This window comes from Stenotrophomonas sp. YJH_SMC_105-26 (assembly GCF_059368915.1).
Map to the genome: position 1 here is coordinate 107910 of NZ_JCAFSD010000001.1, position 113754 is coordinate 221663.

The following is a 113754-nucleotide window of genomic DNA, read 5'->3' on the forward strand; positions in this document are numbered from 1 at the left end:
CGAGGCGATCCGCCTGGATCGTCCGCAGGCATTGCGGGTGCTGTTGCAGGGCGGCGCATTGCCGGCAATGCCCGAACGCCTGCACATGAGCAAGGTGACCAGCTATCTGGACTATGCGCGATTCCTGAAGAAGCCACGCAGCGCGGAGCTGATGGCGGTGCTGGAAGCGCCCGTCGTTGCAGCCGGACCGCCACCGGCCGCACCGCGACGCCGTAGTTTCTGGGACCGGCTGTTCGGCCGGAACTGATCGGCGCCGGAATACAGCAACGCCGGGCATGGCCCGGCGCTACCTTCGCGCCTTCTCAGCCGGCATCCACCGCCAGCGCACCCAGTGCACTGGCCTTGATCCGCTCCTTGGCCTTTTCACAGGCGCCACCGCAATCCAGGCGCGAGGCCTCCAGCTGCGGCGGCAGGTGCTCGGCCAGGAAGTCGATGAAGACGCGCACCGCCGGCAGCAGGCCGCGGCGCGAGGCGAACACGGCGTGGCACACGCCCTGCGGCAGCGACCAGTCCGGCAGCACCACTTCCAGCTCGCCATTACGCACGGCGTCGGCGCACACGGTTTCCGGCAGCATGGTGATGCCGAAACCGTCCTTCACCATGCTCTGCAGCAGCGGGAAGTCGAAGCCGGCCACGCGCGGCTGCAGGTCGACCCGGCGCACTTCGCCTTCCGGGCCATGCAGTTCCCAGCGCTGGCGGGCTTCGTCTTCGCTGATGCTGAGGGTCACGTGCTGGGTCAGCTCTTCCGGGTCCTTGGGGCGGCCGGCGCGGTCGAGGTACTTCGGGCTGGCCACCAGCAGTTCCTGCACCTGGCCGAAGCTGCGCATCACCAGGCTGCCGTCGTCGTCCAGGCGCGAACGCACGCGCAGGGCCACGTCGTAGCCTTCGTTGATGATGTCCACGCGGCGGTTGCTGATGTTCAGCTGCAGCCGCACCTTCGGATACTGCTCAAGGAACTTGGGCAGCAGCTTGGGCAGCTGCATCTGCGCCAGTGACACCGGCACGCTGGCGCGCACCACGCCGCGCGGTTCGGCGCTGAGGCGGTCCACCACTTCGCGGGCGGCCTGGGCCTCGGCCAGCATCGTCTGCGCATGCCGGTGCACGCTGGTGCCGACGTCGGTGACCGCGAAACGGCGCGTGGAGCGCTGCAGCAGGCGCACGCCCAGGTCGGTTTCGAGCTGGCTGATGCGGCGGCTCAGTCGCGACTTGGGGATGCCCAAAGCGCGCTCGGCGGCGGCGAATCCGCCGTGGTCGACCACCATCGCGAAGTAGTACAGGTCATTCAGGTCATGCATGCCCGAGTTCCATATCTAGAACAATACGTGGCATTCAATCACCTTTATTCCGCCTTTGCAACAACCTATCGTTCTCTCCGTCGGCGGGGCCACCCCGCCCCCTCCTCCCAGAACATAGGTGACTGCCATGAAGCTTCTGCATCTCGACGCCAGCGTGCTTGGCGACAACTCCGTCTCGCGCCAGCTGTCGGCCGCCGTGGTCGCCCGCCTCGCCAGCCAGATCGACGGCCTGCAGGTCGATTATCGCGATCTTGACGCCAATCCGGTACCGCACCTGCGCAGCAGCTCGCTGGCCAAGACCGACGCCGCTGAAGCGACCGATGCTGAACAGGTGATGCAGCAGTTCCTGGAGGCCGACATCGTGGTGATCGGCGCGCCGATGTACAACTTCAGCATCCCGTCCACGTTGAAGGCTTGGATCGACCGCGTGGCCGTGGCCGGCCGCACCTTCAAGTACACCGAGAACGGCCCGGTGGGCCTGGCCGGTGGCAAGCGGGTGATCATCGCCAGCAGCCGTGGCGGCATCTATACCGACTCGCCGGCCGACTTCCAGGAGCCGTTCCTGCGCCAGGTGTTCGCCTTCATGGGCATCAACGAAGTCGAGTTCGTGCGCGCCGAGGGCATCGCCTACTCGCCGCAGCACCGTGAAGACGCCATCGCCGGTGCGCTGGCGGCGCTGCCGTCGCACGAAGCGGCCGAAGCCGTCGCGGCGTAACGCGTTCCAACGTTCGGCGCCCCTCTCTCCTCGTCTGGGCGCTGAACGCGGGCCGGGATCCCCTCCCCCTCCCGGCCCACCCTGGCGGCCCCGCTGTGCGGGGCCGTTTTCTTTTGCGGCGCGCTAGGCTGGGGGCATGAACTACATCGTGACGGCTGCGCACCGCAGCGAATTTCCGCACCCGATCATCCTGCGCCGCGGCCAGGCGCTGGTGGTGGGCGAACGTTATGAAGGCCCGGAGGGCTGGGACGACTGGTTCCTCTGCGAGGCCGAGGGGCAGCAGCCCGGATTCGTGCCGGCGCCGGTGATCGGCCGCGATGCGCAGGGTGGCGCGTTTGCCACGCAGGATTACTGCGCGCGCGAACTGGATGTGGACCCCGGGCAGACGCTGCGCGGGATGCGCACGCTCAATGGCTGGGCATGGTGCGTGCCGGAGAACGGCGAACCGGGATGGGTGCCGCTGGAGAAGCTGCGGGCCATAAAGGAGAGCCGAGCATAGGCTCGGCTCTACACAGATCTGTAGCGCCCGAGCCCATGCTCGGGCGGCGGCGCGCAGCGCCGGCTATCAGCCAATGGTTTCCAGGCCACCCATGTACGGGCGCAGGGCCTCCGGCACGGTGATGCTGCCGTCGGCGTTCTGGTAGTTCTCCATCACCGCGATCATCGCGCGGCCAACGGCCACGCCCGAGCCGTTCAGCGTGTGCGCCAGCTCCGGCTTGCCGGTGGCCGGGTTGCGCCAGCGCGCCTGCATGCGGCGGGCCTGGAAGTCACCACAGTTCGAGCACGAGGAGATCTCACGGTAGGTCTCCTGCGACGGCAGCCAGACTTCCAGGTCATAGGTCTTCACCGCCGAGAAGCCCATGTCGCCGGTGCACAGCAGCACCTTGCGGTACGGCAGGCCCAGCTTTTCCAGCACCACTTCGGCGCAGCGGGTCATGCGCTGGTGTTCGGCGTCGCTGTCTTCCGGGCGGCTGATCGAGACCAGCTCGACCTTCTCGAACTGATGCTGGCGGATCATGCCGCGCACGTCGCGGCCACCGCTGCCGGCCTCGGCACGGAAGCACATCGAGTGGGCGGTCATGCGCAGCGGCAGGCGCTCGGCGTCGACGATCTCATCGCGCACGATGTTGGTCAGCGGCACTTCCGAGGTCGGGATCAGGTAACGCGTGGAGTCGCCCACGGCGGTCTTGAACAGGTCGTCCTCGAACTTCGGCAGCTGGCTGGTGCCGCGCAGCGAGTCGGCGTTGACCAGCAGCGGCACGTTGGTCTCCTCGTAGCCGTGCTCGCCGGTGTGCAGGTCGACCATGAACTGGGCCAGGGCGCGGTGCAGGCGCGCGATCGGGCCACGCAGCACGGTGAAGCGCGAGCCGGACAGCTTGGCCGCGGTCTCGCCGTCCAGCCAGCCGTTGCGGGCGCCCAGTTCGACGTGGTCGAGCACCTTGAAATCAAACTGGCGCGGGGTACCCCAGCGCGCCTGCTCGACGTTGTCGTTCTCGTCGGCACCGGCCGGCACGTCGTCGGCCGGCAGGTTCGGAATGCCCATCGAGATCGCTTCGATCTTCTCGCGCAGTTCGTCCAGCGCCACTTCCGAGGCCTTCAGCTCGTCGGCGAAGGCAGCGACCTCGGCCATGATGGCCGAGACGTCCTCGCCCTTGGCCTTGGCCTGGCCGATGGCCTTGGAACGGCTGTTGCGCAGGCTCTGCAGCTCCTGGGTCCGCACCTGGATGCGCTTGCGATCCGCCTCCAGGGACTCCAGGGCAGACACGTCGAGCTCGAAGCCGCGGCTGGTGCGCAGGCGTTCGGCGAGGTCGGCGGGCTGGTGGCGGAGCAGGGCTGGATCAAGCATGGCAGGTGTCGTGGTGGGTATCAGGGATAGGATTATCGCTTGTTATACGGATTTCTGCCGCCCGGTTCATTCCTGGCGTGGCAGAATCGGGCTATTCCGTACTGGTCCGGTCCATGTCTGCACCCCGCTCGTCGTCCGCCAAGTCGTTCACTGTGCATATCCCGCGCAACGCCCTGAAGATCGCCGGCATCGCCTTCGGCGTGGGCGTGCTGTTGTTCGTGCTGGTCTGGTTGACCGGCCGCGACAAGGAGTTCTTCCGTGCCGATCCGGCCGCGCAGACCCCGCAGGAGACCGCGCAGGTGGAACCGCTGCCGGAACCGCTGGCCGCCGCCGCAGGCTCCAGCGACATGCCCGATGCCAAGCCGGCCCCGGTAGAGGACGACGCCCCGAAGCTGGTCGAAACCGCCCCGCCGCCGCCGGCGCCCATCGCTGAACCGGCCCCGGCCACGCCGAGCCCTGCGCCAGCCGCCACCGGCAACAGCCAGCCGATGCCGATTGCCGGCCAGTCGCCGCCGCCGGCCTACCCGGCCGCGGCCCTGCGCGCGGGCGAGACCGGCAGCGTGGTGGTGCGCGTGGACGTGGATGCCACCGGCTACCCGAACAATGCCACGGTGATCCAGCGCAGCGGCTCACGCGAGCTCGACCGTGCCGCCACCGACGCCGTGCGCCGCTGGCGTTTCACCCCGGCGCAGAGCAACGGCCAGGCCGTACCGGGCAGCATTGAAGTGCCGTTCGACTTCAAGACCCAGTAACTGAACGTTTCCCGGCAGGCAACCTGAACCCTGCCGGTGACGTTGACGCAACGCTGACACTTCCCGCCACTGGCCCGCGCAACACTCTCCCCGTCGTCCATTGACGGAAGGAGTTTGCGATGACCGCCACCACCCACGAAGACCTTCATTCGCCGCAGCTGCAGCAGGACGCCAGCGAACAGCACAAGCCCACGTCGCCCTGGATGTGGATCGCGCTGATCGTGGCGATGTTTGCCGCCGCGCTGCTCTGGCTGCGTCACTCGAATCAGGAAGACGTGGCGCCGGCACCGGTCGGCGAGCGCATGCTGCCCGCCCCCGAGCAGGCGCCGGTGGCCGACGCGCAGGAGCCGGCGGCCCGCCAGGCCGCACCGGTCGGCAACCAGCGCAAAGCCACCCCTGCGGTACGCAATCGCGAGGCGCGCCCGCTGGCAGGCAACATCAAGCCGACCTACCCCGCCGCCGCGCTGCGTAATGGCGTACAGGGCAGCGTGATCGCCAGCCTGAATGTCGATAGCCGCGGCCAGGTGACCAATGCCGCGATTGTTTCGCGCAGCGGCGAACGCAGCCGTGACCTGGATCGCGCGGTGCTGAGCGCCGTGCAGAACTGGAAGTTCCAGCCGGCGATGCATGAAGGCCGTGCAGTGGCCAGTGTGGTGCGGGTCCCGGTGGATTTCCGTACCGAACAGCGTTGATCGCGGACGAGGGGTTCGTGATGTTTAGACGGAGGCTTCGGCCTCCGTCCTTTTATCTGGAGAGGCGTGCCAACCAGGGTTGGCACCTACCGGGCGATGTGAGCGTGCCAACCAAGGTTGGCACCTACCGGGCGATGTGAGCATGCCAACCAAGGTTGGCACCTACCGGGCGATGTGAGCATGCCAACCAAGGTTGGCACCTACCGGGCGATGTGAGCGTGCCAACCAAGGTTGGCACCTACCGGAAAACGCGATCCGCCGATCAGGCCAGGTTGAAGCCGGCGCTGCGCGCCAGGCCATCGAAGTCCGGGAAGGACGTGGCGACGTTGGCGATGTCGTTGATGCGCACTTCGCCGTCGCTGATCTGGCCGGCAATGGTGAATGCCATGGCGATGCGATGGTCGCCGTGGCTTTCGATGGTGCCACTCCCCAGCCGAGCCCCGCCGTGCAGGGTGGCGCCATCCTCGGTCTCGTCCACCTGCATGCCCAGCGCGCGCAGGCCAGTGGCCATCGCCGCAAGACGATCGGATTCCTTCACCCGCAGTTCGGCAGCACCGCTCACCACGGTCTGGCCTTCGGCGGCGGCGGCGGCCACGAACAGCGCCGGGAACTCGTCGATCATGTCCGGCACCAGTGCTTCGGGAATACGCGCGCCCTTCAGCGGAGCGTAGCGCACCACCAGATCGGCCACCGGCTCACCGCCCTGCTCGGCCGGATTCTCTTCGGTGATATCCGCCCCCATCAGGCGCAGCGCGTGCAGCAGGCCGGTGCGACGCGGGTTCAGGCCGACCTGCTTCAGGCGCAGCTCGGAGCCGGGAATGATGCTGGCGGCGACCAGGTAGAACGCCGCCGAGGAAAAATCGGCCGGCACTACGATGTCCGTGGCGCGCAGGCGCTGGCCGCCCCGCAGGCGCGCCTTGCCCGGCGAGAATTCGATGTCCACGCCGAACGCGGACAGCATGCGTTCGGTGTAGTCGCGGGTCGGGTGGGGTTCCACCACGCGGGTTTCGCCCTGCGCGTACAGGCCGGCCAGCAGCACGGCCGACTTGATCTGTGCGCTGGCCACCGGCGAGGCGAAGTCGATGCCATGCAGCGTCTGGCCGCCATGCACGTGCAGCGGCGGCGTGCCGTCGTCCTGGGTATCGATCCTTGCGCCCATCTGCGACAGCGGGCCGGTGACACGGCGCATCGGGCGGCCGGACAGCGACTCATCGCCGATCAGCGTGCAGTCGAACGCCTGGCCCGCCAGCAGGCCGGCCAGCAGGCGCATGCCGGTGCCGGCATTGCCGCAGTCCAGCGGTGCCTCCGGTGCTTTCAGGCCGTCGATACCCACACCATGCACGATGCGCTGCGACGGGCTGGGGGTTTCGATGCGCACACCCAGCTGGCTGAAGATGCGCGCGGTGGCGCGGGTGTCCTCGCCTTCCAGGAAGCCTTCGATATGCGAAGTGCCATCGGCCAGCGCGGCGAACATCACCGAGCGGTGCGAGACCGACTTGTCGCCGGGAATGGTCAGGCTGCCCTGCAGCGGCTGGCCCTTGCGGGCGATCCAGTGTTGCGCGTTGCTCATCGTTCGATCGTTCCGTAAACGCCGGCAGCGCCGGCGATGCATCAGGGAGCGGCGGCCAGGGCCGCCACAGCAGCACTCAGGGCACGGCCACCGGGTAGGAGCCCAGCACCTTGATCTGCGCCGAGTGCGCTTCCAGTTCGGCCAGCGCCGCCTGCATCGGCGCGTCGTCGATGTGGCCGGCCAGGTCGATGAAGAAGCCGTATTCCCACTTGCCGTGGTGCGACGGCCGCGACTCGATGCGGTTCATGCTGATGCCGTGGCGGGCGAACGGGCTGAGCACATCGAACAGCGCACCGGGCTTGTCATGGATGAACACCAGCACCGAGGTGCGGTCGTGGCCGGAGGTCGGGAAGATGTTGCGGCCTACCACCAGGAAACGGGTGGTGTTGTCGGCATCGTTCTGGATCGGCTTGGTGACCACCTTCTTCAGGCCGTATACGTGGCCGGCACTCTCGCCGCCGATGGCCGCTGCGTCGTCGGCGTTGCGCGCACGACGCGCACCTTCGGCATTGCTCGAGACCGGAATCTTCTCGGCCTTCGGCAGGTTGGCGCGCAGCCACGCCGAGGTCTGCATGAACGACTGCGGATGCGCGTAGATGCGCTCGATGTCCTCGATGCGGCCGCTGCGCGACATCAGGAACTGCTGCACGCGCAGTTCCACTTCGCCACAGATCTTCAGGTTGGAGGTCAGGAACATGTCCAGGGTGATCTGGATGGTGCCCTGTCCCGAATTCTCCACCGGCACCACGCCGAAATCGGCGTTGCCCGCTTCCACTTCCTGGAACACTTCCTCGATGCTGGCCATCGGCAGGCCCAGCGCGGAGCGGCCGAAGTGCTTGAGCACGGCCTGCTGGCTGAAGGTGCCTTCCGGGCCGAGGTAGCCGATCTTCAGCGGCTCCTGCTGGGCCAGGCAGGCCGACATGATCTCGCGATAGACATGCACCAGCAGCTCGTCGCTGAGCGGGCCTTCATTGCGGTCCACCACCATGCGTAGCACCTGCGCTTCGCGCTCGGGGCGGTAGTAGTCGACAGCGGCGGCCAGCTTGCCCTTGGCCTTGCCGACCTGGTGGGCGAAGCGCGCGCGCTCGGCGATCAGGCTCTGGATGTCACGGTCGATCTGGTCGATCTTCGAGCGCACATCGGCCAGCGCCAGCGGTGCCAGGGTGGGTGCCGGGTTCGAGGCGGCCTTGGCCTTGCCCTTCGCCTTGCTGGGCGCGCTGTCCTTGGCCGGTTCGGCCTTCTTCGGCGCCTTCTTGCTGGATTTGCTGCTTGCCATCGGAATTCCTTGTTGCGGGACCCGCACCCGACGGTGCGCGCCGTTCATTGCTCAGCCGTGACGCTGCTGGAAATCGGCCATGAAGGCGACCAGCGCCTCGGCCCCGGCCAGCGGCATGGCGTTGTACAGCGAGGCACGGATGCCCCCGACCACCTTGTGTCCCTTCAGCGCCAGCAGGCCGGCAGCCTTGGCTTCGGCGACGAAGCGGGCATCAAGCCCGGCATCGGGCAGGAAGAACGGGATGTTCATCCGCGAGCGTGCCGCATGCGCGACCTCGTTGCGGTAGAAGCCGCCGGAGCCATCGATGGCGCCGTACACCAGTGCCGCCTTGGCGGCATTGCGCCTGGCGAATTCGGCCACGCCGCCTTCGGCCAGCATCCACTTGAACACCAGGCCGGCCAGGTACCAGTTCCAGGTCGGCGGGGTGTTGAGCATCGAATCGCGGGCGACATGCGAGCGGTAATCGAAGATGTCCGCGCGCGGCTGGCCAGTGCGCTCGAGCAGATCGCGGCGGACGATCATCACTGCGATGCCGACCGGGCCCAGGTTCTTCTGCGCGCCGGCATAGATCACACCGTAGCGGCGTACATCCAGCGGCTCGCTGGCGATGGACGAGCTGAAGTCCGCCACCAGCGGCACATCGCCGGTATCCGGCACATCACGGAACTCGACGCCGTGGATGGTCTCGTTGGCGGTGATGTGCACATAGGCGGCGTCGGGCGAGAGCTGCCAGTCGGCGCGGGGCGGCAGCGTGCGATAGCCGTCGGGCTCGCTGCTGGCGGCAATGTTGACGTCGACGTAGACGCCGGCCTGCTTGACCGCAGTCTTTCCCCAATGGCCACTGACCACGTAGTCGGCGCGCTGGCCGGGGCTGGCGAAGTTGAGCGGGATGAGCGCCTGCTGGGTGGTGGCACCACCGGACAGGAACAGCACCGCGTAGTCGTCGGGGATATCGAGCAGGCGGCGCAGGTCGGCCTCGGCCTCGGCGGCCACGGACATGAATTCCGCGCCGCGATGGCTCATTTCCACGATCGAGGCACCACTACCGTGCCAGTCCAGCATTTCCGCCTGCGCCTGGCGCAGGACCGATTCCGGCAAGGTCGCAGGGCCGGCACTGAAGTTGAACGCGCGCGTCATGTCACACCTGTGGGGCAAGACCCCTAGTATGCCGCAGTGCACCAGCCTTGCGGCCTAGTGCGGCAAGGGAAATTTGGTTTCATTGGAATCCATTCGCCGCCGGCGTGGCGCCGGTAGTCGCCGACCTCGGTCGGCGTACGCCGTCAGGCGTCATGCCCGCCGAAAAAGCGTGCCGACCAAGGTCGGCACCTACCAAAGCCATGCGCCGTCAGGCGTCATGCCCGCCGAAGAGGCGTGCCGATCAAGGTCGGCACCCACCAGCGCGCGGACCCAGCGGATTCAGATCAGCAGCAAAGCCCCGGTAGTCGCCGACCTTGGTCGGCGTACGCCGTCAGGCGTCATGCCCGCCGAACAAGCGTGCCGACCAAGGTCGGCACCCACCAAAGCCGTGTGCTGCCAGGCGTCAAGCCCGCCGACGGAGCGTGCCGATCAAGGTCGGCACCCACCAGGGCGCGGACCCAGCGGATTCAGATCAGCGCGCGCCGAACCAGAGCAGCAGGCTGAGCAGTGCGGCCAGCAGCAGCGCACTCACCAGCAGCCACGGCCAGCGCCGGACCCTGCGCGGCGCGGCCGGCAGCACCGGCGCCTGCTCGGCCTCGTGGCTGGCGTCGTCCTCGGCGGGCAGCGGCCGCCGGCGCGGATCGTGCGGCACTTCCAGCACGAACCGGTGCTGGCCATCGAACACGACCTGGTCGCCGGCCTGCAGCCAGCAGTGGCGCACGGCCACGCCGTTGACCCGGGTACCGTCGGCGCTGCCCAGGTCGCGCAGCAGCACGCGCTCGCCGTGCACTTCCACGCGGGCATGCTGTTCGGCGAAGGCCGGGTCATCGATGGCGATGTCGGCCTCGTTGCCGCGGCCGATCAGGCGGGCCTGCGACAGGGTGAAACTGCGGCCATGGTGCAGGCCACCGACACCGCGCAGCAGTCGTTGCTGCTCGTCGCTGCCATCCTCGTTCTTCGGCGCAGGCGCCTGCAGCAGGCTCTCGACTTCGCCCTGCAGCACCATCTCCACGCCATCCACGTATACCGCATCGCCCGCGCGCAGCAGGGCCATCCGGCGCACCGGTCGACCATTGACGTGGATGCCGCGGATGCCATTGCCGACCTGCAGCCAGAGGCCGCGATCGTCCATGCAGAACTGGGCCAGCAGCAGGGCGCCGTGGCCGGCATCACCGAGCCGCACGCTGCCGTTGGCCTGGCGCACGATGCGCTGCACCCCGGGCCGCAGGGGCTGGTCGGGCTGTTGTTGCTGACTGAAGTGAACTAGCAGGTTCTGCACGCGGCGCAGCCTAGCAGGTTGGTCGCCAACGAAGAAGAACCCACGATGAGTGCTTGGCGCGGCGGCCCTTGATGCGCACAATGCTCGCCCTCTTTGATCATCCCCGCCCTGCGCCAGGAGCCTGCATGTCCACCATCGATGTCCGCCACGCCCACGCCCTGCCCGACGCACAGGCGCGCGCCGCGATCGAACAGGTCGCTGCCAAGCTGTCCGAGCGCTTCGGCCTGAAGTCGTCCTGGACCGCCGACGTCCTGAACTTCTCCGGCAGCGGTGTGGACGGTGCGATCGAACTGCAGCCGGGCGCCGTGCGCGTGACCGCCAAGCTCGGTTTCCTGCTGTCGGCGATGAAGGGCATGGTCGAAGGCGAGATCCAGCGCGTGCTGAAGGAAAAGCTGGGCTGAACCCCAGCGGCGGCCATCACGGCCGTGCAACGCCACCGCGCGCTACTCTCGGGGCAGGCCCAACTCCCACGGGAAGTGCGATGAACCACTACGAGAACGACGACCGCCGCAACGACGACGCCTCTTTCGGTGACCAGGCCGAGCGCTTCTCGCGCAAGCTCAGCGATTCGGCGCAACAGGTCTGGCTGGCCGGGCTGGGTGCGCTGGGGCGCGCGCAGGCCGAGGGCAGCCGCTTCTTCGACGGCCTGGTGAAGGAAGGCGAAGCCTGGGAAGCCCGCCGCCGTGAACGCAGCGGCGAACAGGGCCCGGGCTGGCGTGACAACGTCGAAACCTCACTGGACGAGGCCCGCGAGAAGGCCTCCGGCACCTGGAACAAGGTCGAGAAGGCCTTTGATGACCAGGTACAGGGCGTGCTCAAGCGCCTGCATGTACCCACTGCCGACGAGGTGACCGCGCTGGAAGCCCGCATCGATGCCCTGCACGCGCGCCTGGCCAGGCTGGAAAACCGGGCAGCTTCGGGTGCAGATGCCCCCGCCCCGGGCAGCCATCAATCGCCGGACAGCATTCCCTGAGCGCAATTGTTGCAATGCAATAAATTTTGATTGACAATCGCGAGCAACCCGCCAATCGCTTCGGCTGCCGTTTGTTCCCTCCCCTCACGGCTTCAGGATTGGCGGGTTTTTCGTGTCCGCCGTATACCGATCTGCGCGCTCCATCACGCTTCCTGTCAGGAACATCCTGACCCAGCCGGGCACCGCGACCTTTACACTGTCGCTCTCCGCTTTCGCCCCTTCCGCCCTACTCCTGCATGCTCCCCTGGATCCTGGCCCTGCTGTCGGCCCTGCTTACCTGTTCCCTGGCCGTTGTCTATCTGTGGTGGATCAAGCGGCGGCAGAAGGAGATGCAACTCGGCCTGCAGGCTCTGGCAGGCATGCACTGGCGCGAATTCTCGGTTCTGGTCAAGCGCATGCTGCGCGAACAGCGCGGCCTGCGTGAGCTGATCGATCCGGCCGAAGATGCCCGCGAGCCGAGCAGCGACTTTCTGCTCAGCGATGGCCCCAATCAATGGCTGGTGTCGTGCAAGCACGGCCTGGCCTACCGCATCGGCACCGCCGCGGTGAACGAACTGGGTGCGGCCGCGCGCCTGGCCGGCGCCAAGGGTGGCGTACTGCTGACCGAAGGCCGTATCGAACGCGACGGCCGTGGCGCCGCCGAGAAGCAGGCGGTTGAAGTGCTGGACGGGCCGCGCCTGTGGCCGTTGCTGCAGCCCTACCTGCCCGGCGACATCGAAGCGCGCGTGCGCGCCAGCGCCCGGCACGAAGCGCTGCGCCGCATTGCCATTGCCGCACTGGGTGCGGCCACGCTGGGGCTGCTTGTCGGCCTGGGTCTGCAGGGCCTGCATGTGGAAGAGGCCACTCCGGTCGCTGCGGCGCCGGTGGTGGCAACGCCTTCGGCCGCGCCTTCAGCCGCACCCGCCCCGATCGAAGCAGTCCCTGCGGCCGCCCCCGCTCCCACGCCTGCCGTCGCCCCCGCGACCGACGCGCGCAGCAATCCCAACCCGGATGCCGCCACGCTGGAGCGCTTCCAGGCCGATCTGGCCCGTGCCCTGGCCGGCAAGCCCGGCATCGCCAGCGGTGTCTGGCTGACCCGGCAGACGCTGGCGATCAACCGCACCGGCGAACTGGACGCGGTGTGGCCGCTGGTCTGCGAGGAAGTGCTGCACTACCCCGCGCTGCGCAACGTGCGCATCCAGCTCAACGCCCGCCCCGGCGTGGATGAGCCCGTACGCTGGCGGCAGTGCGCTACGTATTGATGGCGCAGCATCCGCGCATGGCGTGGATTTACTGAACCCCGATGCGCGACCCCTTGGTAGATCCACGCCACGCGTGGATGCCTTTGCAGAGTTGAGCCACACGCGAACAGCAGCCGAGCATCGGCTCGGCTCCACATGGCGCCAGCTCAGCCCAATGCCGCGAGATGGGCGATGTAACTGGAGCGCGATTCACCCGCCGCTCTGGCCTGCGCATCCAGCCTCGCCAGGATCCGGCGTGGCAGGCTGATATTGACCCGCTCGATGGTGTCGTCCAGCAGAGCCGGATCAACGCAGATGTACGCAAGAATCCAACAGATGTCCTTGGATGCCTCGGCGGCGATCTTCTGCGGCGCTGAAGGTGTCGGAATCGAGCGCCCCTCATCCAGGGCCACATCAATCCAGGCGAGCGCCGCCTCTTCCGCCGCAGTGAGCGCATCATCAAGCGTGTCGGCCGCTGAGAAGCACCCCGGCAGATCTGGAACGACCACACCCCACGCGGTGCGCTCATCGCCCGCCTCGATCAAGACTGGATATCGCATGGGCCCTCCTACGTCAGTCCTGCGAGCTTCCGCAACGCCTGCACCAGCCCTTTCCCCAGATCCTTCCTTGGGTGAGGAACGGTGATGATGTGAGGGTGCTGCGAGTGCACGAATACATGATGGGATCCGCGGATCCGACGACAGATCCAACCTGCCGCTTCCAGTTCCCGGATGAGGTCCCTGCTCTTCATGCAGGGACGATACACATCGTACACACGCCCCGACAGAGTTCAAGGCGACAGTCGTTTCGGCAGAGTAGATCCACGCCATGCGTGGATGGAATCCCTATCGCGCGCCCGGCGCGAAGCGCGCCACCAGGTCCCAGGCATCCCCCAGGAACACCTGGCGAACGCGGGTGATCGGCTGTTCGCCACGCCAGGTCAGGCGTTCGATCACCAGGCAGGCGGTACCGGGCTTCACATCCAGCAGCCTGGCGGTGGCAGTATCCGCGCCCCAGGCACTGATGCGATGCTGGGCACGGGTCCAGGACACGTTCTGCAGCAGCCAGCTGCCCGGGGCGGTGGTGCTGAAGTCGACCTCCAACACCTCGGGCACGCCCACCGGGCTGATCAGGCGGTGCTCCAGTGCCAGCGGGCGGCGATCGGCCAGGTGCAGGCAGCGCATCGCCAGCAGCATTTCGCTGCCGGCCAGCTCGACTTCGCCGGCATTGCCGGCATCGGCCAGGCGCAGGTCGCGCTGCAGCAGTCGATAGGCGTACTGATGTCCCCGCGAGCCGACTTCCATCGCGATATCGGGAATCTCCAGCGCCACCTGCTCCAGGTGCGGTGGCTGACGCGCCACGAACGAACCCGCGCGACGGCGGCGCTCGATCATGCCGCTCTCGGCCAGTGCGGTCAGCACCTTGTTCACTGTCATCCGCGAGCATCCGTACTGCTCCATCAACTCGTGCTCGTACGGAATCCGGAAGCCCGGCGCCCACTCTCCACTGAGGATGCGGCTTTCCAGATCGCTGCGGATACGCTGGTTGAGCGTGGCGGACTTGCTGGCCTTCACGTAATGGGGTCTCGGTGGCGGGAGGCGATCAGCCCAGCACGCCGCGCAGGGCGGCAGCGAAGGCGCTGGTGATCGCCTCGCGCTGCAGGTGGCGGCCCTCGGCCACGCACTGGCGGCCATGGCGCCAGACCGATCGCAGCGCGCCATTACGTGCGGCGAACACCCAGCTGTCAAGCCATGCGTCATCCTGTCGCGCCTGCAGCGCCGGGTGTGCGGCGTCCAGTTCAACCAGGTCGGCACTGGCGCCGACCTGCAGGCCGGCGGCCACGCCCAGCGCCTGTGCGCCACCGTGCAGTGCACCTTCAAACAGGAAACGACCGCTGCTGCGGGTGGCATCCGGCGCCAGCACGTTGCGCCCGCGCAGGGTAAGCCGCTGGCCGTACTCGAGCAGGCGCAGTTCTTCGGCCGCGTCGATCAGCACATTGGAATCGGAACCGACGCCGAAGAGCCCGCCCTCGCGCGCGAACGCCTGCATCGGGAACAGGCCGTCGCCCAGGTTGGCCTCGGTGATCGGGCACAGGCCGGCCACGGCCTGGCTGGCGACGATGGCCGCGCGCTCGTCATCAGTGATATGGGTGGCATGCACCAGGCACCAGCGCGCATCCACCGGCGCATGGTTGTACAGCCACTGCACCGGGCGCTGGCCGCTCCAGGCCAGGCAGGCCTCCACTTCGCGCACCTGCTCGGCGATATGGATGTGCACCGGGCCGTCGGTCAGCGGCAGCAACGCACTCAGTTCCTCGCCGGTGACCGCACGCAGGCTGTGCGGTGCGATGCCGAGCACCGCGTCGGGCAGCGCGGCCAAGGCCGGCTTGGCGGCCTCCAGCAGCTGCGCGAAGCCGTCCACGTCGTGGATCAGGCGCCGCTGCGCTGGATTCGGCGCCGCCCCGCCGAAATCGGCATGCGCATAGAACACCGGCAGCAGGGTCAGGCCGATGCCGGTCTGCTCGGCTGCCGCCGCGATCCGTGCACTCATCTCGGCGCGGTTGGCATAGGCGTGGCCCTCGGCGTCGTGGTGCAGGTAATGGAATTCACCGACGCGGGTGAAGCCACTTTCCAGCATTTCCATATAGGCCTGGGCGGCAATGGCCTGCACCGCGTCTGGGCGCAGGTGGGCCAGGAAACGGTACATCAGCTCGCGCCAGCTCCAGAAGCTGTCACCGTCGCCGCCGCCGATCTCGGTCAGCCCGGCCATGCCGCGCTGGAAAGCATGGCTGTGCAGGTTGGGCAGGCCCGGCACCAGGATGCCGACGCGGGTGTCGCCCGCCTGCGCGCCCTGCCCCGTGCTGATGGCCGCGATGCGACCGTCCTGCACCTGCAGGCGGACATCGCGGACCCAACCCTCGGCCAGCAGGGCGTGGGCGGCATGGAAACTGTGCGGGGAACGCGAATCGGACATGGCTGGACAACCCGAAATGGACGCCTATATTGTATAGACATATAAGCACAGCCGCGTTGTGGATGCCATGCACGTCGATACCCTCTGGTCCAACGTCCACCTGATCACCCTTGATGGCGAAGGGCTGGGTGTCATCCGCGATGGCGTCCTGGCCTGCGCCGACGGCCGCATCGTCCATGTCGGCGCGGCCGGCAGCGATGCCCACCTGCAGCCGACCACCCGCATCGACGGCGAAGGCCGTTGGATTTCGCCCGGCCTGATCGACTGCCATACCCACCTGGTCTACGCCGGCAACCGCGCCAACGAGTTCGAGCAGCGCCTGCAGGGCGTCAGCTATGCCGAGATCGCCCGTGCCGGCGGCGGCATCGTTTCCACCGTGCGCGCCACCCGTGCCGCCACCCCGGAACAGCTGGCCCGCGAAAGCCGGCCACGCCTGCTGGCGATGCGCGCCGAGGGCGTGACCACCCTCGAGATCAAGTCCGGCTACGGCCTGACCCTGCCCGACGAGCGCAAGCAGCTGCAGGTGGCGCGTGCGCTGGGCGAGGAATGCCGGGTCAACGTGGTAACCACCTTCCTCGGCGCACACGCGGTTCCGCCAGGCCGCGAAGCACAGGAATACACCGACGAGGTGTGCAACGTGATGATTCCGGCCATCGCCGCCGAAGACCTGGCCGAAGCGGTGGATGTGTTCTGCGAGAACATCGCCTTCTCGCCGGCGCAGGCGCGCCAGGTCTTTGAAGCGGCGCGCGCCAACGGGCTGTCGGTGAAGATCCACGCCGAGCAGCTGAGCAACCAGCATGGCGCCGAACTGGCGGCCCGCTTCGGGGCACTGTCGGCCGACCATATCGAACATCTGGACGATGCCGGCATCGCCGCGATGGCCGCTGCCGGTACCGTCGCCGTGCTGCTGCCCGGTGCCTTCTATTTCACCCGCGATACCACCCTGCCGCCGATCGCCGCGCTGCGTGCGGCCGGCGTACCGCTGGCGCTGGCCACCGACAGCAACCCGGGCACTTCGCCGCTGACCAGCCCGCTGCTGGCGATGAACATGGGCGCCACCCTGTTCCGCCTGACCGTGGACGAGTGCATCGCCGGCTTCACCCGTGAAGCGGCGCGCGCACTGGGCCATGGCGAGCGCATCGGCCGCCTGGCGGTGGGCATGGACTGCGACCTGGCGATCTGGGACATCGATGCCCCCGCCGACCTGGTCTATCGCATTGGATTCAACCCGCTGCACGCGCGCGTGGTGCGCGGACAGCCCGACCTGCCTGCCTCCTGGAGCAACACATGAGCAACACCCTGGTTCTTCGCCCCGGCCATGTCACTCTCGCCCAGTGGCGGCAGGTCTATCGCGGTGCGCCGCTCGCACTGGACCCGGCCGCGCTGCCGGTGGTGCGCGCCAGTGCGGCGGCGGTGGCCGCCATCGTCGCCAAGGGCGCGCCGGTGTATGGCATCAATACCGGCTTCGGCAAGCTGGCCAGCGTGCGCATCGAGCGCGAAGACCTGGCCACCCTGCAGCGGAACATCGTGCTCTCGCATGCCGCCGGCGTGGGCGAGCCGATGCCGGCCAGCGTGGTGCGCCTGATGATGGCGCTGAAGCTGGTCAGCCTGGCGCAGGGTGCGTCAGGCATTCGCGAGGAGACCCTGCTGCTGCTGGAAGCGATGCTGGTCAAGGGCGTGCTGCCGGTAGTGCCCGCACAGGGCTCGGTGGGTGCCTCGGGTGACCTGGCGCCGCTCTCGCACCTGGCCAGCGTGATGCTGGGCGTAGGCGAAGCCTTCATCGGTGACGAGCGCCTACCGGCAGCCGACGCACTGGCACGTGCCGGCCTGCAGCCGATCGAACTGGGCGCGAAGGAAGGCCTGGCGCTGCTCAACGGCACCCAGTTCTCCACCGCCTATGCGTTGGCCGGCCTGTTCGAGATCGAGACCGTGTTCCAGGCCGCACTGGTGACCGGCGCGCTGTCGGTGGAAGCGGCCAAGGGTTCCGACACGCCCTTCGACCCCCGCATCCACGCCATCCGCGGCCAGCGCGGGCAGATCGCCACCGCCGCCACCCTGCGCACGCTGATCCAGGGCTCGGACATCCGTGAATCGCACCGTGACAACGACGTGCGCGTGCAGGATCCCTACTGCCTGCGCTGCCAGCCGCAGGTGATGGGCGCGGCGCTGGACATCCTGCGCCAGGCCGCTACCACGCTGGAAATCGAAGCCAACGGCGTCTCTGACAATCCGCTGGTGTTCACCGATACCGGCGAAGCGTTGTCCGGTGGCAACTTCCACGCCGAGCCGGTGGCCTTTGCCGCCGACATGCTGGCGATGGCGGTGTGCGAGATCGGTTCGATCAGCGAGCGCCGCCTGGCGATGCTGGTCGATCCGGCGCTGTCCGGCCTGCCCGCCTTCCTGACCCCGCGTCCCGGTTTGAATTCCGGTTTCATGATTCCGCAGGTGACTGCTGCCGCGCTGGTCTCGGAAAACAAGCAGCGCGCCTACCCCGCCAGCGTTGACTCGATCCCGACCTCGGCCAACCAGGAAGACCATGTGTCGATGGCCGCGCACGCCGCGCGCCGGCTGATGCAGATGGCCGAGAACGCGGCCAACGTGATTGGCATCGAGCTGCTGGCCGCTGCGCAGGGCTGCGACTTCCACGCCCCACTGCGCTCCAGCGCCGCGCTGGAAACCGTGCGCGCCACCCTGCGTGCGCAGGTGCCGACGCTGGAAGAAGACCGCTACTTCCATCCGGACATGGTGACCGCCACGAATCTGGTGCGCAGTGGCGCGCTGGCGCAGGGCCTGACCGACCTGCTGCCAACCGTGGAACCGCAGGCATGAATACCCATCCCGAATGGCTGACGGTGCACGAGGGCGACGCCCCGTTGATCGTCAGCTTCCCACATACCGGCAGCGAGCTGCCGCACGACCTGATCGGCGACTACCACTCGCCGTGGCTGGCCCGCCGCGACGCAGACTGGTGGGTACACGAACTGTACGACTTCGTGCGTGGCATGGGCGCGACCACGGTGCGCTCGGCGATTTCGCGTTCGGTAATCGACCTCAACCGCGATCCCAGCGGCGCCTCGCTGTACCCAGGCCAGAACACCACCGGCCTGTGCCCGCTGACCACCTTCGACAACCAGCCGCTGTATCACGTCGGGCGCGAACCGGACGAAGCGGAAATCGCCCGTCGCCGCGACACGTATTTCCTGCCTTACCACGGTGCGCTGGCGGCGCAGATCACGCGCTTGCGCGCACGCCACGCTACCGTGGTGGTGTACGACGCGCACTCGATCCGCTCACACATCCCGCACCTGTTCGAAGGCGAGCTGCCGCAGTTCAACCTGGGTACCGCCGGCCCCTCCGGTGCACCGGACACCTCCTGCGACAACGCCTTGAGCGATGTGGTGGAGAACCTGCTGAAAATCAGCGGCATGAGCCAGGTGCGCAACGGCCGCTTCAAGGGCGGCTGGATCACCCGCCACTACAGCAACATCGCCGCCGGCGTGCACAGCCTGCAGATGGAACTTGCCTGCCGCGGCTACATGCACGAGCCCCTGCCGGACCAGGTGGACGAACACAGCTGGCCCACCCCGCTCGACCCCGCCCACGCCGCACCACTGCGCCACACCCTGGCGCAGGTGCTCAACGCCTGCCTTGAATTTGCTACGAACCGGAGCGCCGCATGACCCGCAACGACCCATCCCGCACCGTCGCCGCGCCGACCGGCACCACGCTCAATGCCAAGAGCTGGCTGACCGAAGCACCGCTGCGCATGCTGATGAACAACCTGCACCCGGACGTGGCCGAGCGCCCGCAGGAACTGGTGGTGTACGGCGGCATCGGCCGCGCCGCGCGCGACTGGGAAAGCTTCGATGCCATCGTCGAGACGCTCAAGCGCCTGGACGACGACCAGACCCTGCTGGTGCAGTCGGGCAAGCCGGTAGGCGTGTTCCGCACCCACGCCGACGCGCCGCGCGTGCTGATCGCAAATTCCAACCTGGTGCCGCGCTGGTCCAACTGGGACCACTTCAACGAGCTGGATAGGAAAGGCCTGGCCATGTACGGCCAGATGACCGCCGGCAGCTGGATCTACATCGGTGCGCAGGGCATCGTGCAGGGCACCTACGAGACCTTCGTGGAAATGGGGCGCCAGCATTTCGGCGGCGACCTGAGCGGCAAGTGGCTGTTCACCGGTGGCCTCGGCGGCATGGGTGGTGCACAGCCGCTGGCTGCCGTGATGGCCGGCGCCTCCTGCCTGGCCGTCGAGTGCCGCAAGAGCAGCATCGACATGCGCCTGCGCACCGGCTACCTCGACACCTGGACCGATAATCTGGACGAAGCGCTGCGCCTGATCGACGAGTCGTGCAAGGCAGGCACGCCGAAGTCGGTGGGCCTGCTCGGCAATGTGGCCGATGTGCTGGCCGAACTGCTCAAGCGCGGCGTGAAGCCGGACCTGCTGACCGACCAGACCTCCGCGCACGACCCGGTGAACGGCTACCTGCCGCAGGGCTGGACGGTCGAGCAGTGGGACGAGAAGCGTGTGAGTGCACCGAAGGAAGTGGAGAAGGCTGCGCGTGCATCGATGGCCAACCACATCCGCGCCATGCTCGGCTTCCACGCGCTGGGCGTGCCGACCGTGGACTACGGCAACAACCTGCGGCAGATGGCACTGGAAGAAGGCGTGGCCAATGCCTTCGATTTCCCGGGGTTCGTGCCGGCCTATATCCGTCCACTGTTCTGCCGCGGCATCGGCCCGTTCCGCTGGGCGGCACTGAGCGGTGATCCGGAAGACATCGCCAAGACCGATGCCAAGGTGAAGGAACTGATTCCGGACAACCCGCACCTGCACCGCTGGCTGGACATGGCCGCCGAGAAGATCAAGTTCCAGGGCCTGCCGGCACGCATCTGCTGGGTCGGCCTGGGTGATCGTGATCGCCTCGGCCTGGCCTTCAATGAAATGGTGGCCAACGGCGAACTGAAGGCACCGGTGGTGATCGGTCGTGACCATCTGGACAGCGGCAGCGTCGCTTCGCCGAACCGCGAAACCGAAGCGATGGCCGACGGTTCCGATGCGGTGTCCGACTGGCCGCTGCTGAACGCCCTGCTCAACACCGCCAGCGGCGCGACGTGGGTGTCGCTGCACCACGGTGGCGGCGTGGGCATGGGCTTCTCGCAGCACGCCGGCATGGTGATTGTCTGTGATGGCACCGAAGCGGCGGCGAAGCGGATTGGCCGCGTGCTGTGGAACGATCCGGCCACTGGCGTGATGCGCCATGCCGATGCGGGGTATGGCATCGCGATCGACTGCGCGAAGGAAAAGGGACTGGATCTGCCTGGGATCCTCGGCTGATCACGGAGGTGCCGGCCAGCGGCCGGCACTACCGAAACGTGTGGTAGTGCCGGCCGCTGGCCGGCTCTCCCCGATGCGGGAATCGGCGGCCTTGACCCGCTCGTCGGTCGTGACCAACATGCGCCATCACCGCTGATGGATCACCGCGATGTACCGCACGCTCGCTGCCGCATTGCTCTGCACGCTGTTTGCGATCCCGCCCGCGTCGGCGCGTGAAGTCCCCACCAATCTCTCCACTCAGCTAGACGCCCAACTGCAGAGCAACCGCGAGCGCTACGGCATTGCCGGCCAGGCGGTACTGCTCGCACACAACGGCCAGGTGCTCTACCAGGGCGCCAGCGGTGAACGTGATCCCGCTGCCCATGCCCCTGCCACCGTCGAGACCATCTTCGCCGCGCAGTCGATGGCCAAGCTGCTGACCAGCACGCTGGTGATGCAACTGGTCGATCAGGGCAAGGTGGATCTGGATGCGCCGGCCAGCCGCTACGTGCCGGGCCTGCCGATTGCATGGCAGGCGATCCACGTGCGTGATTTCCTCAACCACAGCTCCGGCATCGGCGAGTACTACGACCGGGTGGATAACCGCTGGGTGAGCAAGGGCTACCCCGGTGTAGCGCCTGACCTTGGCGCGGCACTGAAGGTGGCCGGTGCGGCACCGATGCAGTTCGCCACCGGCAGCCGCGTGCAGTACACCCAGGCCAACTACCTGGTGCTGACAGCGCTGCTGGAAGCACACTACCGCACGCCCTACCCGGCCATCGCGCGCGAACGCATCCTGCAGCCATTGAAGATGACCAGCACGTCATGGGGCATCGCCAACGTGCCGGTCGAGCGCGCGGCGGTGCCGTACATCGGCAAGGATGGCGCGTTGCAACCGGCCAATGAAGATCCCTGGCCCAACTACGGCTGGGGGCATGCCGACCTGCAGACCACCGTGGGCGACATGAACCGTTTCCTGCAGGCGCTGGCGACCGGCAAGCTGGTGCGCACGGCGACCCTGGAAAAACTCTGGCAGCCGCTGAAGCTGAGCGGTGGCGGCAGCAACTTCTTCTCCACCGGCTGGGACACCACCCGCAGCGACGGCTACACCCAGGTCGGCCACGATGGTGGCACCCGTGTACGTGCGCGATTGGCCTACAAGGGCACGCTGGCCAGCGGCTACTGGGTGTTCGTGTACCTGACCAATGGCAGCGCCCGCAATGTCTGGTCCAGCACGCTGGTGGAGAGCACGATGGCGGTGGTTGCGCCGGGGGAGTTCCCGCACGCGGTGCTGTCCGAGCGGTTGGCTGCGTATGCGCTGGATGATGATGCAGGCGCCGCCCAGGCGATACGCAGCTGGTTGCGCGATAACAACCGGGTGACGGGCAGCGAGCTGGAACGTGCGATCAACGCCAGCGGCTATGCCATCCGCCAGAGTCTGGGTGCACGCAGGGCGTTGAAGGTATTCGCCCTCAACACCGAGCTGTATCCGGATTCGGCCAATGTGTGGGACAGCCTGGCCGAGTGTCATGCAGCATTGGGAGAGAAGGAAGCAGCTGATCAGCTCTACGCAAAGTCGAAGTCGATGGCGAAGCCCTCGCCATAAACCCTGCTGTAGAGCCGGGCCCGTGCTCGGCTGATCTTCGCCGCGATGGCAGACAACCCGCGCTGCGCGCGATTAGCCGAGCGTGGGCTCGGCTCTACAGGAACACGGCGGGCGGCCATACGCCGCCGGCGGGTGACGCGGCGCTGCCGACCTGTTAACTTGCGCGCCACTTTCGTGGTTTACAGCATTCCCGCATGTCGCTTCCGTCGTACCGCCCCCACCCGTCGCTGCTGTTCCTGGCTGTTTCCCTCGCCCTGGCTTCCACCGCCGCCGCCGCCCCGCAGGCCACCACCCTCGATGCCGTGCAGGTCACCGCTGCCGCCGATGCCAGCGCGCAGGCGCGCGAGGCCCTGAAGCGCATCCCCGGCGCCAGCAACGTCATCGACGTGGCCAAGGCCGACAGCCGACTATCCACCAGCGCCGATGTGCTGGCCTACCAGCCGGGTATCAGCGCGCAGTCGCCGGGTAATGAGGGCACCAAGATCTCGATCCGTGGCTCGGGCATCAACCGGGGCCCGGGCGCGCACGCCTCGGGCATTGCGGTGTCGATCGACGGCCTGCCACTGACCGGCCCGGGCGGCACGCCCTACGAGCTGCTGGAACCGCTGTGGCTGTCGCGCGTGGAAGTGCTGCGCGGCGCCAACGGCTTCGAGCGTGGCGCGCTGGCGCTGGGCGGTGCCATCGACTACGTCAGCCGCAGCGGTCGTGATTCGGCGGGCGTGCAGCTGCACTACGAAGCCGGCAGCCGTGGCTACCAGAAGCGCGGCATCAGCTGGGGCGGCGTCAGCGGTGATGTCGACTACTTCCTGGCCTACACCGATACCGAATTCGACGGTTACCAGCGTCATGCGCGCGGCGACGGCAAGGGCGCGATGGCCAACATCGGCTGGCAGATCACGCCCGACCTGCAGACACGTTTCTTCGTGCGCTACCGCGAAACCAATCATGAAACGCCCGGTCGCCTGACCCGCGATCAGATCCGTAACGATCCGCGTGCCGCGAATGCGGCCAACCTGGCCATCGATGCGCGTCGCCCGCAGCCGGGCAGCACCTGGGTGGGCAACGTCACCACGCTGCAGATCGATGAAGACTCCTCGTTGCAGGCCGGGCTGGTCTATCACACGTACCCGATGGACTTGAACGAGAGCCTGTACCGGCAGCAGCTGGACTACGCCAACCTCAACGCCACGCTGGACTACCGCCGCCGCCACCGGCTGTTCGGCCTGGACAGCGAAACCACGGTCGGCCTGCGCGTCACCCACGATCTGGACGCCGATGTGCGCGAGTCGCTGCGCTTTGCCAGCAACGGCTATGCCGCCGGCTCGCGCACGCGTGACTTCCGCCACCACGGCACCGACAGCACGCTGCACGTCAGCAATACCCTCGCCTTCAATGACCGCCTGCGCATGCAGGCCGGGCTGGCACTGATCAACACCCGTCGCGATGTGCAGGTGACCTGGCCGAGCAGCGGTGGCCGCCTGCGCGACCACGACTGGGACCATGCGCCGCGACTGGGCTTCACCTGGCAGCACAGCGCCCGGACCCAGTGGTTCGGCAACCTCAGCCGCTCGGTGGAGGCGCCGCACCCGTGGTCGATGATCTGGGGCTCGAACCAGTACTTCGGGCCAGGCAATGGCCCGTCTACCGGCCGCCAGCGCGCGCCGGTGCCGATGCAGAACCAGACCGCCACCACGCTGGAACTGGGCGCGCGCGGTGACGCGGCGCTGGGCCGCTGGGAACTGACCGGCTACTACGCGCACGTGAACCACGAACTGCTGAGCGTTGAACTGCAACCGGTGCCGAACCTGTTCATCGCCGAGAACAACGCCAGCCCCACCGTTCACCGCGGCATCGAGGCCGGACTGGACAGCACGCTGTGGCAGGCTGCACCGGGCCGGCTGTCGCTTCGCCAGGCCTATACCTTCAGCGATTTCCGCTACCGCCACGACGCGCGTTTCGGCAGCAACCGCCTGCCCGGCCTGCCGCGCCACGCCTACCAGGCCGAGCTGCGCTTCGATCATGCGTCCGGCCTGTACGCTGCGCTCAATACCGAATACGCCTCGCGCATCGCCGTCGACTACGCCAACAGCTACTGGGCCGACAGCCATGTGATCTTCGGCAGCCGCATCGGCTACGACGCACCCGGTGGCCGCTGGCAGGCCTGGGTGGAGATGCGCAACCTCGGCAACCGCCACTACGCCGCTACGGTCACGCCGGGTTACGACGACGCCGGCAAGGATGTCGCGCGCTCGACCCCGGGCGAAGGTCGTGGCGTCTATGTGGGCATGCGCTGGCGCTTTGACTGATTGCCGCAGGCGGCGCCGGGTGTGATCCGGCGCCGCCGTTCCAGTGTCAGCCGATACGCCAGGCCGGCAGGCGCTCGCTGCGCTTCCAGATGGAAGGCGCCAAGCCGATCAGCACCAGTGCCGCCAACCACTTCGGCGAGGTACTGAGCAGTGTCGAGGTGAGCGAGCCATCGGCGGGGGCGGCCATTTCCTGCCACGGGTTGTAGCCCAGGTAGACGACGCTGCCAGCCCACCACAGCAACGCCAGACCGACACCCACCAGCAGCAGGGCCAGCGTGCGGCAGGTCCAGCGCTGCGAGGTAGTGCCCCATTCCCGCGACGCCGCGGTCAGCAGGCCCACCACCAGCAGCGACACCAGTGCCACCAGGCCGATATCGACCTTGGTTCCAATGCGCTCATAGGTACAGGCGCGGCACTGCGCCTCTTCCGCGGCGGTGGCGGCTTCGGCGCCATCGGCCTGCCCGGTTGCGGGCTGCGCCAGGGCTGCAAACGGCAACAACGCCGCCAGCAGCGTCACCATGATCCAACGAAACAACGTCCTGTTCCTGCGTGCAGCGACATCCATGCGCTCTTCCTCGTCAGTGGTTGTGTGTCCCAGTGGGCGTCCGGCCATCCAGCGCCCCTGTGTCAGATGCAGTACGACAAGCTCCCGATAGGTGACACCGCCGGGACACGAATCCCGGCCGACCGCGATCATAGCCCACTGTTCAGTGCAGCTGAAAACGGGGCGGGTCCAGGCGATATGAAGGAGCCAACCGCACTCCCCCCCCTGGATGACCTGCAGCAGATGGCTCGCACCCGGCACGCATTCCTGCGCGAGCCAGCCCAGCACGGCGAAAAACAGCAGCAGGCCGAGCAGCGGCCAGATCGTATGCGACACGCGTACCCGCCACCATCCCTGTTCCTGCATGCCCTGCGTGCGAGGCGATGGGCTGCCACCGCCCACATCCTGCGACAGTCCCTTCAGTACGTTGCCCAGCGCCAGCGGATCCAGATCCACACCAGCAGCAGGAACACGCCATAGGCCAGCAACACGGCCATCGGGTAGCGAAGCAACATCGCGTCGATGCCGGCCAGGCGCAGCAGGTACGAGGCAAGGAATCCGGCCGCACCGGTCAGGGCGACGATCAGCGCCATCTGCAGGCGTGGCCAACCCCGCTGCTGCAGGTACCGGCGCGCACGCACGACTTCGCTGCCGTGGTTTACGGGCAATTTCAGTGGACTGCGTGAAAAATGGCGCGAGCGCTTCATGCCGCCGCGAGGGGGCGGGAGGCAGCGCGGCCAGGGACCTCGGGAACCTGATACTGCATGCGGACATCCTTGCCGGGCACGCGTAGGCGGGGCGGATTCCAGCGCGATGGGGCCGTGGGTCCATCACCCACAGGCCGCACTGGCGCCGGCCTTGTACCCGCGCGCCGGCGGCTGGATCATGACTTTCCGCCACGAAAAAGTATGCTCTACGGCATGCACGTCTCCCAGCTCACCCGCTCCACCGCCCTCGTGATGTTCGTTCCAATGATTGGCCTCGCCGGTTGGGGTTCGTGGTTTGGTAGCCGCTGCTTCAGCGATGGCTGCCTCGGCGTCCTGGTGGCATGGCTTGCCGCCGTGGCCACCTTTGCGGTGCAGGCGTTGCTGGTGCTCCCGACGCATGCCTGGGCCCTCAAGCGGCAGGGATCCCCCGCCTCCCGCAGCTACCTGCGTTGGTTGGGCGCGTCGGCCATCGCTGCCTTCCTGCCCATCGGGCTCGGCTGGGGCTATCTGATGATCTTCCGATGACCTGCTGCGCGTCTCCCGCACGCGGATAGCCGGATCAAGGACGCGCGGCCGCCTTCAGCAACTGCGCGGTCACCTGGTCGAACGGGGCGATGTCCTGCAGTGCGCGGCACATCGCCACTGCGCCTTCCACACTGGCAATCACCAGGCTGGCCAGCCCGTTCGCAGCCGACTGTTCGTGGCCGTCGGCAATGAAGGCTGCGGCGAGATGCCCCTGCCAGCGCGCGAACACTTCGGCAGCGGCAACACGTGGCTGGCTGGGCACGGCCTCCACCGGCTCTTCCACTGCCGCGGCCAGCACCGGACAGCCCGCGCGGAACCCGGAACGCAGCAAGCGCTCACGCCACATCGCCAGGAACTGCTGCAGGCCCTGCACCGCCCCCCCCTTCAGCAGCTCCACCAGCAGCGCTTCTACCTTGTCGCCAGCCATGTGGGTGGCGCGCGCCAGCAACTCCTGCTTGCCGCCGGGAAAGTGGTGATAGGTGGAGCCCAGCGGTGCCTCGGCCAGCTTGGTCACCTCACGGATGCTGGTGGCATTGAGACCCACGCGCGCCAGCATCTGTGCCGCAGCATCAATCACGCGTTGTGGCGCATCAGAGGGACGCGGGCTCACGGCGGGCTCCTTGCTAAGACAGTCGTCATAGATTAGCGTACCGGCGATTCTATAACAGTCGTCATAACCATGAATCTCTGGTTCCGCCTGCTCCACCTGCTGCTGTACAGCCTGTTCCGGCCGAAGCTGGAGGCCCCGTTCGGGGTCTCGCGCCTGCAGTTCCGGGTGCTGCCCAACGATCTGGACAGCAACCTGCACATGACCAACGGTCGCTACTGGAACATCTTCGACCTGGGCCGGCTGGACCTGATCCTGCGCATGGGCCTGGGCCGGGTGGCGCTGCGCGAGAAGTGGGCGCCCATCGTAGGCGCCGGCACCATCCAGTTCCGTCGCGAGCTGAAGCCGTTCCAGCGCTTCACCCTGGAAACGCGCCTGGTGGGCTGGGTCGGCTCGCGCGGCATCATGGAGCAGCGCGTGCTGATCGGCGCCGAGCAGAAGATCGCCACGCGCGCGCTGCTGGTCACCGGCATCTACGACCGGCGTGCGCGCCAGTTCCTGGGCATGCCGAAGATGATGGAAGCGATCGGCGTGGTCGCCCCGCCGTCGCCGCCGCTCACTGCGGCCGCCGAAGCGTTGCTGGCCGCCGATGCGGCGTTGAAGCAGGACGACGCCTGAGCTTCAGGGAGCCGCCACCGGCACCGCGTGCGGTTCGCGCGACACGACCTGGGTGCGCCCTCCCACGTGCAGCACGTACTCGAAGGACTGCCGCATGCGGCTGTATGCGCCGCCATCCGGCACGCCGTAGTTGGCACCCACGCTGAGGGTATGCCGGCCCGGCGGCAACGGCTTGAGCATTACCCAATAGCCGTCGGCGGCGGCCAGCCGAGAATGTTCGTCGCCGGCATCCATGCGGAAGCAGCCTTCGCTGCGGACCCGATGCCTGCGCATGTCGCCCAGCGGTTGGCCGTCCAGCAGCACCACCGCGCTGATCAGGTAATCGTTGTTGACCGCCGCCCCCGCCTGCAGCTCCTTGCAGGACACAGCCTCATCCACCTGGTAGTGCGCCATGTTGATGATCGGCAGCAACAGGTACTTGCCAGCCGGCACCACGCATTCGCGATGTGGCCGGAAACGGCCATTGGTGCCGGCCAGGTTCCAGACCGGGCCTTCCTGGCCCAGATCACACACACGGCCATCCGGGTCGAGATAGGGCGCGCCGCCCTGGGCGTCGGCCCAGCGCCACCAGCGGGCGGTCCATTCGGCCAACGAAACGCCGCCCACCGGTTCACGCGTCAGCGGCGGAGGCACCGCCGTGTCTGCACTGAACGCCGGCACGGCGGCCAGCAGCAAGGCCATCGTTGCGCCACTGCGGCAAAGCCATCCCTGGATTCCCTTCCGCATCACCCACCCCATCGTCCCTGGCGGCCACGCGGCGTGGCCAGCTTCGGCGCCACTGTACCTTGGCGGGCTGGATCCTGTGCAGTGCGGGTACTGTGCCTACTCCAGCGCCATTGCGCGCTTGACCGCCGCCTCGGCCAACGGCGCCATCACCGCATAGCCCTTCGCGGTGGGATGCACGCCGTCGTCGGCCAGCTGCGGATCCAGCCCTCCGGCGGCATTGGCCATCGGCGTGTAGTAGTCCAGATAGACCAGCTGCTTCGCATCGGCATAGCGCTTCAATGCCGCGTTCAATGCGCGCACCTTGGGCGCAGGTGCCGTGCCCGGCAACCACGGGTAATCGCTGACCGGCAGCACCGATGCCAGCACCACGGCAATGCCATGTGCACGAGCCAGGTCCACCATCGCGTGCAGGTTGTCTTCGATCATCGCCTGCGTGGACGGGCCGGTGTTGCCGGCGATGTCGTTGGTGCCAGCCAGGATCACCACCACCTGCGGCTTGAGTGCCAGCACGTCCTGCGGGAAACGCACCAGCATCTGCGCCGTGGTCTGGCCGCTGATCCCGCGATTGAGCCAACCCTTGCCGGGAAAGAACGTCGCGCTGCCCTCCCTGCCCCAGCCTTCGGTGATCGAGTCACCGAAGAGCACCACGCGTGGTTGCCCCGGTACGGCGGCAGGCAGTCGCGCGTTGGCATCGCGGTAACGCTGCAGTTCCGGCCAATCGGCCAGGCGCTGCTGCATGAAGCGCACCTCGTCCGGGCGCAGTCGCTCGACAGGTTCCACCAACAACGGGTTGACGGCGGGCACGTCGGCCGCCATCCCATGGGCGCTCATCGCGCTACCGAGGGCAACCGCGGCCAGGCCAGCGGACAAGGAACGCATGGGGTCTCTCCGTTGAATGTCTGCGCCAGTCTAGCGCGCGGCCCCGCGCTCAGCGTGCCGCCGACCGCGCCGCCACGCCGGTCACCTTGGCCGGCATCCACATGCCTGGCGTCCAGCCACTGGCGGCCAGGATCGCCTTCGGGTTGTCCTGCTGGATCAGCGCACGCACCGCGTCACGCTTGTCCTCGGCCTGCAGGTAATAGGCCTTGGCGATGCGATAGCCCACCCAGTAGCCCAGATCATAGGGTTCCTGCGAACCGGGCCTGTAGTTGTACAGCCACGGCGACAGATCGGTGCTGTCCACATCCAGTGCGAAGGCGCTTTCGATATGTACTTCCCGGCCACGGGTCCAGGCCGCGTGGCGACCGTTGCCGACATTGCCGGAAATCAGCTCGCCGATGAACTCGGCGATGCCTTCGCCCAGTGAAACACGCAGCACCGTCGCATGCGGGTCGCCCGGCTCGACGTCGGTCAGGCCGGTCTGCTGGATGTGCACGTACTCGTGCGCGATCACGTGCACGAAGCGGTCCTGCACATTGGGATTCATGAAATCGGCTGCGCACAGCGCTTCCAGGCCGATGATCACCCCGCTCTTGGAGGTCAACCCGACCGGTCGGCCGCGGCCGACCGCGATGGTCACCGGCGGAAACGCGGCCTGCGGATAGATCGCCTGCAGGTTGCCGAACACCTGCACCAGGCGCTGCTTCACCGCCGGCAGCTCTGCAAGGCAACCGCGTCCCTGCGCATACACCCCGGGCTGGCTGGCAATGGCCTCGGCCATACGCTCGGGCGTGACCCGGCGCGCCTTCGCCAGTTCACCCAGGCCCGGACTGCCTTCGGCCAGGTAACCGGCCAGCTGGGCGATGCTGGGCTTGCCGCCGGTGCTGTCGTAGAGCGCGTAGAAGCGGCTGGCATCGGTGGTGAGGATCTGCGACCCCGGCGGGGTTCCCGCCGACGCCACGCCGACCGCCCCGGCACAGGCCAGGGCAAGCAGGCAACGCAGGAAACTGGACATCGCTCCGTCCTTGGTGGAGTGCATGCGAAGCGCGCAATCTACCACTCCGCCCCGGCCACCGCAGCGGGCACATGCAGGCCCTTCGGGGCTGTGCCAGACTCACTCAGGCACCTGCCATGGATGATGGAGCACCGCACGATGATGATCGTTCCCGCGTACTGGGCCGAAGCCCGCCTGCAGGCCCGTTTCCGTGGCCGGCCGATGGTCGTGCGCCGCTTCGGCTGGTCCGACGAGGGGCCTGCCCAAGCCCAGGCCCACGCCGACGCACGTGCCCATGAAGCCCTCAACGCCATCATCGCCGGGCAGGTGCTGCCGCGTCGCGAAGTGCGCAGCAACTACGGTGTGGAGGGCGTGCCGATCCGCGAGCAGATCGTACAGCGCGATGGCGATGTCATCATCACCCGCAACAGCTATGGCGCGCTGTGCCTCAACAGCCCCGACGTGCTGTTCGCCGACATCGACCATGCGCAGCCACCGGCTGGATGTGTGATACCGGCCATCGTCGCGGCGGTCGTGCTGCTTGCCGGCGCCGTCATCGGCACCCTGCTCTGGCATTGGCTGGTGGGCCTGGTACTGGGCGTGGCGGCAGTGCTGCTGGTCAACGCGGCACTGCTGATGCGGCGGAAGCAGCGCCTGGCCGCTGCCGGCGGTGCTGAAGGGCTTGCGCTGAAGCGCGTGGACGCCTTCAGCGAGCAGCATCCCGATTGGCATCTGCGCGTCTACCGCACCCCGGCGGGGCTGCGCGTGCTGGCGATGCATGCCACGTTCTCACCCGAGGACGAGCAGCTCCAGGCATTCTTCAAGGCACTGGGCACCGACACCCTGTACGCGCGCATGTGCCGGCTGCAGCATTGCTTCCGTGCCCGACTGACACCGAAGCCGTGGCGCGTCGGCCTGCGTTATCGCATCAGGCCACCGGTGGCTGCGTGGTCAGCCGAACAGGCCAACAACCCGGACCGGTTGGCCTGGATTGCCGATTACGAAAAGAAGAGTGCCGGCTTCGCCGCCTGCGCCTACCTGCGCAGCTTCGGTGATACCACCCGGGTGCATGCCAAGGCCGAGCATGTGCGTGACCTGCATGACCGGCTGTCACGCGCGCAGGATCGCCTACCGCTGGCGTGAGAGTGGCAGACGCTCAATCAGCGCCCTGCACGAACGGCTGCCCTGCCAAGGTAGTGCCCAACTGCACCGCGATCTGCTGCCCGCCCTTCTCGAAGATTGTCGCGCACTGCGTTCCGCCCTTCTGGCATCCGACTTCCGGAAAGCCCTCAAGTGACTCGGGGGCGCCCTGTGCCGGACTCGCCTGCCAACCTGCCGCATCCAGCAGGCGCTTGGCCTTGGCATAGGGCATGCCGGCGACGATGCCCAATTGCGTCAGCTCAGCAGGAAACGACTGGGCATGGGCGGTTGAAACCAGGGCCAACGACAACGTTGCAGCAAGGAGAATGGCTTTCATCGCAGTGACCTGAAACGAGCTATCAGGTTCAGCCTAGATCATTTGCGTGGCGTGCGAATGTGCCGGTAACACGCCGTTACCGTGTCTCCACGGTTGATTTCAGGACATGCGCAATTGATCACATGGCGGATTCCCTGCCCCTGGCGCCACAGTCCAGCGACTCCATCGCGAGATCCCTGCGCAGCCGGTCATGCAACCAGCGCGTCTGGAAACGCCTGCGTGAGTCTTCCCCTTCCGGCAGCAGGGCAATCACCGCTTCGCTCAGTTCCGGGTGCCACTGCTCCTGCGCGTTGTCCAGGTCCTGCTGCTCGAAAACCACCGAGGGCAGGCGTTTCCAGGGCAGCATCATTACCTTCTGTGAGGTCGACACCAGCACCACATCCGGACGCCCCGGCCGGCTCACGACAACCGTCATCATCGGCACATCATCGGTCCAGAGCCCGGAGAAATGCCGGTCGACACGCGACTGCAGGCTCCGTCCGGACAGCGCCTTGCGCGCCCACGCGCGCTGCTGTGCGAACGAGCAGGCATCCGTGTCCAAGCTGTGCAGCCCCGGGGCCAGGGACAGTATTTCGGCGCGATCCAGCCGCGAAGCGATCCGCTGCACCGCGGCCGCCCTGGTCAGCGGGGCGGTCTGCAGCGCGGTGTCGAGCGCCGCCATGGCGCCAAACGGCAGCAGGTCCGGCAATCGCGCCTTGCCGTCGGGCCTCTCCACCACCTGCACGCGGGTGGTCAGGCCATAGGCATCGCGCCGGATCACCCAGTGCTCCGATACCGAGCCCCAGCCGTACCAGTCGTATCTCACATCGACGCTCATCTGTGGCTGTGCCGCCATCGCCGCAGACGATGCGCACACCGCTGTCAGTCCCAACAACCAAGTCTTCATGGAGCTGCCTTGCCTCTGGGGTTCCGACGAACGGCAGCCGAGCATGGGCTCGGCTCTACAGAATGCAGGAAGGCCGCTCTGAGGCGGCCTTCCTGTTCCTTCACTTGGCGTTCTTCACGTAGGTATCGAACCAGTTCAGCATTTCCGCCACCAACTGTTCGTTCGATTCCAGCGCGGTGTACCAGTGCGGCTCGTTCGGCAGCATCACCAGCCGGGTGGTGCCGCCGTTACCGCGGATCGCCTGGTACAGCTTGCGCGACTGGAACGGCTCGGTGCCCGGGTTGGCGTCGTCCTCGCCGTGGACCAGCAGCAGCGGCAGCTTGATCTTGTCGGCATAGAAGAACGGCGAGGCCTTCAGGTACACGTCCTGCGCCTGCCACACCGAGCGACGCTCGTTCTGGAAGCCGAACGGGGTAAAGGTCTTGTTGTACGAACCGCTGGTCGCCACACCGGCCTTGAACAGCTTGGTGTGCGCGATCAGGTTGGCGGTCATCAGGCCGCCGTGGCTGTGGCCGGTCACGCCGATGCGGTTGCGGTCAACCACGCCCATGTCCACGGCCTTGTCCACCGCCGCCTTGGCGTCGGCTTCCAGCTGCTCCAGGTAGGTGTCGTAGGCGTTCTTCGGATCGCCCACGATCGGGAACGAGGCGTTGTCGATGATCGCGTAGCCGGCCAGCAGCATCAGGCGGTACGGCTGCAGGCGGGTGAAGGTCTGCTGCGAACCGGACACCTGCCCCGCCTGCGCGGCGTTGGCGAAGTCGGCCGGATAGGCGTACAGGATCGCCGGCACGCGCTGGCCTTCCTTGTAGCCCGGCGGCGTGTACAGGGTGAACGACAGGTCCACGCCGTCGGCGCGCTTGTAGGTCACCAGCTGCTTCTTGATCTGGCGCACTTCCGGTGTCGGGTCGACCAGCTTGGTCAGTGCGGTCGCGGTGGACGCGAACTGCGCCTCGCCGGCCTTCGCATCAGCCACCGCCTCACCCTGCTGGCGGACGAAGGCATTCGGCGGATCGATCACCGACTGATGCCATGTCAGGTAGCGGCCCGGCGTGTTGCTGAAACCGAGGAACTGTTCGTAGGCGTCTGCACTGCTGCGGAACAGGCGCTCGCTCTTCAACGTGCCCAGGTCGAGGCGGTCGAGGAACGGACGGTCGCCCTGCGGCGAGGCACCACGGCCGCTGAGGAACACATGGTTGCCCTCACGGCGCACCACCTGCGCGCCATTCGGCAGGCGGGTGAAGACCAGGTTGCCGGGGTTGCCGTACAGCTCATCGCTGGACATGTCCCACAGCAGGCGGCCTTCCTTCTTCGGCTGGTCCACATCCACGATGCGGGTCTGCATCCAGTGACGATTCTCGTCGTTCTCGTACTGGAAGGCCACGGCCGGATCGGCGGTCCACGCGAAGCCTTCGAAGCGCTGCGCGGTGCGGGTGATTTCGGTCGGCTTGCCGTTGAACGGCGCCTTCAGCATCAGCACGCGATCGCGATGCGGCACGTTGACCTTCCAGTCGCCCTTGTCCAGCGCTTCGGCGTAGACCAGGGTAGCCGGATCGGTGGCGCGCCAGTCGAAACCGCGCGGGCCTTCCGGCACGCCGTGCACCGGCACGCGGTCGGCCAGCGGGAGGCTGGCGATCGGCGTGCTGCGGCCACTGCTGATATCCAGCACGGCCACGTCGTTGGCGAAACGCTGGTAGGTCACCGCGTGCGAATACGGTGCCTTGATCGATTCAGTCAGCACGTGCACGCCATCGGGCGCGGCGCTGACTTCGTTGAACAGTGCCGGCTGCCCGACCGGGCGCACGCTGCCTGCGGCGGTATCTACCACGGCCAACTGCGAGGCACCGTAGTAAGCGAACAGCTTTTCGTCGTGCACGCTGGTCAGCGTGTCGCGGGCCTCATAGGTGCTGCTCTCGCCACTGCTGCCCAGCGACTCCTGCGCATCCGGGCCGGTCGGCACGCCACCGTCGGACGGCGCCGGGCCCTGGTTGGCCGGGACCAGCTTCACCAGCAGGTTCTGGCTGCCGCCCAGCCACTGCACGGTGTTGCCGAAGATGGGGTTCAACTGCACGTTCGGCACCTGCTTCACCTGGCCGGTGGACGCATCGCCCACCCACAGCTGCACGCTGGTATCGACCGCATTCTGGAAGGCGAAGTGGCTGCCATCGGCCGACCACAGCGCACCGGTGGCGCAGCCCTGCGGCAGGTTGACCTTGGTCTCCTTGCCGCTGCCGATGTCGACCAGGGTGAAGTCGGCCACGCAGGCCGGAATGCCGTAGCCACCCGGGGTGTCATGGCGGCTGCGGTTCTTCGGCTCCAGCCGCACGCCGGCCAGCTTCAGGTAGGGCTGGGCCACGCGGCTGATCGAGGGGTAGGTCTGCGCGGTGGTCAGCAGCAGGCGCTGGCCGCCCGGGGCCACGTTCGGCGCCGGCGGTGGCGGTGCCTTCAGCACCTTGAGCAGGTGTTCCGGCGGCTTGGCGTAGTCGGCCAAGGCCGGGCCAGCGGCCAACAGGCCGACGGTGGCAACGGCAACAGCCGCCGCCAGAGAGGTTCGACGGATCAGCATCCTTATCCCCTGGGTGTGAATGGGTACCCGGAATCGGGCATGGACCCGAATCTAGCACCGCAGGGGATGGGGTGAATGGGCCGGAAGGGCTAGAGGCCGGATGGGGCAAAGTGGGACACGCCCGGAGAGGCCGGCGATGGACCGGCATCTGCCAGGCGTGGTCTGTCGTCACTGCTGGGCGTGCAGGTCCCAAGCAGTCAGGTAATCGGGGTCGACCACGATCATGCCACTGTTCCGCATGCGGTATTCGCCTGGCTCGGCCCGCTGGTACTGGTCGAGCATGGGCGGCAGGTAGCGCTCATGGCCATCGTCTTCGTCGGCCAGCACCACGCCTTCGTCGGCGCTGATGCGCAGCACGGTGCCCGCGTACTGCTCCAGACCCTGCACTTGGCCGTCGCCACCATAGCGGGTGACACCCACCAGCACGACCTTGCCGATCATTTCCTCGGCCTTGGCATCGTCCAGTGGGGGCAGCATGGCATTGAATTCGTCGTTCATCGGTGCACCTCCAAAGCCTGTGGGGATAGCGTGGGTTCGGCGGTCCCACGCTGCCAGCGTCGACGGCAACGCAGGAATCTCTCTCGGGGCGCAAGTAGCTGGATCGCAGGCCCGACCGGGCAACGCGGGGGTGCGATGGGTGAAAGGTGTCTGGAACTTGGCTGGAACTGCGGCGGATGGCCATCTGCGCCGATGGCGTGACCGTGTCAGGTCAAGATCAACACCACGCGTTGCGTTGCATACACGGTGAAGCGTGACAGCTGCACTGTAGCGGCATGAGCGCCTCCTGTTGAAGGTCACACGCGGGTGCGTTGCTCCGTTGGAACGAATGCTGCCACTCCACGCGGAAGGAACAAGTGAAGATTGCAGGCGACCTGCAACAAGCGGTTCGCGCGGTACCCGTTCATTAAGCTGGCGCCCCGCTCTGCTGCGGCACGCCTGCCCTGGCAGGACGCTAGAATGCGTCCATGCGCACCGTACATGCCCTCCGCTACATCACCCCGTTACGGGAAGGCGGCTCCCTGCCCGCCGTGGTCGAGACCGACGACGACGGCATGGCCGTGCTGAAATTCCGTGGAGCCGGCCAAGGCCCGAAGGCGTTGATCGCCGAGCTGATCGCCGGCGAGATGGCACGCACGCTGGGCCTGCCGATTCCGGAAATCCTGTTCGTCGAGCTGGACCGCGAGTTCGCCCGCACCGAGCCCGACCCGGAAATCCAGGAGCTGATCCGCGCCAGCGAGGGCCTGAACCTGGGCCTGGACTATCTGCCCGGTGCAATCAATTACGACCCGGCCGCGATGCCTGTGGATGCCGAGCTGGCCTCGCGCATCGTCTGGTTCGATGCATTCACCAGCAACGTCGATCGCACCACCCGCAACCCCAACCTGATGGTATGGCATCGCAAGCTGTACCTGATCGACCACGGTGCGGCCATGTACTTCCACCACGACTGGGCCAGCGCCGGCGATGCCTGCGAGAAGCCGTTCGTGCTGATCCGCGACCACGTGCTGCTGTCGTTCGCCAGCCGCATTGCCGAGGTGGACGCAGAACTGGCTGCGTGCCTGACCGATGCCGAAATCGAGCGCATCGTTGGCCTGGTGCCGGACAGCTGGCTGGTGGACGAACCGGCGTTCGACAGCCCACAGGCCTATCGCCAGGGCTATATCGACTATCTCAAGCACCGCCTGAAAGTGCGTGCAGTGTTCGTGCAGGAGGCCATCCGTGCCCACGCTGCACACGTATGACTATGCGGTCATCCGCGTCGTGCCGCGGGTGGAACGCGAGGAATTCATCAACGTCGGGGTGATCGTCTCCTGCCCTGGCGCGCGCCATCTGGAGGCGGCCATCGAAATCGATCCTGAGCGCCTGCGTGCCTTCGCGCCGGCGCTGGACCAGGACGCGCTGCAGCCATGGCTGGATGCAATCGTGGCCATCTGCCGTGGCGACGCCAGCGCCGGACCCATCGCAAAGCTGCCCGCGCGCGCCCGCTTTCATTTCCTCACCGCCAAGCGCAGCTCGGTTGTACAGATGTCGAGCACGCATGTCGGCCGCACTGCGGACCCGGCGGGTGTGGTGGAACACTTGATGACGAAGATGGTGCGGGTACCGGAATGAACGGCACCTGCCGCGTTCACAGTGGCAACCTTCGCGCGATGTAGTTGACCACATTGCCGATCGCATCCGGATCGACATTGGCCAGGCCAACGATCACGTAGCCCTGCGCCGGCAGCACGACGATGGCACTGTTCGATCCGGGCGCACCGCCTTCGTGGCCGTACTGATGCTCCCTGCCCTCGCCCTGAACCACGAAACCAAAGCCATACCAGCCCTTGTGGTTCTGCGCCGTGGTGGCCTGCTGCAGCAATGCAGGTGAAACCAGCTTCCCGCCTTGCAGTGCCTCGGCGAATTTCACCATATCGGCCACTGTGCTGTAGCCACCACCGGCCGACATGCCGCGCCAGGGCAGCGACTTCGTTTCACGGACCCATTGCCCATCGTGCTTCGTGTAAGCGACGGCACGCTTTGGAACGCTCGCTGTTTCCGGCTCGAAGCCGGTGCCGGTCATGCCCACCGGGTGCAGGATGTGCTCCTCCACATATGCGTAGTACGACTGCCCCGATACCGCCTCGATGATGCGTCCCAATACGATGAAGCCATAGTTGGAGTAGCTGTCCTGGCTGCCGGGCGTGAACTGCGGCGCATCCCTGGCGAACCGCTGCACGTAGTCATCCAGCGTCTTCAGGGACGCGGAATACTGTTCGAAATCATCGCCAAAGAAGTCCCCCAGGCCACTGGTATGTGACAGCAACTCGCGCACGGTCACGCTGCTGGCGACAGCCTTGTTCGGATAGTCCGGCAAGTGCTTGCCGATCGTGTCATCGAGACTGAGCCTGCCATCCTGCACCAGCTGCAGGATGGCCACGGCGGTGAACATCTTGTTGGAGGACGCAAGGCGGAACTGCGTCTCCACGCCCACTGCAATTCCAGTGCTGCGATCGGCATCACCACCGCGCCAGTCCAGCAGCACCTTCCCATTCTGTGCCACCTGCAACGCGCCCGACAGCGCGTCCTGTGCCCGCAGCGCCTCCAGCCTTGCTGTGACGTCGGCCATCAGGGCAGGCAATGCAACCCGTGCCGGCTTGTGCTTGTCCGGCGTTTCAGTGCCCTCGATCTGGAACTGCATCAGGTGCGACGGATTGGCCGGGTCCATGACGGCGGTCACCCACATCGCGCGTTCGTTCATCTGGCCCATCACCAGCAGCTTCGCTTGGCCGGGTGCACTCTCGGTTGATTCGAGTACGCGCAAGGGGCCTGTGCTTTCGCGGAACTCGAGATAGTCCTTGGGACCGCTGCCTTGCTTCTTCGCGTATCTATCGGCGAATGCCTGCAACCCCTCGAGGCTGCCCGCATTGAAGGCCGCAAGCCAGTCACCGATGGCGTCCTGCGCACGCGGATGTGCACGCACGCTGGAGGGGGCGCCCACTGCCGGAACAGCCCAAAGCGTCATCAGCACCGAACAGGCCAGTACTTTGCAGAGCAGCAGGCATCCAACAGCCTTCATGGCAGTTCCTTTGCGGGTATCCCTGGGCGCATCCTAGATCATGGAACCGCCCGCTGCATCCACGCCAGGGACCCTGCCGCAGCACCTCAGCCGTGACGATGAACGCCTCGATGCGATGCCAATCGCCCCGCTCATGCGGCAGCGATTCCACGCCCATGCCGATCTGGTACCTCACCGCATCCGGGCCGTCGCGCCAGTAGTACGGCGCGCCATTGCTCCAGCCGCAACAGGCGTAGCGCAATGCAGGCATGCCAAAGGGTCTCGCGCAGATAGGCTTCCACCTTCACTGCCTGGGTACCTGGAACGCGGTAGTGGGCCTGCATGGGTTTGATGCAGGACGCGTCGTCCTGGCTGCAGCCGCTGTATTCCAGTCCCGCAGGCTTCCGGCCCATCGCCTGCAGGAAATCCTGGCATTCGATATCCGGTCGCGCCAGGCCATCCGCACGCCCCTGCGCTTCCCATGCGGCCAGCGCCTGCGCAGGCGTCTGCTGCGCAATCACCTTGGCGGCGAACAGCAATGCCGCCAGCCCCAGCAGCAAGCGCGCGCTACGCAGCGGCAACCGGCCAATCGTCTCAGGGCGATCCTTCGCAGGCAGTCACAGGAATGCCAACCGATGCCGTGCTATCGCCGTGCCATCGTCTGCTCGCTGAAGCGTGCCACGCAGAAGTCCAGGAAACTGCGCAGCTTGGGCGTCAGCTGGCGGTCGCGCGGGTACACCAGGTTGATCCACGTCGACACCGGCACGTAGTCCGGCAGCACTTCCACCAGTTCACCACGCGCCAGCGCGGCGGCAAGCATTTCATGGGGCTGCAGGATCAACCCCAGCCCACCGACTGCCGCGGTCAGCAGCGGCTCGGCCTGGTTGACCATGAAGCGGCTGGACACCGGCACGCTCAGCACGCTGCCGTCAGCATCGCGGAAGCTCCAGCGCGTGCGGATGATCGAATGCGCGAAGCCCAGGCACTCGTGCCGACTCAGATCGGCCGGATGGACAATGGCCGGGCGCGATGCGAGGTACGCCGGCGATGCACACAGCACCAGCGGATACGGCCCCAGCCGTCGCGCCACCAGCCCACTGTCGGCCAGATCACCGGTCCGGAATACCAGATCAAAGCCGTCCTCGACGATGTCCACCAGGCTGTTGGACAGGTTCAGATCAACCTGCACGTCCGGGTACTGCTGCAGGTAGGCCACCACCGCCGGCCCCAGTGCATGCACGCCGAAGGTGACCGGTGCGCTGACGCGCAGGCGCCCCATCGGCCGCCCGCGCGCTACTTCGGCCAGCTGCTCGGCGCCTTCCACCTCCTCCAGGATCACCCGCGCACGCGCCAGATAGGCCTGGCCGAAGTCGGTCAGGCTCTGCTTGCGCGTGGTGCGGTTGAGCAGGCGCACGCCCAGGTGTTGTTCCAGCGACTGCACGTGTTTGCCGACCAGCTGCGGCGACAGGCCCAGCGCGTCGGCGGCAGCGGCGAAGGAGCCGACCTCGGCCACTTTGACGAAGGTCCGCAGGGGAGCGATCAGGTCCATTGCAAACAATTGGTTTTCAATGAAACGCCAGATTACCCCTTATTCTGGAGGCAGGCCACGCGCACAGTAGCCTCCACCTTTCCGCCGGCCCCAGCGCCGGCCTTGCCCAGGAGCCCCCCATGAGCCAGGTTGTCCGCATCCACGAATATGGCAGCGCCGATGTGCTGCGCATCGACGACATCGATGTTCCCGCCCCCGCCGCCGACGAGGTCCAGATCCGGGTCAAGGCCATCGGCCTGAACCGTGCCGAGGTGATGTTCCGCAACGGCGCCTATCTGCAGGAGGCGCAGTTCCCCAGCCGGCTGGGCTATGAAGCGGCCGGCATGGTCGAGGCGGTCGGCAGTGCGGTGAGCGGATTCACTGCTGGCGATGCGGTGAGCGTGGTGCCGCCGCTGGACATCGCCCGCTGGGGCACCTACGGCGAGCTGGCCAACGTGCCGGCACGACTGGTGGTCAAGCACCCGCAGGCGCTGGGCTTCGAAACGGCGGCTGCGGTGTGGATGCAGTACGTCACCGCCTGGGGCGCACTGTTGGAGCAGGCGCAGCTGGCCGCCGGGGATTCCGTCATCATCACCGCTGCCAGCAGCAGCGTCGGCCTGGCCGCGATCCAGATCGCCAATGCAGTGGGTGCCACGCCGATTGCGGTGACCCGTGGCACGGGCAAGCGCCAGGCCTTGCTCGATGCCGGTGCCGCCCATGTCATCGCCACCCAGGAACAGGACCTGGCAGCCGAAGTGGCGCGCATCACCGGCGGTGCCGGCGCCCGCGTGGTGTTCGACCCGATCGGTGGCCCGCAGTTCGTGCCGCTGACCGAGGCAATGGCCCGTGGCGGCATCCTGCTGGAATACGGCGCGCTGAGCAGCGAACCCACCCCGTTCCCGTTGTTCAACGTGCTGGGCAAGTCGCTGACGCTGAAGGGCTACCTGTACTCGGAAATCGTCTCCGACGATGCCGCGCTGGCACGTGCCAAGGCGTTCATCGTCGATGGCCTGGACAAGGGCACGCTGGCGCCGAAGATCGCGAAGGTGTTCCCCTTCGCGCAGATCCAGGACGCCCACCGCTACCTGGAATCGAACGAACAGATCGGCAAAGTGGTGGTGACGCTGTAAACACCCTGCCGGCAGCGACGGACCCACTGCGGGCACGTCGCTGCCGCAGGCTCAGGCCATTGAAGGCCCGCGGTTCTCATGCTGGCGGCTTTCGAGGGTGAGCTGGTGCTCGCGCTGCCGGTTGTCACCGGCCAGATCATTCACCGTTTCCTCCATCGAGCGCGCCGGCTGTGCCGTATCCACACTGGCGCGCTCACCGGGAATCAACCCGGCAACCCACAGGCGGTCTCCGGCCATCATCACCCGGTCGACGCGCGCGGCATCATCGATGCCGTTGCGCTTGGACTCCAGCACTGCCTGCATGACGTGCTCGTCGCCGATGGTGCCAGGTACCCCCTGGCGGATGCGCTCGAACAGCGCGGCGTCCCTGGGCGACAGCGATTCCATGCCATTGGGCTGCGGTGCGGGCTCCGGCGCGGCCGGACCAGCGACCGGTGCATTCGCCGCTGCCTGCTGCCGCGCCTGCACCTGCTCCGGCTGGAACTCCGCCCGCGTATAGGGCGGACGCTGCGGCGGCCAGTTCTCCGCGCGGTCGAACTCGGTGGTCGGCGCATGCTCGCGAGCGACGGCGGCATCGTTCAACTGCCGGCGCGCATCCGCGTCGATGACGCCGCCGGGGCGCAGCGGCAGGCCATAGTCCTGCTGGAAGTTGCGCATGGCCGCCTGCATGCCGGCATCAAACGTGCGCGCATCGCGCTCGGCACGTGGGTTCGGTTCGGTCAGGTACCCCAACGCCTCCAGCTGCCGGCGCATTTCGAACACCGGCTCGCCCTTCTCACCGGGGCTCAGGTTGCCGTCGGCCAGCGGCCCGGTCAGGTCGGTCACCGTCCGGCGCTTGAAGTCCGGATCGACCGCCAGCGTGTCGCTGCGCATGCGTTCCAGCAGCGCAGCGTCGATGCGGCCATTGGCCGGGCTGATACCCCGCTCGGTCTGGAAGCGGCGCACGGCCTGCTCGGTGGAGGCGCCGAAATCACCGTCGGGCTTGATCGCGGCATTGGCGTTGTTGCGGACGTCCAAGCGCTGCAGGTACTGCTGCGCTTCCAGCACGTGCTGGTTGGCGTCACCCCGGTGCAGGTCCATCGCCCCGGTGGGCGCCTGGGGGGTCGGCACCGGCATCTGGAAGCCTGGTTGCTGCACACGCTGGACCAGGCCGGCAACCTGGGATTCCCATTCAGTGGCCCGTGTGGCGATGGCGTCTGGATAGGGACTGCCGTTGTTCAGCTCACCGCCATTGACCGAGGCCCGCGCCTGCCGGTAGTCGGCATGGTTGGCGTTGACGTTGTCGGACAGCCGCGCACCGAACAGGCCGTCGCGCATCCCCACCACCAGCACCTTGGTGGCGATGTCTGCCTGGGCAGCCCGTTCCGGATGCTCGACCAGCTCGCGGCCCATCCCCAGCGCCTCGCCCAGCCGCTCGTAGTTGTTGACGTGGGTGAGGTGGGCAAAGCCCCGGCCGAAATACTCCTCGCCGCCGAAGTAGCGCAGGTCCACCGCCTGCTTCCTGCCCCAGTCTTCCTCGGGCGCGGCGAAATCACGCGATTCGTGCTGCGCCGTGGCCAGCACATAGGCAATCTGCCGATGGTCGGTAACGCCGTTGTCGATGCAGGTACGCACGATCATCTCGACCGACTGGTCCCGGGTCAGGCCGAAGCCCGACCCACCTTTTCCATAGCCTTCGCTCATCCTTCAGCTCTCCAGTTCCGGAACGCATCCATTCGTCGGGGGAAGACCTACTTCAGCAGGTCCGATTCGGTAGGGGCCTCGCCCCTGCAGGTGTCATAGCGGCGCTGCAGCAGCGTGCGCGTGCCGGTTCCGCGCAGCTGGATGACCTTGTCCTCGCGCTCGCACGGGCTGACCTTCGCGCGAAGCACGAACCGCCCATTGTCGATATGGTCGATGTCGCGCCCACCGATGGCCGCTTCCAACGCCTTGGCACGCACATAGCGGTTGCGCTTGGCATCGAACAGGTAGAACGCATGCACCGGAACGTTGTAGACACCGCTGTTGTCCTGCCACACCTGCAGGTCCGGCACGCCATCACCATTGAAATCCGAAACGGTCAGCAGCACGGCGGTCGCACCCTGGGCACCGGTGCCGGCGCGGGTCAGGCGCGGCTGCACGTCCGTGACCACCACGTTGCGCCCACCACGGGTCACGCCCATGCTTCGCACCTGGCAGGTCGTCACGCTGTCGGTGCCGCTGCAATCGGTCACCTGGAAGACCACCTGCAGTGCCGGTGTGAGCCTGCCCTCGCCGGGCCGCAGGACGATCCTGCCCTGCTTGTCGGGCGCGGCATCGGCGGCATGCACAGCGGCCTGCGCCGGCGCCGGGGCCGCCTTGGCTTCCGCCACCAGCGCCGCCGCACCGCCGCCCTGCAACTGGCGGGCACGCAGCAGGGTCATGTGCGTGCGGCACTGCTGTGAATCCAGCTGGGCAACGGCCGTGCTGCCTTCCGGGCACCGGTTGTCGCGCTGGCGCAGCCATTGCCGCTGCAGATCGCGCAGCACCTGCTGATCACTGGCGGTCAGTGTGGAGCGCGCCGCGCTGTAGGCGGCATTGAGTGCATCGTCGTGCACCTTGAGTTCAGCGTCGGCACAACGGCGACGGGCGTCCAGCGCGGTGCCTGCGGCCGCCATGCAAGGCGCATGAGCGGGGCTCAGAGAGCGCGCATCGCCTGCGATCAGTTCGGCACCGCTGGGCACCTTGCGTGCGGCGGGCTGGGGCGACGCCTGCGCGCTTGCCCACAGGCAAGGGCCAAGCAGAAGCAGTCCTGCCAGCAGCCGGGTGGCACGCCCCGGCAGGCGTTCGGAGGTCAGCATGCGTTTCCTTCCCTGGGGGCGTTGGCCGGCCCCGTCCTGTTCCGATGATGGATGCTGCCCGGTCGCCAGCGCAACTTCAGCGACAGCGGTCACAGCCCGCAGGTCGCATTCAGGCCGGCAGCGCTATTTCGGCAGTGCGTAGGCCATCACGTAATCGCCGTTCGGGGTTTCCATGAAATGGTGGCCGCCAGCCATGATCACCACGTACTGGCGCCCGCCCTGCGCGTACACCATCGGATTGGCCTGGCCACCCGCGGGCAGCTTGGCATGCCACAGCTCCTTGCCGGTCTTCAGGTCGATGGCGCGCAGCAGGTCATCAGTGGCGGCGGCGATGAAGATCAGGCCGCTGGCGGTGACTACCGAACCGCCATTGTTCGGCGTGCCGATCTCGATGGGCAGGCCCGAACGGATGCCGAATGGTCCGTTGCCGCGCGCACTGCCGAACGGACGGTCCCACAGCAGCTTGCCGGTGCGCAGGTCGATGGCCCGGATGCCGCCATAGGGTGGCTGCTTGCACAGCAGACCAGTGAACGGCAGGCGCCAACCGGCGTTCACCTGGATGGCGTAGGGCGTGCCCACCTGTGGGTCGCCCGCGCCTTCGGCGCCGCCCTTGTCGAACCGGACCTTCTCGCGTGGCAGCCAGCCCAGCCTGTCGGCCTCGGCGCGTGGCACCAGCCGGTTGTAGTTGGGCATGTCGTTGTAGTTGGCCACGATCACGCCGCGGCGTGTATCGATGGACACACTTCCCCAATCCGAACCGCCGTTGTAGCCGGGATATTCGATGGAATGGCGATCACTGCTCGGCGGGGTGTAGAAGCCTTCGTAGTACGCCTTGCGGAACTGGATGCGGCAGATCAGCTGGTCGACCGGGGTGATGCCCCACATGTCGCGCTCGGTCAGGTCATGCTGCCGGCGCAGCGTGTGATACAGCGAGAACAGCTGCGTGGGTGAGCGTTGTTCCGGTTCGACACCGCCGACCGGCACCCTGCGCTCTTCGGCGGCGGTCAGCAGCTGGCCGTTGCGGCGGTCAAGGATGTAGAGATCACCCTGCTTGGTCGGCAGCAGGAGCGCCGGCACCTTGCCAGCCGCCGTCGGGTAATCGATCAGGCTGGCCTGCGAACCCAGGTCGTAGTCCCACACATCCTTGCGCACCGCCTGGAAATGCCAGGCCGGCTTGCCGGTGGCCACATCGATCGCCACCAGCGACGTCGCATAGCGGTTCTGGTTTTCCGTGCGTGAGCCACTCCAGTAATCGCCAGCGGAATTGCCCAGCGGCAGATAGACCAGCCCCAGCGCCTCATCACCGGTCGCGGTGGTCCACATGTTCGGCGTGCCGCGCGTGTAGGTCTGCTCATGCGGCGGCAGGCCGCTGCGTTCGGGCTGGTCCATGTCCCACGCCCAGCGCAGCTTGCCGGTGATCGCATCGTAGGCCTGGATCACGCCCGACGGCGCGTCGCGGCGCTGACCATCCAGCACCTGGTGGCCGGTGACGATCACCCCGCGCACGATGGCCGGTGGCGAGGTGATCGACACATAGCCCGGTGGCACCTCGCCCATGCCCAGAGTGATGTCGACCTGGCCGTTGTTGCCGAAATTCGCACAGGGGCGGCCACTGTCGGCATCCACCGCGATGATGCGCCCGTCCAGCGTGCCCTCGATGATGCGCGCCCAGCATGCCGGACGATTGCCCGGTGCAGCGCTGCGGGTGGCACTGGGCGGCGGTTCCGGCAACGCCAGATCAGCAGCGGCATCGGCCAATGCGGCATCGGCGGGGATCGGCGTGGCCGGTTGCTCGTAATAACTCACGCCACGGCAGGCGGCGGTGTATGGAATCGAAGCGTCCTTTACCTTCGGATCGAACCGCCACACTTCCTTGCCGCTGGCCGCATCCAGTGCAATCAGGCGGTTGCGGGCGGTGCACAGGTACAGACGGTCGCCGATCTTCAGTGGCGTGGTTTCCGCACCCCAGCGCTTCTTCGGCATATCGCCGGTGCGGAACTGCCAGGCCAGCTGCAGCGTGGCCACGTTGGCCGGGGTGATCTGCTGCAGCGGCGAATAGCGGGTGGCGGCATTGCTGCGCCCCCACGCCGGCCAGTCCCCTTCGGCAGGCTGGTCGGCCGGCTGCAGGCCGGTGGTGTCGCGGGTCGGTTCCAGCCCGACGCTGGCCGCGCCTTCCGGGAACGGCTGGTGCCCGTCCACTTCGCCGTGCGGCGCGAACGCCAATCCGAAGGCAGCGACGAACACCAGCATCAGCACGCCGGCCACGCTGCGCGACAGGCGCCTGGAAACCGGTTGGTGGAGGGTGGGCGCCAGCAGCGCCAGCACGATGCCAAGCGCGGTCACCAGGCCGAGCCGCGGTACCCAGCGCCAGTAGTCGCTGCCCGACTCCCACCAGGTCCACAACAGCGTACCGGCGAACACCAGCGCATACAGCAGCGCGCCGCTGCGGCGATTGCCGAACAACAGGAGGCCACTGGCCAGCAGGCCGGCCCCGGCGATGGCGTAGTACGCCGAGCCGCCCAGGCTGAGCAGCCATGCGCCGAGCCCGCCGATGACCAGGCCGAGCAGGACCAGCAGCAGCGACAGCACGGTAACGAGAGGATGCCGGGAGGCGCGGACGGGAGCAGGAGCGGACGGCGGCGTGGCGGACATCGTCGATCTCCGGGGGCAGCATGCGCCGTTATCCCACCGCCGACGTGAAGCGCGCGCGTATGTGCGGCATCCGGATACGACGACGCCGGCACAGGGCCGGCGTCGTCGCGTAGCTCAACCTTGCGGCAGGATCACTCCTGTGCGGCGTCCTCGCTGCTGGAAGCCGCCGGGGCGCCATCGGTCGTGGTCGCGGCCGGAGCAGAGGCAGGCACTGCCACCTCATCCTCGCCCTCGTCGATCGAGGCATCCATGCGCTCCACCGCCTGCAGCTTCTCGTCCTTGGACAGGCGGATCAGGGTCACGCCCTGGGTGTTGCGGCCGACGCGGCTGATTTCCGAGCCACGCGTACGCACCAGGGTGCCACCATCGGAGATCAGCAGGACTTCGTCGCTGGAGCCCATCAGCACTGCGGCGACCAGCTTGCCGTTGCGCTCGGTGGTCTGGATGCCGATCACGCCCTGCGTACCACGGCCCTTGCGCGGGTAGTCCGGCAGCGGGGTGCGCTTGCCGTAGCCGTTCTCGGTGGCGGTAAGGATGTACTGAACGCTGGCGTCGTCGGCGCCGTCGATCACCGCGTCGCCATTGGCAGCGGCTTCCTCGACACCGCTGTCGTCCTCGTTCTCGTCCTCGCTGCCACCGGCACTTTCGGCCACGATCAGGCTGACCACTTCCTCGCCGGCCGGCATCTTGATGCCGCGCACGCCGGTGGCAGTACGGCCCATCGAGCGGACCTTGTCCTCACCGAAGCGCACGGTCTTGCCGTTGGAGGCGAACAGCAGGATGTCGCGCTGGCCGTCGGTCAAGCCGACGCCGACCAGCGCATCGCCCTCGTCCAGGTTGATCGCGATCTTGCCGCGGGCCAGGCGGAAGGCGAACTCGCTCAGCGGGGTCTTCTTGACCGTACCGTTCTTCGTGGCGAAGAACACGAACTGGCCATCGGCGTACTCGCGCACCGGCAGCACGGCCTGCACGCGTTCGCCGGGCTCCAGCGGGATCCAGTTGATGATCGGGCGGCCGCGGGCGTTGGAACCGGCTTCGGGCAGCTGGTAGACCGGCAGCCAGAACACCTTGCCCGAACTGGTGAAGGTCAGCAGCGTGTCGTGCGTGTTGACCAGCCACAGCTGTTCGATGAAATCCTCTTCCTTGGTCGCCGCCGCGCTGCGGCCACGGCCACCACGGCGCTGTGCGCGGTATACGCTCACCGGCTGCCGCTTCACGTAACCGGCATGCGACACGGTAACCACCACGTCTTCCGGCGCGATCAGGTCGAGGATGTCCAGGTCCTCTTCGCTGTGGCGGATTTCGGTGCGACGTTCGTCGCCGAATTCGGCCTTGACGTTGACCAGCTCCTCGCGGATCACCTGCAGCAGGCGGTCGGGATCTTCCAGGATGTGGATCAGCCCGGCGATCACTTCCAGCAGCTGCTTGTACTCGTCGGTCAGGCGGTCCTGCTCCAGCCCGGTCAGGCGGTGCAGCCGCATTTCCAGGATCTGGGTGGCCTGGATCTCGGTCAGCTGGTAGCCGCCCTCGATCAGGCCCACGCCCTTGGGCAGGTCTTCCGGACGGGAGGCCTCGGCACCGGCCGCACCCAGCATCGCACCGACCAGGCCCGGCTCCCACACGCGGGCCAGCATGCGCTCGCGGGCTTCGTTCGGGTTCGGCGAGGTCTTGATCAGTTCGATCATCTCGTCGATGTTGGCCAACGCAACGGTCAGGCCTTCCAGCACGTGGGCACGGGCGCGCGCCTTGCGCAGCTCGAACACGGTGCGGCGGGTGACCACTTCGCGACGGTGGCGGACGAACGCCTCCAGCATCTGCTTGAGGTTCATCAACTGCGGGCGGCCATCGACCAGCGCCACCATGTTGATGCCGAACACCGATTCCATCTGCGTCTGCTGGTACAGGTTGTTCAGCACAACCTCGGCAGATTCACCGCGCTTGATCTCGATGTAGATGCGCATGCCGTCCTTGTCGGACTCATCGCGCAGCTCGCTGATGCCTTCGATCTTCTTTTCCTTGACCAGCTCGGCGATCTTCTCGATCAGACGCGCCTTGTTCACCTGGTAAGGAATTTCAGTGACGATGATCGATTCGCGGCCGTTGTCGGCCACTTCGATATCGGCCTTGGCACGGATGCGCACGCGGCCACGGCCGGTGCGGTAGCCGGCGACGATGCCGGCAGTGCCGTTGATGATGCCGGCAGTCGGGAAATCCGGGCCCGGGATGTATTCCATCAGGCCGTCGACATCGATGTCCGGGTTGTCGATCAGCGCGATGCAGGCGTTGATCGATTCGCTCAGGTTGTGCGGCGGAATGTTGGTCGCCATGCCCACCGCGATGCCAGCCGAACCATTGACCAGCAGGTTCGGGAACCGGGTCGGCATGACCGTCGGCTCCAGTTCCTTCTCATCGTAGTTGGGCTGGAAATCGACGGTTTCCTTGTCGATGTCCGCCATCAGCTCATGCGCCAGGCGCGACATGCGCGCCTCGGTGTATCGCATTGCTGCAGCGGAGTCGCCGTCGATCGAACCGAAGTTACCCTGGCCGTCGACCAGCATGTAGCGCAGCGAGAACGGCTGTGCCAAGCGCACCAGCGTGTCGTACACCGACTGATCGCCATGCGGGTGGTACTTACCGATGACGTCACCGACGATACGCGCCGACTTGAAGTAGGGCTTGTTGCTGTGCGCGTTGAGTTCGTTCATCGCGTACAGCACGCGGCGATGCACCGGCTTGAGGCCGTCGCGCGCATCCGGCAGCGCGCGGCCCACGATCACGCTCATGGCGTAATCGAGGTAGCTCTTGCGCATCTCGTCTTCCAGGTTGACCTGGATGATTTCCTTGGCGGTTTCTGCCATTCGGGTTCCGTTGTCTGGTAGCGGTCCAGTCCGGCGCAGCCCTCTGCGGGAGGGGGTCGCGCCGGAACCTCGATTCAACCTGTGATACTACCACAACAGGCCGTTTTCCGCCTCCCTTTACGGGGATTTTACCGGCACAAATCAGGAACTTAGGGCCCCATACCGCCCCTGTAGAGCCGAGCCCATGCTCGGCTGCGCGAAATCAGTAGATCCACGCCGTGCGTGGATGAGGCCTGCCTGGGGTCAGAGCCCTTTCCTGCGAAAAGGGATCCGACCCCGGGACCTTCCTGCCCGCCTCAGCCGCCGAAGGCGGTGCGCATGTTCCCGGCGGTCGGGTTCAGGATGACCCCGCGCTCGGTCACGATGGCGTCGATCAGCTCGCCCGGGGTGACGTCGAACACCGGGTTCCAGGCAGCAATGCCCTCGGCGACGGTACGGGTACCCCCCACGCCGTACAGCTCGCCCGGGTCGCGCTGCTCGATCTCGATCTGGCTGCCGTCCACGGTCTCCATGTCCACGGTCGAGGACGGTGCGACCACCATGAACTTGACGCCGTGGTGGCGGGCGGCGATGGCCAGCTGGTAGGTGCCGATCTTGTTGGCGGTATCGCCATTGGCGCAGATGCGGTCCGCGCCCACGATCACCCATTGCACGGCGCCGGTCTTCATCAGGTGCGAGGCAGCCGAATCGGCGATCAGGGTGGCATCGATGCCGTCCTGCTGCAGTTCCCACACGGTCAGGCGTGCCCCCTGCAGCCACGGCCGGGTCTCGCCGGCGAACACGCGGGCGATGCGGTGCTGGGCCATGCCGGCGCGGATCACGCCCAGCGCGGTACCGAACCCCGCAGTGGCCAGCGAGCCGGTATTGCAGTGGGTCAGCACGCCGCTGCCAGCCTCGATCAGGCCCGCGCCCAGTGCACCCATGTGGCGGTTGGCGGCCAGGTCTTCCTCGGCGATGGCCTGCGCTTCCGATTCCAGCAACGCCTTCCAGTCGGCGCCGGCGGCGTTCAGGCAACGGCGCATGCGCGCCAGCGCCCAGGCCAGGTTGACCGCAGTCGGGCGCGATGCATTGAGGCGCTGCAGGGCCGGTTCCAGCTGCTGCAGGGCGTGCGCACCATCGGCGGCCTGCACCTCGCGTGCAGCCAGCACGACACCCCAGGCAGCGGCAATGCCGATCGCCGGCGCGCCACGCACGGTCAATGCGTGGATCGCGCTGGCAACCTCGTCGCTGTCATGGCAGACCACGTGCTCGACCACGAACGGCAGCTTGCGCTGGTCCAGCAGTTGCAGGGCATCGCCGGTCCACAGGATCGGGCGGATGTGGTCGTAACGGGCGTAGTCGATGTCAGAGGCAGTGTTCATGGGCCCATTGTAGGGCCACGCCCCGCAGGGTTGGAGCCTGCCCGGGCTCAATTCACCGAGAATTCGGCGCGGCAGCCGCCGTCCACCCAGATCCCGTTGCGGCTCCAGCCCCAGGTACTGCCTTCCTCGCAGGGCGTGCTGGACAGCTGCTCGGAGACCACGGCGCCAACCGAGATGCTGGCACCGCAGAAGCGCCGCTTCTTCGACTTCGATTCGCAGGTCAGGCGGCGCGGCATGTCGACGAAGCGGCCATCGTCATCGGCCACTTCGAAGTCACCCTGGCAGCCACGGCTGGTCCAGACTTCATTGCGCTTGTAGCCCCAGCCCTGCCCTTCGCGGCACGGCAACACCGACAACTGGCGCAGCAGGCGCACCGGCGCGCCATCGAGTCGTACCGGGCAACTCTGCGGACGGCCATTGGACTCGCAGCGCACCACACGGCGCACCAGGCGCTTGCCCGAGCTGTCAGCCGGCGGCGCCGCGCCCGCTGCGCGCCGGGCGCGGAACTCGGCACGGCAGCCCAGGGTGACCCACACACCACTGCGGTCAGTGCCCCACTCGCTGCCGCGGATGCAGCTGTTGCTGGACAGCTGGCGCACCAGGTCGACGCCGTTGGCAACCTCGATATCGCAGTGCACCCAACCCATGTCGCGTGATTCGCAGGTCACCACTTCATCGTCGTAGCCCACCTGCTGGGCCGACGCCGGCGACGGCAGCCAGGCACCCCAGAGCGCAATGGAGTACACCGGTGCAGCGACAACCGCGAACCACTTGACCAAAGCCTTCCCCAGCAGGAATGGATGAACTGGATGCCAGTGTCCGGCATTGGCCGTGATAAGAGCATCATCGTGCTTACCGACGCAAGCGCACCGAACCCGCGTTTCGTTCAGCCTGCGATGTTCAGCAACACGCGGGGATCACGCGTGGGCGAAGTCGTAGGCCAGCACATCGGCGATGCGTGGCGTGCGGTTCATCGCCATCAACAGGCGATCGACACCCACCGCCACGCCGGCACAGGCAGGCATCGACGGCAACGCCGACAGCAGTGCCTCGTCCACGGCCGGCTGCACCTGTCCACGTTCGTGGCGGCGCTGCTGGTCACGCTGGAACCGGGCGCGCTGCTCGTGGGCGTCGTTCAGTTCGTGATAGCCGTTGGCCAGCTCCACTGCACCCAGGTACAGCTCGAAACGCTCGGCCAGCGGCGGCGTGCCCGGACGGATGCGGGCCAGCGCGGCCTGGCTGGCCGGCCAGTCATGCACCACGGTCATCACCGCGTCATCGAACTGCGGCTGGATGTGGTGGGTCATCAACAGGTCCAGCCAGTCATCACGGGTCAACCCGACCGGGTCGATGTGCACGTCGCCAAGTGCAACACGCAGCGCGGCTTCATCGGCCTCGAACGGATCCAGGCCCACGTGCTGCTGGAACAGCTCGCGGTAACTCAACACACGCAGCGTTGCACGGCGTCCGACCAGGGCCAGCGCCTGGCCGACCAACTCGGCGGTTTCCTCCATCAACCGGTGGTGGTCCCAGCCGACCCGATACCACTCCAGCATGGTGAATTCCGGGTTGTGGCGGCCACCGGCCTCGCCGTTGCGGAACACCCGGCCCAGTTCGTAGCAGTCGCCCACACCGGCCGCCAGCAGGCGCTTGAGCGGATATTCCGGCGAAGTGCGCAGCCAGCGACGACGGCCACCGGCATCGACATGGCCGGTGAAATCGGTATGGAAGCTGTCGATGTTCGGCTCGGTGTTGCCTGCCACCGACAGGATCGGCGTTTCCACCTCCAGCACATCGCGCTCGGCGAAGAAGCGGCGCACCAGCGCGTTGAGCGTGGCGCGCTGCTGCAGCGCGCGCAGCAGGGCCTCGCTCACAGGATGCCCTCCGGGCGCGGATGGTCGAGCGGCAGGGTCAGCAGATCGCGGGTGTCGTCGATGTAGCCGCTGGCCAGGTACAGGCGGCGGGCCAGTTCGTTGTGGTGGTTCACCTCCAGGCGCAGGCGGCTGACACCACGCCCGCGAGCGCGCTGTTCACAGATGGCCAGCGCCTGCTTGCCGCGACCACGACCGCGCGCGCGATGGCTCAGGTACAGCTCGTCCAGCAGCATGAAGTGGCCGCCCTGCTCCAGGCTGAAGCCCATCGCGATCACCGCGTAGCCGACCACCTCGCCGGCCTCGTCCAGCCACAGCAGCACTTCGCCATTGCGCGGATCGGCCAGCAGCGCGTCCACGCCGCGACGCACGCGCGCGTCATCGAAGTCGATCCTGTCTTCGGCGTAGAACTCGCGCATCAACGCGATCAACAGTTCTTCGTCGGCACGGGTGGCCAGGCGGAAATCCAGCGGGGCGGTCTGCATCGGTGTTCCTTCGTCTTTCATGCCGGGCGCCGGGCACCCGGCGGGTCATCATTCGTGTTCGGCGAGGTAGGCCAGCAGGCGGTCTTCGTCCCACACCGGCACGCCCAGCGATTGCGCCTTGTCCAGCTTGGAGCCGGCCTCGGTGCCGGCGACCACGAAGCTGGTCTTCTTCGACACGCTGCCGGAGACCTTGGCACCCAGCGCTTCCAGGCGTTCCTTGGCGGCATCGCGGGTGAGCTGGGCCAGGGTGCCGGTCAGCACCACGGTCTGCCCATCCAGCGGGCCGGCCACGATCTCGGCCAGCGCCGGCGCCTTGGCCAGGATCTGCTGCATCGCCTTCTCGGCTGCCAGCAGCATCGCGCCATGGCCATCGGCATCGAGCCAGTCGGCCAGACCGCGCGCAGTGTCGTCCGGCAGGCCGGCGTTGACGAACTGGCCATGCTCGGCATCCAGCACCGCCTGGGCACCCGGCAAGGCAGCCACCAGCTTCTCCGCACGCAGGCGGGTGATGCCGGGGATTTCCGATTCGACCAGCAGTTGCGCCAGATCCAGGCCTTCGCGCAGCTTGGCACTGGGCGCGTGCACATCACTGATGCGCACCTGCCCGACCTGCAGCAGGTCGTCGATGGCCTGCTGGTTGCCCTGCTGCTCGAAGAAATGGCCGAGAGAACGCGCCACTTCGCCACCGATGTCCGGCACGCGCTTGAACAACGGCCATGGCAGGTGGCGGATCAGTTCCAGGTCACCGAACCACTGCGCCAGCGCCTTGGCCGTGCTCTCGCCGACGTGCTCGATGCCAAGCGCGAACAGCAGGCGCTCCAGCGTGGCTGCGCGACTGGCGTCGATTGCCGCGATCAGGTTGTCGGCCCATCTGGTGGCGATCTTCTTCGTGTTCCATTCGAAGCTGGCCGGCTGTGCCAGCGCCTGCGCGCGCCACGCCGGATCGTTGCCATCCAGCTTGAGCACCGCATTGAGCACCGCGCCGCTGCCTTCTGCCGGCAGGTGCAGCTTCAGCGCGGCGGCCAGTGCGGAAGGGTCCTCGGCATCCAGCACCAGCTTCAGGTGCAGCAGCTGGTCGCGGTTGAGCCGGTACAGATCGGCCACGCTCCTGACGATGCCGGCGTCGACCAGGGTTTCGATGTACTTGTCGCCGAGGCCGTCGATATCCATCGCACGGCGCGAAGCGAAATGGGCAATGGCCTCCTTGCGCTGCGCAGGGCAGGACAGTTCGCCCGAACAGCGCCACGCAGCTGCACCTTCCTCGCGCACGATTTCCGAGCCGCACACCGGGCAGCGCGTCGGCATCTGCCAGGGCGAGGTGCCCTGTGGACGGCGGTCGAGGATGACGCTGACCACTTCCGGAATCACGTCGCCAGCACGCCGCACGATCACGCTGTCACCGACACGCACATCGAGACGCGCGATCTGATCGGCATTGTGCAACGTGGCATTGGACACGATCACGCCGGCCACAGCCACCGGTGCCAGCCGCGCGACCGGCGTGGCGGCACCGGTGCGGCCGATCTGGATCTCGATCGCCTCCACCGTGGTGCTCTGTTCCTGTGCCGGGAACTTGTGCGCGATGGCCCAGCGTGGCGCACGCGAGACAAAACCCATGGCCTGCTGGCCGGCGCGGTCATCCAGCTTGTAGACCACACCATCGATGTCGAACGGCAGGCCATCGCGACGCTCGCCGATGTCACGGTAGTAGCCGAGCAGGCCGTCGGCGCCTTGCACCACCTTGCACAACCCGCTGACCGGGAAGCCCCAGGCGCCGAGCTGGGCCAGCGTGCCCGAATGGGTGTCCGGCAGCTCGCCGCCCTGCACTTCACCGGTGCCGTAGGCGAAGAAACTCAGCCGGCGCTGCGCACTGATCTTCGGATCGAGCTGGCGCAGTGAACCCGCTGCCGCGTTGCGCGGGTTGGCCAGCACCTTGCCGCCCTGCTGGCGCGCACGTTCGTTGTAGGCCTCGAAGTCGGCGCGGGCCATGTACACCTCGCCACGCACCTCCAGCACATCCGGCCAGTCCTTGCCGTGCAGGCGCTTGGGAACATCGCCGATTTCACGCAGGTTGGCGGTCACGTCCTCGCCGGTACTGCCATCACCGCGGGTTGCGCCGAGTACGAAATGACCGTCCTCGTAGCGCAGGCTGATCGCCAGGCCATCCATCTTCGGTTCGGCCGAGAACTGCAGGCTGCGGCGGCCCAGGCGCTCATCGATGCGGCGCACGAAGTCGGCCACTTCCTCATCGCTGAAGGCATTGGACAGCGACAGCATCGGCACCGCATGGCGCACTTCGGGGAAGCGGCCGGACGGGCGTGCACCGACCTGTTGGGTCGGGCTGTCGGCACGGGCCAGCTCCGGGTGCTCGCGCTCCAACGCTTCCAGCTCGCGCACCATCCGGTCGTAGTCGACGTCGGGGATCTCCGGCGCGTCCAGCTCGTGGTAGGCGCGGTTGGCCTGGGCGATCTGCCGGCGGAGATCTTCGGCGCGTTCGGCGGGGCTGGGGCTCATCGGGATCCGGTGGTTCTGGGATGGCCGGGGATTCTACCGCGCCCGGCCGTCAGGCCCTGTAACGCCCCGCCTTTGCAGCGTCGAGCGTGCTCGACGGGCACTCCCCGCTCCGGTAGGTGCCAACCTTGGTTGGCACGTCTGTAGTCGAGCATGGCTCGACGCCACAAAAAGCACCTTGCCGCCCGCTCACGCCGGCGCTAGCGTGCGACGGCCCCATCGGAATCCTGCCCATGACCCTGCCTGACTCCCGTAGACGCTTCCTGCAGCTGGCCGGTGCCAGCCTTGCCATCGCCGGCAGCGGCCTGCCGCTGCGTGGCCAGGCCCAATCCGCGGCCACCGTCGGTGCGGCCCCTGCCGAAGGCGCGGTACTACTGAACTTCAACGAATGCCCCTACGGCCCCTCCCCCGCTGCCCAGCAGGCGGCGCGCGACAGCATCGCCAGCTGCGGCCGCTACCGCTTCGCCCTGGCGGCACAGGTACGCGATGCCTTCATCGAGCAGGCCCGTATCCCGGCCGACCATGTGCGCCTCTATCCGGGCTCCAGCGAACCGTTGAACCGCGCCGCCACGTTGTGGACCGGCCCGCAGGCGGGACTGGTGGTGGCCGACCCCACCTTCGAGACCCTGGGCGAGGTCGCTGCCGCACATGGTGCACACGTGCAGAAGGTGCCGCTGCGCAATGACGGCGCACACGACCTGCGTGCGATGGTCGCAGCCGCGCATGCGCGCCCGACCGGGCTGCTGTACGTGTGCAATCCGAACAACCCGACCGGTTCGATCAGCCCACCGGATGAGCTCGCCTGGCTGCTGGCCCACAAGCCTGCTTCCACCCGCGTGCTGGTCGACGAGGCCTACCTGCAATACAGCGAGCAGCCCAGCCTGATCGCGCAGGTGGCGCAGCGCGACGATCTGATCGTACTGCGTACCTTCTCCAAACTGTACGGCATGGCCGGCCTGCGCCTGGGCCTGGCGGCCGCACATCCCGAGCGTCTGCGCGAGCTGGCCAGCCCCGGCGACAACCCGCTACCGGTGCCCGCGCTGGCGGCGGCGCTGGCCAGCCTGCAGGATCCGCAGCTGATTCCGCAGCGTCGCCTGCAGAACGCCAAGGTGCGCCAGGCCACCATCGCATGGCTGGGCAAGCGTGGTTTCAGCTGCCTGCCGTCGGAAGCGAACTGCTTCGTGGTCGACGTGCAACGCGACGGCAGCACGTTCGCCAAGGCGATGGCCGACAACGGTGTGGTGATCGGGCGCAGCTGGCCGATCTGGCCGCAGCACGTGCGCGTGACCGTCGGCAGCGAGGACGAGATGGCCGCGTTCCGCCGCGCGTTTGCCAAGGTGGCCGGCGTACCGGCGTAGACCCCATCCACGCATGGCGTGGATCTACTGTTGTGGGTGCCGACCGTTGGTCGGGGTGGGTGCCGACCGTTGGTCGGCACGCCATGGCGCTCACCAGCGCGGGGTCTTGGTCAGCGGCGGCGCCTGGTGCTGGCGGTCGTAGGCGCGCAGTTCGTCACGGATGTGCGCGATGCGCTGGCGACCCAGGGCGTTGCGGCTGTCATCCAGCACCACGCCATCCAGCAGTTCGGCCATGCGCTGCACCGTCGGCAGCATCTTCTCCCAGGCATCCAGCGCGGTCAGCGGCGCCGGCAGGGTCAGGAAGAAGGCGATGGCCGGGGTTTCCATGGCACGGATGTTGGCCATGTCGAAGCTGCCTGGCTTCATGATGCTGGCCATCGAGAAGATCGGCCCGCGCTCGGGATGGCCTTCCACCAGACGGTGGAACACGTTCATGTGGCCGAACACCAGGCCGGTCTTCTCCGCCGCTACCACGATGTCTTCGCCGCGCAGCTGCTCGCCGGCCCGGGCGGCCACGAACAGCGAAACGATCTTGTCGAAATCCTGGGTGGCGCGCTTGCCGAGATCGCTGGCGCCCGGGTCGGTATCGCCCAGGCCGAGTTCGGCCTGTTCGCCTTCCGTGCCCATGCCCGGTTCGACGCGGCCATCGGCCACGACAACGCCATCCTCGCCCAATACCGGTTCGCGGCGCTCGCCGCTGGCCGGTTCCGCGCTTTCCACGCGGCGTCCCTGGGGCTTCTTCTTCGGACGGCCAAACAGGAAGATCGCGGCGATCAACAGCAGGCCGGCGGCCAGGATGCCGATGCGCAACAGTGCCGTGTCGGACATTCGATAGGTTCTCCGGCTAGTTCATTCAGGTAACTAGGATGGCACGTCAGGCCGCGCCCGCCAATCGCGCGGCTTCTTCCAGGTCCACGCTGACCAGGCGGCTGACGCCCGGTTCGCGCATGGTCACGCCCGAGAGCTGGTGCGCGGCCTCCATCGTCGCCTTGTTGTGGCTGACGAACAGGAACTGCACCTTCTCGCTCATTTCCTTGACCATGTTGGCCAGCCGGCCGACGTTGGCTTCGTCCAGCGGCGCGTCCACCTCGTCCAGCAGGCAGAATGGCGCGGGGTTCAGCTGGAAGATGGCGAACACCAGCGCCACTGCCGTCATCGCCTTCTCGCCGCCGGACAGCAGCGAGATGCTGGACACGCGCTTGCCCGGCGGGCGCGCCATGATGGTCACACCGGTGTCGAGCAGGTCTTCACCGGTCAGCTCCAGGTAGGCGTGGCCGCCACCGAACAGGCGCGGGTACAGCGCCTGCACGCCAGCATTGACGCGGTCGAAGGTGTCCTTGAAACGGCCGCGGGTCTCGCGGTCGATCTTGCGGATGGCATCCTCGAGGGTTTCCAGCGCCGTAGTCAGGTCGGTGTGCTGCGAATCCAGGTAATCCGAGCGCTGCGAAGCCTCGCCGTACTCGTGGATGGCGGCCAGGTTGACCGGCTCCAGCCGGCGCATGCGTGCGTCGATCTGATGCACGGCCTGCTCCCAGTCGCCCAGGCGCGCATCCTCGGGCAGTGCGTTGAGCACGTCCTGCAGCACGAAGCCGGCCTTCTCCACCGCGCCCTGCAGGGTGTCCGCGCTCAGCACCAGCGCCTGCTGGTCCAGCTTGCGCTGCGAAATACGCTCGCGCTGGGCCAGCGCCTGTTCGTCGCGCTGGTGGCGGGTCTGCTCGTAGTTGCGCAGCTCGGCGTCGATGCCGTCCAGCAGCGTCCGCGCCTCGGTCAGCACGCGATCGGCGCGCACGCGCTCTTCCAGCGCGTTCTGGTGTTCGGCCTGCAGCGCTTCGACCGGCGAATCACCTTCGTCCAGCTGTGAATGCAGCTCGCCCAGCCGCGAATCCAGCTGCCCGCGCTGGGTGCCCATGCGCTCCAGCGCCTGGCTCAACGAGGCCAGCTGCGCACGCTGCGATTCCAGGGTCAGGGCCAGCGAATGCGAGCGCTCGCGCACTGCACGGGCAGCATCGCGGGCCAGGTCGCGCGCCTCGGTCAGCTGGCGGCGCTCGCCCTCCAGCCGCTGCCGGGTCGACTCCAGGTCACCCATGCTGCTGACCGCGTTCTCCAACCGCGAGCGCGCTTCGCGCGCCTGCGCGTTGTTGGCTTCAATCGTTTCCTGCAGTTGCTTCAGCTCGCCTTCGATGCGGTCGATGCGCGTGCGTGCAGCCTCTACCTTGCCCTGCTGGCCCTGCAGCTGGCCAGCCAGCTCGGACACCGCGCGATGGGCCTGGTACAGCGCACGCTGCGCGTCTTCGCGCTGCTGTTCAGCCGCCTGCAGCTGCTCGCGGAAACCGGCCAGCTGTTCTTCCAGCTCGGCCTCGCGGTCCTGCAGCTGCTCGATCTGCTCGCGCAGCTCGTTGATCTCGCGTTCGCGCAGCAGAGCGCCCTGCTGGGCTGCACCGGAGCGCGACACGCGCAGCCAGCCCTGGCCCAGGCGCTCGCCGCTCTGGGTGATGATCGAATCGCCTTCCGGAAGGCTGGCCTGCAGGGCCTTCGCCTCGGACAGGTCCTTGGCACCATGCAGGTGCGCCAGCAGGCGACGGATCGCCGCCGGGCCACGCACGCGTGCGGCCAGCGACGTCGGTGCAGCCTTGACCTCGGCATCCGCGCTGGCGACCAGCGCAATGTGGCCGTCGCCGAGTTCGCCGAGGGCGTTGACCAGGCTGCACGGGTCATCGACCAGCACGCCTTCGATCAGCTGGCCGAGCGCACTTTCCACCGCGTTTTCCCAACCGGCATCGACGTCCAGGCGTTCGCCGACACGTGCCGCCGAATCCAGCCCGCGCGCCTTCAGCCACGCGACGGCCGCGCCCTGCTCCTGGCCCAGCGCGGCCTGCTGCAGGGTTTCCAGCGAGGCCAGGCGACCGCGCAGGCCGTTGGCCTGCTTGCGCAGTTCGGCCAGTTCGTTCTGGCCATTGCGCTGCTGTTCCTGCACGGCCGCCACGCCCTGCTTGCGCAGCTCGACGTCTTCGCTCAGTTCATCCAGCGCGGCCTTCTGCGTGTCGTGCTGCAGGTGCAGCTGCTCGAAGGCTTCTTCCAGCGCGTCCACGTCCAGCCCGGCGCGCTCGGCGGCCAAGGCCTCGCGACGCCGGTCGGCGTCGAGGATCTGCTTGTCCAGGTAGTCCACGCGCGTGCGCTCGACATCACCGGCGCGCGACGCCTCCGAACTCTGCGAGGTGTGCTGCTCCCAGCGCTGCTGCCAACTGGCCAGCCGGTCTTCGGCCTCGCGCAGGCTTTCCTGCTTGATCTCGTTCTCTTCCTGCAGCGCTTCCAGCTGCGGGGTGGCGGCCTCCACTGCCTCGCGCAGCACCCTCAGTTTGGCCTCGTCGCCGCTGATGTGCTGGCCCAGTTCGGCCAGGGCCTGCTGGGTTTCATCGCGCGCCTTGTGCAGGCGCTGCGACAGCTCGCGCTGGTGCTGGATCTGCTGTTCCAGGCGCGCCAGCGTGCTGCCGACCTGGTAGACCGCGGCCTGCGCGGTGTTGAGCGCGTCGGCGGCCTCTTCGCGCCGCGCGCGCGAGGTCTCGATGCGGGCCTCGGCATCACGCTGGTCGGCGATCAGCTGCTGCAGCTTGGTCTCTTCCTGCGACAGGCCTTCGCGCAGCTTCGACAGGCGACCGTCGAGACCACGGAATTCCAGCGCCTTCCACTCGGCATCCTTGATCCGGCGCTCTTCCTGCAGGGCCTGGTACTGCTCGGCCTGCCTGGCCTGGCGCTTGAGGTGTTCGAGCTGCTTGCTGATCTCGTCGCGCAGGTCGCCCAGCCGGTCCAGGTTCTCGCGGGTGTGGCGGATGCGGGTCTCGGTCTCCTTGCGGCGCTCCTTGTACTTGGAGATGCCGGCTGCCTCTTCCAGGTACACGCGCAGGTCTTCCGGGCGCGCCTCGATGATCTGGCTGATCATGCCCTGCTCGATGATCGAGTAGCTGCGCGGGCCCAGGCCGGTGCCGAGGAACAGGTCGGTGATGTCGCGACGGCGGCACTTGGTGCCGTTGAGGTAATAGTTGCTGGTGCCGTCGCGGCTGACCGTGCGCTTGACCGAGATTTCGTTGAACGAGGCGTATTCGCCGGAGATCGTGTGGTCGGAGTTGTCGAAGATCAGCTCGACGGTAGCCTGCGAGACCGGCTTGCGGGCATTGGACCCGGAGAAGATCACGTCGGTCAGCGAGTCGCCACGCAGGCGGCTGGCCGAACTCTCGCCCATGACCCAGCGCACGGCATCGATGATGTTCGACTTGCCGCAGCCATTGGGGCCCACCACGCCGGTCATGTTGGTCGGCAGGTGCAGGGTGGTCGGATCGACGAACGACTTGAAGCCGGACAGCTTGATCGTGGAAAGACGCATAGGGGTTCCGGACTGGGGCCGGCAAGCGGCCTGCGTTTACCCTCCAAGTCATTGATCCTGCTGGGATCGATGCCCGTGGAACGGGTGTGACGCCCTGAGTATACCGATGTGGCCGTGTTCTACGAATGGGCGTGGAACATTGTCCAGCCCCACCCCGTCGGCCGGACGTGGCCGCACGCCACGAAACGGAGCCATAAAACAAAACGGGCACCCTTGCGGGCGCCCGTTCTGCGGTGATGCCAGGCCTTGCGGCGTGGGATCAGGCTTCGGCGACGACGACGACCTTGACGGTGGTCTCGACGTCGGCGTGCAGGTGGATCAGCACGTCGTACTCGCCGATGTTGCGGAAGGCGCCTTCGCCCAGGATGACTTCGCTCTTGCTGACCGGCAGGCCGGCAGCGGTGAAGGCATCGGCGATTTCGCGGGCGCCGACCGAGCCGTACAGCTTGCCTTCGGTCGAAGCGTTGGCCGGGATGGTCACGCTCGCGCCGTCCAGCTTGGCCTTGCGGGCGTCAGCGTCGGCGTGGATGGCCTGGGCCTTGGCTTCGTATTCGGCGCGCTTGGCTTCGAACTCGGCCTTGTTGCTCTCGGTGGCCGGAACGGCCTTGCCCTGCGGCACGAGGAAGTTACGGCCGTAGCCCGGCTTCACGTCGACCAGGTCGCCCAGGTTGCCGAGGTTGGTGACTTTCTGCAGGAGGATCAGCTGCATGGTATTGCTCCAGATGAGTTATTCGTTAGCGAGGCGATGCCCCGCAACAAAGGCTGTCCGAATAGCTGGCACAGCGGGGGCGGCACCGGGCCGCCCCGCCGGGCATCAGACGTCGTGGTTGTCGGTGTACGGGATCAGGGCCAGGAAGCGAGCGCGCTTGACGGCGGTCGCCAGCTGGCGCTGGTACTTCGACTTGGTACCGGTGACGCGGCTCGGCACGATCTTGCCGTTCTCGGTCAGGTACTGGCGCAGGGTGTTGAGATCCTTGTAGTCGATCTCCTTCACACCTTCAGCCGTGAACTTGCAGAACTTGCGGCGACGGAAGAACTTGGACATGGGAAGGCTCCTTAGGCGGCGGAAGCGGCGGCGTCGCCGGCTTCGTTGTCAGCGGTGGTGGTGGACTCGCCCTCTTCGTCGTCACGACGACGGCGCTCACCGCGCTCCGGCTTGTCACCCTTCTCGTCCTTGCTCTTCATGATCAGCGACTGCTCGGTGTCAGCCTCGTCACGCTTGATGACCAGGTTGCGCAGCACGGCGTCGTTGAAGCGGAAGCTTTCGGTCAGTTCGTTCAGAACGGCCTGGTCGGCTTCGATGTTCATCAGCACGTAGTGGGCCTTCACCAGGTTCTGGATCGGGTACGCCAGCTGGCGGCGGCCCCAGTCTTCCAGACGGTGGATGGTGCCGTTGCCGTTCTCGACCAGCGACTTGTAGCGCTCGATCATGGCCGGGACCTGCTCGCTCTGGTCCGGGTGGACCATGAACACGATTTCGTAATGACGACTCATGTTTTTTCTACCTTTCGGATGTGGCCTTGCGGCCGGACAGCCCCCCGCCGTTGAGACCGCGGTGGGGCAAGGATTCCCGCCGGGAAGGCAGGAAGCCGCGCATTATGCGGCAAGCGGCGCCACCGGGCAACCGGGCGCAAACCGGGCAACCTGAACGGGAGCGCCGGCCCATGTCCGGCACGTGCTCATTCCAGATCGACGTGAAGACGATGCTGGCCGCATTCCAGGCATTGGAACAGGCAGCCGACCATCATCCCGTCCCGGCTCAGATGCTCCAGCACCCAGTCGGCGTCGCGCGGATTGACCGCCGCCACGTCCGGCCGGACCTGGTCGAGGATCGGCAGCAGATCGTCGCTGCCGGCGTAGCCGAGGAAGGCGCAGGGCCGTTCGCAATGGCTCAACCAGACCGATTGCTGCCAGGAGGAGTAGCCCGGGGTGCGCTCGCAGATCTCCAGCAGCAGCTCACGGGCGATGGTCGGCGGCGGATCAGCCGGATCCGGGGATACCCCCTCGATATCGCTCCAGCCGATGAACTCCCCCTCGTAACTGGCCGCAGCCCTGCCATCGGCGATACACCAGGGGCACAGGTAATCCGGGCGCAGGCGGGTGTAGAACGGTCCGCGATAGCGCAGTGCGCGCGCCTGTCCGCAGCAGTCGCAGATCCCCTCGACCTCTTCGAAGGAGAGGTCGTAGGCATTGGGGTGATAGGTGAAAAGCGGTCGTTCCATCCGTGGGGTCCCTGCCGAGCCCAGCGTGCCGACCAAGGTCGGCGCCCACCAGAGCACGCCTGGTCAGCGCCGGGCCATGCCCGGTGGCCGGCCCTCAGGCCTTGTCGGCGTCGGTGGTGAAGCTCTCGCCGCAGCCACACTCGGCGGTGGCGTTCGGGTTGCTGAACGTGAAGGTCTCGCTCAGGCCGTGCTTGCCGAAGTCGATCACGGTGCCGTCCACCAGGGCCAGGCTCTTGGCGTCGACGTAGATCTTCACGCCCTCCTGCTCGAACACCGTGTCGCCCTCGCGCTCATCGCGGGCCAGGTCGGTCACGTGGCCCCAGCCGGAGCAGCCGGTCTTGGTCACGCCGAAACGCAGGCCCAGCGCGCCGGGGGTCTGGGCGACGAAGCGCTGCACGCGCTCGAAGGCAATGGGGGTCAGGCTGACGGCCATGGGGCTACTCCAGAGGTACGGGGACATTATAAGGAGCCGTTGCCACGAAAAATGCCTCGCAAGCAGAACGCTGCAACCGGTAAACTCCCGTGTTCACAGATCGAGTCGATCAGCAGAGGATTCAAGTCATGACGGTGGTCAGCGTTGAACATGCGCTTGCCGGGAAGATCCCGGAAGGCGGCGAAGTCACGGTACGCGGATGGGTGCGCACGGTGCGCGGTTCAGCGAATCTGGCCTTCGTGAATGTGAGCGACGGCTCCTGCTTCGCCCCGATCCAGGTCGTGGCCGGCGACAGCCTGGCCAACTTCGATGAGATCAAGCGCCTGACCAGCGGCTGCTCGGTCATCGCCACCGGCACGCTGGTGAAGTCGCAGGGCAAGGGCCAGTCGTTCGAGATCCAGGCCAGCACGCTGGACGTGGTCGGCTGGGTCGAAGACCCGCTCACCTACCCGATCCAGCCCAAGCCGATGTCGCCGGAGTTCCTGCGCGAAGTGGCGCACCTGCGTCCGCGCACCAACCTGTTCGGCGCGGTCACCCGCATCCGCAATTGCCTGGCCCAGGCCGTGCACCGCTTCTTCCACGAGAACGGCTTCAACTGGATCAGCACCCCGATCATCACCACCTCCGACGCCGAAGGCGCCGGGCAGATGTTCCGTGTGTCCACCCTGGACATGGTGAACCTGCCGCGTGACGAGAAGGGCGCGATCGATTTCAGCCGCGACTTCTTCGGCAAGGAAACCTTCCTGACCGTGTCCGGCCAGCTGAACGTCGAGGCTTACTGCCTGGCGCTGAGCAAGGTCTACACCTTCGGCCCGACCTTCCGCGCCGAGAACAGCCACACCACCCGCCACCTGGCGGAGTTCTGGATGATCGAGCCGGAAATCGCCTTCGCCGACCTGGCCGAAGACGCGCGCCTGGCCGAGGAGTTCCTGAAGTACCTGTTCCGCGCAGTGCTGAACGAACGCAGCGACGACCTGGCCTTCATTGCCGAGCGCGTGGACAAGAACGCGATCACCAAGCTGGAAGACTTCATCAACGCACCGTTCGAGCGCATCGACTACACCGACGCGGTCAGCCTGCTGCAGAAGTCCGGCAGGAAGTTCGACTTCCCGGTTGAATGGGGCCTGGACCTGCAGACCGAGCACGAGCGCTGGCTGACCGAGGAACACGTCGGCCGCCCGGTGGTGGTGACCAACTATCCGGAGCACATCAAGGCCTTCTACATGCGCCTGAACGACGACGGCAGGACCGTTGCCGCGATGGACGTGCTGGCCCCGGGCATCGGCGAGATCATCGGCGGCAGCCAGCGCGAAGAGCGCCTGGACGTGCTGGACGCGCGCATGGCCCAGTTCGGCCTGGATCGCGAGCACTACAGCTGGTACCGCGATTTCCGCCGCTATGGTTCGGTGCCGCACGCCGGCTTCGGCCTGGGCTTCGAGCGCCTGGTGGTGTACGTCTGCGGGCTGTCCAACATCCGCGATGCGATCCCCTACCCGCGCGCGCCGGGCAGCGCGGACTTCTAAGCCCCACACGACCACGGAGGTACCGCCCCCATGACCCTGTTCTTCGCCCTTTGTTTCGTCGGCGTTGCAGTGGCCGGGTTCAGTGCCTTCGTGATCTTCTGGCCGCTGACCCTGGTGCACGTGCGCGACCGCCATCCGGCGCTCGCCGCGCGCTTCGGCAGCGGCGCCTTCCTCAAGCCCGATGCCCTGGCCTGGCTGCTGCGACGCGACTATCGGCAGCAACCGGACCGCTCGCTGTCCGGGCTGGCGACACCGGCCTGGGTATCGCTGCTGACCCTGCTGGCCGGACTGGGCATGGCCGCCCTGCTCTGGCTGGCCTCGCTCTGGTAATACGCTCATGAATGACATCACCGCCTCGCGCGACAGCTGGTGGCTGGCCAGCCTCGGCAACACCCTCATCTGGGCGCGCCTGCGCGTTCGCCCGGCCGGCACCGCCGAAGTGCTCGACAGCGATGGCAACACGCTGAGCTACGACAGCGAAGACACCGCCCGTTCGCAGTTGTTCGACGCCGAGTTCGTCGAGTACGACGGCCTGGACGAGGAGGACGCACTGGTGCGCGGCTTCAGCCTGCACGAAGTGCAGCCGCCGCAGGCCGACAGCGACGAGGGCCTGCGTGGCCGCATGATCCAGTCACTCGGCGGGCGCGCCTGACCCCTGCATGTTCACCCCGCGCGCCTTCGCCGAGACCGACCTGCTCTGGCTGGACCGCCTGCTGGCGCGCGACCCGTTCGTTACCGTGCTCACCCCCGGCAGCGATGGCCTGCCGGAGCTGACCCGGATGCCGGTGCTGTACCGGCGTGACGGCGACCAGATCGAACTGCGCGGCCACTGGGCCCGCGCCAACCCGCAGTCGCGCCACAGCGGCGCGGCCAAGGTGCTGGTCGATGGACCGCACGGTTACGTCTCGGCCAGCTGGTATCCGGACAAGGAGCCCGCCGCGCGGGTACCCACCTGGAACTACGCTGCTGCCGAGCTGCGTGGCCAGCTGCAGACCTTCGACGATGCCGGTGCGCTGGCGGAGCTGGTCGGCGCGATCAGCGACCGCTTCGAAGCCAGTGTCGGCCAGGCCTGGCAGTTCGATGCCACGCGTGCCGAACATGGCCCGGAGCTGCGCGCCATCATCGGCTTCCGTTTCCAGGTCGAACATGTGCAGATGAAGCTCAAGCTGAGCCAGAACCATCCCGACGCCAACCAGCGTGCGGTGATCGCCGAACTGGAACAGCTGGGCACCCCCTCTTCCACCGAGTTGGCGCAGTGGATGCGCTGGCACCGCGAACAGGCCGCCCGCAGCGACTGAACGCCGCAGATTCCCGCGACGACGCAGCCGGACGGCTGCGGCGCTCCCCCCCCCCACGCCAGGGACCCGAACATGAAAGACATCCACAAGCTGCTGCAGAACAACCGCGACTGGGCCGACCGGATCGAGAAGGAAGACCCCGAGTTCTTCCACCAGCTGGCCAAGCAGCAGCACCCGGAATACCTGTGGATCGGCTGCTCCGATTCGCGCGTGCCGGCCAACCAGATCATCGGCATGGCCCCGGGCGAAGTGTTCGTGCACCGCAACGTCGCCAACGTGGTCGCGCACACCGACCTGAACTGCCTGAGCGTGGTGCAGTACGCGGTGGACCAGCTGAAGGTGAAGCACATCCTGATCGTTGGCCACTACGGCTGCGGCGGTGTGCATGCCTGCCTGCACAACACCCGCGTCGGCCTGGCCGACAACTGGCTGCGCCACGTCGGTGACGTGATGCAGAAGCACACTGGCATCCTCGATGCGATCGAGACCGATGAGCTCAAGCACGCGCGCCTGTGCGAACTGAACGTGATCGAGCAGGTGGCCAACCTGTGCCGCTCGACCATCGTGCAGGATGCGTGGGCCCGCGGCCAGAAGCTGATGGTGCATGGCTGGGTCTACAGCCTGAAGGACGGACGCGTGCGCGAGATGGGCATCGACGTCGGTTCGCAGGAAGAGCTGCAGCCTGCATATGAAAAGGCCCTGTCCTACATCCCGCGCAAGGGCAAGCGCGACTGATCCCTTACGGATGACCATCATGCTCGCTTCGCCGATCAACCTGCACGCCTGGATCGAAGAGAACCGCCACCTGCTGAAGCCGCCGGTGGGCAACAAGATGATCGACAACGGCGATTTCATCGTGATGGTAGTCGGCGGGCCGAATTCGCGCACCGACTATCACTACGACGAAGGCCCCGAGTGGTTCTACCAGCTCGAAGGCGAGATGGTGCTGAAGGTGCAGGAAGACGGCGCGGTGCGCGACATCCCGATCCGCGCCGGCGAGATCTTCCTGCTGCCGGCAAAGGTTCCGCACTCGCCGCGGCGCCCGCCCGGTGGCATCGGCCTGGTGGTCGAGCGCAAGCGCCTGCCGCACGAGATGGACGGCGTGATCTGGCACTGCGAGCGCTGCAACCACAAGCTGCACGAAGAGTTCTTCCCGCTGCAGAACATCGAGACCGACCTGCCCAAGGTGTTTGCGCGCTACCACGCCAGCCTGGAGCTGCGTACCTGCAGCCAGTGCGGGCACGTGGATCCGCTGCCGGCGCCGGCGGTGGGCTGAACGGTCGCCGGGCATGGCCCTTGTAGAGCCGAGCCCATGCTCGGCTGCCGGGCCGCGAAGCCGAGCATGGGCTCGGCTCTACAGTTCAACCGGCGCGCAGGCGTTCAGGGCGTCGGTCCCACCATCCCAGGCGCTACACTGGCGGTCCCGTTGCAGCCTGTTGCCCGACCATGTCCGACCTGCTCAGCCGCACCCACGCCATCGCCCTGGACGCCGCCGATCCGCTGCGCCCGCTGCGCAGTGAATTCCTGATTCCGCGCCATGAGGGCGGCGAGCAGACCTACTTCGTGGGCAACTCGCTGGGCCTGCAGCCCCGCGGCGCGCAGGCAGCGGTGCAGGAAGTGATGAAGCAGTGGGGCGAACTGGCGGTGGAAGGCCACTTCACCGGCCCGACGCAATGGCTGTCCTACCACCGCCTGGTGAGCGCGCAGCTGGCCCGCGTGGTTGGCGCGCTGCCCAGCGAAGTGGTGGCGATGAACACGCTGAGCGTAAACCTGCACCTGATGATGGTCAGCTTCTACCGGCCGACCACGCAGCGCCCGGTGATCCTGATGGAAGCCGGCGCGTTCCCGACCGATCGCCACGCGGTGGAAGCCCAGATCCGCTTCCATGGCTTCGACCCGGCCGAGTGCCTGGTGGAAGTGCAGCCGGACGAAGCCAACGGCACGATTTCACTGAACGCCATCGAGCGCGCCATGACCGAACACGGCCCGCGCCTGGCACTGGTGCTGTGGCCTGGCGTGCAGTACCGCACCGGCCAGGCCTTCGACCTCGATGCGATCACCCGCGCCGCCCGCCTGCAGGGCGCACGCATCGGCTTCGACCTGGCGCACTCGGTCGGCAACCTGCCGCTGCGCCTGCATGACGTGGCCCCCGATTTCGCCGTGTGGTGCCATTACAAGTACCTCAACAGCGGCCCGGGCGCAGTGGCTGGCGCCTTCGTGCACGAGCGCCACCACCGCGATACCACCCTGCCGCGCTTTGCTGGCTGGTGGGGCCATGAGGAAGCCACCCGTTTCCAGATGGCGCCGCAGTTCACCCCGGCCATCGGCGCCGAGGGTTGGCAGCTGAGCAATCCACCGATCCTCGGCCTGGCACCGCTGCGTGCCTCGCTGGACCTGTTCGAACGTGCCGGCATGGAGGCGCTGCGCAGCAAATCGCTGGCGCTCACCGGCATGCTCGAAGCACTGGTGCGCGCGCGCCTGCCGCAGGTGCTGGACATCATCACCCCGGCCGATCCGCAGCGCCGCGGCTGCCAGTTGTCGCTGCGCGTGATCGGTGGCCGCGAGCGTGGCCGCGCACTGTTCGAGCACCTGCGCGGCATCGGTGTGCTCGGCGACTGGCGCGAACCCGACGTGATCCGCATCTCGCCCACCCCGCTCTACAACCGCTACCTGGACGTGCACCACTTCGTCGAGGAAGTGGAAGCCTGGGCCGGCCTTTGAGCCGGTCCCTCCCCTGCTGCTGGACAGTTCGTTGATCGCACATGCTTCCCGCTCGTTGAGCATTATCGGTGCCGGCCTGGCCGGGTCCCTGCTGGCCATCCTGCTGTCGCGGCAAGGCTGGCGCATCACCCTGTACGAACGCCGCGGTGATCCGCGCGTGGCTGATTACGAGAGTGGCCGCTCGATCAACCTGGCATTGGCCGAGCGTGGGCGCAATGCGCTGCGCCAGGCAGGTGTGGAGGACGAAGTGATGGCACGCGCGGTGATGATGCGCGGCCGCATGGTGCACCCCCGCGACGGCGAACCGCAGCTGCAGCGCTATGGCCGTGATGACAGCGAAGTGATCTGGTCGATCCACCGCAGCGATCTGAACACCACGTTGCTGGAACTGGCCGAGCAGGCCGGCGCCACCGTGCACTTCCATCGGCGCCTGCACACCGTTGATTTCGACGCCGGTTACGCGCGTTTCATCGATGACCGCGACGACAGCCCGCACGACATCCGCTTCGACACCCTGATCGGTGCCGACGGCGCCGGTTCGGCCCTGCGCGCGGCGATGAACCGCCGTGCCCCGCTGGGCGAGGACATCGCCTTCCTCGACCACTCCTACAAGGAGCTGGAGATCCCTCCGGCCGCCGACGGCAGCTTCCGCATCGAGCGCAATGCGCTGCACATCTGGCCACGTGGCCATTACATGTGCATCGCCCTGCCCAACCACGAAGGCACCTTCACCGTCACCCTGTTCCTTCCCAACCAGGGCGATCCCAGCTTCGCCACGGTCAACACCGGCGCGCAGGCCGAGGCGCTGTTCGCGCGGGAGTTCGCCGACACCCTGCCGCTGATCCCGAACCTGCGCGCGGACTGGGAACAGCACCCGCCGGGGCTGCTCGGCACGCTCACCCTGGAGCGCTGGCACCAGCACGGTCGCGCCGTACTGATCGGTGATGCCGCGCATGCGATGGTGCCGTTCCACGGCCAGGGCATGAACTGCGCGTTCGAGGACTGCGTTGCGCTGGCCCGGCACCTGATGGAAGCGGATGATCTGGAAGGCGCGTTCGCCGCGTTCGAAGCCGAGCGCAAGCCGAATGCACGTGCCATCCAGCAGATGGCGCTGGAGAACTACCTGGAGATGCGCGACCGTGTCGCCGATCCTGCGTTCCTGCTGCAGCGCGAACTGGAGCAGGAACTGCAGCGGCGCTGGCCGACCCGCTTCGTGCCGCACTACACGATGGTCACCTTCCTGCACACACCGTACGCCGAGGCGCTGCGCCGCACCGAACTGCAACGCGACATGCTGGTGGCCGCCACCACCGGTCACGATTCACTGGACAACATCGACTGGGCCGCGCTGGAAGCGCAGATCCACGCGCAGCTGCCGGTCCTGGAGGGCGCGCACTGATGGCCGACAGCTTCCTGTTCTACGACCTGGAAACCTTCGGCCAGGACCCGCGGCGCACGCGCATCTCGCAGTACGCCGCGATCCGTACCGATGCCGACCTCAACGAGATCGATACGCCGGTCAGCTTCTTCGTGCGCCCGGCCGATGACCTGCTGCCCTCGCCGATGGCCACCCTGGTTACCGGCATCACCCCGCAGCAGGCCCTGGCCGAGGGCATCAGCGAGGCCGAGGCCTTCGACCGCATCAACGAACAGCTGTCGCGCCCCGGCACCTGCGCGCTGGGCTATAACACGCTGCGCTTTGACGATGAATTCGTCCGCTACGGGCTGTTCCGCAATTTCCACGACCCGTACGAGCGCGAGTGGCGCAACGGCAATTCGCGCTGGGACCTGCTGGACATGCTGCGCCTGATGCGCGCGATGCGTCCGGACGGCATCAAGTGGCCGCTGCGCGAGGACGGCGCCACCTCGTTCAAGCTCGAGCACCTGGCCGAGGCCAACAACGTGCGCGAGGGCGATGCGCACGAAGCGCTGTCCGACGTACGTGCCACCATCGGCATGGCACGCCTGTTCAAGCAGTCGCAGCCGCGCCTGTGGGAGTACGCGCTGAAGCTGCGTGACAAGCGCTTCGTCGGCGGCCTGCTGGACGTGGCCGCGATGAAGCCGGTACTGCACATTTCCATGCGCTACCCGGCCAGTCGCCTGTGCGCGGCGCCAGTACTGCCGCTGGCCGTGCACCCCACCATCAACAACCGGGTGATCGTGTTCGACCTGGAAGGCGAGATCGACGACCTGCTGGAACTGCCGGCCGAGGTGATCGCACAGCGCCTTTACCTGCGCGCCAGCGAGCTGCCCGAAGGCGTGGCGCGGGTGCCGCTGAAGGAAGTGCATCTGAACAAGGTGCCAGCGCTGATCGCCTGGAACCACCTGCGCGCCGATGACCACGCGCGCCTCGGCCTGGACGTGGCCGCGATCGAGGCCAAGGTGGAACGGCTGCGCGCGTTCGCCCCGCAGCTGGCCGAGAAGGCGCGCCAGGTCTACAACCAGCCCCGCGTCGCCACCGTGGCCGACGTCGATGCCTCGCTGTACGACGGTTTCCTCGGCAACGGCGACAAACCGCTGCTTGCGCTGGCACGCACCACCGCGCCCGAGCAGCTGGCCGCGCTGGAAGGCCGTTTCCGCGACCCGCGCCTGCCGGAGCTGCTGTTCCGCTACCGCGCGCGCAACCACCCCGACAGCCTCGCGCCGGCGGAACGCCAGCGCTGGCAGGATTACCGCCGCCAGCGCCTGCTCGGCGACGGCGGGCTGGGCGAACTCAACCTGCCCCAGTACCGGCAGCAGCTCGATGCACTGGCCGCCGAAGCGCCCGACGATGCGCGGCGCCAGGCCCTGCTGCAATCGCTGCGCGACTGGGGCCAGCACCTGCAGGAGACACTGTGAGCACCTACTTCTCGGACGCCAGTTTCAGGTTCCTGCGCAGCCTGGCGCGGCACAACGACAAGGCCTGGTTCAACGACCACCGCCAGCAGTATGAAGACCACGTACGGCAGCCGTTCCTGCGCCTGCTGGGCGACCTGCAACCGGCCCTGGCCGAGGTCAGCGAACACTTCCGTGCCGATACGCGCGGCGTCGGCGGCTCGCTGTTCCGCATCCACCGCGACGCGCGCTTCTCCAACGACAAGTCACCGTACAAGACCTGGCAGGGCGCACGCCTGTTCCATGAGCGCCGCCGTGAAGTAGCCGCGCCTTCGTTCTACGTGCACCTGCAGCCGGGCGAGAGCTTCGTCGGTGCCGGCCTGTGGCATCCGGAACCGGAAACCCAGCGCCGCGTGCGCCACTTCATCCTCGACAACCCGGGCAGCTGGAAGGCCGCCGCGCACGCACCGGGCCTGCGCAAGCGCTTCGATTTCGAGGAGAGCGAAAAGCTGGTGCGTCCGCCGCGTGGCTTCCCCGCCGACTTCGAGTTCATCGACGACCTCAAGCACCGCAACTGGGTGATGTGGCGCTCGCTGGACGACGCCACCATGACCGGTCCGCGCCTGCTGTCCACGCTGGGCAAGGATCTGGCCGCGCTCGGCCCGTTCGTCGACTACCTGTGCGCGGCGCTGGACCTGGAATTCTGATGCCATTGGCACAGCAACGCCGCACGCTGGGCCGCACCGGCCTGGCGGTTTCGCCGGTGGGCCTGGGCTGTTCCGGCTTCTGGGGGCATCGCCGATTCCCGGAACAATCGGCCGCGAACGTGGTCGAGCATGCACTGGCACAGGGCGTGAACCTGTTGGACACCGGCCACAACTACTCCGGTTTCCACGCCGAGCCGCGGCTGGGCCGCATCCTGCGCACGTTGCTGAAACAATACCCGCGCGACGCGCTGGTGATTTCCAGCAAGGGCGGCACGCTGACCGGCCAGGCCGGCGTCAGCGGCGCCGAGCAACGCAATTTCTCGCCGGCAGCCATCACCGCCAGCTGCGAGGCTTCGCTGCGCAATCTCGGCCTGGATCACCTGGATATCTACCAGTTGCATGGCGCCAGCGAGCACGACATCAACGATGACCTGCTGGCCGCGCTGCAGCGCCTGCGCGAACGCGGGTTGATCCGGCACACCGGCATCAACACCCACTCGGCCTCGACCCTGCGCTGGATGATCGCCCATCCCGACGCCTTCGATGTGGTGCTGCTGGACTACAACGCCCTGCAGCAGGACCGCGAACCGCTGATCGACCAGTTGCAGGCGGTGGGCATCGGCGTGCTGGCCGGGACCGTGCTGGCGCAGGGCCACCTGCTGCCCGCGCGCCCGCGCCTGCCACGGCTGGCCGATGGCTGGTACCTGGCGCGCGCCTGGCTGAAGCCCAGCAGCCGGCAGCTGATGCGCAGTGCCCGCCAGATGCGCCGGGCAGTGGCCGCGATCCGCAGCCAACGCCCGGCCCAGACCGCCTTCGCCTATGCGCTGGGCCATCCCGGCGTGGCCAGCGGCATCCTTGGCACCACCCGTACCCGCAGCCTCGACGAGGTGCTGGCGACGCGGCTGGAAGCGCTGACCCCGGCCGAACGGCAACAGCTGGTCGATGCCTTCGGTGACGGCCGTGGCTCGCCCAGTCATTGAGTCTTCACCCGGCACTGCCGCCATTGCGGCAGTCTGGTCGGCATGAAGAAACTCACCGCACTCATTGTGCTGCTGGTCCTGGCCGTCGCCGCCTGGTGGTTCGGCGGCCCCTACATGACCGTCAATGGCCTGTCCAAGGCCATCGAGCAGCGCGACACCGCCCGACTGGAGCGTTACGTCGACTTCCCGCGCGTGCGCAGCAGCCTGCGTGCGCAGCTCAACGACTACCTGGTGCGCCAGGCCGGCCCCGACGTGGCATCCAGCCCGTTCGGCGCCCTGCTCTATGGGCTGGGCGACCAGCTTGGCGGTGCCGCAGTGGAGACCATGGTGACCCCGACCGGGATCGGCGCGATGCTGCAGGGCCACGTGCTGTGGAAGCGTGGCCGCAATGAACTGCAGGGCGGCGATGCCTTCGGTGCGACCGAACCGGCGCGGCCGCTGAAGCATGCCGAGCATCATTTCGAGGCACTGGACCGATTCGTGATCGACGTCGATCGCGGCCCCGGCCAGCCACCGTTGAAGGTGGTGCTGGAGCCGCAGGGCCTGCGCTGGAAGGTGGTGGACCTGCAGCTGGGAATGTCGGGCAGCCCTTGATCGGACCCGTGGCCTGACGGCAGTGCCAACCAAGGTTGGCAACTACCGGGGCATGTGGCTCTGGTAGATGCCCACCTTGGTGGGCATGTGGCTGTGGTAGATGCCCACCTTGGTGGGCATGTGGCTGTGGTAGATGCCCACCTTGGTGGGCATGGGTCCTAGGCAGTGCAAACCAACGGTTGGCACCTACCGGTCGAGTCCGCCCTACCCCTCGTTGGCGACGCCGTGCGGCACGTGGCCGGCGGCCACATGCTCGCGGGCGCTGTCGATGTTGTGCTGCGAATCGTCGAAGAAGATGTCGGCACCGAAGGCCTGCAGGAACGGGCCCTTGTGACGGCCGCCCAGGAACAGTGCCTCGTCCAGGCGCACGCCCCACTCGCGCAGGGTGCGGATCACCCGCTCATGCGCCGGTGCCGAACGCGCGGTCACGAGCGCGGTACGGATCGGCGCGCTCTCGCCGGCCGGGAACACTTCCTGCAGCGTATGCAGGGCCGACAGGAAGCCACGGAAGGGACCGCCGCTGAGCGGCTCGCGGGCGCGCTCGCGCTCGTGGCGGCCAAACGCTTCCACGCCCTGCTCGCGCGAGATGCGCTCGCTCTCGTCACCGAAGATCACCGCGTCACCATCGAAGGCGATGCGCAGCTGGCCGGCCGGGCGACCAGTATCGATCTGGTCGGCGGCTGCCGCAGCGGTCTCGCCCGGCGGCTTGGGCAGGATGGTTGCCGCCGCGATGCCATGACGCAGCGCGCTGCGCACCGATTCGGGGTTGGCCGACAGGAACAGGTCGGTACCGAACGGCTTCACGTACGGCCAGGTCGGCTCGCCGGCGGTGAAGGTCGCGCGGATGATGCCCAGCCCATAGTGCTGGATCGAATTGAAGATGCGCAGGCCGGTATCGGCCGAGTTGCGCGACAGCAGGATCACCTCGACCCGCGGGTTCTCCGGGCTGGCGCCCTGGTTCAGCGCCAGCAGCTTGCGCACCACCGGGAAGGCCACGCCGGGGCCGAGGATATCGTCCTCGTGCTGGCGCTGGAATTCGGCGTAGGCCGCCACGCCATCACTTTCGAACAGCGCATGGCTTTCCTCGAGGTCGAACAGCGCGCGCGAGGTCACCGCGACGGTCAGCAAACGGGGGGAGTTGTCGCCCATCGGTGGGGGTCCTTCAAGCGGTCGGCGGGGCCGGCCGCCCATTGTCCTCAAAAAACGAACTGTTCGCTCAGGATCCTGTCTTCCAGGTTGTGCTCCGGGTCGAACAGCAGGGTCACGCGGCGGTCCTTCGACTCGCGGATGGTCACCTCGACCACGTCGCGGGTCTCGTGCGAATCCGCCGTGACGCTGACCGGGCGCTTGTACGGGTCGAGCACGCGGAAGCGCACCTCGGTATCGGCCTTGAGGATCGCCCCGCGCCAGCGACGCGGCCGGTACGGGGCCAACGGCGTCAGCGCGATGGTGTGCGAGCCCAGCGGCAATACCGGACCATGCGCGGAATAGTTGTAGGCGGTGCTGCCCGCCGGGGTGGCCACCAGCACGCCGTCACCGATCAGCTCGGCCACGCGTTCCTGGCCGTTGAGGTCGATGCCGATATGTGCGGCCTGCCGGGTCTGGCGCAGCAGCGAGACATCGTTGTAGGCCAGCGAACCGGTACTGGTGCCCGACTCGGTCAGCGCCACCATTTCCAGCGGGCGCAGGTTGGCCGGTTCGGCACGCGCAATGCGGGCCTGCACGTCGTCGTCGCCACGGTACTGGTTCATCAGGAAGCCGACGGTGCCCAGCTTCATGCCGAACACCGGCTTGCCCAGGTGCCCATGCCGGTGCAGGGTCTGCAGCATGAAGCCGTCGCCTCCCAGCGGACACAGCACGTCGGCCTGCTCCGGCGCGTGATCGCCATAACGCGAGACCATCGCGGCGCGGGCCATCTGTGCAGGTTCGGTGGCGCTGGCCAGGAAAGCGATGCGGGGGGTGTCGCTCATCGGTGGATCCGGGTGGGTGTGCCAGCAAGAGCATACCCGGTAGTGCCGGCCGCTGGCCGGCAGCTGCACCCGATTGTGGTCCATGCGGTTGCCGGCCAGCGGCCGGCACTACCCGGCAATGCAGAACGGCCCCGCTTTCGCGGGGCCGTTCCTCCAACTGCTGCAGATCAGGCGCCCCCCTGAGTCAGGGGGGCGCGCCAACGGCGCGGGGGTCTGGGAGCATGGTTGGCATGGGGCCCACGGTTTGCAGAGCAAACCGTGGGGCCTCAGCGCGAATGCGCTTACGCACCATGCGCGGCCAGCTGACCCAGGCGCTGCACCGCGACCGAAACGGTCGGGTAGTCCAGGGTCTTCTGCTCGGCCAGTTCGGCCAGCATTGCCAGGGTGAAGCGCAGGCTGCTGTCGTCGCGCCCCATCCAGGCCGCCACCTTTGCTTCGGCACTGCTGCCCTTGGTACCCAGCACCTGGCCCGCCAGGTTGCGGTGGTTGGCGGCCAGCTCGTCACGCAGCACGCCACGTGCCACCGCGTGCCAACGGCCATTGACCTCCAGCGCATCGACCTGCTCGAACAGCCACGGCAGCTGCAGGGCATCGCCCAGGCGGAAGTGGACCTTGGACACGTCCACCGGCTTCAGCTTGCGGGTACGGGCCAGTTCGATGATGTCGAACGCCGGCTCCAGGAAGTGCAGTTCGGCCAGCTGCTGCGCCAGCGCGGACGGCAGGCCCTTTTCCTTCCACTCGGCCACCAGGGCTTCGTAGGTCGGACGCTGCGAATCCGGCAGCACACCCGAGGCAACGCGGATGTCGTTGAACGGGCCCTGGTAGCGGTTGACCGCTTCGGTGATGCCGGGCATCGCGCCGGGGCGCGACAGCAGCCAGCGCACGAACGAGCGCTGCAGCTTCCAGATCACTTCCAGGGCGTCGATCTGCACCGACTCCGGCACCTTGCCGTCGAGGGCATCGATCTGCGCCCACAGCGCGCGTGCATCCAGCGTTTCACGGCTGATGGTGTAGGCCTTGGCAACCTCGGCGATGGAACGGCCGGTGTCTTCCTGCATGCGCATCAGGAAGGTGGCGCCCATGCGGTTGATGGTCTGGTTGGTCACGGCCGTGGCGATGATTTCGCGCTTCAGGCGGTGACGCTCCATTGCGTCGGCATACTTCTTCTGCAGCGGGGTCGGGAAGTAGCGCTGCAGTTCCTTGGACAGGTACGGATCTTCCGGGATGTCCGAATCCAGCAGCTGGGCGAACGCCACCAGCTTGGAGTAGGACAGCAGCACCGACAGCTCCGGACGGGTCAGGCCCTGGCCGCGCGCCTTGCGCTGCGAGAGCTCGGCATCGGACGGCAGGAACTCGATCTGGCGATCAAGCAGGCCCTGCTGTTCCAGGGTACGGATGAAGTGCTGCTTGGAGCCCAGGCGCTTGACCGCCATCCGCTCCATCAGGCTCAGCGCCTGGTTCTGGCGGTAGTTGTCGTTGAGCACCAGCTCGGCGACTTCATCGGTCATCGAGGCCAGCAGCTTGTTGCGCTGCTCGACGGTCAGCTTCTTGGCCCGCACCACATCGTTGAGCAGGATCTTGATGTTGACTTCATGGTCGGAGGTGTCGACACCGGCCGAGTTGTCGATGAAGTCGGTGTTGAGCAGCACGCCGGCCTGCGCGGCTTCGATGCGGCCCAGCTGGGTCATGCCCAGGTTGCCGCCCTCGCCCACCACCTTGCAGCGCAGCTCGCCACCGTTCACGCGCAGCGCGTTGTTGGCACGGTCGCCGACATCGCTGTGCTGCTCGCTGGCGGCCTTGACGTAGGTACCGATGCCGCCGTTCCACAGCAGGTCGACCGGTGCCTTCAGGATCGCGCTCATCAGCTCGTTCGGCGACAGCGCCTTGACGTTCTCGTCCAGGCCCAGCGCTTCACGCACCTGCGGGGTGATCTCGATCGACTTCAGGCTGCGCGGGTACACGCCGCCGCCCTTGCTGATCAGCTTGGCATCGTAGTCCGCCCAGCTCGAACGCGGCACGGTGAACAGGCGCTCACGTTCGACGAACGTGGTGGCCGCATCCGGGTTCGGGTCCAGGAAGATGTGGCGGTGATCGAACGCAGCCACCAGGCGGATGTGGCGCGACAGCAGCATGCCGTTGCCGAACACGTCGCCGGACATGTCGCCGACGCCGACCGCGGTGAAGTCCTGGCTCTGGCTGTCACGGCCCAGCGCACGGAAGTGGCGCTTGACCGACTCCCACGCACCGCGTGCGGTGATGCCCATGCCCTTGTGGTCGTAACCGACCGAACCACCGGAGGCGAACGCATCGCCCATCCAGAAGCCGTGCGCGATGGCCAGGCCGTTGGCGATGTCGGAGAAGGTCGCAGTGCCCTTGTCGGCGGCCACCACCAGGTACGGATCGTCCATGTCGTGGCGCACGACATCCACCGGCGGCACGATCTTGTTGTTGACGATGTTGTCGGTGATGTCCAGCAGGCCCTGGATGAACAGCTTGTAGCAGGCCACGCCGTTGGCGAAGATCGCATCACGGTCGCCGTTCACCGGCGGGGTCTTGGCGAAGAAGCCGCCCTTCGCGCCGACCGGCACGATGACGGTGTTCTTGACCATCTGTGCCTTGACCAGGCCCAGCACTTCGGTACGGAAGTCTTCGCGACGGTCCGACCAGCGCAGGCCACCACGGGCGACCGCGCCGAAGCGCAGGTGGGTACCTTCCACGCGCGGGCCGTAGACGAAGATCTCGCGGTACGGGCGCGGCTTCGGCAGGTCCGGCACCAGCGCCGAATCGAACTTGAAGCTGATGACATGGCCGTGCTGGCCGTTGGCATCGGTCTGGTAGTAGCTGGTACGCAGGGTCGCGTCGATCACGCCCATGAACGAGCGCAGGATGCGGTCCTCGTCCAGGCTGGACACGCGGTCCATCAGCTTCAGCAGCGCATCGCGCGCGGCCTGCATCTGCGCGTCGCGGTCACCCTTGCGGGCGTCGACCACGGTCTTGAGCACCTTCAGGGTGGCATCGTCACCGGCAGCCAGCACGTCGAAGTGGGCCTTCAGCTGGGCCTGGCCGGCGGCGATGTCGTCCTTGCTCTCGTGGCCGGTGGCCGGATCGAAGCGGGCTTCGAACAGCTCGACCAGCAGGCGGGCCAGCAGCGGGTAGCGCGCGAAGGTGCCTTCCACGTAGGCCTGGGAGAACGGCACGCCGGTCTGCAGCAGGTACTTGCAGTAGCCGCGCAGCATGGCGACCTGGCGCCAGTGCAGGCCGGCAGCCAGCACCAAGCGGTTGAAGCCGTCGTTCTCGGCATCGCCGTGCCAGACGCGGGCGAAGGTCTCGCCGAAGGCTTCATCGACACTGGCGGCATCGATCGCGCCGGCGGTCGACTCGACCTCGAAGTCCTGCACGTACACCGGGGCGTTGTCGACCGACAGGCGGTACGGACGCTCGGCGATCACGCGCAGGCCCATGTTTTCCATCATCGGCAGCGCGTCCGACAGCGGAATGTCGTCCAGCTGGCGATACAGCTTCAGGCGCAGGCCATCACCGCTTTCGCGCGGCACGGCCTGCAGGCTCAGGCGCAGGTCGTCCGGGCCGGTCAGGGCGTCGAGCTGGCTGACATCGTTGGCGGCAACCGCGGTGCTGTTGTCTTCGATGTAGCCGGCCGGCAGCGCCTTGCCGATACGAGCGGCGATGCGCAGGCCTTCGGTCTCGCCGTGGCGGGCCACCAGCGCTTCGCGCAGGTCGTCCTGCCAGTTGCGCAGCACCTGGGCCAGCTTCTGCTCCAGTTCGGCGGTATCGACGTCGAGCATCTCACCCGGCTTCGGGCGCACGATCAGGTGCACCTGGGCCAGCGGCGATTCGCCCAGCACCACCGAGCTGTCGACGTACTCGCCGTGCAGCGCGTCCTTCAGCATCGCTTCGATGCGCAGGCGCACGTCGGTGTTGAAGCGCTCACGCGGCAGGTAGACCAGCGCGGAGATGAAACGGCTGTACTTGTCGCGGCGCAGGAACAGGCGGCTGCGCACGCGCTCCTGCAGGCCCAGCACGCCCATCGCGGTGCGGAACAGTTCGTCCTCGCTGGACTGGAACAGTTCTTCGCGCGGCAGGGTTTCCAGGATGTGGCGCAGGGCCTTGCCACTGTGGCTGGCCGGGGCCAGGCCCGACTGCTTCATCACGTGCTCGTGGCGCTGGCGCACCAGCGGGATTTCCCACGGGCGGCGGTTGTAGGCGCTGGAGGTGAACAGGCCGAGGAAGCGCTGCTCGCCGATGATCTTGCCCTTGGCGTCGAATTCCAGCACGCCGATGTAATCCATGTAGCCAGCGCGATGCACGCGCGAACGGGCATTGGTCTTGGTCAGGATCAGCGCATCCTTCAGACCGGACGTGGTGTTCAGGCCCTGCGCGGCCAGGGTCTTGACCGGACGGGCGGCGGACTTGTCCTTGCCGCGCATCAGGCCCAGGCCGGTGTCGTTCAGCGGCGCCAGCACCTCTTCCTTGCCCTGCTTCTCGACGCGGTATTCGCGGTAGCCGAAGAAGGTGAAGTGGTTGTCGGCGGCCCAGCGCAGGAACTCCTGTGCTTCCTTGCGCGATGCGTCGTCGACCGGCAGCTGGCGGCTGCCGAGGTCGTCGGCCAGCGCCAGCGCCTTGTCCTTCATCGGCTGCCAGTCGCGCACGATCGCACGCACTTCGTCCAGCGCCTTGTTGATGGCCTGTTCGATGGCAGCCATGGCGTCGGCCGGCTGGCGGTCGATCTCCAGCAGCATCACCGACTCGGCATCGCCCTCGCCGACCTTGACCAGCTTGCCGGCCTTGTCGCGGGTGAAGCGCAGCACCGGGTGGCCCAGCACGTGGACACCGACGCCCTGCTCGGCCAGCGACATGGTGACGGTATCTACCAGGAACGGCATGTCGTCGTTGACGATCTGCAGCACGGTGTGCGGCGATTCCCAACCGTTGGCCTTCGCAGTCGGATTGAACACGCGGACGTTGGCCTTGCCGGCCTTGCGGGCACGGGCGAATTCCAGCGTCTCAGCCGCGAGCGCGGCCCACTCTTCAGCGCTGTGGTGCGGGAACTCGTCCGATTCCATGCGCTTGTAGAAGTCAGTGGCGAAGGCCACCGCTTCGGCCTGTGCGGCCGCGGGGTAGCGCTTGCGCAAGGCCGTGTACACCGGCTCCAGGGAGAAACCAGCGGTCACTGCGACCTCCGACTCTGCTGGTTTCGTCTTGTTTTTCACGGTCTTGGCTGCGGTTTTTTGCGGTTTCATGGCAGAGCGATGCGCTTGCTCAGTTGGGAAAATGAAATTGTAGCCCTACCGCACGAAAAGGCCTTGCTGCAGGACGGAATAAGCAGATTCGGGTTTGCTGCGGTTTAGACGCCTATTCAGTTCGCTCCGGTATGGAGCTGGCGCCTGCTTCAGCAGTGCCGACAGGATCGGCAAAGCGTGTTACCGAAAGACACACGCGGCGACGCCGATTCGATTCCACAATCCTGAACTGGACGGTATAGTCCACCGCGTGAACCCGGCCTACCTCCCCGTTGCCCTCGACGCGCGCGATGAGCGCGTGTTCGATGCCGTGCGCAGACTGCTGGCCGAGCAGGGCATGCAGATGAGCATGGACGCAGTGGCCCAGCATGCCGGCTGCTCCAAGCAGACCCTGTACTCGCGCTACGGCAGCAAGCAGGAACTGCTGCGCCGGGTGATGCAGCGCCACGTCGGCCACGCCACCGGGGCCATGCTGCGTGCACTCCGCAGTGACGACCTGCGTGCCAGCCTTCTCCAGTTCGCCACCGACTTCCTGGAGCATTTCAACCAACCGCACGTAGGACAGGCCTGCCGGCTGATTGCAGCCGAGGCAGCCCAGTTTCCCGAAGAGGCGCGTACGCTGTACCGGCACGGTGCCGGCGCGCTGACGCTTCATCTTGCTGAATGGATTGAAACCGTTTGCATGCAAGGCCAGCTCCGGCATGACGACCCGCACTTCATGGCCGAACTGCTGCTGAGCATGATCGCCGGTCAGGATTTCGACAAACAGCGCTTCCATACCCCCCATCGTGATGACGCGCTCCTGCGTCGGCGCTGGGCAGAGTTCTCCGTCGACAGCTTCCTGCGCGCGTTCGCGCCACAGCCGTCGCCGGCCCCGTCTACAAACCAACCCCGGAGTTCCTCCTGATGACCGCCCCACTCCGCACCCTTGCCTTGACGTGCGCCGTTGCTGTCGCGCTGGCTGCCTGCAAGAAGCCGGAACAGCAGACGCCCCCGCCGCCGGAGGTGGGCGTGATCGACGCCAAGCCGCAGACCCTGCCGCTGCAGCGCGAGCTGGTCGGCCGCCTGTCGCCGTTCCGCAGCGCCGACGTCCGCGCACGCGTACCCGGCGTGCTGCTCAAGCGCGTTTACCAGGAAGGCTCGCAGGTCAAGCAGGGCCAGACCCTGTTCCTGATCGACCCGGCGCCGTTGCGTGCCTCGCTCAACGCCTCCGAGGCCCAGCTGGCTTCGGCCCGCGCCACCTACGCCAATGCCAAGGTCGCCGCCGATCGCGCGCGCTCGCTGGCGCCGCAGCAGTTCGTCTCCAAGTCCGACCTGGACAACGCCGAATCGGCCGAGCGCACCGCCCTGGCCGCCGTCAAGCAGGCCGAAGCGGCAGTGACCTCTTCGCGGATCAACCTGGGCTACGCCGAAGTGACCGCGCCGATCAGTGGCGTGGCCAACAAGCAGCAGGTCACCGAGGGCGCGCTGGTCGGCCAGGGCGATGTGACCCTGCTGACCACCGTTGACCAGCTCGACCCGCTGTATGTGAACTTCTCGCTGAGCGTGGATGAGCTGACCCAGCTTCGCGCGCAGCAGGCCAAGGGCTCGCTGGCGCTGTCCGGCGACGGCAAGGCCACGGTCAACGTCAAGCTGGCCGACGGCAGCACCTATGGTGAGCCGGGCACGCTGGACTTCTCCTCGACCACGGTCGACCCGGCCACCGGTGCGGTGTCGCTGCGTGCGCTGCTGCCGAACCCCCAGCAGATCCTGCTGCCGGGCGCCTTCGTCAGCTTCCAGGCCAACCTGGGCGAGCGCAACAATGCCTACCTGGTGCCGCAGCAGGCGCTGCTGCGTGACACCACCGGCGGCTACGTGATGGTGGTCGGTGCCGACGGCAAGGTGGTGCGCAAGAACGTGAAGACCGATGGCGCGCAGAACGGCAACTGGCTGGTCAGCGACGGCCTGGCCGCCGGTGACAAGGTGATCGTGGCCGGCGTGCAGAAGGTCAAGGAAGGTGCACCGGCGGTGGCCAAGCCGTGGACCCCGGGGCAGGACGCCAACGGCAAGCCTGCCGCAGGCGGCGCCGCTCCGGCGGGCGCAGCACCGGCGGCAGGCAAGGCACCGGCCGACGCGGCCAAGCCGGAACAGGCCGATGCGGCCAAGCCGGCCACCACCGATTCGAACAAGCAGTAACGGGAACCTTCCGTCATGCCTAAATTTTTCATCGAACATCCAGTCTTCGCCTGGGTGGTTGCGATCCTGATCTCGCTCAGCGGCGTGATCGCGATCCTCAACCTGGGCGTGGAGTCCTATCCCAACATCGCCCCGCCGCAGGTCACCGTCTCGGCGACCTACCCGGGCGCCAGCGCGGACACCACCGAGAAATCGGTCACCCAGGTGATCGAGCAGCAGCTGACCGGTATCGATCACCTGCTGTACTTCAGCTCCTCGTCGGCCTCCAACGGCCGCGCGCAGATCACCCTGACCTTCGAGACCGGCACCGATCCGGACATCGCCCAGGTGCAGGTGCAGAACAAGGTTTCGCTGGCCACGCCACGACTGCCTTCGGAAGTGACCCAGCAGGGCGTGGTGGTGGCCAAGGCCAATGCCGGCTTCCTGATGGTGGTGGCGCTGCAGTCCGATACCCCGACCATCAACCGTGACGCCCTGAACGACATCGTCGGCTCGCGCGTGCTCGACCAGGTCTCGCGTATCCCCGGCGTCGGCAGCACCCAGCAGTTCGGTTCCGAGTACGCCATGAACATCTGGCTGAACCCGGAGAAGATGCAGGGCTATGGCCTGTCGGCCAGCCAGGTACTGGCCGCGGTACGTGCGCAGAACGTGCAGTTCGCCGCCGGTGCGCTGGGTTCGGACCCGTCGCCGGAAGGCCAGCACTTCACCGCCACGGTCTCGGCCGAAGGCCGCTTCAGCTCGCCGCAGGAATTCGAGAACATCATCCTGCGCGCCAACGCCGATGGCTCGCGCGTGCTGCTCAAGGACATCGCCCGCGTCGCCTTCGGTGCCAACAACTACGGCTTCGACACCCAGTACAACGGCAAGCCGACCGGCGCCTTCGCCATCCAGCTGCTGCCGGGCGCCAACGCCCTGAACGTGGCCGAAGCGGTGCGCGCCAAGATGGACGAGCTGCAGCCCAGTTTCCCGTCCGGGGTGACCTGGTTCTCGCCGTACGACAGCACCACCTTCGTCAAGATCTCGATCCAGGAAGTGGTCAAGACCCTGTTTGAAGCGGTCCTGCTGGTGTTCCTGGTGATGCTGATCTTCCTGCAGAACTTCCGCGCCACACTGATCCCGACCCTGGTCATCCCCGTCGCCCTGCTCGGTACCTTCCTGGGCATGTGGATGATCGGCTTCACGATCAACCAGCTGACCCTGTTCGCGATGGTGCTGGCGATCGGCATCGTGGTCGACGATGCGATCGTGGTGATCGAGAACGTCGAACGCATCATGAGCGAGGAAGGCCTGGCGCCGAAGCCGGCCACGCAGAAGGCGATGACCCAGATCACCGGCGCGGTGGTGGCGATCACCGTCGTGCTGGCGGCGGTGTTCATCCCGTCCGCCCTGCAGGGCGGCGCCGCCGGTGAGATCTACAAGCAGTTCGCCCTGACCATCGCCATCTCGATGGCGTTCTCGGCGTTCCTGGCACTGGGCTTCACCCCGGCGCTGTGCGCGACCTTCCTCAAGCCGACGCACAACGACAACCCGAACATCGTCTACCGCACCTTCAACAAGTACTACGACAAGATCAGCCACACCTACGTGGGCCACATCACCTCGGCGGTGCGCCATGCGCCGCGCTGGATGATCCTGTTCGTGGTGCTGACCGCGCTGTGCGGCTTCCTGTTCACCCGCATGCCGGGCAGCTTCCTGCCGGAAGAAGACCAGGGCTATGCGCTGGCGATCGTGCAGCTGCCGCCGGGCTCGACCAAGGGCCAGACCAACGAAGTGTTCGCGCAGATGCGTGGCATCCTGGAAAAGCAGGATGGCTATGAAGGCATGCTGCAGGTGGCCGGCTTCAGCTTCGTCGGTTCCGGCGAGAACGTGGGCATGGGCTTCATCCGCCTGAAGCCGTGGGAGGAACGCAAGTTCACCGCGCCCGAGTTCATCCAGAACATGAACGGCGCGTTCTACGGCATCAAGGAAGCGCAGATCTTCGTGGTCAACCTGCCCACCGTGCAGGGCCTCGGCCAGTTCGGCGGCTTCGACATGTGGCTGCAGGACCGCAGTGGTGCCGGCTACGAACAGCTGACCCAGGCGCGCAACATCCTGCTGGGCAAGGCCGCGCAGAAGCCCGAAGCCCTGGTCGGCGTGCGTCCGAACGGGCTGGAGAACGCCCCGCAGCTGCAGCTGCACGTGGACCGCGTGCAGGCGCAGTCGATGGGCATGTCGGTGTCGGACGTGTACAGCACCATCCAGCTGATGCTGGCCCCGGTCTATGTCAACGACTTCTTCTACGAAGGCCGCATCAAGCGCGTGACCATGCAGGCCGATGGCCCGTACCGCACCGGCCAGGAGTCGCTGAAGAGCTTCTACAGCCCCTCCACCCTGACCCAGAACGCCGATGGCACCAACGCGATGATCCCGCTCAACACGGTGGTCAAGTCCGAATGGGTGTCGGCACCGCCGTCGCTGAGCCGCTACAACGGCTACTCGGCGATCAACATCGTCGGCTCGCAGGCCCCGGGCACCAGCTCGGGCGAAGCGATGCAGACCATGGAGAGCATCGTCAACGACGACCTGCCGGCCGGCTTCGGCTACGACTGGTCCGGCATGTCCTACCAGGAAATCCTGGCCGGCAATGCCGCCACGCTGCTGCTGGTGCTGTCCATCGTGGTGGTGTTCCTGTGCCTGGCCGCCCTGTATGAAAGCTGGTCGATCCCGGTGGCGGTGCTGCTGGTGGTGCCGCTGGGCGTGCTGGGCGCACTGGGCCTGTCGATGCTGCGCGGCCTGCCCAACGATCTGTTCTTCAAGATCGGCCTGATCACCGTGATCGGCCTGGCCGCGAAGAACGCGATCCTGATCGTGGAGTTCGCGGTGGAGCAGCGCGCAGCCGGCAAGAACCTGCGCGATGCCACCATCGAAGCGGCCCGCCTGCGCTTCCGCCCGATCCTGATGACCTCGTTCGCGTTCATCATGGGCGTGATCCCGATGGCGATCTCCACCGGCGCCGGCGCCAATTCCCGCCACGCCATCGGTACCGGCGTGATCGGCGGCATGCTGTTCGCCACCCTGCTCGGCCTGCTGATGATCCCGGTGTTCTTCGTGGTCGTGCGCCGCATGCTGGGCGACAAGCTGGATGAACCGTCCAAGGAGTTCATGGAACGCCAGCGCGACGCGGATGCTGCACACCGCCCGGATCGTTGATCCGGCAGTGCGCTGAAACGAAAAGGCCCCGGAGCGATCCGGGGCCTTTTTCTTGCCGCCTTTGAATTCATGCCAACCAAGGTTGGCATCTACCAGGGCAACGGCATGCCCGGTAGCCGCCAACCTTGGTGGGCGCCGTTCGAGTCACGTCTCAGCGCAACAGCGCGACCACCACGCACACTGCCACGATTACCAGTGCAGCCCACTGCATCGGCACAAAGAAGAAATGATGGGGCGCCACTTCGCCCTTCTGCCGGGGTGCCCGGTTGAGCCACAGGCCCAGCAGCACGTTCACCGCCGCGCCAATGCTGGCACCCAGCAACACCTGCGAGAGTGGGGTGTTGCCCCTGGGGCCTGCGTGCGGGAAGAAATACGCCAGCAGCAGGATCGCTGCGATCGGCGTGATCAGTGTCAGGATTCCCCAACCACGATAGATCATCTGTGCAGACCGTATGGAAACGGCCTGCATTGGAACAGATCCGGCATCGTTCGGCCACGAGCACAGCGCATCCACGCGTGGCGCGGATCGACCGGCCGCGCCGCCCTTGCAGCGGCGCGGCCGTTGCGTCTCAGCGCAGCCCGGTTTCGTTGCGGGCGATCACCAGGCGCTGGATTTCCGAGGTGCCTTCATAGATCTCGGTGATCTTGGCATCACGGAAGTAACGCTCCAGCGGCATCTCCTTCGAGTACCCCATGCCGCCGTGGATCTGCACCGCCTGGTGGGTGATCCACATCGCCGCTTCCGAGGCGGTGAGCTTGGCGATGGCGGCTTCGTTGCTGAAGCGCTTGCCCTGGCCCTTCACCCAAGCCGCGCGCAACGTCAGCAGCAGCGCTGCATCCAGCTTGCACTTCATGTCGGCAATCTTGGCCTGGGTCATCTGGAAGGTGCCGATGGCGGCACCGAAGGCCTTGCGCTCCTTCACGTACTCCAGGGTCGCTTCATAGGCGGCACGGGCGATGCCGATGGCCTGCGAGGCGATACCGATGCGGCCGGCATCGAGCACGCTCATGGCGATCTTGAAGCCCTCGCCTTCCTGGCCCAGCACGTCCTCGGCCTGCGCCACGTAATCGTTGAACTCGATCTCGCAGGTGGCCGAGGCGCGGATGCCCAGCTTGGGCTCGGTCTTGCCACGACCGAAACCGGCCTTGTCGGTATCGATGATGAAGGCGGTGATGCCGCGCGCGCCCTTGTCCGGCTCGCTCATCGCGAACAGCACGATGTACTTGGCCACCGGGCCGGAGGTGATCCAGCTCTTCTTGCCATTGATGACGAAAGTGCCGTCGGCCTGTTTCACCGCGCGGCAGCGCATGGCAGTGGCATCGGAACCGGACTGCGGCTCGGTCAGCGCGAACGCGCCGATGGCGGTGCCTTCGGCGATGGCACGCACGTAGGTCTGCTTCTGCTGCTCGGTACCGTGGGTGAGGATGCCGTTGCAGAACAGCGAGTTGTTGACCGACATGATGGTCGAGTGAGCGGCGTCGGCGGCGGCGACCTCCACCATCGCCAGCACGTACGCAACCGGGTCCATGCCCGCACCGCCGTACTCGGTCGGCACTTCGATGCCCATCAGGCCGTTCTCGCCCAGCAGGCGGATGTTGTCCAGCGGGAACTCGCCGGTGCGGTCATGGTGCTCCGCGCTGGGGGCGATCTTTTCCTGCGCGATGCGCCGCGCCACGTCCTGCAGCATCAACTGCTCTTCGGTAAAGCTGAAATCCACAACACCCTCCCGGGTACATGAAGTTATGGGCCGCATACGGCGCGCCCAGGTGCTCCGATTGTACCGGGGGCCGGCTGTTTCCGTACGCTGGCGACTTGACCGCGGCAGCCTCCTCGGCGAATATATCTCTATATCGCGATAGGTAGATATTTATGGATCTGGAAGACTGGTCGACCCGCCTGAAGGTGTTCGCCGATGCCACCCGCGTGCGCCTGCTGGCGCTGCTGGAGCAGGAGGAACTGACCGTGGCCGAACTGTCGGCAATCACCCGGCTGGCGCAGCCGCGCGTGTCCACCCACCTGGCGCGCCTGAAGGAAGCCGGCCTGGTCCGCGACCGCCGTGCCGGCGTGTCGGCCTACTACCGTTTCGACGAAGCCCAGCTCGACCCGGCGCAGCATGCATTGTGGCATGCCTTGAGCAACGGAAGCGACGACCCGTTGCTGCGCCAGGATGCCGAGCGCGTGGCTGCAGTGCTGGCCCATCGCGCCTCTGACCAGAACTGGGCCGACAGCGTGGCCGGCGACATGGAGCGCCACTACTCTCCGGGCCGTACCTGGGAGGCGCTGGCGCGCACCGCCTTGCCGTTGCTGGAGACCGGCGACGTGCTGGACATCGCCTCCGGTGACGGCGTGCTGGCCGAACTGGTCGCCCCCCACGCCAAGCGCTACATCTGCATCGATACCAGCGCGCGCGTGGTCGCCGCTGCCAGCGAGCGCCTGCGCCGGCTGCCCAATGTGGAAGTCCGCGAGGGTGACATGCATGCCCTGCCGTTCAAGGACGGCAGCTTCGACCTGGTGGTGCTGATGCACGCGCTGACCTATGCCAGCAAGCCGGCGCAGGCCGTAACCGAAGCCGCACGCGTGCTGCGCCCGGGCGGCCGCCTGCTGCTGTGCAGCCTGGCCCGTCACGAGCACAAGGCAGCGGTGGAGGCCTATGGCCACGTCAACCTCGGCTTCAGCGACAAGGAGCTGCGCAAGTTCGTCGACAAGGCCGGCCTGCAGGTGTCCAGCCTGGAAACGGTCACCCGCGAGAAGCGTCCGCCGCACTTCGAAGTGATTTCGCTGATCGCCAACAAGCCCTGAGCCCGAGACCACCATGCCCGCCCTGCCCTGGTTGCATCCTGACCGTGCCAACGCCCTGCTCGACGCCCTGCGCGAGCGGATCCTGATCATCGACGGCGCGATGGGCACGATGATCCAGCGCCATGGTCTGCAGGAAGACGACTACCGCGGCGAGCGATTCGCCGGTGGCTATGACCATGCGCACGGTCGCGGCTGCGACCACGGCACACCTGAAGGCCATGACCTGAAGGGCAACAACGACCTGCTGCTGCTGACCCGGCCGCAGGTCATCGCCGACATCCATACCGCATACCTGGACGCCGGGGCGGATCTGGTCGAGACCAACACCTTCAACGCCACTTCGGTCAGCCAGGCCGACTACCACCTCGAACACCTGGTGTACGAGCTGAACAAGGCCGGCGCCGCCGTTGCACGCGCCTGCTGCGATGCGGTGGCTGCGGCCACGCCAAGCAAGCCGCGCTTCGTGATCGGGGTGATCGGTCCCACCAGCCGCACCGCTTCGATCAGTCCCGACGTCAACGATCCGGGCTTCCGCAACACCAGCTTCGACGAGTTGCGCGACACCTATCGCGAAGCCATCGAGGGCCTGATCGATGGCGGCGCCGACACCCTCATGGTCGAGACCATCTTCGACACGCTCAATGCCAAGGCCGCGCTGTATGCGCTGGAGGAGGCCTTCGACGCGCGTGGTGCACGCCTGCCGGTGATGATCTCCGGCACCATCACCGACGCCTCCGGGCGCACCCTGTCCGGGCAGACCGCCGAGGCCTTCCATGCGTCACTGGCGCATGCGCGCCCGCTGTCGATCGGCTTGAACTGCGCGCTGGGCGCCGAGGCGATGCGCCCGCACGTGGAGACCCTCTCGCAGGTCGCCGACTGTTACGTCAGCGCGCACCCCAACGCGGGCCTGCCCAACGCCTTCGGCGAGTACGACGAAACGCCTGAAGAGATGGCCACCACCCTGCGCGGCTTCGCCGAGGATGGCCTGTTGAACCTGGTCGGCGGCTGCTGCGGCTCCACCCCCGACCACATCCGTGCGATCGCCCGCGCCGTGGCCGGGCTGCCGCCGCGCGCCCTGCCCGGTGTCCAGGAGCAGGCCGCATGAATGTCGCCGCCACCGTTCCACACTTCCCGCCCTCCTGCTGTTGAGCCGACGCCTGCCATGACGCCTGTCCGCCCTACCCGCCTGTCCGGCCTGGAACCCCTGGTCATCACTCCGGACCTGCTGTTCATCAACGTCGGCGAACGCACCAACGTCACCGGCAGTGCGCAGTTCCGCAAGCTCATCAAGGAAGGCCGCTACGAAGAAGCGGTGGACGTGGCCCGCCAGCAGGTCGCCAGCGGCGCGCAGATCCTCGACGTCAACATGGACGAGGGCCTGATCGATTCGGAAGCGGCGATGACCCGCTACCTCAACCTGATCATGTCCGAGCCGGACATCGCCCGCATCCCGGTCATGGTCGACTCCTCCAAGTGGAGCGTGATCGAGGCCGGGCTGAAGTGCCTGCAGGGCAAGAGCGTGGTCAATTCGATCTCGCTGAAGGAAGGCGAGGCGCTGTTCCGCGAACACGCGCGCAAGGTCCTGCGCTATGGCGCCGCTGCGGTGGTCATGGCCTTCGATGAAAGCGGGCAGGCCGATACCTGCGCGCGCAAGGTCGAGATCTGCACCCGCGCCTACCGCATCCTGGTCGACGAGATCGGCTTCCCGCCGCAGGACATCATCTTCGACCCGAACATCTTCGCCGTCGCCACCGGCATCGAAGAGCACGACAACTATGCGGTGGACTTCATCGAAGCCACCCGCATCATCAAGCAGACCCTGCCGCACTGCCACGTCTCCGGCGGCGTCTCCAACGTCTCGTTCTCGTTCCGCGGCAACGAAACGGTGCGCCAGGCCATCCACTCGGTGTTCCTCTACCACGCCATCGCCGCCGGCATGGACATGGGCATCGTCAACGCCGGCGCCATGCCGATCTACGACGAGCTGGAGCCTGAGCTGCGCGAGCGCGTCGAGGACGTGATCCTCAACCGCCGCAGCGATGCCACCGAGCGCCTGCTGGAGATCGCCGAGCGCTACAAGGGCAGCAAGGGCGCGGCGAAGACCGAGGACCTGGCCTGGCGCGGGAAGCCGGTGGCGCAGCGCCTGGCACATGCGCTGGTGCACGGCCTGGATGCCTTTGTCGAGGAAGACACCGAGCTGGCCCGGCAGGCCTCCAGCCGCCCGCTGGACGTGATCGAGGGCCCGCTGATGGACGGCATGAACATCGTGGGCGACCTGTTCGGTGCCGGCAAGATGTTCCTGCCGCAGGTGGTGAAATCCGCACGCGTGATGAAGAAGGCGGTGGCCTACCTGCTGCCGTACATCGAGGCGGAGAAGGCGCGCAGCGGTGATACCGCCAAGAGCAATGGCAAGATCATCATGGCCACGGTGAAGGGCGATGTGCATGACATCGGCAAGAACATCGTCGGCGTGGTCCTGGCCTGCAACAACTTCGAGGTGGTCGACCTGGGCGTGATGGTGCCAGCGCAGAAGATCCTCGATGCCGCCCGCGAGCACAACGCCGACCTGGTCGGCCTGTCCGGACTGATCACCCCGTCGCTGGAGGAGATGAGCCACGTCGCCCGCGAGATGGAGCGCCAGGGCTTCGACCTGCCACTGCTGATCGGCGGCGCCACCACCTCGCGCGCGCACACCGCGCTGAAGATCGACCCGCACTACAAAGCGCCTACGGTGTGGGTGAAGGACGCCTCGCGCGCGGTGGGCGTGGCCCAGTCGCTGATCTCACGCGACCTGCGCGAAGCCTTCGTCGCGGCCAACGAGGCCGACTATGCCGAGATCCGCGCCCGCCACCGCAACCGTGGCGACGCCAAGCGCCTGGTGACGCTGGAACATGCGCGCGCGCAGAAATTCCAGGGCGGCTGGGACAGCTACACGCCACCGGCACCGGAACAACCCGGCCTGCACGTGTTCGATGACTACCCGCTGGACGAACTGGTCGACTACATCGACTGGACACCGTTCTTCCAGGCCTGGGAGCTGGCCGGCAAGTTCCCGGCCATCCTCACCGACGAGATCGTCGGCACCCAGGCCAGCGAGCTGTACCGCGATGCGCGCGCGATGCTCGAGCGCATCGTCGGCGAGAAGTGGCTGACGGCCAAGGCCGTGTTCGGCCTGTGGCCGGCCAACAGCATCGGCGACGACGTCCGCGTGCAGCACCCGCAGGGCGAAACCACCCTGCACTTCCTGCGCCAGCAGGTAGACAAGCCTGCCGAGCGCCCGGACTTCTGCCTGGCCGATTTCATCGCGCCCCTCGACAGTGGCAAGCAGGACTGGATCGGCGCGTTCGCAGTCACTGCCGGTATCGGCATCGACGCGCACGTCGCGCGCTTCGAGGCCGAGCATGACGACTACAACGCGATCCTGCTGAAAGCACTGGCCGACCGCCTCGCCGAGGCGCTGGCCGAGCGCCTGCACCAGCGCGTGCGTACCGAATTCTGGGGCCATGAGCGCGCCGAGGCGCTGGACAACGACGCCCTGATCGACGAGCAGTACCGCGGCATCCGGCCGGCGCCTGGCTATCCGGCCTGCCCGGAACACAGCGAGAAACGGCGCCTGTTCGACCTGCTGCAGGCCGAAGCAAACGCCGGCATGGAATTGACCGAGAGCTTCGCGATGCTGCCCACGGCCGCTGTCTCGGGCTACTACTTCAGCCATCCGCAGAGCCAGTACTTCGTGGTCGGCCGGCTCAGCCGCGAACAGGTCAGCGACTACGCCCGCCGCAAGGGCGTGGACCGCGCCCAGGCCGAACGCTGGCTGGCCTCCAACCTCGACTACGACCCCGAATGACACAAAAAGGGGACGGAGGGGATTAAGTCGTTTATGCATTCGCGACTTAATTCCCTCCGTCCCCTTTTTTGCCTCATCATTCCGCGATGACCGTTCCCGTTGCACGCCTCTCCAGCTTCTACCTGTTCTACTACGCGGCGCTGGGCGCGTTCACGCCGTACTGGAGCCTGTTCCTGAGCGCGCGCGGCATGAGCGTGACGGCCATCAGCGTGATGATGGGCCTGTGGTACGCCACCCGCGTGATCGCGCCCAGCACCTGGACCTCGCTGGCGGCCGCATCGCCACGACCGATCCGCCTGCTGCGCGCGGGCTGCGTGCTGACCCTGCTCAGCTTCGCGGTATTCCTGCTGCCGCTGCCACAGCCGTGGATGTACCCGGCGATGGTGGTGTTCTGCTTCTTCTACAACGCGGTGATGCCGCAGTTCGAGTCGATCACCCTCACCCATCTGGGCAACGACAGCCATCGCTACGGGTTGATCCGGGTCTGGGGCTCGCTCGGCTTCATCGCCGTCGTGACCCTGTTCGGCTGGCTGATCGAAGATGACGGCACGGCCAGCCACGCCGGGCTGCTGCCGTGGATGATGCTGCCACTGTTCGCGCTGCTGGTCGCCTCGGCCTTCAGCAACCACTACGCGCGCGGCGTCGGCAAGACCGGCGGCGACGCCAGCGGCTTCTGGCAGATCGTGCGCCGACCGCCGGTGCTGGCGTTCTTCCTGGCCGCCTTCATGGAGCAACTGTCTTTCGGCCCGTACTACACGTTCTTTTCGGTCTACATGGACCATCACGGCTACCGCACCTCCACCCTGGGCCTGTTGTGGACCATCGGTGTGGTCTTCGAAGTGGGCGTGTTCTTCACCATCGGCCGCTTCTTCCGCCGCTATGACGCCAGCTGGATGCTGTTGATCGCGCTGGTCAGTTCCTGCCTGCGCTGGGCCGTGACCGCACTGTTCCCGGAAAACCTGCCGGTGATGCTGCTGGCGCAGAGCGCGCACGCGCTGGGCTTTGCGGCGTTCTTCGCAGCAGCGATGCAGATGCTGGCGACCTACTTCCCCGGTCGCCTCAATGGGCATGGCCAGGGGCTGCTGTACGGATTCTCGTCCGGTGTCGGCGGTGTGCTCGGCGCACTCATTGCCGGCCAACTGTGGAAGATCGACGATGGTCGCACCGCGTTCCTGGCCGGCAGCGGCTTCGCCCTGATTGGCGCCCTGCTCTGTTTCTTCGCACTGAGCCTGCCGCTCATACGTGCGCGACGGAACAGCCGCGTGCGCTGACCCCTGCCCGGCTCAGCACTGCAACAGCACCTGTTGCAGCGAGGGCAGCAGCACCCGGTTGCCATGCGCACTGAGATGATCGCCATCGAAGAACAGCGGCCGCCCATCGCGCTGGGCTGGACATAACGCGTCGTCGCACAGCACCGGCATCGGGTCCCACAGCACGCCACCTGGCAGTCCATCGACCACCTGCTGCAGGCTGCCCAGCATGGGTGCCCGCAACGTTTCCATCGCGACGCGCGTGCTGTCCAGGCCGTTGCGGCAGACCTCGTTGCGGGCATTGAAGCGGTCCGAGCAGCGATAAGGAGGCGCTGGCAGCACTGGCTTGGGCGCCTCCAGCACGATGCGCACGCCACGCTCGGCCAGGGGTCTCCACTGCGCGACCGCCTCGGCCACTTCGGCGTCGCGTCCTGCCGCGGCCTCTGCCGTCAGTTCGCCCGCCAGCTGCGCCTGCGCATCGAACAGCACGAACTGATCGGAAAGGCGTGGCACGCGCAACGACACCAGCACCACGGCATCCCCCGGCTGCGCGCGCCGCGCGATATCGGCGAACACCGCGGCGTCGAAATCAGCGCAACCGGCACCGGCACCGCGCCACTTCTGCAGGCTCACCTGCGGGCATCCGCCGCGGCCATAGAGGGAGACCGCCGAGCCGGTTTCCAGGGCCAGTCGCTGCAGCAGCTCGATGTAGGCCATCGCATGCGAATCACCAGCAACGAACACCCGCTTCGGCGCGCCAACCGGTAGCGGGCGGTCGCAGTCTCCACGCGCAAAGGTGCGCGCACTACCGCCTTCGAAACGATGCTTGGCGACCACCAGTGCGCACTCGGGATAGTCACCGGCCACGCTCTTGCCATTGGGGTACCAATCGGTCGGATGCCGGCTGACCGTACTCAACGACAGCCGCGGCGCCTGCAGGTAGAGCACTGTCTGGATGCCGGCGGCGCACAGCAGTACGACCGCGCCGGCCAGCACCCAACGCCCGGGACGCAGGCGCTGCGCCAACGTGCCGCGGAACGGCTGTTCCACCCAGCGCCACGACAGCCATGACAGCAGCAGCACCAACGCCATCGCGGCGGTCATCTGCAAGGGTGTCTGCAGGCCCACGGTCCAGCGCATCAGCACGAACACCGGCCAGTGCCACAGGTACAGCGAGTACGACAGCAGGCCGATACGGCGCATCGGGGCGCTGGCCAACAGGCGCGCCACCCATGCCTGCGGATGATGATGCAGCGCCCACAGCAGGCCCGCGGTGGCGAAGGCCGGCAGCACGCCGTCAGGCCACGGTGACCGCCCGGCACGCGCGGACCACAACGCCCACCCCAGCAGGCCCAGCGCCACCATGGCCAGCAGGGAGAACACCGGCGCGGCGCGCTTCAGTGCCTGGCCGGTTGCCGGGTCCAGCGATTCGCGCACATGCAGCAGCTGGAACAGCAGCACGCCCACCCCCAGTTGCCAGAGGCGGGTGCTGGTGGCATAGAACGCCCACGATGGCGGCGCCTCGCGCAGACCCAGCACCGCCGCATGCAGCAGCGACGCCATGCTGACCAGGGCGAACAGGCCCAGGCTGATCCAGCGCCCGCGTGCACCGCGCGCCCAAGCCAGGAACAGCAGCGGGAACAGCAGGTAGAACTGCTCTTCCACGCCCAGCGACCAGGTGTGGGTGTAGGGATTGAATTCGGCCCTGGGTGCGAAATAGTCGTTGCCGATCGCTGCCAGCACCCAGTTGCTGAAGCCGAAGAACGCCATCAGTCCGGTCCTGTCACTGGCTTCGCTGAGCCAGGACTCGGGAATGAACAGCACGCTTGCCACGGCAGTCAGCAACAGGCAGGCCAACAGCGCCGGCGCGATGCGACGGATGCGGCGCGCATAGAAGCGCAGCATCGACTGCCCCAGCGACAGCGGCGGCAGCCGGTGTACCGACGCGCTGACCACGAAACCGGAGATGACGAAGAACACATCCACGCCGGTGAACCCGCCTGGCAACCAGGCCGGGTCCAGGTGGAACACGATGACGGCCAGCACGGCGATCGCGCGCAGGCCGTCAATGTGCGGCACGTAGCCACGGCTTGGATCAGCGGTCATCCCTACCCCCACGGCCGCGACGGCAGCGCGCCCGCGGCGGTCACGCGTTTACCAGACCAGGTCGTCCGGCACCTGGTACTGCGGGTCCGCGTACGGATCTTCCTCGGCCGGCGCATTCGGATCGACCTTCAGCGCCACCGATGCGGCGAACACCGCCTCGCACTGCGCCAGCACCTCGGCGGTCACCAGCAGGTAGCGGCCATTGAGCTGGACCACACCCAGCTCACCGGCGTTGAGCGCGGTCAGCTGTTCGGCGGTCACATAGATGCGCTTGATCTTGCCGCCGTAGGGGAAGTGGCGGGCAATGTCCGCCGCTTCGGCATTCAGGCCCTTGTCCTTCAGCAGTTCTTCCAGCTTGGCCTTGGCCTCGCGGCGCACACGCGCCTCTTCCTGCTTCAGGCGCTCGGTTTCGATGCGCTCTTCCTTTTCCTTCTGCGCGCGGATGGCGTAGGCCTTGGCCAGGTCCATCTCTTCTGCGCTGCGCGGCTTGCGCGGGCCCTGCTGGCCCGGGCCACGCGACTGGCCGGGCTTGCCCGGGCCGCCATGGCCAGGACCGCGACGCTGGCCGGGCTTGTGCTCGCCCTTGCCAGCGCCCTGCGGCTTTCCATTGCCGTTGCCACCCTTGCCCTGCGGGCGGCCGTCACGGCGGGGGCCATCATTCTTGCGCTCTGGCTTGGGCGCAGGCTTGAAGCCCAGGCCCATCAGCTGGTCGCGGAGGGTATCGCTCATAGGATTCGGATCAGTAGTGCGGCGGCGGCGGTTCGCTCGCCGGATCGGAAGAATTCAGCGCGTTGCGGACCTTGCCCAGATCTTCCAGCAGCACGCGCAGCACGTCGGCGTTGCGCATGCCCTGCATGCGGGCATCGGCCAGCGCATCGCTCAGTTCGGCCAGCGCCTGTTCCTGGAAGGACACGCGCATTTCCAGTTCGACCAGGCGCGCTTCCAGCGCCTGCTCGCGTTCGGTTGGCAGCAGATCAGACATGCAGCGAGCGCCCCCGGCCAATGCCGTAATACGCCAGGCCCGCTGCTTCCACGTCCGCCGGCTCGTACAGGTTGCGGCCGTCGAACACCACCGCGTCCTTCAACTGCTCGCGCAGCGTCTGGAAATCGGGGCTGCGGAACTGCTTCCACTCGGTCACCACGACCAGGGCATCGGCGCCCTGCAGCGCCTCGTTGGCATTGCTGCAGAACACCAGGTCATCGCGTTCACCGAAGATGCGCTGCGCCTCATGCATCGCTTCCGGATCGTAGGCACGCACCGTCGCACCGCCTTCCCACAGTTGCGCCAGCAGGCGTCGGCTGGAGGCTTCGCGCATGTCGTCGGTGTTTGGCTTGAATGCCAGGCCCCACACGGCAAAGGTCTTGCCACGCACGCCTTCGTCCTCGCCCTTGTCGTAATGGCGCTGGACCAGGGCGAACAGATGGCCCTTCTGCGCATCGTTGACCGCTTCCACGGCGTTCAGCAGTTTAGGCTCCAGGCCGGCCTGCTGCGCGGTGCGGGCCAGCGCCTGCACATCCTTGGGGAAGCACGAGCCACCATAGCCGGCGCCCGGGTAGATGAAATGCCAGCCGATGCGCGGATCCGAGCCGATGCCCTGGCGGACCTGCTCCACATCGGCGCCGACACGTTCGGCGATGTTGGCGATTTCGTTCATGAACGAGATCTTGGTCGCCAGCATCGCGTTGGCGGCGTACTTGGTCAGCTCGGCCGAACGCACGTCCATTTCCACCACGCGGTCGTGGTTGCGGTTGAACGGTGCATACAGGCGCCGCATCACCGCCACCGACTCGGCGCTGGTCGCACCGATGATGATGCGATCCGGACGCATGCAGTCGGCAACGGCGTCGCCTTCCTTCAGGAATTCCGGGTTGGACACCACGTCGAAGGCGATGTCGGCGCCACGTGCCGCCAGCTCTGCGGCAATGGCGGCACGGACCTTGTCGGCGGTGCCCACCGGCACCGTCGACTTGTTGACCACCACGGTCGGCACGCTCATGTGCTGGCCGATGGTGCGGGCCACGGCCAGCACGTACTGCAGATCAGCGCTGCCATCCTCGTCCGGCGGCGTGCCGACGGCGATGAACACGACCTGGCCGTGGCCGATCGCGGCTGCGGCATCGGTGGTGAACGTCAGCCGCGACGCGGCGTGATTGGCCTTCACCATCGGTTCCAGGCCCGGCTCATAGATCGGGATGATGCCCTGGTTGAGGCCATCGACCTTGGCCTGGTCGATATCGACGCAGACCACCTGGTGGCCGACATCGGCCAGGCAGGTACCGGTCACCAGCCCTACGTAACCGGTACCGAAAATCGCAACGCGCATGTCCGTGCTGGCTCCGTGGTCGCTTACGGCAGGACGCCCAGCAGCTCGACGTCGAACGTCAGAGTCGCGTTCGGGCCGATCGGGCCACCCGGGGTGCCGTTCTCACCGTAGGCGAGCTCGCCCGGGATCCAGAAGCGGTACTTCGAACCGACCGGCATCAGCGCGACGCCTTCGGTCCAGCCCTTGATCACCTGGTCCAGGCCGAACTCGGCCGGTTGGCGACCATAGGAGCTGTCGAACACGGTGCCGTTGAGCAGCTTGCCTTCGTAGTTCACGCGCACCTTGCTGCTCGGCAGCGGACGCTCGCCGCTGCCCGGGCGGATGACCTGGTACTGCAGGCCCGACGGGGTGGTTACCACGCCCGGCTGGGTCTTGTTCTTGGCCAGGAACGCATTGCCTTCCTCGCGGTTGGTCTGCGCGGCAGCGGCGGCCTTGGCCTGCATTTCGGCCTGCTTGCTGCCCATGAACGCCTGGATGGTGGCGGTCGCGTCAGCTTCCGTCATCTTCGGCTGACCCTTGCTCAGGCCGGTGCTGATCGCGTCAAACAGCGAGGCGACGTCGATGTCGTCCTTCAGCTGTGCCAGCGACGGGCCGACCGAGTAGGAACCGATCATCTGCGACACCTTGACGCGGTCGACCTTCGGCGGCTGCGAACCCGGCGCCATGCCCGGCACCTGCTGCCCGCTGCGGGCCATCACGACCTGACGCAGTGCGGCATCGGTGGCCTTGGCCTGTTCCTGGGTGATCTGCGGCTGCAGGCCTTCGAACGAACGTTCCACGGCGGTGCGCAGCGCGGCCACATCGATCTCATCGGCGATCGGGGTGAACGACTTGGCGACGTCCAGGCCGATGGCGTAGCCGAGCTTCTGCTTGGGGGAATTCAAGGTTGCGGTCTCCTTGGCGGCTGCGGGGGCAGCCGGTTGTTGCGACAGAGCGACACCCGAAGTGCCCATCGCCAGAATCAGAACCGACGCCGCGGCGCCGCGCATTCCCATCTTCATTCGCTGCATTCCTGGAAGTGTCTGGGCGCCGACGTCGGCGCGAAAAGAAGCATTGTCGCACGCATGCCGTCGATGTCGAGGCATCCGTGCCGGATATCAATGCGTAGGAGCGACGGCCAGCGCCTTGTCGATGGCGGCGGTCAGCTGTGGATCGTCCGGCGTCACCTTGCTGGCGAACTGGGCGATGACCTTGCCATCGCGGCCGACCAGATATTTGTGGAAGTTCCAGCCTGGCGCCACGCCGGTGGCTGCGGTCAACCGCTGGTACAGCGGCGTGGCCTCCGCACCGACGACGTGCACCTTCTCGAACATCGGGAACTTGACGCCATAGGTAAGCGTGCAGAAATCCTGGATCTGCTTCTCGTCACCCGGTTCCTGGCCCTTGAAATCGTTGGACGGGAAACCCAGCACGGCAAAGCCGCGGCCGGCATAACGCTTCTGCAGCGCCTCCAGGCCTTCGTACTGGGGGGTATAGCCGCACTTGCTTGCGGTATTGACCACCAGCAGCACCTGCCCGTGGTAGCGCTGCTGCAGGTTGACCTGCTGCTTGCTTGCCAGCGGGCGATAGTCCAGGTCCAGCAGATCGGCCGCCAGCACATGGGCGGAACCGGCCAGGCCGGCCACCAGCAGGGTCAACAGGGACAGGCCGCGCAGTCGGCGCGGAACAACGGTCGGCAGGGGCATCGAGAGCAGTCCGCGGTAGCCATTCACAGGGCCGGCCGATAGCGGCCGGGAATCGGCCGAACTATAGCACCGGGCTCCGTTGCCCCTTGTTGCGGCGGGCGCCGGCGGCTTTGCGCGGCGTGGCCTTTCCCGGGAGGACCCACCCTCAACGGCGCAGGGATGACATAGCATGGACAACGCTGAATGGAAGGCAGGGCGTGATCGGCCCGCACGACAATTCCGTTTCCCTTTTCAATCAAAGGGATAAGGAGATATTTCAGCGGTTTGACCCACCCCTGCCATCAGTTGGGCACGGCAAGGGGTTGCACGTGGGCGTGCCGGTGTTATAGTTGCATACAACACCAGTCACCCGAGACAGGGGGAGCCATGAACGCCCGGATCCGTCGCAACCTCACCGCACCCGCGGCCGCTGCCGTTTCGACCCTGATCGTGCTGGCCTGGCTGGCCATGCCAACCGCCCCCGCCTCCGCCGACAGTGCGCAGGATGCATCCGTTTCGCCGGCCGGGAACGCCGATCCCTCCCCCTCTCCCCCGCGTCGGCTGCACAGCTCCCTGTCCATGCCGTATTTCTCGTTCGCACAGCCGCTGACCCCACGGAGCTGAATATGAGCGACATCCAGTGGAGCGACGGCGCTCCCATCTACCGTCAGTTGAAGGAGCGCGTGATCGCCATGATGCTCGACGGAATCCTCAAGCCGGGCGATGCCCTGCCTTCGGTGCGCCAGGTGGCCGCCGACTACCAGCTCAACCCCATCACCGTTTCGCGCGCTTACCAGGAACTGGCCGATGAAGGCCTGGTCGAGAAGCGCCGCGGCCTGGGCATGTTCATGACGGAGCAGGCGGCCACGCAGCTGCGCAGCAGCGAGCGCGAGCGCTTTCTCAACGAAGAATGGCCGGCGGTGCTGGAGCGCATCCAGCGCCTGGGCCTGAGCCTCGACGAATTGCTGCCCCAGGGGAAAGTCTGATGAATAGCACTGCAAGTGAACCGGTCATCACCGCCCGAGGCCTGCGCAAGGCCTACAAGACCACCGTGGCCCTCGACAATGCCAGCTTCAGCATTCCGAGCGGGCGCATCGTCGGCCTGATCGGGCCCAACGGCGCCGGCAAGACCACCGCGCTGAAGGCCATCCTCGGCCTGACCTCGGTGGAAGGTGAGTTGAGCGTGCTCGGCCGCGACCCGCGGCAGCACCGCGACGCGCTGATGAACGACATCTGCTTCATTGCCGACGTCGCCGTGCTGCCGCGCTGGCTGAAGGTCCGTGAAGCGATCGATTTCGTCGCCGGTGTCCATCCGCGCTTCGACCGTGCCCGCTGCGAGCGTTTCCTGGCCAACACCAAGCTGCAGCCGAAGCAGCGCGTGCGCGAACTGTCCAAGGGCATGATCGTGCAGCTGCACCTGGCGCTGGTGATGGCCATCGATGCGCGCATCCTGGTGCTGGACGAGCCCACCCTGGGCCTGGACATCCTGTACCGCAAGGAGTTCTACCAGCGCCTGCTGGAAGATTATTTCGACGAACAGAAGACCATCATCGTCACCACCCACCAGGTGGAGGAGATCGAGCACATCCTCAGCGACGTCATGTTCATCCGTGATGGTCGCATCGTGCTCGATGCAGAAATGGACGATGTCGGCCAGCGCTACACCGAGCTTCTGGTCAACGCCGACCAGCTGGAGACCGCGCGTGCGCTGAAGCCGATCGACGAGCGCAGCCTGACGTTCGGCAAGACCGTAATGCTGTTCGACGGTGTGCCGCGCACCCAGCTCTCCACCCTTGGCGAGACCCGCAGCCCGGGCCTGGCCGATCTGTTCGTCGCCATCATGAAGGGGACCTACGCATGACTGCCGTCAACCACCCCGTCAGCCCGATGGGCACCCTGCGCTGGCTGCTCAAGCGCGAGTACTGGGAGAACCGTGGCGGTTTCCTGTATGCGCCGCTGATCGCCGGCCTGATCTCGCTGGTGATGAGCACCGTCGGCATCGCCTTCGGCCTGTTTGCACTGAACCGTGCAGCACGCAACGGCGCACTGCATGTCGACGGCGAGAGCGTGAACATCAACGGCCTGGACCTGGCCCTGCTGACCCGGGACATCAGCGCCAAGGACCTGGCCGACCTCGGCAACGGCCTCGACCTGACCCTGGTGCTCAGCTCGGCCTGGCCGTTCCTGGTGCTGGCCTTCGTGGTGTTCTTCTACTGCCTGGGCGCCCTTTACGACGACCGTCGCGACCGCAGCATCCTGTTCTGGAAGTCGCTGCCGCTGTCGGACACCCAGACCGTGCTGTCCAAGGTGATCAGCGCACTGGTCGTGGCCCCGATGATCGCGGTGATCGCCGGCATCATCACCATGTTCGGCTTCATGCTAGTGATCAGCATCGTCGCGCTGATGCACGGTGGCAGCCCGATGACCCTGATCTGGGGTCCGGCCAGCCCGTTGACCCTGGCCGCCGGTCACCTGGCCTGGATTCCGGTCTACGCCCTGTGGGCCCTGCCCACCGCCGGCTGGCTGCTGCTGTGCTCGGCCTGGGCCCGTACCAAACCGTTCCTGTGGGCGGTGATGCTGCCGCTGTTCGCCGGCGTCATTGTCAGCACCACCAAGGTGATGCCGTTGATCGGCCTGACCACCGGCTGGTTCTGGCAGAACATCGTTGGCCGACTGCTGCTGGGCGGCGTGCCGGGCACCGACCTGGTGTATCGCCTCAGCGCCGAGGAAGGCACGCGTCGCGATCTCGAATCGGTGGTCAGCCTGATGTCGCCGGCCTCGCAGCTGAAGTCGCTGGCGATGCCGGAACTATGGATCGGTGCCGCCGTCGGTGTCGTGTTCATCGTCCTCGCCATCCGCCTGCGCAAGCGCGCCGGCGAGATCTGATTCCATCCACCCGGAGGCACCACCCATGCGTTCCCTGCTCGCCTGTTCTGCGTTGTTGCTGTTGCCTCTGTCGGCGCTGGCCGCCGATGCTCCGAACTGCAAGTTCACCGCCGCCCGCACGCTGAAGCTGGATGTGGCCGGCGCCAAGGCGGTGGTGCTGGAGGTGAACCAGCATGACCTGAAGGTCGTCGCCAGCAAGGGCGGTGGCCAGCTCGATGGCCGCGCCTGCGCCTCCAGCCAGGAATGGCTGGACCAGCTAGTACTGGAGCAGCGCAGGGAAGGCGACAAGCTGGTCGTCAGCCTGCGCCGCGACGGCCGCCACAGCGGCATCAGCCTGGGCAACAGCTATGCGTGGCTCGACATCCGCGGCAGCGTGCCCGACAACCTGCCCCTGCAGCTCAAGGTCGGCTCCGGCGATGCCAGCGTGGACAACGCCCAATCGCTGAGCGTGGACGTCGGCTCGGGCGACGCGATCGTTCGCGGCACCCGCGGCAGCATCCACGCAGCGGTGGGTTCGGGTGACCTGGACATCGACGGTGGCGGCTCGCTGAACCTGCTGTCGCTCGGCTCCGGCGACGTCAAGGCGCGCAACATCGGCGGCGATGCGGTCACCGGCACCGTCGGCTCCGGTGACCTGAAGATCAGCGATGTCCGCGGCAACGCCCGGCTGGACACGGTCGGTTCCGGCGACATCGGGTTCAAGCGCGTGCAAGGCAACGTCGAGGTCGGCGTGGTCGGCTCGGGCGATGTCGATCTGTCCGACATCGGCGGCAACGTGCACGTGCGCAGCCATGGTTCGGGCGACATCCAGGTCGACGGCGTGCGCGGCAGCCTGACCGTCGACCACAGCGGCAGCGGCGATGTCGGCCACCGCAACGTCGGCGGCACGGTCACCCTGCCCCGCAACAAGTAACCGCCACCGGACCAATTCGAGGGAGTTGCCATGAACCTGCTGCGCCTGCTGCCTGCCATCCTGCTGTGCCTGCCGCTGATCGCCTGCGGCGGCACTTCTTCCACGCCCGACAAGACCGTCGGCAAAAGCGTCGCCGAAGCCACCAGCGGCGTCGGCCAGACCGTCAAGGAGGCCATGGTTGATGCCCGCAAGGACATCACCCAGGGCAACATCAACATCTCCGCCGACAAGCAGCCGCGTGCGGAGATCACGCCGGATGGCCACCTGCTGATCGACGGCAAGGACGTGCCGGCCAACGAGGCCCAGCGACAGCGGTTGCTGGAGTACCGCGGCCACGTCGTCGCCATTGCGATGGACGGCATGGATGTCGGCCTGGCCGGCGCCAAGCTCGGCGCCAGCGCTGCCGGAGAGGCACTGAAGGGCATCTTCAGCGGCGACAGCGAAGGCATCGAGAAGCGGATCAATGCCGAGGCGGAGAAGATCGAAGCCCAGGCCAAGCGCATCTGCAACCGCTTGCCGGCGATGCTGGCCAGCCAGCAGGCACTGGCGCGCGAGCTGCCGGCGTTCAAGCCCTACGCAACGATGGACCAGAGTGACGTCGACGACTGCGGCAAGGACACCGTGGTCCAGCGCTAGGCCTGTGACAGATCAGCGCACCCGGCCGGCAGCGGCGCCCCGCTGCCGGCCGTCGTGCGCCGGCCGGCTTACAATGGCGGCCCCGGACGCCCCCGAACCGAATGCCATGAAGAAGTTGTTCCTGCTGCTGGCCGCCCTGCTCTGCCTGGGCCTGGTCGGCTGTGACAAGGATTACCGCAACCACCGCGCCGAGCGCGGCAAGCCAAAGATCTCCGTCAGCGAAGGCATGGTCACTGTGCGTCGCCCGCCGGCGCCGAACATCATCATCCTCGGCGATGGTTCGATGAAGGTGGACGAGATCCAGATTCCGCTGGACGAGGCACAGAAGCAGATGCTGCAGACCATGTTCGGCAAGCTGCAGGTGCTGCGCCAGAACACCCTGGTCGCCGCCCCGGCCGATCCCAACATGCAGCCGGTGAAGATCCAGCCGCCGGAAGGCATGGAAGTGATCCCGGCCGACCTGGTCCAGCGCATCCCCGAGTTCAAGGACTACACCGACACCTTCGGCAACATCGTCGCCGACCGTCGCTGAAAAAACGCCGCCCCTGGGCGGCGTTTCCTCTTGTAGAACCGAGCCCATGCTCGGCCCAGGTCCAGGAAGCAGCCGAGCATGGGCTCGGCCCTACGACCGGCAGATCAACCGCCGCCGCCACCGCCCCCCGCGTGGATGCCACCGGCAGTCAGTGCGGCCGGGTCCAGCAGGCGGCGCAGCTCGGCTTCATCCAGGCCGCTGTCCTCCAGCGCGACATCCAGCACCGGACGCTGCTCCTTGTAGGCACGCTTGGCAATCGCCGCCGCCTTCTCGTAGCCGATGATCGGGTTCAGCGCGGTGACCAGGATCGGGTTGCGCGCCAATGCTTCGGCAACGCGATCCTCACGCACCTTCAGCCCGGCAATCGCGCTGTCGGCCAGCAGGCGAGACACATTGGCCAGCAGGCCAATGCCATCCAGCAGGTTCACCGCGATCAGCGGCAGGGTGACATTGAGCTGGAAGTTGCCGGTCTGCCCGGCCACGGTGATCGCGGTGTGGTGGCCGATCACCTGCGCGCAGGCCATCACCGTCGCTTCCGGAATCACCGGGTTGACCTTGCCCGGCATGATCGAGCTGCCCGGCTGCAGCGCCGGCAGTTCGATCTCGCCCAGCCCGGCCAGCGGACCGGCGTTCATCCAGCGAAGATCGTTGGCGATCTTGATCAGCGCCACCGCCAGTGCATTGAGCTGGCCCGACAGTTCCACCGCGTCATCCTGCGCGGCCAGGCCCTCGAACTTGTTCTCGGCGCTGTCGAACTTGAACCCGGTCTGCTGCTTCAACGCCTTGGCCACCTGCGCGCCGAAGCGCGGGTCGGCATTGATGCCGGTACCGATGGCGGTGCCGCCCAGCGGCAGCCGGCGCACACGCTTGAGGCTGTCTTCGATGCGTTCCTGTGCCGAGGCCAGCTGTGCCGACCATGCGCCGAACTCCTGCTCGAAGGTCAGCGGCATCGCATCCATCAGGTGCGTGCGGCCGGTCTTGACCACCTTGCGCAGGCTGCGGCCCTTCTTGTCGAGGGTCTTGCGCAGGTGCACCAGCGCCGGCAGCAGCTGCTCATGTGCCGCCAGTACCGCCGATACGCGCAACGCGGTCGGGATCACGTCATTGGAGCTCTGCCCCTGGTTGACGTGGTCATTGGGGTGCACCGCGGTCTTGCCCGCCTTGCCGGCACGGTTGGCCAGGGTGGCGATGACCTCGTTGGCATTCATGTTCGAGGACGTGCCAGAACCGGTCTGGTAGACGTCGATCGGGAACTGCGCGTCCCAGGTGCCGGCGGCCACTTCGGCGGCAGCGGTCTGGATGGCCTTGGCCACGTTCTTGGGCAGATGGCCCAGCTCGGCGTTGACGCCAGCGGCAGCGCCCTTGACCAGGCCCAGGGCACGGATGAAACCGCGCGGCATGCGCTGGCCCGACACCGGGAAATTCTGCACGGCACGCTGGGTCTGCGCGCCCCACAGGGCGTCGGCAGGCACCTGCAGCTCGCCCATGCTGTCGTGTTCGATTCTGAAACCCTTGCTTGCAGCTCTGCTCATTGCATCAACTCCGCACTACTTCAGTTGGGGAAAGGGAAGCGGCGGCTGGCAGGGTGTCGCTTCCCGGGCTGGCGGCTGCGCCAACAATACTCCCTTGCCCGCAGCGTGGGATGACGAGGACGGGCCAGATCGTTCCGTCCGCAGGGCCGTGTTGTAGAGCCGAGCCCATGCTCGGCTGCCCGCGGGGCGCCGGATTCTCCGAAGCAGCCGAGCGTGGGCTCGGCTCTACAGGGCACGCCCCGCCGGCACGTCGTAGAATATCGGCCCCGCCGCTCGTCCCAGCCCTGCCGACATGTCCGATTCCGCCCTGCTCGCCCTGTCCCCGCTCGATGGCCGCTATGCCGGCAAGGTCGACGCCCTGCGCCCGATCTTCTCCGAGTACGGCCTGATCAAGGCCCGCATCACGGTCGAGGTGGAATGGCTGCTGGCCCTGGCCGCCGAGCCGGGCATCGTCGAACTGGCCCCGTTCTCCGACGCTGCCATCGCCCGCCTGCGCGCGCTGGCCGCCAGCTTCAGCCCGGCCCAGGCCGCGCGCGTGAAGGAGATCGAGCGCACCACCAACCATGACGTCAAGGCGGTGGAGTACTTCATCAAGGAACAGCTGAAGGACGACGCCGAGCTGGCGCCGGCGCTGGAATTCGTGCATTTCGCCTGCACCAGCGAAGACATCAACAACCTCAGCTACGGCCTGATGCTGGAACAGGCGCGCCGCGAGGTGCTGTTGCCGACCCTGGACGGCATCGCCAGCACCCTGCGCACCCTGGCCCACGCCGAGGCTGGCCAGCCGATGCTGTCGCGCACCCACGGCCAGACCGCCTCGCCGACCACCCTGGGCAAGGAACTGGCCAACGTGGTCGCGCGCCTGGAGCGCCAGCGCCGGCAGATTGCCGCGGTCGAACTGACCGGCAAGATCAACGGCGCGGTGGGCAACTACAACGCCCACATCGCCAGCTACCCGGACGTGGACTGGCCAGCCTTCGCCGAGCGCTTCGTGACCGGCCTGGGCCTGGTGTTCAACCCGTACACCACGCAGATCGAGCCGCACGACAACATCGCCGAGATCGGTGATGCCGCACGCCGCGCCAACATCATCCTGATCGACCTGGCCCGTGACATCTGGGGCTACGTTTCGCTGGGCTACTTCAAGCAGCGCCTGAAGGAAGGCGAAGTTGGTTCGTCGACGATGCCGCACAAGGTCAACCCAATCGATTTCGAGAATGCGGAAGGCAACTTCGGCATCGCCAACGCGCTGTTCGAGCACTTCAGCGCGAAGCTGCCGATCAGCCGCTGGCAGCGTGACCTGACCGATTCCACCGTGCTGCGCGCACTGGGCACCGCGTTCGGCCACAGCCAGGTGGCACTGGATTCGCTGGCCAAGGGCCTGGGCAAGCTGGAAGTGAACCCGCAGCGCCTGGACGCCGATCTGGACGCGGCCTGGGAAGTGCTGGCCGAGGCCGTGCAGACGGTGATGCGCCGCCACGGCCTGCCGAACCCGTACGAGCAGCTGAAGGCGCTGACCCGCGGCCAGGGCATCACCGCCGAGTCGATGCGTGCGTTCGTGCAGGGGCTGGAGCTGCCGGCGGATGCGAAGCAGCGCCTGCTGGAGATGACCCCGGGCAGCTACATCGGCCTGGCTGAGTCGCTGGCGAAGAAGATTTAAGGGGTTTGCTTGCGGCGGCGGCCGCGGGCGCTGCCTGCGGCAGGCAACGGCAACGGCAACGGCAATAGCAACGTCAAGAGCGGCTCTGGATTGCTGCTAGCTGGGTGGGGCGGGAGGGGCCAGCGGGACACGCCGTGAACCCATCCATGGGGGCTCGATGGCGCCATCCATGGCGCCAACGGTCCCGCTGGCCCCTCCCGCCCCACCTCTGGCAGATTCCCGGTGACGGATCGAAGAGCATTGGGTTGTCGGGACGGAATTTGAAAGACGGACGCGGCTTCGCCGCGTCCGTCTTTGTTTGAGGGTCTTTTGTAGAGCCGAGCCCGTGCTCGGCTGCTTTTGGGCGTGGGCAACAGCAAGCCGAGCGTGGGCTCGGCTCTACAAGGGCATGAGCAAGCGCAGCGCGCGACCCGCTGTTGCCTTTGATCTTCTTCTTCCATTCCGTGGCGGGCCGCGCAGGAAACTGTCAGGGGCCGGGCGGGTGGGCTGCGCGGGGGTGTCCGCCGCATGGATGCGGCGGCCAAGCTTACAGGGACGTACTTGCAGCGTCCCCCGCGCAGCCCACCCGCCCGGCCAAACCCGGCTTTTGCTTTCAGCGACCAACCCAGACCCCGCCACGAGGGGCTCCGCCGTTGGCCGGACACCCCGCGACAAACCACCGCACGTGCGCAATCCCGACGAACGGCGGACAATGGAACCCTTGGCGGCTCGCCACGCCGCCCCTCCCGCTTTCCGCTGCAAGGATTCCCCCATGGCCGCCCGCAAGTCCTCCGCCCCCCTGATCGAAGTCACCGCCCGCCCTGGCCAGCCGCTCGGCATGGCGCCGGCCACCTTCCTGCGCGACTTCTGGCAGAAGCGCCCGCTGCTGATCCGCAATGCCTTCCCGGATTTCCAGACCCCGGTACAGCCGGAAGACCTGGCCGGGCTGGCCTGCGAGGAAGGTGTGCTGGCGCGCCTGATCGAACACGACAAGGCCCAGGACGGCTGGCGCGTGCGCACCGGCCCGTTCCAGGAAGACGTGTTCCCCGCCCTGCCCGACCACGACTGGACCCTGCTGGTGCAGGACGTGGACAAGTGGGACCCGGACGTGCGCGCCCTGATCCAACACTTCAGCTTCCTGCCGCGCTGGCGCATGGATGACGTGATGATCAGCTTCGCCGCCACCGGCGGCTCGGTCGGCGCCCATGTCGATCAGTACGACGTGTTCCTGCTGCAGGCCCACGGCCACCGTCGCTGGCAGATCGATGCGAGCGAATCGATCAAGGGCAGGCAGCCGCCGCTGGGCTTCCGCCCGGACGTGGAGCTGAAACTGCTGAAGGTGTTCAAGCCCACCCACGACTGGGTGCTGGCGCCGGGCGACATGCTGTACCTGCCGCCGAACGTGCCGCACCACGGCGTCGCCGAAGACCCCTGCCTGACCTTCTCGTTCGGCATGCGTGCGCCGTCTTCTGCCGAGCTGATCAGCGACTATCTGGACACCCTGATCGCCGATGCCGATGAGAACATCCGCTACCAGGATGCCGACCTGAAGGTGCCGGCCGACCCGAACGAAATCGACACGGTGGCGATGGCGCGGGTGATCGCCGCCCTCAACGCCATCCGCATGAACGACCCGGACAAGCTGGGTGACTGGTTCGGCCGCTTCATCACCACCTACCGCGCCGCCGGCGAAGTGATGGCCCACCAGGCTGCGCCGGCCGCGGAGCAAGTGGTCGAAGCGCTGGCCTCGGGCATGCTGCTGCAGCGCCACCCGTGGGCCCGCCTGGCCTGGCGCCGGGCCAAGCGTGGCGCCAGCCTGTATGTCAGCGGCCAGGACTTCGCGCTGCCGGTGAAGGACGCGCAGCGCCTGGCCGGCGCCGAGCAGCTCGACGCCGCCGCCTATCGCGGCCTGTCCGACAAGGGCCGTGCCGTGGTCCAGCAGCTGCTGGTCGGTGGTGTGTTCCAGCTGATCGACCCGAATGAGGTGTACGAGGCCGAAGACGAGGAAGACAGCGAGGATGCCGTGGTGCTCGGCGAGGTCGTCGAAGGCCGCGACCGCGTCGAGGCGATCGACGCCGACGCGGTGTCCGACGATGTCCACTCCGTGACCGTGCACGACGACGGTATCGAGGTCATCGTCAACTTCGAGGACGACGACGAAGACGACAGCACCGGCCGGGCCTGAGCCATCGTCATGATCCGGGTCCAGCAGGTCAGCCACGCCGACGCCCACGTTGCCATCCACGACGTGCGCCAACGCGTGTTCGTGCAGGAACAGGGCATCGCCGCCGACCTGGAACGCGATGCGCTGGACCCGGTCAGTGCCCATGTGCTGGCGCTGGACAGTGACGGCCAGCCGGTCGGCACCGGCAGGCTGGCTCCGGACGGCCGCATCGGCCGCATGGCCGTGCTGGCCACCCATCGCAGCAACGGGGTCGGCGAGGCCCTGCTGGCGGCCCTGGTCGAGGCCGGGCGCCGGCTCGGCCTGGCCGAACTGCACCTGCACGCCCAGCTGCCCGCGCGCGATTTCTATGCACGCCAGGGCTTCCTGCCCGAGGGCGAGGTGTTCGAGGAAGCCGGCATCGGACACCAGCAGATGCGCCGCCGGCTGGGCGTGGCCAGCGCCATCGACAGCCGCGCCGAGGCGGTGGCGATCACCACGGCCATCATCCACCGCGCCCGTCGCCAGCTGTGGCTGCACAGCCGCCAACTGGACCCGGGGCTGCTCGATGCGCCCCCGGTACAGTCCGCCCTGCGCCGCTTCGTCACCGCCCGCCACGACAAGCAGCTGCGGGTGATCGTGCACGACGCCGCCGCGATCGCGTCTGCCGGGTCGCCGCTGCTGGCGCTGGCCCAGCGCCTGCCCAGCGTGATCCAGTTCCGCGAGGTCAGCGATCCGGTCGACCGCGCGCTGGCCTCGGCCTGCCTGCTCAACGATGCGGGCGACTTCTACTTTCGTCTGATCGGCCATCGCCTCGACGGCGAGGCCGGCATCGCGCTGCCAGCACGTTCGCAGCCGTTCGAGCAGCAATTGCAGCGTGTCTGGGACCGTTCGCGCGTCTGCAGCGAACTGCGTGCGCTCGGCATCTGAGTCGGCACAGCCGACCGAACCTGTCTGGAACCGGCACCGGCGGACGCGGGATACCTGTGGTGGTGCCCCTTCGTGTCCGGTTGGGGGTACAATTTGGCTGTTTGAACGCGCCCGCGCAGGGCTATTCATCTTCCTGCCGGGTCCTTCTGAAGCCATACCCCACAAAGCGAATCAACACCCTCCATCGTGGACAATCAACTGAAGCAGTTTGCGCAATCTTCGCAACTCGCCGGCGGCAACGCCTCCTATGTCGAGGACCTGTACGAGCAGTACCTGGTCTCCCCGGATAGTGTCGATCCCAAATGGAAAACCTACTTCGACGGCTTCAAGGGCCGCGAAGCAGGTGACATTCCGCACTCGGCCGTCATCTCCCACATTGCGGACGCGGCCAAGGATGCGCTGAAGGCAGGTACCGGTAACGGTGCAGGCGACGAGCGCGAGCGCAATGTCGGTCGTCTGATCACCGCCTACCGTTCGCGCGGCCACCTGGACGCCCGCCTCGATCCGCTGGGCCTGGCCGCACCGGTCAATACCCCGGATCTGGGCCTGCCGTTCCACAGCCTGTCCGATGCCGACCTCAACAGCGAGTTCAGCACCGGCGGCGTCGGCGGCCAGCCGCGCATGAAGCTGCGCGACCTGCTGGCACGCCTGAAGGCGACCTACACCGGCTCG

102 protein-coding genes (2 of these 102 running past the window's edge) are annotated in these 113754 nt (G+C 67.1%); 51 read left to right on the forward strand and 51 right to left on the reverse strand.

The features are described from left to right. Positions 1-247, forward strand: partial view of a DUF4241 domain-containing protein gene (locus AC5P7F_RS00635; protein WP_164077071.1) — the 3' end only. 827 nt of this gene lie to the left of the window's left edge; only the last 247 of its 1074 coding nucleotides appear in the window; the start codon falls outside the window, past its left edge; it ends in the stop codon at positions 245-247. A gap of 55 nt (positions 248-302) precedes the next feature. On the opposite strand, the gene AC5P7F_RS00640 is transcribed toward AC5P7F_RS00635, so the two are convergent. Next, entirely contained in the window at positions 303-1295 is a 993-nt protein-coding gene (locus AC5P7F_RS00640) for a LysR family transcriptional regulator (protein WP_005410175.1), read from the reverse strand. Positions 1296-1422: 127 nt separating this feature from the next. Between AC5P7F_RS00640 and AC5P7F_RS00645 the strand changes: the two genes are divergently transcribed. Further along, positions 1423-2010 carry an FMN-dependent NADH-azoreductase gene (locus AC5P7F_RS00645; RefSeq protein WP_014647610.1) on the forward strand — a complete coding sequence of 196 codons (588 nt, stop codon included), beginning with the start codon at positions 1423-1425 and terminating at the stop codon, positions 2008-2010. Positions 2011-2146: 136 nt separating this feature from the next. Next, positions 2147-2509, forward strand: coding sequence for an SH3 domain-containing protein (locus tag AC5P7F_RS00650; RefSeq protein WP_053495993.1), 363 nt, complete (start codon positions 2147-2149; stop codon positions 2507-2509). Positions 2510-2575: 66 nt separating this feature from the next. On the opposite strand, the gene serS is transcribed toward AC5P7F_RS00650, so the two are convergent. Then, complete coding sequence (gene serS, locus AC5P7F_RS00655) at positions 2576-3856, reverse strand: serine--tRNA ligase (RefSeq protein WP_014647612.1); 1281 nt, start codon at positions 3854-3856, stop codon at positions 2576-2578. Between the two features lie 113 nt (positions 3857-3969). Here serS and AC5P7F_RS00660 point away from each other — a divergent pair, with 113 nt between their 5' ends. After that, entirely contained in the window at positions 3970-4608 is a 639-nt protein-coding gene (locus AC5P7F_RS00660; protein ID WP_032961647.1) for an energy transducer TonB, read from the forward strand. 119 nt (positions 4609-4727) lie between these two features. After that, positions 4728-5300, forward strand: coding sequence for an energy transducer TonB (locus tag AC5P7F_RS00665; RefSeq protein ID WP_049442486.1), 573 nt, complete (start codon positions 4728-4730; stop codon positions 5298-5300). Between the two features lie 262 nt (positions 5301-5562). On the opposite strand, the gene aroA is transcribed toward AC5P7F_RS00665, so the two are convergent. The 4 genes from aroA to AC5P7F_RS00685 all read right to left on the reverse strand — a co-directional run bounded on the left by aroA (position 5563) and on the right by AC5P7F_RS00685 (position 10562). Then, the gene (aroA, locus tag AC5P7F_RS00670; RefSeq protein WP_164077072.1) at positions 5563-6870 is read right to left on the reverse strand and encodes a 3-phosphoshikimate 1-carboxyvinyltransferase; all 1308 of its coding nucleotides are present in this window, start codon (positions 6868-6870) and stop codon (positions 5563-5565) included. A 76-nt stretch (positions 6871-6946) separates the two neighbouring features. Next, entirely contained in the window at positions 6947-8146 is a 1200-nt protein-coding gene (pheA, locus tag AC5P7F_RS00675) for a prephenate dehydratase (RefSeq protein ID WP_014647616.1), read from the reverse strand. Positions 8147-8197: 51 nt separating this feature from the next. Further along, positions 8198-9283, reverse strand: a complete 1086-nt coding sequence (serC, locus tag AC5P7F_RS00680) for a 3-phosphoserine/phosphohydroxythreonine transaminase (RefSeq protein ID WP_014647617.1) — start codon at positions 9281-9283, stop codon at positions 8198-8200. 472 nt (positions 9284-9755) lie between these two features. Beyond that, the gene (locus AC5P7F_RS00685; protein ID WP_032961655.1) at positions 9756-10562 is read right to left on the reverse strand and encodes an FHA domain-containing protein; all 807 of its coding nucleotides are present in this window, start codon (positions 10560-10562) and stop codon (positions 9756-9758) included. A gap of 125 nt (positions 10563-10687) precedes the next feature. Here AC5P7F_RS00685 and AC5P7F_RS00690 point away from each other — a divergent pair, with 125 nt between their 5' ends. The 3 genes from AC5P7F_RS00690 (at position 10688) to AC5P7F_RS00700 (ending at position 12776) form a co-directional block, all read left to right on the forward strand. Then, positions 10688-10963 carry a polyhydroxyalkanoic acid system family protein gene (locus AC5P7F_RS00690; RefSeq protein WP_005417302.1) on the forward strand — a complete coding sequence of 92 codons (276 nt, stop codon included), beginning with the start codon at positions 10688-10690 and terminating at the stop codon, positions 10961-10963. An 80-nt stretch (positions 10964-11043) separates the two neighbouring features. Continuing rightward, on the forward strand, positions 11044-11535 hold the full coding sequence (locus AC5P7F_RS00695) for a phasin family protein (protein WP_032961659.1): 492 nt from the start codon (positions 11044-11046) through the stop codon (positions 11533-11535). 236 nt (positions 11536-11771) lie between these two features. Then, positions 11772-12776: a restriction endonuclease gene (locus AC5P7F_RS00700; protein WP_164077073.1), complete on the forward strand. Its 1005-nt coding sequence runs from the start codon at positions 11772-11774 to the stop codon at positions 12774-12776. 146 nt (positions 12777-12922) lie between these two features. Here the strand turns inward: AC5P7F_RS00700 and AC5P7F_RS00705 are convergent, their stop codons facing one another. The 4 genes from AC5P7F_RS00705 to AC5P7F_RS00720 form a co-directional block, all read right to left on the reverse strand. Then, positions 12923-13315 carry a type II toxin-antitoxin system HicB family antitoxin gene (locus AC5P7F_RS00705; RefSeq protein ID WP_041863589.1) on the reverse strand — a complete coding sequence of 131 codons (393 nt, stop codon included), beginning with the start codon at positions 13313-13315 and terminating at the stop codon, positions 12923-12925. 8 nt (positions 13316-13323) lie between these two features. Further along, positions 13324-13506 carry a type II toxin-antitoxin system HicA family toxin gene (locus AC5P7F_RS00710; RefSeq protein WP_080053039.1) on the reverse strand — a complete coding sequence of 61 codons (183 nt, stop codon included), beginning with the start codon at positions 13504-13506 and terminating at the stop codon, positions 13324-13326. A 94-nt stretch (positions 13507-13600) separates the two neighbouring features. Continuing rightward, complete coding sequence (gene hutC / locus AC5P7F_RS00715; RefSeq protein ID WP_197641240.1) at positions 13601-14329, reverse strand: histidine utilization transcriptional repressor HutC; 729 nt, start codon at positions 14327-14329, stop codon at positions 13601-13603. Between the two features lie 28 nt (positions 14330-14357). Beyond that, positions 14358-15728 (reverse strand): formimidoylglutamate deiminase, encoded by a 1371-nt coding sequence (locus AC5P7F_RS00720; protein WP_164077074.1) that lies wholly within the window; start codon positions 15726-15728, stop codon positions 14358-14360. A gap of 67 nt (positions 15729-15795) precedes the next feature. Between AC5P7F_RS00720 and hutI the strand changes: the two genes are divergently transcribed. The 6 genes from hutI to AC5P7F_RS00750 all read left to right on the forward strand — a co-directional run bounded on the left by hutI (position 15796) and on the right by AC5P7F_RS00750 (position 24963). Next, positions 15796-17019 carry an imidazolonepropionase gene (hutI, locus tag AC5P7F_RS00725; RefSeq protein WP_164077075.1) on the forward strand — a complete coding sequence of 408 codons (1224 nt, stop codon included), beginning with the start codon at positions 15796-15798 and terminating at the stop codon, positions 17017-17019. Further along, a complete protein-coding gene (hutH, locus tag AC5P7F_RS00730; RefSeq protein ID WP_164077076.1) occupies positions 17016-18557 on the forward strand; it encodes a histidine ammonia-lyase in 1542 nt (513 codons plus the stop codon). Before hutI ends, hutH begins: the two co-directional genes overlap by 4 nt. Beyond that, positions 18554-19408, forward strand: coding sequence for an N-formylglutamate deformylase (gene hutG, locus AC5P7F_RS00735; RefSeq protein ID WP_164077077.1), 855 nt, complete (start codon positions 18554-18556; stop codon positions 19406-19408). Before hutH ends, hutG begins: the two co-directional genes overlap by 4 nt. After that, positions 19405-21072 carry a urocanate hydratase gene (gene hutU / locus AC5P7F_RS00740; protein ID WP_164077078.1) on the forward strand — a complete coding sequence of 556 codons (1668 nt, stop codon included), beginning with the start codon at positions 19405-19407 and terminating at the stop codon, positions 21070-21072. Before hutG ends, hutU begins: the two co-directional genes overlap by 4 nt. Before the next feature lie 148 nt (positions 21073-21220). After that, complete coding sequence (locus tag AC5P7F_RS00745; protein WP_164077079.1) at positions 21221-22657, forward strand: serine hydrolase; 1437 nt, start codon at positions 21221-21223, stop codon at positions 22655-22657. Positions 22658-22851: 194 nt separating this feature from the next. After that, positions 22852-24963 carry a TonB-dependent receptor domain-containing protein gene (locus AC5P7F_RS00750; protein ID WP_164077080.1) on the forward strand — a complete coding sequence of 704 codons (2112 nt, stop codon included), beginning with the start codon at positions 22852-22854 and terminating at the stop codon, positions 24961-24963. A gap of 46 nt (positions 24964-25009) precedes the next feature. Here the strand turns inward: AC5P7F_RS00750 and AC5P7F_RS00755 are convergent, their stop codons facing one another. Together AC5P7F_RS00755 and AC5P7F_RS00760 are read right to left on the reverse strand one after the other, a co-directional pair. Beyond that, positions 25010-25528: a hypothetical protein gene (locus AC5P7F_RS00755; protein WP_134967225.1), complete on the reverse strand. Its 519-nt coding sequence runs from the start codon at positions 25526-25528 to the stop codon at positions 25010-25012. A 398-nt stretch (positions 25529-25926) separates the two neighbouring features. Next, positions 25927-26175 (reverse strand): hypothetical protein, encoded by a 249-nt coding sequence (locus AC5P7F_RS00760; protein WP_401728672.1) that lies wholly within the window; start codon positions 26173-26175, stop codon positions 25927-25929. A 240-nt stretch (positions 26176-26415) separates the two neighbouring features. Here AC5P7F_RS00760 and AC5P7F_RS00765 point away from each other — a divergent pair, with 240 nt between their 5' ends. Then, on the forward strand, positions 26416-26739 hold the full coding sequence (locus tag AC5P7F_RS00765) for a hypothetical protein (protein WP_164077081.1): 324 nt from the start codon (positions 26416-26418) through the stop codon (positions 26737-26739). Between the two features lie 34 nt (positions 26740-26773). Here the strand turns inward: AC5P7F_RS00765 and AC5P7F_RS00770 are convergent, their stop codons facing one another. Then, positions 26774-27349 (reverse strand): LmrA/YxaF family transcription factor, encoded by a 576-nt coding sequence (locus AC5P7F_RS00770; RefSeq protein ID WP_164077082.1) that lies wholly within the window; start codon positions 27347-27349, stop codon positions 26774-26776. 69 nt (positions 27350-27418) lie between these two features. On the opposite strand from AC5P7F_RS00770, the gene AC5P7F_RS00775 reads away from it, so the two are divergent. Further along, positions 27419-27964, forward strand: coding sequence for a thioesterase family protein (locus AC5P7F_RS00775; protein ID WP_164077083.1), 546 nt, complete (start codon positions 27419-27421; stop codon positions 27962-27964). A gap of 3 nt (positions 27965-27967) precedes the next feature. Here the strand turns inward: AC5P7F_RS00775 and AC5P7F_RS00780 are convergent, their stop codons facing one another. From AC5P7F_RS00780 to AC5P7F_RS00790, 3 genes are all read right to left on the reverse strand, one after another. After that, positions 27968-28645, reverse strand: a complete 678-nt coding sequence (locus tag AC5P7F_RS00780) for a hypothetical protein (protein WP_164077084.1) — start codon at positions 28643-28645, stop codon at positions 27968-27970. A 141-nt stretch (positions 28646-28786) separates the two neighbouring features. Beyond that, complete coding sequence (locus tag AC5P7F_RS00785; protein WP_069118321.1) at positions 28787-29569, reverse strand: SGNH/GDSL hydrolase family protein; 783 nt, start codon at positions 29567-29569, stop codon at positions 28787-28789. A 49-nt stretch (positions 29570-29618) separates the two neighbouring features. Then, the gene (locus AC5P7F_RS00790; protein WP_164077085.1) at positions 29619-30584 is read right to left on the reverse strand and encodes a DUF2268 domain-containing putative Zn-dependent protease; all 966 of its coding nucleotides are present in this window, start codon (positions 30582-30584) and stop codon (positions 29619-29621) included. 138 nt (positions 30585-30722) lie between these two features. Here AC5P7F_RS00790 and AC5P7F_RS00795 point away from each other — a divergent pair, with 138 nt between their 5' ends. Continuing rightward, positions 30723-31706, forward strand: coding sequence for a hypothetical protein (locus tag AC5P7F_RS00795; protein WP_164166430.1), 984 nt, complete (start codon positions 30723-30725; stop codon positions 31704-31706). Positions 31707-31719: 13 nt separating this feature from the next. On the opposite strand, the gene AC5P7F_RS00800 is transcribed toward AC5P7F_RS00795, so the two are convergent. The 4 genes from AC5P7F_RS00800 to AC5P7F_RS00815 form a co-directional block, all read right to left on the reverse strand. After that, the gene (locus AC5P7F_RS00800; RefSeq protein WP_164077086.1) at positions 31720-32040 is read right to left on the reverse strand and encodes a hypothetical protein; all 321 of its coding nucleotides are present in this window, start codon (positions 32038-32040) and stop codon (positions 31720-31722) included. A 118-nt stretch (positions 32041-32158) separates the two neighbouring features. Beyond that, positions 32159-32971: a hypothetical protein gene (locus tag AC5P7F_RS00805; RefSeq protein ID WP_239510479.1), complete on the reverse strand. Its 813-nt coding sequence runs from the start codon at positions 32969-32971 to the stop codon at positions 32159-32161. Between the two features lie 55 nt (positions 32972-33026). Next, positions 33027-35489, reverse strand: a complete 2463-nt coding sequence (locus AC5P7F_RS00810) for a prolyl oligopeptidase family serine peptidase (protein WP_164077087.1) — start codon at positions 35487-35489, stop codon at positions 33027-33029. Between the two features lie 168 nt (positions 35490-35657). Beyond that, positions 35658-35987, reverse strand: a complete 330-nt coding sequence (locus AC5P7F_RS00815) for a hypothetical protein (RefSeq protein ID WP_014647641.1) — start codon at positions 35985-35987, stop codon at positions 35658-35660. A 467-nt stretch (positions 35988-36454) separates the two neighbouring features. Here AC5P7F_RS00815 and AC5P7F_RS00820 point away from each other — a divergent pair, with 467 nt between their 5' ends. Then, entirely contained in the window at positions 36455-37231 is a 777-nt protein-coding gene (locus AC5P7F_RS00820; protein WP_046431494.1) for a HipA family kinase, read from the forward strand. Next, positions 37209-37601 carry a DUF3037 domain-containing protein gene (locus AC5P7F_RS00825; protein WP_014647643.1) on the forward strand — a complete coding sequence of 131 codons (393 nt, stop codon included), beginning with the start codon at positions 37209-37211 and terminating at the stop codon, positions 37599-37601. Before AC5P7F_RS00820 ends, AC5P7F_RS00825 begins: the two co-directional genes overlap by 23 nt. 16 nt (positions 37602-37617) lie before the next feature. Here AC5P7F_RS00825 and AC5P7F_RS00830 read toward each other — a convergent pair whose 3' ends face one another. From AC5P7F_RS00830 to AC5P7F_RS00840, 3 genes are all read right to left on the reverse strand, one after another. After that, positions 37618-39048 carry a serine hydrolase gene (locus tag AC5P7F_RS00830; protein WP_164077088.1) on the reverse strand — a complete coding sequence of 477 codons (1431 nt, stop codon included), beginning with the start codon at positions 39046-39048 and terminating at the stop codon, positions 37618-37620. A gap of 131 nt (positions 39049-39179) precedes the next feature. Beyond that, positions 39180-39608, reverse strand: a complete 429-nt coding sequence (locus AC5P7F_RS00835) for a DUF4952 domain-containing protein (protein ID WP_232503915.1) — start codon at positions 39606-39608, stop codon at positions 39180-39182. A gap of 62 nt (positions 39609-39670) precedes the next feature. Further along, a complete protein-coding gene (locus tag AC5P7F_RS00840) occupies positions 39671-40576 on the reverse strand; it encodes a LysR family transcriptional regulator (RefSeq protein WP_032962018.1) in 906 nt (301 codons plus the stop codon). Positions 40577-40695: 119 nt separating this feature from the next. Between AC5P7F_RS00840 and AC5P7F_RS00845 the strand changes: the two genes are divergently transcribed. Continuing rightward, positions 40696-41685 (forward strand): zinc-dependent alcohol dehydrogenase family protein, encoded by a 990-nt coding sequence (locus AC5P7F_RS00845; RefSeq protein WP_014647647.1) that lies wholly within the window; start codon positions 40696-40698, stop codon positions 41683-41685. A 51-nt stretch (positions 41686-41736) separates the two neighbouring features. Here AC5P7F_RS00845 and AC5P7F_RS00850 read toward each other — a convergent pair whose 3' ends face one another. From AC5P7F_RS00850 to ligA, 9 genes are all read right to left on the reverse strand, one after another. Next, a complete protein-coding gene (locus tag AC5P7F_RS00850) occupies positions 41737-43368 on the reverse strand; it encodes a peptidoglycan-binding protein (protein WP_014647648.1) in 1632 nt (543 codons plus the stop codon). A gap of 47 nt (positions 43369-43415) precedes the next feature. Further along, positions 43416-44504 carry a lysozyme inhibitor LprI family protein gene (locus AC5P7F_RS00855; RefSeq protein ID WP_014647649.1) on the reverse strand — a complete coding sequence of 363 codons (1089 nt, stop codon included), beginning with the start codon at positions 44502-44504 and terminating at the stop codon, positions 43416-43418. 123 nt (positions 44505-44627) lie between these two features. Beyond that, a complete protein-coding gene (locus tag AC5P7F_RS00860) occupies positions 44628-47156 on the reverse strand; it encodes a membrane-bound PQQ-dependent dehydrogenase, glucose/quinate/shikimate family (RefSeq protein WP_014647650.1) in 2529 nt (842 codons plus the stop codon). Positions 47157-47287: 131 nt separating this feature from the next. Then, positions 47288-50014, reverse strand: coding sequence for a DNA gyrase subunit A (gyrA, locus tag AC5P7F_RS00865; RefSeq protein ID WP_014647651.1), 2727 nt, complete (start codon positions 50012-50014; stop codon positions 47288-47290). 296 nt (positions 50015-50310) lie between these two features. Further along, the gene (gene mtnA, locus AC5P7F_RS00870; protein WP_014647652.1) at positions 50311-51375 is read right to left on the reverse strand and encodes an S-methyl-5-thioribose-1-phosphate isomerase; all 1065 of its coding nucleotides are present in this window, start codon (positions 51373-51375) and stop codon (positions 50311-50313) included. Between the two features lie 47 nt (positions 51376-51422). After that, complete coding sequence (locus AC5P7F_RS00875; protein ID WP_014647653.1) at positions 51423-52154, reverse strand: DUF3011 domain-containing protein; 732 nt, start codon at positions 52152-52154, stop codon at positions 51423-51425. A gap of 138 nt (positions 52155-52292) precedes the next feature. Next, positions 52293-53249: an EF-P lysine aminoacylase EpmA gene (epmA, locus tag AC5P7F_RS00880; protein ID WP_014647654.1), complete on the reverse strand. Its 957-nt coding sequence runs from the start codon at positions 53247-53249 to the stop codon at positions 52293-52295. After that, positions 53246-53731 (reverse strand): GNAT family N-acetyltransferase, encoded by a 486-nt coding sequence (locus tag AC5P7F_RS00885; protein ID WP_010480482.1) that lies wholly within the window; start codon positions 53729-53731, stop codon positions 53246-53248. The genes epmA and AC5P7F_RS00885 overlap by 4 nt, the downstream gene beginning before the upstream one ends. A 48-nt stretch (positions 53732-53779) precedes the next feature. After that, positions 53780-56251: an NAD-dependent DNA ligase LigA gene (gene ligA, locus AC5P7F_RS00890; protein ID WP_185741890.1), complete on the reverse strand. Its 2472-nt coding sequence runs from the start codon at positions 56249-56251 to the stop codon at positions 53780-53782. Positions 56252-56475: 224 nt separating this feature from the next. Between ligA and AC5P7F_RS00895 the strand changes: the two genes are divergently transcribed. Beyond that, on the forward strand, positions 56476-57600 hold the full coding sequence (locus AC5P7F_RS00895) for a pyridoxal phosphate-dependent aminotransferase (RefSeq protein ID WP_164077089.1): 1125 nt from the start codon (positions 56476-56478) through the stop codon (positions 57598-57600). Between the two features lie 90 nt (positions 57601-57690). Here AC5P7F_RS00895 and zipA read toward each other — a convergent pair whose 3' ends face one another. The 7 genes from zipA to AC5P7F_RS00930 all read right to left on the reverse strand — a co-directional run bounded on the left by zipA (position 57691) and on the right by AC5P7F_RS00930 (position 64633). Next, positions 57691-58428 carry a cell division protein ZipA gene (zipA, locus tag AC5P7F_RS00900; protein ID WP_014647658.1) on the reverse strand — a complete coding sequence of 246 codons (738 nt, stop codon included), beginning with the start codon at positions 58426-58428 and terminating at the stop codon, positions 57691-57693. A 46-nt stretch (positions 58429-58474) separates the two neighbouring features. After that, positions 58475-61978 (reverse strand): chromosome segregation protein SMC, encoded by a 3504-nt coding sequence (gene smc, locus AC5P7F_RS00905; RefSeq protein ID WP_164077090.1) that lies wholly within the window; start codon positions 61976-61978, stop codon positions 58475-58477. Positions 61979-62237: 259 nt separating this feature from the next. After that, the gene (gene rplI / locus AC5P7F_RS00910; RefSeq protein ID WP_014647660.1) at positions 62238-62687 is read right to left on the reverse strand and encodes a 50S ribosomal protein L9; all 450 of its coding nucleotides are present in this window, start codon (positions 62685-62687) and stop codon (positions 62238-62240) included. Positions 62688-62792: 105 nt separating this feature from the next. After that, positions 62793-63023 carry a 30S ribosomal protein S18 gene (gene rpsR / locus AC5P7F_RS00915; protein ID WP_002804494.1) on the reverse strand — a complete coding sequence of 77 codons (231 nt, stop codon included), beginning with the start codon at positions 63021-63023 and terminating at the stop codon, positions 62793-62795. An 11-nt stretch (positions 63024-63034) separates the two neighbouring features. After that, positions 63035-63472 (reverse strand): 30S ribosomal protein S6, encoded by a 438-nt coding sequence (gene rpsF / locus AC5P7F_RS00920; RefSeq protein ID WP_495204121.1) that lies wholly within the window; start codon positions 63470-63472, stop codon positions 63035-63037. Between the two features lie 185 nt (positions 63473-63657). After that, positions 63658-64200 (reverse strand): CbrC family protein, encoded by a 543-nt coding sequence (locus AC5P7F_RS00925; protein ID WP_014647661.1) that lies wholly within the window; start codon positions 64198-64200, stop codon positions 63658-63660. Between the two features lie 94 nt (positions 64201-64294). Further along, positions 64295-64633, reverse strand: a complete 339-nt coding sequence (locus AC5P7F_RS00930; protein ID WP_111207035.1) for a HesB/IscA family protein — start codon at positions 64631-64633, stop codon at positions 64295-64297. 128 nt (positions 64634-64761) lie between these two features. Here AC5P7F_RS00930 and asnS point away from each other — a divergent pair, with 128 nt between their 5' ends. The 12 genes from asnS (at position 64762) to AC5P7F_RS00990 (ending at position 75270) form a co-directional block, all read left to right on the forward strand. Continuing rightward, complete coding sequence (gene asnS, locus AC5P7F_RS00935; protein ID WP_014647663.1) at positions 64762-66156, forward strand: asparagine--tRNA ligase; 1395 nt, start codon at positions 64762-64764, stop codon at positions 66154-66156. A 30-nt stretch (positions 66157-66186) separates the two neighbouring features. Further along, the gene (locus tag AC5P7F_RS00940) at positions 66187-66486 is read left to right on the forward strand and encodes a hypothetical protein (RefSeq protein ID WP_005410232.1); all 300 of its coding nucleotides are present in this window, start codon (positions 66187-66189) and stop codon (positions 66484-66486) included. Positions 66487-66493: 7 nt separating this feature from the next. Then, positions 66494-66808: a hypothetical protein gene (locus AC5P7F_RS00945; RefSeq protein WP_006453002.1), complete on the forward strand. Its 315-nt coding sequence runs from the start codon at positions 66494-66496 to the stop codon at positions 66806-66808. Positions 66809-66815: 7 nt separating this feature from the next. Beyond that, entirely contained in the window at positions 66816-67454 is a 639-nt protein-coding gene (locus AC5P7F_RS00950; protein WP_164077091.1) for an FMN-binding negative transcriptional regulator, read from the forward strand. A 72-nt stretch (positions 67455-67526) separates the two neighbouring features. Next, entirely contained in the window at positions 67527-68189 is a 663-nt protein-coding gene (gene can, locus AC5P7F_RS00955) for a carbonate dehydratase (RefSeq protein ID WP_010480460.1), read from the forward strand. 19 nt (positions 68190-68208) lie between these two features. Then, positions 68209-68730, forward strand: coding sequence for a 3-hydroxyanthranilate 3,4-dioxygenase (locus AC5P7F_RS00960; protein WP_049442510.1), 522 nt, complete (start codon positions 68209-68211; stop codon positions 68728-68730). Positions 68731-68900: 170 nt separating this feature from the next. Then, positions 68901-70175 carry a kynureninase gene (kynU, locus tag AC5P7F_RS00965; protein ID WP_014647667.1) on the forward strand — a complete coding sequence of 425 codons (1275 nt, stop codon included), beginning with the start codon at positions 68901-68903 and terminating at the stop codon, positions 70173-70175. Between the two features lie 31 nt (positions 70176-70206). Further along, positions 70207-71574, forward strand: coding sequence for an FAD-dependent oxidoreductase (locus tag AC5P7F_RS00970; RefSeq protein ID WP_014647668.1), 1368 nt, complete (start codon positions 70207-70209; stop codon positions 71572-71574). Next, positions 71574-73013, forward strand: a complete 1440-nt coding sequence (gene sbcB, locus AC5P7F_RS00975; protein ID WP_164077092.1) for an exodeoxyribonuclease I — start codon at positions 71574-71576, stop codon at positions 73011-73013. The genes AC5P7F_RS00970 and sbcB overlap by 1 nt, the downstream gene beginning before the upstream one ends. After that, a complete protein-coding gene (locus AC5P7F_RS00980) occupies positions 73010-73696 on the forward strand; it encodes a DUF2461 domain-containing protein (protein ID WP_032962055.1) in 687 nt (228 codons plus the stop codon). Before sbcB ends, AC5P7F_RS00980 begins: the two co-directional genes overlap by 4 nt. Then, entirely contained in the window at positions 73696-74676 is a 981-nt protein-coding gene (locus AC5P7F_RS00985; protein WP_164077093.1) for an aldo/keto reductase, read from the forward strand. The genes AC5P7F_RS00980 and AC5P7F_RS00985 overlap by 1 nt, the downstream gene beginning before the upstream one ends. Positions 74677-74718: 42 nt before the next feature. Next, positions 74719-75270, forward strand: a complete 552-nt coding sequence (locus AC5P7F_RS00990; protein ID WP_014647672.1) for a DUF2939 domain-containing protein — start codon at positions 74719-74721, stop codon at positions 75268-75270. A 204-nt stretch (positions 75271-75474) separates the two neighbouring features. Here AC5P7F_RS00990 and AC5P7F_RS00995 read toward each other — a convergent pair whose 3' ends face one another. The 3 genes from AC5P7F_RS00995 to AC5P7F_RS01005 all read right to left on the reverse strand — a co-directional run bounded on the left by AC5P7F_RS00995 (position 75475) and on the right by AC5P7F_RS01005 (position 82498). Further along, a complete protein-coding gene (locus tag AC5P7F_RS00995; RefSeq protein ID WP_005410242.1) occupies positions 75475-76419 on the reverse strand; it encodes a 5'-nucleotidase in 945 nt (314 codons plus the stop codon). A gap of 47 nt (positions 76420-76466) precedes the next feature. Further along, positions 76467-77240 (reverse strand): NAD kinase, encoded by a 774-nt coding sequence (locus AC5P7F_RS01000; RefSeq protein ID WP_032962058.1) that lies wholly within the window; start codon positions 77238-77240, stop codon positions 76467-76469. A 281-nt stretch (positions 77241-77521) separates the two neighbouring features. Further along, positions 77522-82498 (reverse strand): NAD-glutamate dehydrogenase, encoded by a 4977-nt coding sequence (locus AC5P7F_RS01005; RefSeq protein ID WP_046431556.1) that lies wholly within the window; start codon positions 82496-82498, stop codon positions 77522-77524. A gap of 250 nt (positions 82499-82748) precedes the next feature. Here AC5P7F_RS01005 and AC5P7F_RS01010 point away from each other — a divergent pair, with 250 nt between their 5' ends. Genes AC5P7F_RS01010 through AC5P7F_RS01020 form a run of 3 tightly spaced genes read left to right on the forward strand, consistent with a single transcriptional unit; the run spans position 82749 to position 87862 of the window. Then, a complete protein-coding gene (locus AC5P7F_RS01010; protein ID WP_111207029.1) occupies positions 82749-83405 on the forward strand; it encodes a TetR/AcrR family transcriptional regulator in 657 nt (218 codons plus the stop codon). After that, a complete protein-coding gene (locus AC5P7F_RS01015; protein WP_014647677.1) occupies positions 83405-84673 on the forward strand; it encodes an efflux RND transporter periplasmic adaptor subunit in 1269 nt (422 codons plus the stop codon). Before AC5P7F_RS01010 ends, AC5P7F_RS01015 begins: the two co-directional genes overlap by 1 nt. A gap of 15 nt (positions 84674-84688) precedes the next feature. Next, the gene (locus AC5P7F_RS01020; protein ID WP_046431562.1) at positions 84689-87862 is read left to right on the forward strand and encodes a multidrug efflux RND transporter permease subunit; all 3174 of its coding nucleotides are present in this window, start codon (positions 84689-84691) and stop codon (positions 87860-87862) included. A 151-nt stretch (positions 87863-88013) separates the two neighbouring features. Here AC5P7F_RS01020 and AC5P7F_RS01025 read toward each other — a convergent pair whose 3' ends face one another. Both AC5P7F_RS01025 and AC5P7F_RS01030 read right to left on the reverse strand, forming a co-directional pair. Next, positions 88014-88376 (reverse strand): hypothetical protein, encoded by a 363-nt coding sequence (locus AC5P7F_RS01025; protein WP_495205410.1) that lies wholly within the window; start codon positions 88374-88376, stop codon positions 88014-88016. Between the two features lie 55 nt (positions 88377-88431). Continuing rightward, on the reverse strand, positions 88432-89580 hold the full coding sequence (locus AC5P7F_RS01030; RefSeq protein ID WP_014647680.1) for an acyl-CoA dehydrogenase family protein: 1149 nt from the start codon (positions 89578-89580) through the stop codon (positions 88432-88434). A gap of 152 nt (positions 89581-89732) precedes the next feature. Here AC5P7F_RS01030 and AC5P7F_RS01035 point away from each other — a divergent pair, with 152 nt between their 5' ends. The 4 genes from AC5P7F_RS01035 (at position 89733) to AC5P7F_RS01050 (ending at position 95780) form a co-directional block, all read left to right on the forward strand. Beyond that, the gene (locus AC5P7F_RS01035; RefSeq protein ID WP_164077094.1) at positions 89733-90662 is read left to right on the forward strand and encodes a metalloregulator ArsR/SmtB family transcription factor; all 930 of its coding nucleotides are present in this window, start codon (positions 89733-89735) and stop codon (positions 90660-90662) included. Positions 90663-90675: 13 nt separating this feature from the next. Beyond that, entirely contained in the window at positions 90676-91767 is a 1092-nt protein-coding gene (locus AC5P7F_RS01040) for a homocysteine S-methyltransferase family protein (protein WP_164077095.1), read from the forward strand. A 57-nt stretch (positions 91768-91824) separates the two neighbouring features. Beyond that, complete coding sequence (gene metH / locus AC5P7F_RS01045; RefSeq protein WP_014647682.1) at positions 91825-94509, forward strand: methionine synthase; 2685 nt, start codon at positions 91825-91827, stop codon at positions 94507-94509. 86 nt (positions 94510-94595) lie between these two features. Then, positions 94596-95780, forward strand: coding sequence for an MFS transporter (locus AC5P7F_RS01050; protein WP_049408565.1), 1185 nt, complete (start codon positions 94596-94598; stop codon positions 95778-95780). 12 nt (positions 95781-95792) lie between these two features. On the opposite strand, the gene AC5P7F_RS01055 is transcribed toward AC5P7F_RS01050, so the two are convergent. The 6 genes from AC5P7F_RS01055 to AC5P7F_RS01080 form a co-directional block, all read right to left on the reverse strand. Then, on the reverse strand, positions 95793-97865 hold the full coding sequence (locus AC5P7F_RS01055) for an acyltransferase family protein (RefSeq protein WP_495204122.1): 2073 nt from the start codon (positions 97863-97865) through the stop codon (positions 95793-95795). Positions 97866-97913: 48 nt separating this feature from the next. Then, positions 97914-98594, reverse strand: a complete 681-nt coding sequence (locus AC5P7F_RS01060) for a DUF2058 domain-containing protein (RefSeq protein WP_049408561.1) — start codon at positions 98592-98594, stop codon at positions 97914-97916. A gap of 10 nt (positions 98595-98604) precedes the next feature. Further along, complete coding sequence (locus tag AC5P7F_RS01065) at positions 98605-98847, reverse strand: SlyX family protein (RefSeq protein WP_005410256.1); 243 nt, start codon at positions 98845-98847, stop codon at positions 98605-98607. Then, a complete protein-coding gene (locus AC5P7F_RS01070; protein WP_032962083.1) occupies positions 98840-100189 on the reverse strand; it encodes a UDP-glucose dehydrogenase family protein in 1350 nt (449 codons plus the stop codon). The genes AC5P7F_RS01065 and AC5P7F_RS01070 overlap by 8 nt, the downstream gene beginning before the upstream one ends. A 23-nt stretch (positions 100190-100212) precedes the next feature. Further along, complete coding sequence (locus AC5P7F_RS01075) at positions 100213-101190, reverse strand: FKBP-type peptidyl-prolyl cis-trans isomerase (protein ID WP_032962085.1); 978 nt, start codon at positions 101188-101190, stop codon at positions 100213-100215. A 96-nt stretch (positions 101191-101286) separates the two neighbouring features. Further along, positions 101287-101874, reverse strand: a complete 588-nt coding sequence (locus AC5P7F_RS01080; protein ID WP_014647689.1) for a glutathione peroxidase — start codon at positions 101872-101874, stop codon at positions 101287-101289. A 366-nt stretch (positions 101875-102240) separates the two neighbouring features. On the opposite strand from AC5P7F_RS01080, the gene AC5P7F_RS01085 reads away from it, so the two are divergent. From AC5P7F_RS01085 to AC5P7F_RS01115, 7 genes are all read left to right on the forward strand, one after another. Then, positions 102241-102477, forward strand: a complete 237-nt coding sequence (locus AC5P7F_RS01085) for a hypothetical protein (protein ID WP_014647690.1) — start codon at positions 102241-102243, stop codon at positions 102475-102477. Positions 102478-102479: 2 nt separating this feature from the next. Next, positions 102480-102839 (forward strand): GntR family transcriptional regulator, encoded by a 360-nt coding sequence (locus AC5P7F_RS01090; protein WP_005410261.1) that lies wholly within the window; start codon positions 102480-102482, stop codon positions 102837-102839. After that, positions 102839-103714 (forward strand): ABC transporter ATP-binding protein, encoded by an 876-nt coding sequence (locus AC5P7F_RS01095; protein ID WP_014647691.1) that lies wholly within the window; start codon positions 102839-102841, stop codon positions 103712-103714. The genes AC5P7F_RS01090 and AC5P7F_RS01095 overlap by 1 nt, the downstream gene beginning before the upstream one ends. Then, positions 103711-104739: an ABC-2 transporter permease gene (locus tag AC5P7F_RS01100; RefSeq protein ID WP_014647692.1), complete on the forward strand. Its 1029-nt coding sequence runs from the start codon at positions 103711-103713 to the stop codon at positions 104737-104739. The genes AC5P7F_RS01095 and AC5P7F_RS01100 overlap by 4 nt, the downstream gene beginning before the upstream one ends. 25 nt (positions 104740-104764) lie before the next feature. Beyond that, a complete protein-coding gene (locus AC5P7F_RS01105) occupies positions 104765-105652 on the forward strand; it encodes a GIN domain-containing protein (RefSeq protein WP_014647693.1) in 888 nt (295 codons plus the stop codon). A 30-nt stretch (positions 105653-105682) separates the two neighbouring features. Then, a complete protein-coding gene (locus AC5P7F_RS01110; RefSeq protein WP_164077096.1) occupies positions 105683-106288 on the forward strand; it encodes a YggN family protein in 606 nt (201 codons plus the stop codon). Between the two features lie 106 nt (positions 106289-106394). Next, positions 106395-106820 carry a hypothetical protein gene (locus AC5P7F_RS01115; RefSeq protein ID WP_014647695.1) on the forward strand — a complete coding sequence of 142 codons (426 nt, stop codon included), beginning with the start codon at positions 106395-106397 and terminating at the stop codon, positions 106818-106820. Positions 106821-106924: 104 nt separating this feature from the next. Here AC5P7F_RS01115 and AC5P7F_RS01120 read toward each other — a convergent pair whose 3' ends face one another. Then, positions 106925-108352: a class II fumarate hydratase gene (locus AC5P7F_RS01120; protein WP_032962093.1), complete on the reverse strand. Its 1428-nt coding sequence runs from the start codon at positions 108350-108352 to the stop codon at positions 106925-106927. Between the two features lie 292 nt (positions 108353-108644). Here AC5P7F_RS01120 and purB point away from each other — a divergent pair, with 292 nt between their 5' ends. The 4 genes from purB to AC5P7F_RS01140 form a co-directional block, all read left to right on the forward strand. Further along, entirely contained in the window at positions 108645-110012 is a 1368-nt protein-coding gene (gene purB, locus AC5P7F_RS01125; protein ID WP_164077097.1) for an adenylosuccinate lyase, read from the forward strand. Positions 110013-110763: 751 nt separating this feature from the next. Then, positions 110764-112176 (forward strand): ribosomal protein uL16 3-hydroxylase, encoded by a 1413-nt coding sequence (locus tag AC5P7F_RS01130; RefSeq protein WP_134809078.1) that lies wholly within the window; start codon positions 110764-110766, stop codon positions 112174-112176. 9 nt (positions 112177-112185) lie between these two features. Next, the gene (locus AC5P7F_RS01135; RefSeq protein WP_495204123.1) at positions 112186-113082 is read left to right on the forward strand and encodes a GNAT family N-acetyltransferase; all 897 of its coding nucleotides are present in this window, start codon (positions 112186-112188) and stop codon (positions 113080-113082) included. Between the two features lie 186 nt (positions 113083-113268). Next, a protein-coding gene (locus AC5P7F_RS01140; protein WP_014647701.1) for a 2-oxoglutarate dehydrogenase E1 component crosses the window boundary here: on the forward strand, positions 113269-113754 show its 5' portion. The gene runs 2346 nt beyond the window's last position; 486 of the gene's 2832 nt are visible here — the first part of the coding sequence; it begins with the start codon at positions 113269-113271; its stop codon lies off the right edge, out of view.

What these genes read in the sequence shown, in the direction of transcription:
- AC5P7F_RS00780 (WP_164077084.1), bottom strand. Translation starts at nt 28,645, where the DNA reads ATGGCCTTGCTGCTGGCCGCCGTGCCGGCGTTCAGTGCAGACACGGCG.
- AC5P7F_RS00895 (WP_164077089.1), top strand. Translation starts at nt 56,476, where the DNA reads ATGACCCTGCCTGACTCCCGTAGACGCTTCCTGCAGCTGGCCGGTGCC.
- AC5P7F_RS00795 (WP_164166430.1), top strand. Translation starts at nt 30,723, where the DNA reads ATGATGATCGTTCCCGCGTACTGGGCCGAAGCCCGCCTGCAGGCCCGT.
- AC5P7F_RS01115 (WP_014647695.1), top strand. Translation starts at nt 106,395, where the DNA reads ATGAAGAAGTTGTTCCTGCTGCTGGCCGCCCTGCTCTGCCTGGGCCTG.
- zipA (WP_014647658.1), bottom strand. Translation starts at nt 58,428, where the DNA reads ATGTCCGACACGGCACTGTTGCGCATCGGCATCCTGGCCGCCGGCCTG.
- AC5P7F_RS01075 (WP_032962085.1), bottom strand. Translation starts at nt 101,190, where the DNA reads ATGAAGATGGGAATGCGCGGCGCCGCGGCGTCGGTTCTGATTCTGGCG.
- AC5P7F_RS01100 (WP_014647692.1), top strand. Translation starts at nt 103,711, where the DNA reads ATGACTGCCGTCAACCACCCCGTCAGCCCGATGGGCACCCTGCGCTGG.
- AC5P7F_RS01120 (WP_032962093.1), bottom strand. Translation starts at nt 108,352, where the DNA reads ATGAGCAGAGCTGCAAGCAAGGGTTTCAGAATCGAACACGACAGCATG.
- AC5P7F_RS01095 (WP_014647691.1), top strand. Translation starts at nt 102,839, where the DNA reads ATGAATAGCACTGCAAGTGAACCGGTCATCACCGCCCGAGGCCTGCGC.
- AC5P7F_RS00660 (WP_032961647.1), top strand. Translation starts at nt 3,970, where the DNA reads ATGTCTGCACCCCGCTCGTCGTCCGCCAAGTCGTTCACTGTGCATATC.
- serS (WP_014647612.1), bottom strand. Translation starts at nt 3,856, where the DNA reads ATGCTTGATCCAGCCCTGCTCCGCCACCAGCCCGCCGACCTCGCCGAA.
- AC5P7F_RS00640 (WP_005410175.1), bottom strand. Translation starts at nt 1,295, where the DNA reads ATGCATGACCTGAATGACCTGTACTACTTCGCGATGGTGGTCGACCAC.
- hutI (WP_164077075.1), top strand. Translation starts at nt 15,796, where the DNA reads ATGCACGTCGATACCCTCTGGTCCAACGTCCACCTGATCACCCTTGAT.
- AC5P7F_RS00705 (WP_041863589.1), bottom strand. Translation starts at nt 13,315, where the DNA reads ATGCGATATCCAGTCTTGATCGAGGCGGGCGATGAGCGCACCGCGTGG.
- AC5P7F_RS01135 (WP_495204123.1), top strand. Translation starts at nt 112,186, where the DNA reads ATGATCCGGGTCCAGCAGGTCAGCCACGCCGACGCCCACGTTGCCATC.
- AC5P7F_RS00720 (WP_164077074.1), bottom strand. Translation starts at nt 15,728, where the DNA reads ATGTCCGATTCGCGTTCCCCGCACAGTTTCCATGCCGCCCACGCCCTG.
- AC5P7F_RS01005 (WP_046431556.1), bottom strand. Translation starts at nt 82,498, where the DNA reads ATGAAACCGCAAAAAACCGCAGCCAAGACCGTGAAAAACAAGACGAAA.
- AC5P7F_RS00860 (WP_014647650.1), bottom strand. Translation starts at nt 47,156, where the DNA reads ATGTCCGCCACGCCGCCGTCCGCTCCTGCTCCCGTCCGCGCCTCCCGG.
- AC5P7F_RS00830 (WP_164077088.1), bottom strand. Translation starts at nt 39,048, where the DNA reads ATGAAGGCTGTTGGATGCCTGCTGCTCTGCAAAGTACTGGCCTGTTCG.
- smc (WP_164077090.1), bottom strand. Translation starts at nt 61,978, where the DNA reads ATGCGTCTTTCCACGATCAAGCTGTCCGGCTTCAAGTCGTTCGTCGAT.
- AC5P7F_RS00885 (WP_010480482.1), bottom strand. Translation starts at nt 53,731, where the DNA reads ATGCAGACCGCCCCGCTGGATTTCCGCCTGGCCACCCGTGCCGACGAA.
- AC5P7F_RS00695 (WP_032961659.1), top strand. Translation starts at nt 11,044, where the DNA reads ATGAACCACTACGAGAACGACGACCGCCGCAACGACGACGCCTCTTTC.
- hutH (WP_164077076.1), top strand. Translation starts at nt 17,016, where the DNA reads ATGAGCAACACCCTGGTTCTTCGCCCCGGCCATGTCACTCTCGCCCAG.
- AC5P7F_RS00790 (WP_164077085.1), bottom strand. Translation starts at nt 30,584, where the DNA reads ATGTCCAGTTTCCTGCGTTGCCTGCTTGCCCTGGCCTGTGCCGGGGCG.
- AC5P7F_RS00950 (WP_164077091.1), top strand. Translation starts at nt 66,816, where the DNA reads ATGTTCACCCCGCGCGCCTTCGCCGAGACCGACCTGCTCTGGCTGGAC.
- AC5P7F_RS00750 (WP_164077080.1), top strand. Translation starts at nt 22,852, where the DNA reads ATGTCGCTTCCGTCGTACCGCCCCCACCCGTCGCTGCTGTTCCTGGCT.
- AC5P7F_RS01105 (WP_014647693.1), top strand. Translation starts at nt 104,765, where the DNA reads ATGCGTTCCCTGCTCGCCTGTTCTGCGTTGTTGCTGTTGCCTCTGTCG.
- rpsR (WP_002804494.1), bottom strand. Translation starts at nt 63,023, where the DNA reads ATGTCCAAGTTCTTCCGTCGCCGCAAGTTCTGCAAGTTCACGGCTGAA.
- AC5P7F_RS00645 (WP_014647610.1), top strand. Translation starts at nt 1,423, where the DNA reads ATGAAGCTTCTGCATCTCGACGCCAGCGTGCTTGGCGACAACTCCGTC.
- AC5P7F_RS01015 (WP_014647677.1), top strand. Translation starts at nt 83,405, where the DNA reads ATGACCGCCCCACTCCGCACCCTTGCCTTGACGTGCGCCGTTGCTGTC.
- AC5P7F_RS00985 (WP_164077093.1), top strand. Translation starts at nt 73,696, where the DNA reads ATGCCATTGGCACAGCAACGCCGCACGCTGGGCCGCACCGGCCTGGCG.
- AC5P7F_RS00810 (WP_164077087.1), bottom strand. Translation starts at nt 35,489, where the DNA reads ATGCTGATCCGTCGAACCTCTCTGGCGGCGGCTGTTGCCGTTGCCACC.
- metH (WP_014647682.1), top strand. Translation starts at nt 91,825, where the DNA reads ATGACGCCTGTCCGCCCTACCCGCCTGTCCGGCCTGGAACCCCTGGTC.
- AC5P7F_RS00990 (WP_014647672.1), top strand. Translation starts at nt 74,719, where the DNA reads ATGAAGAAACTCACCGCACTCATTGTGCTGCTGGTCCTGGCCGTCGCC.
- AC5P7F_RS01020 (WP_046431562.1), top strand. Translation starts at nt 84,689, where the DNA reads ATGCCTAAATTTTTCATCGAACATCCAGTCTTCGCCTGGGTGGTTGCG.
- can (WP_010480460.1), top strand. Translation starts at nt 67,527, where the DNA reads ATGAAAGACATCCACAAGCTGCTGCAGAACAACCGCGACTGGGCCGAC.
- AC5P7F_RS01055 (WP_495204122.1), bottom strand. Translation starts at nt 97,865, where the DNA reads ATGACCGCTGATCCAAGCCGTGGCTACGTGCCGCACATTGACGGCCTG.
- AC5P7F_RS01000 (WP_032962058.1), bottom strand. Translation starts at nt 77,240, where the DNA reads ATGAGCGACACCCCCCGCATCGCTTTCCTGGCCAGCGCCACCGAACCT.
- AC5P7F_RS00855 (WP_014647649.1), bottom strand. Translation starts at nt 44,504, where the DNA reads ATGCTGACCTCCGAACGCCTGCCGGGGCGTGCCACCCGGCTGCTGGCA.
- AC5P7F_RS00820 (WP_046431494.1), top strand. Translation starts at nt 36,455, where the DNA reads ATGCGCACCGTACATGCCCTCCGCTACATCACCCCGTTACGGGAAGGC.
- AC5P7F_RS00845 (WP_014647647.1), top strand. Translation starts at nt 40,696, where the DNA reads ATGAGCCAGGTTGTCCGCATCCACGAATATGGCAGCGCCGATGTGCTG.
- AC5P7F_RS00765 (WP_164077081.1), top strand. Translation starts at nt 26,416, where the DNA reads ATGCTCTACGGCATGCACGTCTCCCAGCTCACCCGCTCCACCGCCCTC.
- AC5P7F_RS00840 (WP_032962018.1), bottom strand. Translation starts at nt 40,576, where the DNA reads ATGGACCTGATCGCTCCCCTGCGGACCTTCGTCAAAGTGGCCGAGGTC.
- AC5P7F_RS01050 (WP_049408565.1), top strand. Translation starts at nt 94,596, where the DNA reads ATGACCGTTCCCGTTGCACGCCTCTCCAGCTTCTACCTGTTCTACTAC.
- AC5P7F_RS00745 (WP_164077079.1), top strand. Translation starts at nt 21,221, where the DNA reads ATGTACCGCACGCTCGCTGCCGCATTGCTCTGCACGCTGTTTGCGATC.
- AC5P7F_RS00800 (WP_164077086.1), bottom strand. Translation starts at nt 32,040, where the DNA reads ATGAAAGCCATTCTCCTTGCTGCAACGTTGTCGTTGGCCCTGGTTTCA.
- mtnA (WP_014647652.1), bottom strand. Translation starts at nt 51,375, where the DNA reads ATGAACACTGCCTCTGACATCGACTACGCCCGTTACGACCACATCCGC.
- AC5P7F_RS00805 (WP_239510479.1), bottom strand. Translation starts at nt 32,971, where the DNA reads ATGCTCGGCTGCCGTTCGTCGGAACCCCAGAGGCAAGGCAGCTCCATG.
- AC5P7F_RS00945 (WP_006453002.1), top strand. Translation starts at nt 66,494, where the DNA reads ATGAATGACATCACCGCCTCGCGCGACAGCTGGTGGCTGGCCAGCCTC.
- AC5P7F_RS00925 (WP_014647661.1), bottom strand. Translation starts at nt 64,200, where the DNA reads ATGGAACGACCGCTTTTCACCTATCACCCCAATGCCTACGACCTCTCC.
- purB (WP_164077097.1), top strand. Translation starts at nt 108,645, where the DNA reads ATGTCCGATTCCGCCCTGCTCGCCCTGTCCCCGCTCGATGGCCGCTAT.
- AC5P7F_RS01065 (WP_005410256.1), bottom strand. Translation starts at nt 98,847, where the DNA reads ATGTCTGATCTGCTGCCAACCGAACGCGAGCAGGCGCTGGAAGCGCGC.
- AC5P7F_RS00665 (WP_049442486.1), top strand. Translation starts at nt 4,728, where the DNA reads ATGACCGCCACCACCCACGAAGACCTTCATTCGCCGCAGCTGCAGCAG.
- AC5P7F_RS01060 (WP_049408561.1), bottom strand. Translation starts at nt 98,594, where the DNA reads ATGAGCGATACCCTCCGCGACCAGCTGATGGGCCTGGGCTTCAAGCCT.
- asnS (WP_014647663.1), top strand. Translation starts at nt 64,762, where the DNA reads ATGACGGTGGTCAGCGTTGAACATGCGCTTGCCGGGAAGATCCCGGAA.
- AC5P7F_RS00930 (WP_111207035.1), bottom strand. Translation starts at nt 64,633, where the DNA reads ATGGCCGTCAGCCTGACCCCCATTGCCTTCGAGCGCGTGCAGCGCTTC.
- serC (WP_014647617.1), bottom strand. Translation starts at nt 9,283, where the DNA reads ATGACGCGCGCGTTCAACTTCAGTGCCGGCCCTGCGACCTTGCCGGAA.
- AC5P7F_RS00710 (WP_080053039.1), bottom strand. Translation starts at nt 13,506, where the DNA reads ATGAAGAGCAGGGACCTCATCCGGGAACTGGAAGCGGCAGGTTGGATC.
- AC5P7F_RS00850 (WP_014647648.1), bottom strand. Translation starts at nt 43,368, where the DNA reads ATGAGCGAAGGCTATGGAAAAGGTGGGTCGGGCTTCGGCCTGACCCGG.
- AC5P7F_RS01040 (WP_164077095.1), top strand. Translation starts at nt 90,676, where the DNA reads ATGCCCGCCCTGCCCTGGTTGCATCCTGACCGTGCCAACGCCCTGCTC.
- hutU (WP_164077078.1), top strand. Translation starts at nt 19,405, where the DNA reads ATGACCCGCAACGACCCATCCCGCACCGTCGCCGCGCCGACCGGCACC.
- sbcB (WP_164077092.1), top strand. Translation starts at nt 71,574, where the DNA reads ATGGCCGACAGCTTCCTGTTCTACGACCTGGAAACCTTCGGCCAGGAC.
- AC5P7F_RS00650 (WP_053495993.1), top strand. Translation starts at nt 2,147, where the DNA reads ATGAACTACATCGTGACGGCTGCGCACCGCAGCGAATTTCCGCACCCG.
- pheA (WP_014647616.1), bottom strand. Translation starts at nt 8,146, where the DNA reads ATGGCAAGCAGCAAATCCAGCAAGAAGGCGCCGAAGAAGGCCGAACCG.
- AC5P7F_RS00775 (WP_164077083.1), top strand. Translation starts at nt 27,419, where the DNA reads ATGAATCTCTGGTTCCGCCTGCTCCACCTGCTGCTGTACAGCCTGTTC.
- AC5P7F_RS01085 (WP_014647690.1), top strand. Translation starts at nt 102,241, where the DNA reads ATGAACGCCCGGATCCGTCGCAACCTCACCGCACCCGCGGCCGCTGCC.
- AC5P7F_RS00690 (WP_005417302.1), top strand. Translation starts at nt 10,688, where the DNA reads ATGTCCACCATCGATGTCCGCCACGCCCACGCCCTGCCCGACGCACAG.
- AC5P7F_RS00940 (WP_005410232.1), top strand. Translation starts at nt 66,187, where the DNA reads ATGACCCTGTTCTTCGCCCTTTGTTTCGTCGGCGTTGCAGTGGCCGGG.
- AC5P7F_RS01110 (WP_164077096.1), top strand. Translation starts at nt 105,683, where the DNA reads ATGAACCTGCTGCGCCTGCTGCCTGCCATCCTGCTGTGCCTGCCGCTG.
- rpsF (WP_495204121.1), bottom strand. Translation starts at nt 63,472, where the DNA reads ATGAGTCGTCATTACGAAATCGTGTTCATGGTCCACCCGGACCAGAGC.
- aroA (WP_164077072.1), bottom strand. Translation starts at nt 6,870, where the DNA reads ATGAGCAACGCGCAACACTGGATCGCCCGCAAGGGCCAGCCGCTGCAG.
- hutG (WP_164077077.1), top strand. Translation starts at nt 18,554, where the DNA reads ATGAATACCCATCCCGAATGGCTGACGGTGCACGAGGGCGACGCCCCG.
- AC5P7F_RS00960 (WP_049442510.1), top strand. Translation starts at nt 68,209, where the DNA reads ATGCTCGCTTCGCCGATCAACCTGCACGCCTGGATCGAAGAGAACCGC.
- AC5P7F_RS00995 (WP_005410242.1), bottom strand. Translation starts at nt 76,419, where the DNA reads ATGGGCGACAACTCCCCCCGTTTGCTGACCGTCGCGGTGACCTCGCGC.
- AC5P7F_RS01130 (WP_134809078.1), top strand. Translation starts at nt 110,764, where the DNA reads ATGGCCGCCCGCAAGTCCTCCGCCCCCCTGATCGAAGTCACCGCCCGC.
- kynU (WP_014647667.1), top strand. Translation starts at nt 68,901, where the DNA reads ATGTCCGACCTGCTCAGCCGCACCCACGCCATCGCCCTGGACGCCGCC.
- AC5P7F_RS01090 (WP_005410261.1), top strand. Translation starts at nt 102,480, where the DNA reads ATGAGCGACATCCAGTGGAGCGACGGCGCTCCCATCTACCGTCAGTTG.
- AC5P7F_RS01080 (WP_014647689.1), bottom strand. Translation starts at nt 101,874, where the DNA reads ATGCCCCTGCCGACCGTTGTTCCGCGCCGACTGCGCGGCCTGTCCCTG.
- AC5P7F_RS01035 (WP_164077094.1), top strand. Translation starts at nt 89,733, where the DNA reads ATGGATCTGGAAGACTGGTCGACCCGCCTGAAGGTGTTCGCCGATGCC.
- AC5P7F_RS00755 (WP_134967225.1), bottom strand. Translation starts at nt 25,528, where the DNA reads ATGGATGTCGCTGCACGCAGGAACAGGACGTTGTTTCGTTGGATCATG.
- rplI (WP_014647660.1), bottom strand. Translation starts at nt 62,687, where the DNA reads ATGCAGCTGATCCTCCTGCAGAAAGTCACCAACCTCGGCAACCTGGGC.
- gyrA (WP_014647651.1), bottom strand. Translation starts at nt 50,014, where the DNA reads ATGGCAGAAACCGCCAAGGAAATCATCCAGGTCAACCTGGAAGACGAG.
- AC5P7F_RS00785 (WP_069118321.1), bottom strand. Translation starts at nt 29,569, where the DNA reads ATGCGTTCCTTGTCCGCTGGCCTGGCCGCGGTTGCCCTCGGTAGCGCG.
- AC5P7F_RS00815 (WP_014647641.1), bottom strand. Translation starts at nt 35,987, where the DNA reads ATGAACGACGAATTCAATGCCATGCTGCCCCCACTGGACGATGCCAAG.
- AC5P7F_RS01070 (WP_032962083.1), bottom strand. Translation starts at nt 100,189, where the DNA reads ATGCGCGTTGCGATTTTCGGTACCGGTTACGTAGGGCTGGTGACCGGT.
- AC5P7F_RS00700 (WP_164077073.1), top strand. Translation starts at nt 11,772, where the DNA reads ATGCTCCCCTGGATCCTGGCCCTGCTGTCGGCCCTGCTTACCTGTTCC.